This window comes from Enterobacter sp. JH25, from assembly GCF_021725435.1.
Classification (GTDB): Bacteria; Pseudomonadota; Gammaproteobacteria; order Enterobacterales; family Enterobacteriaceae; genus Enterobacter; species Enterobacter intestinihominis.
Genome location: NZ_CP091319.1, coordinates 2,513,025 through 2,628,367, shown reverse-complemented (window position 1 = coordinate 2,628,367; position 115,343 = coordinate 2,513,025). Strand labels below are relative to the sequence as shown.

At 54.7% G+C, this 115,343-nt stretch carries 98 protein-coding genes, 2 tRNA genes and 4 pseudogenes (1 of these 104 only partly in view); 82 read left to right on the top strand and 22 right to left on the bottom strand.

Translation table 11 applies throughout. The features are described from left to right. Both gap and L2Y28_RS12630 read right to left on the bottom strand, forming a co-directional pair. On the bottom strand, positions 1-427 hold the start of the coding sequence (gene gap / locus L2Y28_RS12635; protein ID WP_236919551.1) for a type I glyceraldehyde-3-phosphate dehydrogenase. The gene continues 584 nt to the left of window position 1, outside the view; 427 of the gene's 1,011 nt are visible here — the first part of the coding sequence; its start codon is at positions 425-427; its stop codon lies beyond the left edge, outside the window. Between the two features lie 78 nt (positions 428-505). Continuing rightward, on the bottom strand, positions 506-1,486 hold the full coding sequence (locus L2Y28_RS12630) for a GlxA family transcriptional regulator (RefSeq protein WP_022648419.1): 981 nt from the start codon (positions 1,484-1,486) through the stop codon (positions 506-508). Between the two features lie 930 nt (positions 1,487-2,416). On the opposite strand from L2Y28_RS12630, the gene L2Y28_RS12625 reads away from it, so the two are divergent. The 44 genes and pseudogenes from L2Y28_RS12625 (at position 2,417) to comJ (ending at position 50,736) form a co-directional block, all read left to right on the top strand. After that, positions 2,417-2,911 (top strand): hypothetical protein, encoded by a 495-nt coding sequence (locus tag L2Y28_RS12625; protein WP_006810964.1) that lies wholly within the window; start codon positions 2,417-2,419, stop codon positions 2,909-2,911. 23 nt (positions 2,912-2,934) lie between these two features. Then, on the top strand, positions 2,935-3,438 hold the full coding sequence (tssJ, locus tag L2Y28_RS12620; RefSeq protein ID WP_022648418.1) for a type VI secretion system lipoprotein TssJ: 504 nt from the start codon (positions 2,935-2,937) through the stop codon (positions 3,436-3,438). Between the two features lie 28 nt (positions 3,439-3,466). Beyond that, positions 3,467-4,810: a type VI secretion system baseplate subunit TssK gene (gene tssK / locus L2Y28_RS12615; protein ID WP_022648417.1), complete on the top strand. Its 1,344-nt coding sequence runs from the start codon at positions 3,467-3,469 to the stop codon at positions 4,808-4,810. 17 nt (positions 4,811-4,827) lie between these two features. Next, a complete protein-coding gene (locus tag L2Y28_RS12610; protein ID WP_022648416.1) occupies positions 4,828-6,066 on the top strand; it encodes a DotU family type VI secretion system protein in 1,239 nt (412 codons plus the stop codon). A gap of 2 nt (positions 6,067-6,068) precedes the next feature. Next, the gene (gene tssM / locus L2Y28_RS12605; protein WP_022648415.1) at positions 6,069-9,689 is read left to right on the top strand and encodes a type VI secretion system membrane subunit TssM; all 3,621 of its coding nucleotides are present in this window, start codon (positions 6,069-6,071) and stop codon (positions 9,687-9,689) included. Between the two features lie 16 nt (positions 9,690-9,705). Continuing rightward, positions 9,706-10,422, top strand: a complete 717-nt coding sequence (gene tagF, locus L2Y28_RS12600; protein WP_006810959.1) for a type VI secretion system-associated protein TagF — start codon at positions 9,706-9,708, stop codon at positions 10,420-10,422. A gap of 11 nt (positions 10,423-10,433) precedes the next feature. Further along, positions 10,434-11,450: a type VI secretion system protein TssA gene (tssA, locus tag L2Y28_RS12595; RefSeq protein WP_022648414.1), complete on the top strand. Its 1,017-nt coding sequence runs from the start codon at positions 10,434-10,436 to the stop codon at positions 11,448-11,450. A 75-nt stretch (positions 11,451-11,525) separates the two neighbouring features. Then, entirely contained in the window at positions 11,526-12,050 is a 525-nt protein-coding gene (gene tssB, locus L2Y28_RS12590) for a type VI secretion system contractile sheath small subunit (RefSeq protein ID WP_022648413.1), read from the top strand. Positions 12,051-12,053: 3 nt separating this feature from the next. After that, positions 12,054-13,553, top strand: a complete 1,500-nt coding sequence (gene tssC / locus L2Y28_RS12585; protein WP_006810956.1) for a type VI secretion system contractile sheath large subunit — start codon at positions 12,054-12,056, stop codon at positions 13,551-13,553. Positions 13,554-13,632: 79 nt separating this feature from the next. Continuing rightward, positions 13,633-14,058 carry a Rap1a/Tai family immunity protein gene (locus L2Y28_RS12580; RefSeq protein WP_022648412.1) on the top strand — a complete coding sequence of 142 codons (426 nt, stop codon included), beginning with the start codon at positions 13,633-13,635 and terminating at the stop codon, positions 14,056-14,058. 3 nt (positions 14,059-14,061) lie between these two features. Then, positions 14,062-14,556: a T6SS effector amidase Tae4 family protein gene (locus L2Y28_RS12575; protein ID WP_022648411.1), complete on the top strand. Its 495-nt coding sequence runs from the start codon at positions 14,062-14,064 to the stop codon at positions 14,554-14,556. After that, on the top strand, positions 14,541-14,990 hold the full coding sequence (locus tag L2Y28_RS12570; RefSeq protein WP_022648410.1) for a T6SS amidase immunity protein Tai4 family protein: 450 nt from the start codon (positions 14,541-14,543) through the stop codon (positions 14,988-14,990). Before L2Y28_RS12575 ends, L2Y28_RS12570 begins: the two co-directional genes overlap by 16 nt. Before the next feature lie 180 nt (positions 14,991-15,170). After that, the gene (locus L2Y28_RS12565) at positions 15,171-15,653 is read left to right on the top strand and encodes a type VI secretion system tube protein Hcp (RefSeq protein ID WP_014884229.1); all 483 of its coding nucleotides are present in this window, start codon (positions 15,171-15,173) and stop codon (positions 15,651-15,653) included. A 601-nt stretch (positions 15,654-16,254) separates the two neighbouring features. Then, complete coding sequence (locus tag L2Y28_RS12560) at positions 16,255-17,271, top strand: hypothetical protein (RefSeq protein WP_022648409.1); 1,017 nt, start codon at positions 16,255-16,257, stop codon at positions 17,269-17,271. Further along, positions 17,272-17,664 (top strand): hypothetical protein, encoded by a 393-nt coding sequence (locus tag L2Y28_RS12555; RefSeq protein ID WP_032622424.1) that lies wholly within the window; start codon positions 17,272-17,274, stop codon positions 17,662-17,664. A gap of 168 nt (positions 17,665-17,832) precedes the next feature. Then, positions 17,833-18,087: a hypothetical protein gene (locus tag L2Y28_RS12550; RefSeq protein ID WP_072202182.1), complete on the top strand. Its 255-nt coding sequence runs from the start codon at positions 17,833-17,835 to the stop codon at positions 18,085-18,087. A gap of 90 nt (positions 18,088-18,177) precedes the next feature. Next, on the top strand, positions 18,178-18,576 hold the full coding sequence (locus L2Y28_RS12545; RefSeq protein ID WP_126493930.1) for a hypothetical protein: 399 nt from the start codon (positions 18,178-18,180) through the stop codon (positions 18,574-18,576). 110 nt (positions 18,577-18,686) lie between these two features. Next, positions 18,687-20,462 carry a type VI secretion system-associated FHA domain protein TagH gene (gene tagH, locus L2Y28_RS12540; RefSeq protein ID WP_022648407.1) on the top strand — a complete coding sequence of 592 codons (1,776 nt, stop codon included), beginning with the start codon at positions 18,687-18,689 and terminating at the stop codon, positions 20,460-20,462. Then, the gene (locus L2Y28_RS12535) at positions 20,459-21,256 is read left to right on the top strand and encodes a PP2C family serine/threonine-protein phosphatase (RefSeq protein WP_022648406.1); all 798 of its coding nucleotides are present in this window, start codon (positions 20,459-20,461) and stop codon (positions 21,254-21,256) included. Before tagH ends, L2Y28_RS12535 begins: the two co-directional genes overlap by 4 nt. Before the next feature lie 16 nt (positions 21,257-21,272). After that, on the top strand, positions 21,273-22,259 hold the full coding sequence (locus tag L2Y28_RS12530; RefSeq protein WP_022648405.1) for a hypothetical protein: 987 nt from the start codon (positions 21,273-21,275) through the stop codon (positions 22,257-22,259). A 9-nt stretch (positions 22,260-22,268) separates the two neighbouring features. Next, the gene (locus tag L2Y28_RS12525) at positions 22,269-23,081 is read left to right on the top strand and encodes a type VI secretion system accessory protein TagJ (protein WP_022648404.1); all 813 of its coding nucleotides are present in this window, start codon (positions 22,269-22,271) and stop codon (positions 23,079-23,081) included. Continuing rightward, a complete protein-coding gene (gene tssE, locus L2Y28_RS12520) occupies positions 23,074-23,637 on the top strand; it encodes a type VI secretion system baseplate subunit TssE (protein WP_015570336.1) in 564 nt (187 codons plus the stop codon). Before L2Y28_RS12525 ends, tssE begins: the two co-directional genes overlap by 8 nt. 2 nt (positions 23,638-23,639) lie before the next feature. Continuing rightward, complete coding sequence (gene tssF, locus L2Y28_RS12515) at positions 23,640-25,511, top strand: type VI secretion system baseplate subunit TssF (protein WP_022648403.1); 1,872 nt, start codon at positions 23,640-23,642, stop codon at positions 25,509-25,511. Beyond that, positions 25,508-26,551 carry a type VI secretion system baseplate subunit TssG gene (gene tssG / locus L2Y28_RS12510; protein WP_022648402.1) on the top strand — a complete coding sequence of 348 codons (1,044 nt, stop codon included), beginning with the start codon at positions 25,508-25,510 and terminating at the stop codon, positions 26,549-26,551. Before tssF ends, tssG begins: the two co-directional genes overlap by 4 nt. A gap of 38 nt (positions 26,552-26,589) precedes the next feature. Continuing rightward, complete coding sequence (gene tssH, locus L2Y28_RS12505; protein WP_022648401.1) at positions 26,590-29,205, top strand: type VI secretion system ATPase TssH; 2,616 nt, start codon at positions 26,590-26,592, stop codon at positions 29,203-29,205. Between the two features lie 24 nt (positions 29,206-29,229). Then, positions 29,230-30,663 (top strand): serine/threonine-protein kinase, encoded by a 1,434-nt coding sequence (locus L2Y28_RS12500; RefSeq protein ID WP_022648400.1) that lies wholly within the window; start codon positions 29,230-29,232, stop codon positions 30,661-30,663. 25 nt (positions 30,664-30,688) lie between these two features. Then, the gene (locus L2Y28_RS12495; RefSeq protein ID WP_022648399.1) at positions 30,689-32,155 is read left to right on the top strand and encodes a hypothetical protein; all 1,467 of its coding nucleotides are present in this window, start codon (positions 30,689-30,691) and stop codon (positions 32,153-32,155) included. Positions 32,156-32,166: 11 nt separating this feature from the next. Further along, positions 32,167-32,913, top strand: coding sequence for an ankyrin repeat domain-containing protein (locus L2Y28_RS12490; protein ID WP_032622457.1), 747 nt, complete (start codon positions 32,167-32,169; stop codon positions 32,911-32,913). A 52-nt stretch (positions 32,914-32,965) separates the two neighbouring features. Next, positions 32,966-33,382, top strand: a complete 417-nt coding sequence (locus tag L2Y28_RS12485) for a hypothetical protein (RefSeq protein WP_022648397.1) — start codon at positions 32,966-32,968, stop codon at positions 33,380-33,382. Between the two features lie 84 nt (positions 33,383-33,466). After that, positions 33,467-36,049: a type VI secretion system Vgr family protein gene (locus L2Y28_RS12480; RefSeq protein ID WP_022648396.1), complete on the top strand. Its 2,583-nt coding sequence runs from the start codon at positions 33,467-33,469 to the stop codon at positions 36,047-36,049. A 1-nt stretch (position 36,050) separates the two neighbouring features. Further along, positions 36,051-36,557: a hypothetical protein gene (locus tag L2Y28_RS12475; protein ID WP_227746611.1), complete on the top strand. Its 507-nt coding sequence runs from the start codon at positions 36,051-36,053 to the stop codon at positions 36,555-36,557. A 207-nt stretch (positions 36,558-36,764) separates the two neighbouring features. Next, the gene (locus tag L2Y28_RS12470; RefSeq protein ID WP_022648394.1) at positions 36,765-37,205 is read left to right on the top strand and encodes a DcrB-related protein; all 441 of its coding nucleotides are present in this window, start codon (positions 36,765-36,767) and stop codon (positions 37,203-37,205) included. A gap of 3 nt (positions 37,206-37,208) precedes the next feature. Further along, entirely contained in the window at positions 37,209-41,600 is a 4,392-nt protein-coding gene (locus L2Y28_RS12465; RefSeq protein ID WP_022648393.1) for an RHS repeat-associated core domain-containing protein, read from the top strand. Continuing rightward, entirely contained in the window at positions 41,597-42,073 is a 477-nt protein-coding gene (locus L2Y28_RS12460) for a hypothetical protein (protein WP_022648392.1), read from the top strand. Before L2Y28_RS12465 ends, L2Y28_RS12460 begins: the two co-directional genes overlap by 4 nt. A 665-nt stretch (positions 42,074-42,738) precedes the next feature. Then, positions 42,739-43,671: pseudogene (locus tag L2Y28_RS12450) on the top strand (RHS repeat domain-containing protein); the annotation flags it as partial. Between the two features lie 159 nt (positions 43,672-43,830). Further along, positions 43,831-44,067, top strand: coding sequence for an HNH/ENDO VII family nuclease (locus tag L2Y28_RS12445; RefSeq protein ID WP_072044418.1), 237 nt, complete (start codon positions 43,831-43,833; stop codon positions 44,065-44,067). 12 nt (positions 44,068-44,079) lie between these two features. After that, positions 44,080-44,529, top strand: coding sequence for an SMI1/KNR4 family protein (locus L2Y28_RS12440; RefSeq protein WP_071785210.1), 450 nt, complete (start codon positions 44,080-44,082; stop codon positions 44,527-44,529). A 185-nt stretch (positions 44,530-44,714) separates the two neighbouring features. Continuing rightward, positions 44,715-45,095 carry a DUF6386 family protein gene (locus tag L2Y28_RS12435; protein ID WP_096170486.1) on the top strand — a complete coding sequence of 127 codons (381 nt, stop codon included), beginning with the start codon at positions 44,715-44,717 and terminating at the stop codon, positions 45,093-45,095. Between the two features lie 225 nt (positions 45,096-45,320). Beyond that, positions 45,321-46,772: pseudogene (locus L2Y28_RS12430) on the top strand (RHS repeat domain-containing protein); the annotation flags it as partial. 5 nt (positions 46,773-46,777) lie between these two features. Continuing rightward, positions 46,778-46,984, top strand: coding sequence for a hypothetical protein (locus L2Y28_RS12425; protein WP_022648388.1), 207 nt, complete (start codon positions 46,778-46,780; stop codon positions 46,982-46,984). Between the two features lie 284 nt (positions 46,985-47,268). Next, a complete protein-coding gene (locus L2Y28_RS12420) occupies positions 47,269-47,787 on the top strand; it encodes a hypothetical protein (RefSeq protein WP_022648387.1) in 519 nt (172 codons plus the stop codon). A gap of 296 nt (positions 47,788-48,083) precedes the next feature. Next, positions 48,084-49,646: pseudogene (locus L2Y28_RS12410) on the top strand (RHS repeat domain-containing protein); the annotation flags it as partial. Between the two features lie 11 nt (positions 49,647-49,657). Further along, on the top strand, positions 49,658-49,882 hold the full coding sequence (locus L2Y28_RS12405; protein ID WP_023330151.1) for a hypothetical protein: 225 nt from the start codon (positions 49,658-49,660) through the stop codon (positions 49,880-49,882). Positions 49,883-50,229: 347 nt separating this feature from the next. Continuing rightward, positions 50,230-50,736 (top strand): competence protein ComJ, encoded by a 507-nt coding sequence (gene comJ / locus L2Y28_RS12400; RefSeq protein WP_022648383.1) that lies wholly within the window; start codon positions 50,230-50,232, stop codon positions 50,734-50,736. A gap of 70 nt (positions 50,737-50,806) precedes the next feature. On the opposite strand, the gene ychF is transcribed toward comJ, so the two are convergent. Both ychF and pth read right to left on the bottom strand, forming a co-directional pair. Beyond that, entirely contained in the window at positions 50,807-51,901 is a 1,095-nt protein-coding gene (ychF, locus tag L2Y28_RS12395) for a redox-regulated ATPase YchF (RefSeq protein ID WP_010432886.1), read from the bottom strand. Positions 51,902-52,027: 126 nt separating this feature from the next. Then, a complete protein-coding gene (pth, locus tag L2Y28_RS12390; protein WP_006810922.1) occupies positions 52,028-52,612 on the bottom strand; it encodes an aminoacyl-tRNA hydrolase in 585 nt (194 codons plus the stop codon). 274 nt (positions 52,613-52,886) lie between these two features. On the opposite strand from pth, the gene ychH reads away from it, so the two are divergent. Both ychH and L2Y28_RS12380 read left to right on the top strand, forming a co-directional pair. Next, positions 52,887-53,162: a stress-induced protein YchH gene (ychH, locus tag L2Y28_RS12385; RefSeq protein ID WP_022648382.1), complete on the top strand. Its 276-nt coding sequence runs from the start codon at positions 52,887-52,889 to the stop codon at positions 53,160-53,162. Positions 53,163-53,282: 120 nt separating this feature from the next. Then, positions 53,283-54,341, top strand: coding sequence for a MerR family transcriptional regulator (locus tag L2Y28_RS12380; RefSeq protein WP_022648381.1), 1,059 nt, complete (start codon positions 53,283-53,285; stop codon positions 54,339-54,341). Here the strand turns inward: L2Y28_RS12380 and dauA are convergent. The 4 genes from dauA to lolB all read right to left on the bottom strand — a co-directional run bounded on the left by dauA (position 54,327) and on the right by lolB (position 58,681). After that, a complete protein-coding gene (gene dauA, locus L2Y28_RS12375) occupies positions 54,327-56,006 on the bottom strand; it encodes a C4-dicarboxylic acid transporter DauA (protein WP_022648380.1) in 1,680 nt (559 codons plus the stop codon). The genes L2Y28_RS12380 and dauA overlap by 15 nt on opposite strands. Before the next feature lie 124 nt (positions 56,007-56,130). Further along, positions 56,131-57,078 (bottom strand): ribose-phosphate diphosphokinase, encoded by a 948-nt coding sequence (gene prs, locus L2Y28_RS12370; RefSeq protein ID WP_003856663.1) that lies wholly within the window; start codon positions 57,076-57,078, stop codon positions 56,131-56,133. A 125-nt stretch (positions 57,079-57,203) separates the two neighbouring features. Further along, on the bottom strand, positions 57,204-58,073 hold the full coding sequence (gene ispE, locus L2Y28_RS12365) for a 4-(cytidine 5'-diphospho)-2-C-methyl-D-erythritol kinase (RefSeq protein WP_022648379.1): 870 nt from the start codon (positions 58,071-58,073) through the stop codon (positions 57,204-57,206). After that, positions 58,070-58,681 carry a lipoprotein insertase outer membrane protein LolB gene (gene lolB / locus L2Y28_RS12360; protein WP_003856665.1) on the bottom strand — a complete coding sequence of 204 codons (612 nt, stop codon included), beginning with the start codon at positions 58,679-58,681 and terminating at the stop codon, positions 58,070-58,072. The genes ispE and lolB overlap by 4 nt, the downstream gene beginning before the upstream one ends. A 201-nt stretch (positions 58,682-58,882) precedes the next feature. Here lolB and hemA point away from each other — a divergent pair, with 201 nt between their 5' ends. Genes hemA through kdsA form a run of 6 tightly spaced genes read left to right on the top strand, consistent with a single transcriptional unit; the run spans position 58,883 to position 64,186 of the window. After that, positions 58,883-60,139, top strand: a complete 1,257-nt coding sequence (gene hemA, locus L2Y28_RS12355; RefSeq protein ID WP_003856666.1) for a glutamyl-tRNA reductase — start codon at positions 58,883-58,885, stop codon at positions 60,137-60,139. 41 nt (positions 60,140-60,180) lie between these two features. Then, positions 60,181-61,263, top strand: a complete 1,083-nt coding sequence (gene prfA / locus L2Y28_RS12350) for a peptide chain release factor 1 (protein WP_003856667.1) — start codon at positions 60,181-60,183, stop codon at positions 61,261-61,263. Continuing rightward, positions 61,263-62,093, top strand: coding sequence for a peptide chain release factor N(5)-glutamine methyltransferase (gene prmC / locus L2Y28_RS12345; protein ID WP_022648378.1), 831 nt, complete (start codon positions 61,263-61,265; stop codon positions 62,091-62,093). The genes prfA and prmC overlap by 1 nt, the downstream gene beginning before the upstream one ends. Next, positions 62,090-62,482: an invasion regulator SirB2 gene (gene sirB2, locus L2Y28_RS12340; RefSeq protein WP_022648377.1), complete on the top strand. Its 393-nt coding sequence runs from the start codon at positions 62,090-62,092 to the stop codon at positions 62,480-62,482. Before prmC ends, sirB2 begins: the two co-directional genes overlap by 4 nt. A gap of 3 nt (positions 62,483-62,485) precedes the next feature. Then, positions 62,486-63,295, top strand: coding sequence for an invasion regulator SirB1 (gene sirB1 / locus L2Y28_RS12335; protein ID WP_022648376.1), 810 nt, complete (start codon positions 62,486-62,488; stop codon positions 63,293-63,295). A 36-nt stretch (positions 63,296-63,331) separates the two neighbouring features. Further along, positions 63,332-64,186 carry a 3-deoxy-8-phosphooctulonate synthase gene (gene kdsA, locus L2Y28_RS12330; RefSeq protein ID WP_022648375.1) on the top strand — a complete coding sequence of 285 codons (855 nt, stop codon included), beginning with the start codon at positions 63,332-63,334 and terminating at the stop codon, positions 64,184-64,186. A 106-nt stretch (positions 64,187-64,292) separates the two neighbouring features. Here the strand turns inward: kdsA and chaA are convergent, their stop codons facing one another. Next, positions 64,293-65,393: a sodium-potassium/proton antiporter ChaA gene (gene chaA / locus L2Y28_RS12325; RefSeq protein ID WP_003856672.1), complete on the bottom strand. Its 1,101-nt coding sequence runs from the start codon at positions 65,391-65,393 to the stop codon at positions 64,293-64,295. Between the two features lie 268 nt (positions 65,394-65,661). Here chaA and chaB point away from each other — a divergent pair, with 268 nt between their 5' ends. Both chaB and L2Y28_RS12315 read left to right on the top strand, forming a co-directional pair. Further along, positions 65,662-65,892, top strand: a complete 231-nt coding sequence (gene chaB / locus L2Y28_RS12320; protein ID WP_003856674.1) for a putative cation transport regulator ChaB — start codon at positions 65,662-65,664, stop codon at positions 65,890-65,892. Positions 65,893-66,068: 176 nt separating this feature from the next. After that, complete coding sequence (locus tag L2Y28_RS12315) at positions 66,069-66,764, top strand: gamma-glutamylcyclotransferase (RefSeq protein ID WP_017384255.1); 696 nt, start codon at positions 66,069-66,071, stop codon at positions 66,762-66,764. A 30-nt stretch (positions 66,765-66,794) separates the two neighbouring features. Here L2Y28_RS12315 and L2Y28_RS12310 read toward each other — a convergent pair whose 3' ends face one another. The 3 genes from L2Y28_RS12310 to L2Y28_RS12300 all read right to left on the bottom strand — a co-directional run bounded on the left by L2Y28_RS12310 (position 66,795) and on the right by L2Y28_RS12300 (position 69,475). After that, positions 66,795-67,034: a hypothetical protein gene (locus L2Y28_RS12310; protein WP_015570352.1), complete on the bottom strand. Its 240-nt coding sequence runs from the start codon at positions 67,032-67,034 to the stop codon at positions 66,795-66,797. 196 nt (positions 67,035-67,230) lie between these two features. Next, positions 67,231-69,015 carry a methyl-accepting chemotaxis protein gene (locus L2Y28_RS12305; protein WP_023330149.1) on the bottom strand — a complete coding sequence of 595 codons (1,785 nt, stop codon included), beginning with the start codon at positions 69,013-69,015 and terminating at the stop codon, positions 67,231-67,233. Between the two features lie 106 nt (positions 69,016-69,121). Beyond that, entirely contained in the window at positions 69,122-69,475 is a 354-nt protein-coding gene (locus L2Y28_RS12300; RefSeq protein ID WP_022648372.1) for a DsrE/DsrF/TusD sulfur relay family protein, read from the bottom strand. Between the two features lie 73 nt (positions 69,476-69,548). Between L2Y28_RS12300 and nasR the strand changes: the two genes are divergently transcribed. From nasR to L2Y28_RS12265, 7 genes are all read left to right on the top strand, one after another. Next, positions 69,549-70,721 (top strand): nitrate regulatory protein NasR, encoded by a 1,173-nt coding sequence (nasR, locus tag L2Y28_RS12295; protein ID WP_022648371.1) that lies wholly within the window; start codon positions 69,549-69,551, stop codon positions 70,719-70,721. Positions 70,722-70,948: 227 nt separating this feature from the next. Further along, complete coding sequence (locus tag L2Y28_RS12290) at positions 70,949-72,196, top strand: CmpA/NrtA family ABC transporter substrate-binding protein (protein ID WP_022648370.1); 1,248 nt, start codon at positions 70,949-70,951, stop codon at positions 72,194-72,196. 2 nt (positions 72,197-72,198) lie between these two features. Then, positions 72,199-73,077 carry a nitrate ABC transporter permease gene (ntrB, locus tag L2Y28_RS12285; protein WP_022648369.1) on the top strand — a complete coding sequence of 293 codons (879 nt, stop codon included), beginning with the start codon at positions 72,199-72,201 and terminating at the stop codon, positions 73,075-73,077. Between the two features lie 9 nt (positions 73,078-73,086). After that, entirely contained in the window at positions 73,087-73,875 is a 789-nt protein-coding gene (locus tag L2Y28_RS12280; RefSeq protein WP_022648368.1) for an ABC transporter ATP-binding protein, read from the top strand. A gap of 12 nt (positions 73,876-73,887) precedes the next feature. Next, the gene (gene nirB / locus L2Y28_RS12275; protein WP_022648367.1) at positions 73,888-77,874 is read left to right on the top strand and encodes a nitrite reductase large subunit NirB; all 3,987 of its coding nucleotides are present in this window, start codon (positions 73,888-73,890) and stop codon (positions 77,872-77,874) included. Further along, on the top strand, positions 77,871-80,348 hold the full coding sequence (locus L2Y28_RS12270) for a nitrate reductase (RefSeq protein ID WP_022648366.1): 2,478 nt from the start codon (positions 77,871-77,873) through the stop codon (positions 80,346-80,348). Before nirB ends, L2Y28_RS12270 begins: the two co-directional genes overlap by 4 nt. 174 nt (positions 80,349-80,522) lie before the next feature. Continuing rightward, a complete protein-coding gene (locus L2Y28_RS12265; protein ID WP_022648365.1) occupies positions 80,523-81,941 on the top strand; it encodes a YchO/YchP family invasin in 1,419 nt (472 codons plus the stop codon). 1 nt (position 81,942) lies between these two features. Here the strand turns inward: L2Y28_RS12265 and narL are convergent, their stop codons facing one another. Further along, on the bottom strand, positions 81,943-82,593 hold the full coding sequence (gene narL / locus L2Y28_RS12260; RefSeq protein WP_236919550.1) for a two-component system response regulator NarL: 651 nt from the start codon (positions 82,591-82,593) through the stop codon (positions 81,943-81,945). Continuing rightward, a complete protein-coding gene (gene narX / locus L2Y28_RS12255) occupies positions 82,586-84,382 on the bottom strand; it encodes a nitrate/nitrite two-component system sensor histidine kinase NarX (protein ID WP_022648364.1) in 1,797 nt (598 codons plus the stop codon). The genes narL and narX overlap by 8 nt, the downstream gene beginning before the upstream one ends. A gap of 309 nt (positions 84,383-84,691) precedes the next feature. Between narX and L2Y28_RS12250 the strand changes: the two genes are divergently transcribed. The 5 genes from L2Y28_RS12250 (at position 84,692) to narI (ending at position 93,130) form a co-directional block, all read left to right on the top strand. Beyond that, a complete protein-coding gene (locus tag L2Y28_RS12250; RefSeq protein WP_022648363.1) occupies positions 84,692-86,089 on the top strand; it encodes a NarK family nitrate/nitrite MFS transporter in 1,398 nt (465 codons plus the stop codon). 381 nt (positions 86,090-86,470) lie between these two features. Then, positions 86,471-90,214, top strand: coding sequence for a nitrate reductase subunit alpha (locus L2Y28_RS12245; protein ID WP_022648362.1), 3,744 nt, complete (start codon positions 86,471-86,473; stop codon positions 90,212-90,214). Then, positions 90,211-91,746, top strand: a complete 1,536-nt coding sequence (gene narH, locus L2Y28_RS12240) for a nitrate reductase subunit beta (RefSeq protein WP_022648361.1) — start codon at positions 90,211-90,213, stop codon at positions 91,744-91,746. Before L2Y28_RS12245 ends, narH begins: the two co-directional genes overlap by 4 nt. Next, complete coding sequence (narJ, locus tag L2Y28_RS12235; RefSeq protein ID WP_022648360.1) at positions 91,743-92,453, top strand: nitrate reductase molybdenum cofactor assembly chaperone; 711 nt, start codon at positions 91,743-91,745, stop codon at positions 92,451-92,453. The genes narH and narJ overlap by 4 nt, the downstream gene beginning before the upstream one ends. Further along, positions 92,453-93,130, top strand: a complete 678-nt coding sequence (narI, locus tag L2Y28_RS12230; protein ID WP_022648359.1) for a respiratory nitrate reductase subunit gamma — start codon at positions 92,453-92,455, stop codon at positions 93,128-93,130. The genes narJ and narI overlap by 1 nt, the downstream gene beginning before the upstream one ends. A gap of 211 nt (positions 93,131-93,341) precedes the next feature. On the opposite strand, the gene L2Y28_RS12225 is transcribed toward narI, so the two are convergent. The 4 genes from L2Y28_RS12225 to L2Y28_RS12210 form a co-directional block, all read right to left on the bottom strand. After that, positions 93,342-93,426: transfer RNA gene (locus L2Y28_RS12225), tRNA-Tyr, on the bottom strand. Positions 93,427-93,460: 34 nt separating this feature from the next. Next, positions 93,461-93,545, bottom strand: a tRNA-Tyr gene (locus L2Y28_RS12220). Between the two features lie 157 nt (positions 93,546-93,702). Continuing rightward, entirely contained in the window at positions 93,703-94,545 is an 843-nt protein-coding gene (purU, locus tag L2Y28_RS12215; RefSeq protein WP_003856715.1) for a formyltetrahydrofolate deformylase, read from the bottom strand. A gap of 41 nt (positions 94,546-94,586) precedes the next feature. Continuing rightward, on the bottom strand, positions 94,587-95,051 hold the full coding sequence (locus L2Y28_RS12210) for a YchJ family protein (protein ID WP_022648358.1): 465 nt from the start codon (positions 95,049-95,051) through the stop codon (positions 94,587-94,589). Between the two features lie 113 nt (positions 95,052-95,164). Between L2Y28_RS12210 and rssA the strand changes: the two genes are divergently transcribed. The 3 genes from rssA to galU all read left to right on the top strand — a co-directional run bounded on the left by rssA (position 95,165) and on the right by galU (position 98,275). Further along, the gene (gene rssA, locus L2Y28_RS12205) at positions 95,165-96,067 is read left to right on the top strand and encodes a patatin-like phospholipase RssA (RefSeq protein ID WP_022648357.1); all 903 of its coding nucleotides are present in this window, start codon (positions 95,165-95,167) and stop codon (positions 96,065-96,067) included. Between the two features lie 89 nt (positions 96,068-96,156). Then, the gene (gene rssB / locus L2Y28_RS12200; RefSeq protein ID WP_022648356.1) at positions 96,157-97,170 is read left to right on the top strand and encodes a two-component system response regulator RssB; all 1,014 of its coding nucleotides are present in this window, start codon (positions 96,157-96,159) and stop codon (positions 97,168-97,170) included. A gap of 199 nt (positions 97,171-97,369) precedes the next feature. Beyond that, entirely contained in the window at positions 97,370-98,275 is a 906-nt protein-coding gene (galU, locus tag L2Y28_RS12195) for a UTP--glucose-1-phosphate uridylyltransferase GalU (protein ID WP_022648355.1), read from the top strand. A 201-nt stretch (positions 98,276-98,476) separates the two neighbouring features. On the opposite strand, the gene hns is transcribed toward galU, so the two are convergent. Then, positions 98,477-98,890, bottom strand: coding sequence for a histone-like nucleoid-structuring protein H-NS (hns, locus tag L2Y28_RS12190; RefSeq protein WP_003856724.1), 414 nt, complete (start codon positions 98,888-98,890; stop codon positions 98,477-98,479). Between the two features lie 550 nt (positions 98,891-99,440). On the opposite strand from hns, the gene tdk reads away from it, so the two are divergent. Further along, positions 99,441-100,055, top strand: coding sequence for a thymidine kinase (gene tdk, locus L2Y28_RS12185; protein ID WP_032622434.1), 615 nt, complete (start codon positions 99,441-99,443; stop codon positions 100,053-100,055). Between the two features lie 67 nt (positions 100,056-100,122). Here the strand turns inward: tdk and adhE are convergent, their stop codons facing one another. Beyond that, complete coding sequence (adhE, locus tag L2Y28_RS12180; protein ID WP_022648353.1) at positions 100,123-102,804, bottom strand: bifunctional acetaldehyde-CoA/alcohol dehydrogenase; 2,682 nt, start codon at positions 102,802-102,804, stop codon at positions 100,123-100,125. 480 nt (positions 102,805-103,284) lie between these two features. Here adhE and L2Y28_RS12175 point away from each other — a divergent pair, with 480 nt between their 5' ends. The 7 genes from L2Y28_RS12175 (at position 103,285) to L2Y28_RS12145 (ending at position 111,166) form a co-directional block, all read left to right on the top strand. After that, positions 103,285-103,932: a YchE family NAAT transporter gene (locus L2Y28_RS12175; protein WP_017384236.1), complete on the top strand. Its 648-nt coding sequence runs from the start codon at positions 103,285-103,287 to the stop codon at positions 103,930-103,932. Between the two features lie 769 nt (positions 103,933-104,701). Next, on the top strand, positions 104,702-106,333 hold the full coding sequence (oppA, locus tag L2Y28_RS12170) for an oligopeptide ABC transporter substrate-binding protein OppA (protein ID WP_003856736.1): 1,632 nt from the start codon (positions 104,702-104,704) through the stop codon (positions 106,331-106,333). Positions 106,334-106,415: 82 nt separating this feature from the next. Further along, entirely contained in the window at positions 106,416-107,336 is a 921-nt protein-coding gene (oppB, locus tag L2Y28_RS12165; RefSeq protein WP_003856738.1) for an oligopeptide ABC transporter permease OppB, read from the top strand. 12 nt (positions 107,337-107,348) lie between these two features. Then, positions 107,349-108,257 carry an oligopeptide ABC transporter permease OppC gene (gene oppC, locus L2Y28_RS12160; RefSeq protein ID WP_015570372.1) on the top strand — a complete coding sequence of 303 codons (909 nt, stop codon included), beginning with the start codon at positions 107,349-107,351 and terminating at the stop codon, positions 108,255-108,257. Positions 108,258-108,268: 11 nt separating this feature from the next. Further along, complete coding sequence (locus L2Y28_RS12155) at positions 108,269-109,282, top strand: ABC transporter ATP-binding protein (RefSeq protein ID WP_017384234.1); 1,014 nt, start codon at positions 108,269-108,271, stop codon at positions 109,280-109,282. Continuing rightward, a complete protein-coding gene (oppF, locus tag L2Y28_RS12150) occupies positions 109,279-110,283 on the top strand; it encodes a murein tripeptide/oligopeptide ABC transporter ATP-binding protein OppF (protein WP_022648351.1) in 1,005 nt (334 codons plus the stop codon). Before L2Y28_RS12155 ends, oppF begins: the two co-directional genes overlap by 4 nt. A 46-nt stretch (positions 110,284-110,329) precedes the next feature. Then, positions 110,330-111,166 (top strand): ion transporter, encoded by an 837-nt coding sequence (locus tag L2Y28_RS12145; protein ID WP_022648350.1) that lies wholly within the window; start codon positions 110,330-110,332, stop codon positions 111,164-111,166. A 31-nt stretch (positions 111,167-111,197) separates the two neighbouring features. Here L2Y28_RS12145 and L2Y28_RS12140 read toward each other — a convergent pair whose 3' ends face one another. Continuing rightward, a complete protein-coding gene (locus L2Y28_RS12140) occupies positions 111,198-111,527 on the bottom strand; it encodes an HI1450 family dsDNA-mimic protein (RefSeq protein WP_006810881.1) in 330 nt (109 codons plus the stop codon). A gap of 33 nt (positions 111,528-111,560) precedes the next feature. Beyond that, positions 111,561-113,021, bottom strand: coding sequence for a cardiolipin synthase (gene cls, locus L2Y28_RS12135; RefSeq protein WP_022648349.1), 1,461 nt, complete (start codon positions 113,019-113,021; stop codon positions 111,561-111,563). 143 nt (positions 113,022-113,164) lie between these two features. Between cls and L2Y28_RS12130 the strand changes: the two genes are divergently transcribed. From L2Y28_RS12130 to L2Y28_RS12115, 5 genes and pseudogenes are all read left to right on the top strand, one after another. Further along, positions 113,165-113,338, top strand: a complete 174-nt coding sequence (locus tag L2Y28_RS12130) for a YciY family protein (protein WP_017384232.1) — start codon at positions 113,165-113,167, stop codon at positions 113,336-113,338. Between the two features lie 118 nt (positions 113,339-113,456). Then, positions 113,457-113,585: a KPN_01571 family protein gene (locus tag L2Y28_RS25580; RefSeq protein WP_209662595.1), complete on the top strand. Its 129-nt coding sequence runs from the start codon at positions 113,457-113,459 to the stop codon at positions 113,583-113,585. A gap of 11 nt (positions 113,586-113,596) precedes the next feature. Then, positions 113,597-114,007 carry an Exc2 family lipoprotein gene (locus L2Y28_RS12125; protein ID WP_022648348.1) on the top strand — a complete coding sequence of 137 codons (411 nt, stop codon included), beginning with the start codon at positions 113,597-113,599 and terminating at the stop codon, positions 114,005-114,007. Between the two features lie 67 nt (positions 114,008-114,074). Further along, positions 114,075-114,710, top strand: coding sequence for a leucine efflux protein LeuE (leuE, locus tag L2Y28_RS12120; RefSeq protein ID WP_006810877.1), 636 nt, complete (start codon positions 114,075-114,077; stop codon positions 114,708-114,710). Positions 114,711-114,832: 122 nt separating this feature from the next. Then, positions 114,833-115,263: pseudogene (locus tag L2Y28_RS12115) on the top strand (replication endonuclease); the annotation flags it as partial. Positions 115,264-115,343 lie beyond the last annotated feature (80 nt).

Here is a 115,343-nt window from a genome sequence, read left to right as displayed (position 1 = left end):
GGGCCGGATCGTACAGCGTGTGGTTCACGCCCATTACCACCGTAAGATCATCATTTTTAGCCGGGGCGGAAATAATGACGCGTTTTGCGCCGCCGCTCGTGATATGCACCGCCGCTTTATCACGTTCGGTGAAGAAACCGGTGGCTTCGATTACCACCTCAACGTCAGCGTCTTTCCACGGAATGTTTGCCGGGTCGCGTTCACTGAATACGGTGATGCGTTGCCCGTCAACCTGTAGCGCGCCGTCCGCCGCTTCCACAGGTACCGGTAGCGTGCCGAGCAGAGAGTCATATTTCAGCAGATGGGCGAGGGTTTTACTGTCCGTCAGATCGTTAATGGCCACAATCTGGAGATCCGGATTGCCCAGCGCCGCGCGCAGGACATTACGTCCGATACGGCCGAAACCGTTAATACCGACCTTAACCATGATGCACTCCTTATCTGTGTTGTCTGGAGTTACTGTAGGTGTCAGGTCGGTTGGCGTAAATGACAAAAAAGGATCAGATTACGCCATTCTGCGGCAGTGGAAGCGCTGGCGATATTCACCCGGCGTGAGATGAAGCTGCTTTTCAAAAACGCGGCGCAGGTTGATGCTGGTCCCAAACCCGCTTTTTTCGGCAATGACCTCAAGCGGATACGGGGTCTGCTCCAGAAGCTGTCGTGCGGCGGCCAGGCGGGCTTCGGTGACATAACGGGCCGGAGGTACACCGACGTCACGCGTGAACACGCGGGTGAAATTGCGCGGACTCATGGCGACCCGTTCGGCCAGCCTTTCGACGCACAAATCTGCGGTGAGGTTTTGCAGGATCCAGCTTTGCAGTTCGCTAACCGGTCCGGTCGCGCCGGACTGCTCCAGATTATAGCGGCTGAACTGTAGCTGGCCGCCAGGCCGACGCAGATACATCACCATATCCTGCGCCACGTTGCGGGCGAGGGTGAATCCGTAATCATCCTCTACCAGCGCCAGCGTCAGATCAAACCCGGAACTGACGCCGCCGGATGTCCAGACGGGACCATCCTGAACATAGAGCGGGCCGCCCTCAACGTTGACCGCAGGATAGCGGGTTTTCAACGTTTCCAGAAGCCGCCAGTGGGTCGTTGCCCGGCGCCCATCGAGCAGTCCGGCCTGTGCCAGCAGCAGGGCCCCGCCGCAGACAGAGGCGACGCGTCCCGCATGCGGCGCGGCCAGGTGCAGCCAGTCCACCACCGCAGTGCTTTCCTGCTCATTCATGCCACGGCCGGTGATGATAATCGTGTCCAGCGGCTCGCGCGGATCCAGCTCCGGCAGGCGATAGTCCGCCAGCAGATTTAAGCCGGACTGGCCATGGATCACCAGGTGAGGCTGGGTAGTGGCAATAATGATGCGGTAGCGGGGCTGCGCCAGACCGTCCGGGTGCAGACGGTTGGCCTGCATCAGAATGTCGGCTATACCGGCGGCTTCAAACAACATGCCACCATCAGGAACAATTATCAGGATCTTCTTCATGTCCTGAAAAGTACCTTTCTTACAATATAAGTCAAGTGGAGGACGTTGACAGTTACCGAGCACGGTTATGGTCAACCCCGATGTCGGCACCGGCACATATTTTGATACCTACTTAACCTGTTTTTACCGCTCGGCCTGTAAGCTATGGTGCGGGAAAGCAAAGAACTCATAACAAATTTTCATCATGTTTGTAATAAATCGTCGGAGTGGTGGAAAGCAAGCAATAGTGTAGTGACGGTAAAATGCCAAATGAAGTTCGCCTGTCGAAAGCAGCGTCTTTATTCATTACCTGGAAAGGGTGGGTTATATTTTGAGCAATGCTTTGGCGAGCAAGAGTGTAGTCAGGCTTAATTATTCATACGGCCCAGACGAAAGAAAATTATCTTAAGAAGGGGGGAGAGCATAAAGTTAATTTGCGGCGTGAAATTAATTTTTTCATCCTTACTGTGTTTTCTTAATTTGATGGGACATCGTCCTGAGTATTGACGATTTGCTATCGATACAACAAATAATTCGTGTGAGATATATTCATATGCAACTGAAAAATTCTCCGTTCTACTAATTATGGTAGTGGCAGAAATAGTGGTATTACGTTAGTGATAATGGTTCTCTTTTGGGTTTTTTTGTCTTTAAATCAGTTAATTGCGCGATTTCTATATTTTTCAGATTAATCTCAGAGTGAGGCGAATGCCTCATGAATCAGCAGTAGCGAAAAAGGAAATATTGAAAAGGCGATAAGCTCATGTAAACTTGTTTACCGTTTGTCAAAATATGTCAGGATTACGCTGGGCCTTATTCTCGAAGGCTCGTGCGGTAGCTATGCCCAAATAATAGTAACGCCCCGGAAAAACCTGACTATTTTTAACAATAGCACCTAAGTCAAATTTTATCCCCTCTCTTCATCCTCTAAATATCGCTACGGAAAAGCATATGAAACTGCGTGTATTGTTATCACTTCTGTTTGTTATGGCGGTGGCGGGCTGTAAGGCGCCGCAAAAACCAGCGATCACCGATGATACGATTGTGACCAGCCAGGTTAATGGCATCACGCTGACGCACCGTCACGCTGTTACCCCTCCGGCGGAGTTCACTCAGGTGAATGAACCGTATCGTGCTATGTACCCGGCATCCCTGATGAGCCGTCCTGACTACGGTGGAAAAGTGATCCGTACGCTTGAGACCGGAAAAACTTACGTCGTGCTGGGGCAGGTTGAACATTTCTGGATGGCGCTGGCCGATGAAGGGAGTGAACAGCTGATTGGTTACGTGCCGATGCGTGCCGTGATCAAGGCCGACCAGTACGAAGCCACCGTGCGTAAACAGGCACTGCGCCCTAAAGCGCGCAAGAAAACCACCTGTGTTGATGTCGATGGCAACAGCAAAGCCTGCAAAGACAGCGCGAACGGTACCTGGATCCTGAACTAAACGGGTTTCACGAGCATATTTTTATGAATAATAAAAATTTCCATCGGATGTGGTTCCCTTTTTTTGCGTTGATTCTCGCGCTGATCGGTGGTTGTACGTCGTCTTCACACAGCGACCCCTCCCGCTACAATCTTCAGTTTCAGGCTCATCCTCAAATCAATGATTCTGCACCGCTTAAGGTCAGAGTATTGCTGCTGAAATCCGATGCGGATTTCATGTCCAGCGACTTCTACTCCTTACAGAACAACGCGTCAGCCACGCTTGGCGCGAATCTGCTGAACAGCGATGTGTTCTTCCTGATGCCGGGCCAGCTTTCGAAAACCCTGAGCGGTCAAAGCTCACCGGAAGCGCGCTATATCGGCGTAATGGCGGAATACCAGGCACTGGACGGCAAAAAATGGCGCGTCTCACTTCCTTTGCCTGTTCCCGGCGAAAACGCGATTTACCAGTTCTGGAAATGGTCCGCAGATGAACTCCAGGCCAGCGTCTTCCTTGACGTAAATGGTATCCGGGTCATCAGCCAGTAACGCCCTTCATAACAGGAAAGAGATCATCATGACGAAAGCAGAAAAGGTCGTCTGGACCGAGGGCATGTTCCTGCGTCCCCACCATTTTCAGCGGACAGAAAGTTACCTCCTCAACCACGTTCGTGAGTGGGGGGCCTTGCAGCGTTCGTATCTCTGGGGCTTTCTCGACCTTGAGCTGGATGAAGCGATGCTTCGCCAGGGCTGTATTGCCCTGAGCTACTGTAGCGGTTTGCTCCCTGACGGCACCTTTTTCCAGGTGCGCAGCGACCGCAACGGTCCGGCCCCGCTAAAAATCCCCGATAATCTTACCAATGAAAAGGTGGTGCTTGCGCTGCCGGTTCGTCGCGGTGGACGTGAAGAGGTGATTTTCAGCGAGGAGCACTCTTCTCTGGCGCGTTTTATTACGTTTGAACAAGAGGTAGAAGACGACAACGCCATGTCGGTCGGGGAAGCGACGGTTCAGTTTGGCCGCCTGCGTCTGACCCTGATGCTGGAGAAAGATCTGACGGCAGAATGGACCGCCATCGGCGTGGCGTGCGTCGCTGAAAAGCGCAACGACAACCACGTGCGGCTGGATAACAGCTACATCCCGCCAATGCTGAACGCCAATAACAGCCCGCAGCTGTACGGCATGATCAATGACCTGCACGGCTTGCTGGTGCAGCGTAGCCAGCAGATCGGCGGCCGCCTGCGCCAGCCGGGGCGTTTCAATACGTCCGAGATGGTTGAGTTCACGCTTCTTTCGCTGATCAACCGCCACCTTGGCGACATCTCACATTTAAAAACGCTGCCGCTGCTTCACCCTGAAGCGCTCTGGCGAAGCTGGCTGCCGTTTGCCACGGAACTCGCCACCTGGACGCCGCAGCGTACCGCAGAGAGCGTACTGCCGGTATACGACCATGACGATCTCGCCCTTTGCTTCGGCAAACTGATGCTGATGCTGCGTCAGGGGCTGTCGCTGGTCATGGAAGATCATGCCATCCAGCTGCCGCTGCACGAACGCTCTCACGGTCTTAACATCGCCACCGTGCCGGAGACCAGCATGGTCCGCGAATTTGGCTTCGTGCTGGCGGTAAAAGCCAATGTCCCCGGCGAACACCTGCAAACCCATTTCCCTGCCCAGATGAAGGTTGCGCCAGTCTCGAAAATTCGCGATCTGGTTCAGCTCCAGCTGCCGGGCATCATGCTTCGGGCAATGCCCGTCGCGCCGCCGCAGATCCCGTGGCATGCAGGCTACAGCTATTTCGAGCTCGAGAGGGGCAGCGAACTGTGGCACGAGATGGACAAGTCTGGGGCATTCGCGCTGCATCTCGCAGGGGAATTCCCGGGTCTCGATATGGAGTTCTGGGCCATCCGTAGCCCGACAGAATAATAAAGCGAGCGCTTAATATGCAGGAACGACAGGATACCGGCAGTGATGCCCTGTTTACCGGAGCCAGTGGGAACAATCAGCTGGTGGCGGCCGCCAATCCGCTGCTCAATGCGATTCCGCAAATCCGTCATTCGGTTTCCCACGACGATCAGGTCGGGCTGCGCCAGCGCCTGATTGACGAAATTCGCCGTTTCGAGGTGCGATGCCAGCAGGCGGGCTTACCATATGAAGTGATTGTCGGCGCGCGCTACTGCCTCTGCACGGCGCTGGACGAAGCCGCCGCTCTGACCCCCTGGGGAAGCAGCGGCGTCTGGTCAAGCAATGGTCTGCTGGTGACGTTTCATAACGAAACCTGGGGTGGCGAGAAGTTTTTCCAGCTGCTGGCACGTCTTTCGCAGAATCCGCGCGAACACATTCTGCTGCTGGAGATGATCAACTACTGTCTGCTGCTCGGCTTTGAAGGCCGCTACCGCGTGCTGGACAATGGCCGGACCCAGCTTGAAACCATCAAACAGCGCCTGTGGCAGATGATCCGTGGCGTTCGCGGCAGCTACCCGCCGCCGCTCTCGCCGCACCCGGAAGATCGCCCCGTTCTGCGCAAGCTCTGGCGGCCGATGATTCCACTCTGGGCGTGCGTGGCGCTGGTCGGCTTTATCGCCTGCCTGTTCTATATCGTGCTGAACTGGCGTCTCGGTGATAACACCAGCCCGGTGCTGGCGAAAATTTACCAGTCCCAACTGCCGGAAACCACGATCCGGCAACCTGCACGTCAGCTACCGGCGGTACTGAACCTGCGCGGCTTCCTGAAACCGGAAATTGATGCCGGTCTGGTGGCCGTTAAGGATGAGGCGGATCGCAGCGTGGTGATCCTGAAAGGGGACGGACTCTTTGCCTCGGCCTCAACGGTGGTGCGCGATCGCTATGAGCCGGTCATCGACCGCATCGCCCAGGCGATGAATAACGTCAGCGGCAAAATTCTGGTGGTGGGGTACAGCGACAACGTGCCGATCCGCAGCGCACGCTTCGCCTCTAACTATGAACTCTCGCTTGAGCGCGCCCGTTCGGTGCAAAAACAGCTCCAGGGTAGCCTCTCGCAGCCTGAGCGCGTCAAAGCCGAAGGGCGGGGCGAGATCAACCCGGTAGCGCCTAACACGACGCCTGAAAATCGCGCCCGTAACCGCCGCGTGGAGATTACGCTGCTGGTATCGCCTGACAATACCCAGGCCGAGCTGAACGGATTGCCGCAAGGAAACTAAGGATGCTGACTACTCTACTTTCTATACTGACCAATCGCATTCTGTGGAGCTTCCTGGGCGTAACGGCGCTCGCGGCGGTCATCTGGATGATTGGCCCGCTGTTGTCCATCGTGGACACCCGGCCCCTTGAATCAGAGCAGAACCGCGTCATCAGCATTGCGGTGGTCTACCTGATTTGGGCCCAGAGCCACATTCTGCCGCGGCTGTATAACGCCTGGCTGAACCGTAAGCTGATGGACAAGCTTAACGAAAATACCACCAGCCCGGAGGCGGCCGATCCGCAGAAACGTCTGAACAGCGAGGAGCAGATCCTTGCCGGGCGTTTCGATGAAGCCGCCCAGATGCTGAAAAAAGCCCACTTCAGCAAAGCGGGACATGGCGCGCAGTGGACGCAGCGCTTCAGTACGCAGTACCTCTATCAGCTGCCGTGGTACGTCATTATTGGCGCGCCGGGTTCAGGTAAAACCACCGCGCTGGCCAACTCCGGGCTGCAATTCCCGCTGGCGGACCGCTTCGGTAAAACCGCGCTGCGCGGCATTGGCGGCACGCGCAACTGTGACTGGTGGTTTACCAACGAGGCGGTTCTGCTGGATACCGCGGGGCGCTACACCACTCAGGAGAGCGAGCAGGTTCAGGACGCCGGGGAGTGGCTGGAATTTATCAACCTGCTGCGTAAATACCGCCGTCGCCAGCCCATCAACGGCGTGATTATCACCATCAGCATTTCCGACCTGCTTTCGCAGTCCGCTGAGGCCTCCCGCCAGCAGGCGGTCAACCTGCGCCAGCGTCTCTCCGAGCTGCATGAACAGCTGGGGATTCGCTTCCCGGTGTATGTGATGGTGACCAAAGCGGATCTGCTTAAAGGCTTCCGCGCCTGGTTTGCGGATTACGACAAAGCCCAGCGCGATCAGATCTGGGGCTTTACGCTGCCGTGGGAGCAGACCAAACACGCCGATTACGACCTGATGGGCAACTTCCAGCAGGAATTTTCCCTGCTGCAACAGCGTCTGGATGCTGGCCTGCCGGAAACCATGCTTAAAGAGCATGACGCCAAAACCCGTGCGGAAGCCTATCTCTTCCCGCAGGAGTTCGCCGCGCTGCGTCCGCTGCTGGCAGACTACCTGAGCACGGTCTTTGCCCGCTCAAACTTCGAAACCGAATTTTCGCCGCGCGGCATCTACTTTGCCAGCGGCACCCAGGAAGGGATGCCGTTTGACCGCGTGATGGGCGAGCTGAACCGCGCGCTCTCCTTACCTGAAGGGGAGGAAAGCACGCGCTGGGATTCGGTAAGCAAAGAGGCGCCGATCCCGGGCGCGAAGGGCCAAAGCTTCTTCATTAAAAATCTGCTGCAAAACGTGATTTTCCAGGAAGCGGGCATCGCCGGGGAAAACCGCTGGTGGGAGCTGCGCAACCGCGCCGTGATGTGGTCCGGCTACGCGGCGCTGCTGGCCCTGCTGGTGATCCTGGGTGGTCTGTGGCTGACCAGCTACGCCAAAAATAAAGCTTATCTGGAAGAGGTAGATGCAAAAGTGCCGATGCTGGAGCAGCAGAGCAAGGCGCTGCAAAACCAGCCCCAGCGAGATCTGTTTGCGCTTCTGCCGCTGCTTAACAGCCTGGTGGATCTGCCGAAAAGCGATGCCTTCGACGTTAACAACCCGCCGGTTTCCCGCCGCATGGGGCTTTATCGCGGGGATGACGTCAGCGATGCCTCGCAGTCTCTGTATCAGAAGGCGCTGGATCAGATGCTGCTGCCTGCCGTGGCGATGCACATTACCACCTGGCTGCGCAACGACAACGGCAGCGACGTGGAGTACAGCTATGAGGCGCTGAAAGCCTATCAGATGCTCTACCAGCCTAAGCATTATGACGGTAAATTCCTGCACTCGTGGGTTATGCTCAACCTGCAACGCAACCTGCCGCAGAACGTGACGCAGGCGCAGCTTCAGGAGCTGGAATGGCACCTGACGCAGCTGCTGGAGCCAAAAATTCAGGCTTCACCGTATGCGCAGGATGAGGATCTGGTGGCCCGCGAGAGGGCGCTGATCAACCAGCAGCCGCTCTCAACACGCGTATATGGGCGCCTGAAACGTCTGCTGGAGCATGATGAGAACCTGAAGCCGGTTTCGCTTTCTGATCTCGGCGGCCCGCAGAGCGAGCTGGTGTTTTCGCGCAAAAGCGGCAAGCCGGTGAGTGAGGGCGTACCGGGCCTCTACACGCCGGACGGCTACTGGAAAAGCTTCAACTACCAGATCGACAGCGTGACCACCGCCCTGCACGAGGACGATGCCTGGGTAATGGGAGCGACCACTGCCCAGGAAGATAAACAGCAGATCGACAACGCCGTGCGTCAGCTCTACATGCGCGACTTTATCGTTAACTGGGATCGCTTTCTCGCTGATATTCAGCTCAACAACAGCGCCGATCTTTCCCAGCGTATCAACACCGCGCGCCTGCTTTCAGGCACCAATTCGCCGCTGCGCCGTCTGGTACTTAACCTGAGCAAGGTGCTGACCCTGTCGCGCACTGCGCCTGCGCCGGAAGATGCGCAAAAAGCGGAAGACCAAAGCAACCGCGCCACCCGCACGCTGGAAGCGCTGTTCAGCAACGGTGACAATGCCCCGACGCAGGGCGCGGTTGTGACGCAGGCGCCTGAGCAACTGGTGACCGACCACTATGCGCCGATGATTGAGCTGGCGCAGCCGCTGGAGAAGGGCGGTAAGACCATCGTCTTTGATGATTTTCTCAAGCAGGTTGACGAGCTTTATCGCTACCTGACTGCCGTTCAGGATGCAGCAAACAGCGGTATGCCTGCGCCGGGCGGCGATGCAATTAGCCGCCTGCAAGCCAGCGCGGGACGTCTGCCGGGCGGGCTGCAAACCATGTTCAGCAATATGGCCGTCGGCGCCAGCAGCGACACTCAGCGTCGCGATCTGGAGAACGTGCGTAAGCGCATTAACGTGGAAGTGGGTGGGTTCTGCCGTCAGGCGATTGCCGGGCGTTATCCGCTGGTGCGCAGCGCCAGCACCGAGGTGACGCCGGACGATCTCGCCCGCATGTTCGCGCCGGGCACCGGACTGATGGACACCTTTTTCCGCGACAACCTGACCAACAAGGTGGACACCACCCAGGCGAACTGGCGCTTTATGCCGGGCATCGACGGTAAAACGCTGCCGGGCAGTGAAGGGCTGCTGCGTCCGTTCCAGCAGGCGCAGTCTGTCCGCGATGCCTTCTTCGCAAACGGCGCGACCACGCCATCCTTCAAGGTGACGGTGCGCACCGTGCGTATGGACAATACCATCCTGAACCTGACGCTGGACGTGGACGGCCAACTGCTGCGCTACAGCCACGGTCCGCAGGCGGTGCAGATCATGACCTGGCCGGGGCCGGGCGGGACGAACCAGGTGCGTATGCAGCTCGGTCTTGCCAATGGCAGCACCGCAACGCTGGTGACCAACGGTTCCTGGGCGCTGAACCGCTTTTTCGACAAGGCGCGCACCAGTCCTGGCGCGGGTAGCCTGAGCCGTCAGGCTACCTTCAACGTCGACGGACATCAGGTCACGCTGGAGTTTGCCCCGAACAGCATCCGTAACCCGTTCCAGCTTCCCCGTTTCTCATGCCCATAACCGCAAGGACAGCCGTATGACGAATACCCCTGCGATGAACCGTTATAGCTGGTATGGCAAATTACCCAGCGCCGGAGATTTTTTGCAGCGTCGCTTTCCGGATACCCTGCAACGCCAGTGGTCGCACTGGTTTCAGGTCGGCCTGCTGGCCTGGCAACAGGAAGAGCAGCGCAGCGGCGAGCGCCCGTTTTCTAAAGCCCCGGTGTGGAACTTTGTCGTCCCGCCGATGCTCGGAAGCCAGATGATTCAGATGGGCTGCCTGCTACCGGGCCGTGACAGCGTAGGCCGTCACTATCCGGTATGCCTGCAACTGAGCTTCACCCCGGCCGAGTGGTCATCCCGTCTGCTCGGGCAGGCTGAAAGCTGGTACCAGCAGCTTGGCCGTCTGGGGCTGCACGCGGTGCGTAACAGCTATTCTGCCTCCCAGCTGGATGAAATGCTGATGACCATCCCGGCGCCCCAGCCGGTTGAGCCGCAAAAGCGTTCCGACATTCTCGACGTGATTGGCTATGACGACGAGGGTCAGAGCACGCTGGGCTGGCCGCAGGCGGCGGAGTGTTTTGATCCGCTGCGCCAGACCAGCTACTGGTGGACAAACCGCTGCGACGGCTATCCGCTTTACACCCACGTCCACAGCGGAAACTTCACCGGGCAGCTCTTTACGCTGCTGTTCGATCCGGCAGGCGGCGCCCGTCCGGGCCGCCACGGTCTTTACCCGCCTATGTTTGAATAAGCAGGGATCTTATGAATATCGATGAATTTCTCGCGCCGATAAGCCCCGATAACCCCTGCGGTGAAAACCTGGAGTACGACGCTGATTTCCAGGCCATGGGGCAGGCCAGTCAGGGCAAAGCCGAACAGCAGTTTGGCGACACCATCATTCCGGCAGAGCCTGCCGACTGGAACACGGTGGAAAGACTCGCCACCAGCCTGCTGGGCCGCACCAAAGATCTTCGCGTCATGCTGGCGTTAACCCATGCCTGGACGCGTCGTCGCGGGCTGGCAGGTTACGCCGACGGGCTACTGCTGGTGCAGGAAGCCCTGTCCCGTTACTGGGAGCAACTTTACCCGCTGCTGGAAGAGTATGGCGAAACCGATCCGTTCTACCGCATTAACGCCCTCGCCGGGCTGAGCGATAAATCTGACCTGACGGTCGCGGTGCGTAACGCCTCACTGCTCCGCTCTAACGGCGATGAGATTTCGCTCCGTGACGCCCAGGCGCTGCTTGACGGCAGTAAAACAGAGTGTCCGGATTATCCGGGCGGTCGTCCACGACTGATCGATGAGCTGGCCCGGGGCGATCAGCCCGGCACCGAAGCGGTAATCGTGATCAACGAACGCCTGCTCGCCATCCGCGAACTGCTTACCGGCTATCTCGGGGAAAGTGGCGTACCGGAGATGGAACAGCTGCTGAAAACCGTCGGGCAGGTTTCGAGCGCCTGTCAGGTGACCGATATCAGCAAGCTGCTGCCGAACCGTGACGCGCAGGCTGAGCAGCACGCCGAGCCGCAGCCGGTGACCGCGTCGCCCGTTCAGCAGGTGACGGACTGGCGCAGCGTGCAGGTGACCAGCCGCGCCGACGCGCAACTGATGTTGGAAAAAGCGAAACAGTATTTTGCGCAGTACGAACCCAGCCACCCCGCACCGCTGATGATTGAACGGGTGCAGCGGCTGTTTGAACTCAACTTTATGGACATTATTCGCGACCTGGCGCCAGACGGCGTTAACCAACTGGAAAACATCTTTGGACGCCGCGAATGACGCGTCCTGGCATTATGACGACAGGCATGGAGTCTGCCGTTTCACCTTCACCGCGCATCTTTGATGGAGAACATCATGGCAATGAGTAACAGTGGACAGAAATTCATCGCACGTAACCGTGCTCCCCGCGTGCAGATCGAATACGACGTAGAGATCTACGGCGCAGAACGCAAAATTCAGCTGCCGTTTGTGATGGGCGTTATGGCCGATCTGGTTGGCAAGCCGGTGGAAAACCTGCCAGCCGTCGACGAGCGTAAGTTCCTTGAAATCGACATCGACAACTTCGACGAACGCATGAAGGCGCTGAAGCCGCGCGTGGCGTTCCAGGTGGATAATACCCTGACCGGCGAAGGTAAGCTCAACGTCGATCTGACCTTTGACAGTATGGACGACTTCCTGCCGGACGCGGTGGCCCGCAAAGTAGAGCCGCTGAACAAGCTGCTGGAGGCTCGTACCCAGCTCTCTAACCTGTTGACCTACATGGACGGCAAAAACGGTGCGGAAGAGCTGATTGCGAAAATCCTTCAGGATCCGACGCTGCTCAAATCCCTGAGCCAGATGCCAAAAAATGACGAAAGTGCAAAAGGTAGCGAGGAATAATCGATGAGCAACCAGACTCAACAACACGATCAGCAGGCGGGCCAGGCGTTCAGCCAGGACGAGTTCAGCGCGCTGCTGAATAAAGAGTTCCGCCCGAAAACCGATCAGGCGCGCTCTGCCGTAGAAAGCGCGGTTAAAACCCTGGCGCAGCAGGCGCTGGAAAACACCGTGACCTTCTCAAACGATACCTACCGCACCATTCAGAACCTGATTGCCGGTATTGACGAGCAGCTTTCACAGCAGGTGAACCAGATCATTCACCACGAGGAGTTCCAGAAGCTGGAGAGCGCCTGGCGCGGGCTGAGCTATCTGGTGAACAACACCGAAACCGACGAGATGCTGAAGATCCGCTTTATGAGCATCTCCAAGCAGGAGCTGGGCCGCACCCTGAAGCGCTACAAGGGCGTGGGCTGGGACCAGAGCCCGATCTTCAAAAAAATCTACGAGCAGGAGTACGGCCAGTTCGGTGGCGAGCCGTTTGGCTGCATCGTAGGCGACTACTACTTCGACCACAGCCCGCAGGACGTTGAGCTGCTGGGCGAGATGGCGCGCATCGGCTCTGCGGCCCACTGTCCGTTCATCACCGGCACCGCGCCGGGCGTGATGCAGATGGAGTCCTGGCAGGAGCTGGCTAACCCACGCGACCTGACAAAAATCTTTCAGAACACCGAATACGCCGCCTGGCGTTCACTGCGTGAATCGGAAGATGCCCGTTATCTGGGCCTGGTCATGCCGCGCTTCCTGTCGCGTCTGCCGTACGGCATTCGCACCAACCCGGTCGACAGCTTTGACTTTGAAGAGCAGACCGACGGCGCAAACCACAACAGCTACTCCTGGGCGAACGCGGCTTACGCGATGGCCGCCAACATCAACCGTTCCTTCAAAGAGTACGGCTGGTGCACCTCGATTCGCGGCGTGGAGTCCGGCGGGGCGGTGGAAAACCTGCCGTGCCACACCTTCCCGAGCGATGACGGCGGCGTGGACATGAAATGCCCGACCGAGATCGCCATCAGCGATCGTCGTGAAGCCGAGCTGGCGAAAAACGGCTTTATGCCGCTGGTTCACCGTAAAAACTCCGACTTCGCCGCCTTCATCGGCGCGCAGTCCCTGCAAAAACCGGCCGAGTATCACGACCCGGATGCCACCGCTAACGCGCGCCTGGCCTCCCGTCTGCCTTACCTGTTTGCCTGCTGTCGTTTTGCTCACTACCTGAAGTGCATCGTGCGCGACAAAATCGGCTCCTTCCGCGAGCGCGAAGAGATGGAACGCTGGCTGAACGACTGGGTGATGAACTACGTCGACGGTGACCCGGCGAACTCCTCCCAGGAAACCAAGTCCCGCAAACCGCTGGCGGCTGCGGAAGTGCAGGTGCAGGAAATTGAAGACAACCCTGGCTACTACGCCGCGAAGTTCTTCCTGCGTCCACACTACCAGCTGGAAGGTCTGACCGTTTCCCTGCGTCTGGTTTCTAAACTGCCGTCGCTGAAGACGAAGGACGCGTAATGATGATTGCCGGCCCGAAGGGGCCGGCAATTTGAGCGGAAGAGCTTAGCTTGTTTCTGTCAGTGAATAAGGATATACGGTGAAACATATACTTTTGATCGCGACCAGTTTGCTGGCAGTTTCTACTCTCGCAAGCGCGGAGGCAGGAAATTACAAATACCCTCAAGCGGAAGCATTGCCTCAGGATGACACATCAAACTTCCAACGCGATCCGACGCTGTTAACAGGGTACGATTTAAATCTGAGTGCAGAGCGTTTTGCTAAAGCCTGGCTGTCGAAAACGAATGAACGTGAACGCATTAAGGCAAATATGTATCTTCTCGGCGTAGTCGACGCGTCTGAGGGCACTGCATGGTGCAAGGGCAGGCCTTTTTTGCCAAATACAATACATGAGTTTCTCTATTCTCGTTTTGCGGACTTATCGAAACAGAAAGGCGAGGAACGCGCTTCAAAAATCATCATTGACGGCATGAAAGAATTACGCCCGTGCAAAAAAGGAGAGTGACAGATGAGACCATTATACGAACAACTTAAACGTCAGCATTACTCTTCAAATCACACACGCGCGGGTTTTGCCTCGGGTGAACAGGTTTTTTCAGAAATTGGCTACGATTATTCGACGATTATCAAGCAACAACCGGCATACGAAAATACCTGTGCGGTAAGAATGAGCCTGGCATTGTTAAAATGCAATGTTGAATTTACAGGGCGTTTACCCATAAAGACCGGTCCCTATAAGGGAAAAACAATCGAGCCTGGCGCAAAATTACTTGCCGATCAGCTTTATAAATCCCATGTGTTTGGCAAGGCAGAAATCTTTAAAGACCGCGAGGCTGGTGCACGCTCAATGTTGGGCCGAAAAGGTGTTGTTTTCTTCAATAAAATTGATGGGTATGGGGGTGGTCATATCGACCTTATCGAGCCTCTGAGTAATAATTCGTTTATATGTAACTCCGATTGCTTTCCGTACTGTCAGGAAATCTGGTTTTGGGAATTAAAATAATTATATTCAGGTTTCTAAAGACCGCATTTCTTTTGCTCACTTGCTTATCTTTTTCTGCTCGCGGTGACAACCCTTACGTTGATTTTTATCAGCAGCAAACATACCGGCAGGTGGTAAAAGATTTGGTCCTGGCGCGCTGCCTTGCGCAGGTTGCAGATAAAGGCAGTCAATTTTCTGCTGATGCGGCCCGCAGTGCGAGTGCATTTATTGAGTGGATGCCGTTTGATGCTGAAAACGGTACTGACAAAGTTAACGCCATTATTGGGAAGTATAAAAACCAAATTAATGGTTTCCACTCGGAGCGCAAACCTGATGTAAAAGGCGTAACCTTAAATTGTCTACGTCTTTATCATAGCGACGAACTGAATAAACTGGTTCCGCAGCTCATCATTGGCGATCCTGATCGTACCTGGATTCAGGATAGTCCGCAGTAGTAAAAGACTTCACATTCTTTCCGTTCATTCAGGGGGAATGTAAGACTGTCAAATGACACGGGTCGTTTGATATGAGGCAGAGGTAAAATATGGACGGTTTTATTCAGCCCCATGCTTTCCTGTTTGCCATATAAGGGCTTTTTCGAAAGCAATATTGTTCATCCACGAAGAGTAGATATTATGGCTATTGATATGTTTCTGAAGGTCGAGGGTGTTACGGGCGAATCTAAAGATTCTAACCACACCGGCTGGACTGACATTACCTCCTTCTCCTGGGGCGCGTCCCAGCCAGGTAATATGAGTGTGGGTGGTGGCGGCGGTGCCGGTAAAGTTAACTTTAACGATCTGCACGTTAACGCTCTGATCGACAAATCCACTACAGCAATCCTGAAACACTGCGCAAGCGGTAAACACCTGACCAAAGTTGAACTGTCCGTCTGCAAAGCGGGTGGTCAGCAGGTTGAATATACCCGCATCACCCTGGAAGACGTTCTCGTGACTTCCGTTCAGTACACCGGTGCCGACAACGGCGATACCGTTGGCGTGACCTATGCATTCCAGGCTGCGAAAGTGAAACAGCAGTACTGGGAGCAGACCACTGCCGGTGGTAAAGGTGCTGAAAGCAGCGCTGGCTGGAACATCAAAGAAAACAAAGAAGCGTAATTGTTCATCCATGACCGGGGAATCTCCCCGGTCATGATGATTGATTCCAAATATGTTGCAGGTGAATCATTATTAGAGAGTTAAGCCTAATATCAATCGCATCAACCTGTAGGGCTTGCATTTCACCACCTGCACAGTATAAGAAACTTTCTATTAAGTTAAAAAAACAATATCCTTTGTTTTGATATCCGGCAGGATTCAAATTTTAATGGGCCTGTATCAGTTTGCGCACCATCAGTAATGAAACACGTTGGTAATCAATGGAAAAACTATTAATTCTCCTGACCAACTTCCAGCAATGCGTATCTTGAATACAGAGGAGTGTATTTGTCTGAATGAGGTTGACTGGCGCGAGGGTGAGTATGATGTTGTATTGAAGACTGTCAATGAAAAAACTGCTATTCAATATGCTCCACGGTTTATAATAAAGAAAGGTATAAGTAGCGAGTTACTTTTTTACGGCAAGTGAATGATATAATTTTCAAACCTCGGTATTTCATGAGTGCATCGGCGTTTGAATGTTTATTTAATTATGAAATAATTAAACAATTCACCACTGCAAACTCTGGACAACTAAGTGTGTTGATTAAAGGGTTTAAATATGACACATCGTTCAACCGTTGGTCCGGGCTACTGTGTGGTCCAACATCCTGGAACTTTAGATTATCAAGCTCGATTATTGTTTAATAATGTCAATAGCGATGCCGCTAGATACTTTATGCAAATAAACAATGACACGCCTTGGTTGAAACCAGGGCAGTTACTCATCGTGGCTGACCCAGACAACACGAATCAGTCATCGCAACTGAGTATTCTTTCCAGAGCAAAACAGAAAATTAACCATGCGCTGGCATCATTAAACACATCAGTTGCAGAGTACCTCCACGTTAATTATGACAATATTTCTGCATTGACTTCCTTAGGTGATAAACTAGCTGGGAATGCTGGTGATTTAGGGGAGAAATATTTCAGGCAAATTGAAAATATACTCATTAAAATTGAAAGGACTTATCAGAATCAGTTTATATCCCAAGGTTCTTTAATTGGTCAGCAGTTTTATATGGAAAGAAGGGCGTTATTCACTCAGTTAAAACCTTTATTAAATAACGTAAGCAAACTAACACTTAAGATTCAAACCTACGAAAATCTAAAAAAAGCATTGAACTTATCAAGCCGCTCTATCGTCCATGAATGGAGTACGGTTGGTGTCGGCGCCATCCCTGGATATTCAGATTATATTGTACGCTCTTCTCGCGCGGCTAGTATTATGAAAGCAGGGGGCTGGATCTCATTAGGTTTCTCTTTTTTGAATACTTCTAATGATGTTTATAAAGCCTGTACTGTCGATCGTGAAGATGAATGTGGAAAAGTTGCTGTTACTGAATATAGTAAGTTTGGTGGAGGTACGCTTGGTGCTGCGGGAGGAGCCTGGGCTGCGTCTTTAGGAACTGGCGCTCTTTGCGGTGCAATGGGAATACCTACGATGGGTACTGGTGCCCTTGTGTGTGGAATTGTCGTAGGACTAGGCGCTACTTCTGCGGGAGCCTGGATGGGTACTAAAGGAGGGGCTGAATTGGGTGAAGGGATTAGTAACTTGATTTTTTCTGGGGACGAATAAATGTATGGAGATTTGCGTTTAATATTGCTTTTATTAGTTTTTTTAGGATTGTTTACTTCTTTGTGTTTCTATTTTTATTTTTATCGTAAATATTCACGGGAGCTATCAAAATCATTTCATCTTTTGAGTGATAAGCAATATTTAGATGTAAACGATTATCTTTTTTATGAACAACTTGGTCTTCCCGGATTTGCGCATCGAGTGTTCCTTATGAAAAGGATTTTGGCTGGAAAGGCCACAAAGCAAAATAGAAAAAAAAATCCTCCTCCGGAGGCAGAGGCATTAGTATCATCGTTATACGATTTCTCATGGATAAAAATGTTTTACAGGATGACACTTTTTGTTGTCTTTTTAATGCTTCTATTGTTCTTATTGATTGCTACAGGACACTAAAAGCATGTCATCTTTATGCATGGTAAATATAACGTTATAGCTTCTTGTGCTTTTATTTATTAACATTGTAATCATGGGTGTTTACAGTTCTCGGTTTTTTAAAAAACACGAGTCGGATTATAAGCGACTTCTCTCTGAATATCGCCAAAAGGTTATGATATCGACCTGATGGCAAATCATGCATCGTTTTTTGGTTCACTGGTGAATTATCAAAAAATAATCCGGTTTATTCGTCTTCGCAAAGGCGTGAAGATGAAGTTCACCAAGGGCAGGAATGTTAAGGGTGAAGCCTATCAGTTTGTTCAGTCTTTACCGGAAGATCGAATTAGCTGGATGTTAAAACTGCACCGACTTTATATCATTCAGGCAATGCTTTTTACGCTGTGGCTTGTTGTAGGTATTGTTTTTTCAGTAAGCCGTTAAATGGCTTTTGTCAACTTTTTGTTACCAACTATTGTTATCGACTCAATAGTGTCAGCATTTGAATGCTGATTTTATTCAATAGAGAGTAATGTGATTGTTAATAATGCTTTATCCATTCTTGTATTTTTTCTTTTTGCCTTGTTCTTAATCCTGATGGTTAGTTTTTATATTGATTATCGAAAATACTCAAGTGAAATTTCGGGAATATATAATTCATTAACGCAAGCAGGTTTATTAAGAGAAGGAGATTATCAAGTTTGGGAAGGGTTGGGGTTCTGGGGCTTCGGTTTACGCGTCACAATTTTATCAAGGTTATTACGGGGTAAGAGCGTTAAGTTAACTGACTCTCGAAGGCTTCAGTCTCATACATGTCATGATGTTTTGTCCGGCTTTGAACTATCCTGGGTTTATTCATATGACAAAAAACTTAAATTCACAATGGCTATTTTTATACTGCTTTTAATTTTGACCAGTATTAATGAGATATAATTTTTCATTGTCTTTATGATTGATTTTGTAAGCTTAACCCCCAAACCCCGCCGTTCTCACCCCCGAGAGCGGCAGCGTTTGAGCGCTAATCATACCAGCAGGAATACGCCATGCGATTCACGATTATTTCTACGAAACCCGGTCATCAGCCGCCGCAAAGCAGCTGTGATTTTTATGCCCCGGGCGGCACCATTGGGCGCGGTACGGATAACAATCTGGTGCTGCCGGATAATGACCGCACCATCTCGCGTTTGCAGGCCATCGTTCACGTCGACGCCAGTGGCGAATGCCGCGTCACGAACCGCGGCAGCGTTACCCGCGTGGTACTGAATGATATCCCGCTGGAGCGTGGGCGTCAGGTTGAGCTTCAGGATGGGGATATTCTCGGTATTGATGATTATCGCATTGAAGTCAGCGAACTCATTCATGACACCCAGCCCGTAAGCCGCATGGCGGCCAGCATGCAGCAGGCGCGCCCAGCGGCGACACCTGCTCCGGCGGCACAACCGAAACCGGCCAGCGCCGCGCCTCGCGGAAAAGCTGAACCTACGGCCGTGCCGTCGGAAATCTGGGACAGCCTGATGCAGGAGTTCTCCATCTCCGACAGCATCTCCAGCAATCGGGCAAAGCCACAGCCCGCGGCCTCCCACGACCCGTTCTCCCAGCCTGCGGCCCCGGAGCGGAATGCCGAAGACCCGCTGGCGATGTTCAACGATGCCGATCCGTCGCTTGAACGTAAAAACGTGGACCCGGACACGCTGTTCAGCGATGAAGCGTTGTTTAAAAAAGAGAGCATCTTTGACGATGTCACCCCTTCAACGCTGGTACAGCCGGACGAAAGCAAACCTGCCCAGCCAAAGGAAGAGGCGTCGGACGAACTCGATCCGTTAGCCCTGTTTGGCGGGTCGGCGAGCGCACCTGCCGCGCGTCACGATGACCCCCTCGGCCTGATGGGCGGCGCGCCGTTAACCCATCCGGATGAAATCGTGGCAGATAAGCCGGAGCCAAAGCCTGAAGCGCAAACCGCACAGGAAGAGGATGCGCTTGCCAGCTCACCGCTGTTCGATCCGGAACCGACTGAACCACAGGACGCGCCGCGCGCGGAAGAGGAGCCCGCGCGTCCCGATTACGCTGGCTTCACCATGCCAACACCGCAGGCCGTGGCGCGCAGCAACGCGCAGGCGCCGAAAGGCCGCCTGCGTATCGACCCGGTTAAAAACGCTGCATCGCCTGCCGCCTCCGCGCAGACCGGCGAGCGGGGCGAGGTGCTTCAGGGCGAACTGCTGGAGGCGCTGCTGGAGGGCATGGGCCTGAGCGAAATGCAGCCGGTGCCGCAGTTTGACCGGGAAAATATGCGTCAGCTGGGGCAGATCCTGGGCATGTTCTCGCAGGGGACCGTGGCGCTGCTCTCCTCGCGCTCCATCCTCAAGCGTGGGGTGAAGGCTGATATGACCATGGTGCTCGACGATGCCAACAACCCGTTCAAGCTGCTGCCAACCGGTAAAACGGTCCTGATCCAGATGTTCGGCACGCCGATGCCGGGCTTTATGCCGCCGACCAAATCGGTGCGTGATGCGCTGATCGATCTGCAGGCGCACCAGCTGGGGATGATCTCCGGTATCCGTGCCATTATCGCCGCCATGCTGCAATCCTTTAACCCGGAACAGCTGGAAGAGCAGGCGAAACAGAACGGAATGACGTCACGCCTGGCGCTGCCGGGCAGCCGTAAAGCCGCGCTGTGGGATTATTTTGTTCGCAGCTATGGCGAGACGGCGGGCGAGATCGAGGACGACTTCCATACCCTGTTTGGCGAAGCCTTCCTCCATGCCTATGACATGGAGGTCAATCAGTACAAAGACTCACAAAGCGGATCGGAAGAAAAATGAATATCGCAACGGCTTCTCTCTCCCGCCAGGGGACGCGCGCCAGCAACCAGGATCAGACGGGAGAAACCATCGGGGAACGTTCAGCCTGCTTTGTCGTCTGTGACGGCATTGCGGGCCTGCCGGGCGGCGAGGTGGCCGCTGAGCTGGCCCGCAACAGCATTATTTCCCGCTTTGACGGCGACAAGCACCTGAATGCGCAGCATATTCGTGACTACGTCCAAACGGCGAACCGCACCATCCTCAGCGAACAACAGGCCGTGCAGGACTATCGCCGGATGGGTACCACGCTGGTCAGCCTGTTTATCGACAGGGATTACCGTCTGGCTTACTGGGCGCACGCTGGAGACAGCCGCCTGTACCTGTTTCGCCGCGGCTGGCTGTGGCACGTCACCACCGACCACAGCCTGGTGCAGCAGATGAAAGATGCCGGGCATCAGACCGACGATCTCAACAGCAACCTGCTGTATCTGGCGCTGGGTATTGAGAATGGCGGACCGGAAGCGAGCTACAGCGATGTCGTGCAGGTTGAAGACGGTGATGCGTTTTTACTCTGCACCGACGGTTTCTGGCACGGCGTCAGCGAAGAGCAGATGAAACAGTCGCTGCACATGGTCAATACGCCACAAGAGTGGCTGACCTTGATGAACCAAATCATTCAAAAGAATGCTGAACAGGAGGGCAAAGCTCAGGATAACTATACCGCCGTGGCGGTGTGGATGGGCAACCCTCAGGACACCACTTTGCTGCATACGCTCTCTGACGCAGCACAATTTCTTCCCTGCGGAACTGATTAGACACACAAGGATTGATATGAAACTTTGGCTATCGGGTTTGGCTCTTCTGACGGTGGCGACCACCGCACAGGCTGAAAACTTCCGCATCGTGCAGTCTCCTGCGCAGAAGCTGGATATCTGGATCGACAACATTAAAGATAATACGCCGCAAAGCTGGTGTAAGGCGGACGTGGCGCTGCGTATCGTGGCGAACGGCAAGAAAGAGGTTTCGGTGCTGGAAAACTTCGTACCGCGCCTTGGCTCGCTGCTGGAGCATCAGTGTAGCAAACTGAATACCCTGAACTGGACGCTTAACGATCCGGAAGGCACGGCGCTTGCCCGGGGCACAGCGGCTAAAGCGCAGGACTGGGCGCTGGTGGTGAAACAGCAGGAAACGGCGGCGGCAACGACCACCACCTCAGGCGCGCTGCTACCGCCTGACCAGAATCCGGAGACGCACACCGTGGCGGCAGATCGTACGCCATGGCAGGAGTTCACCCTTCAGGACGGTTGCCACCTGCGCACCTTCTGGGAGGGCGGTTCCTCCGCGCCAGCGCTGTTTATTCCCGATTCCGACACCACTCGCTGCGGCAACGGCAGCTGGCTCAGCGGCCACACCGTGGTGACGCAGAATCGTAACGGGACGCAGAAAGCGATTCCGGTCACCTACATTCACGGCTTCCCGGTGATGGGACTGAACAACGCGGTCGATCCTGAAAAGGCGCTGATTACCTCCGTTAACAAAGAGCGCATGGTCTTCAGCACCCCGAACAGCGATCAGAGCTGGATGATCCTGCCGTACGACAGCACCCTGAACGGCTGGAAGAGCAACGGCACGGTGGCGGTGGAAATCACCCGTGAGATCGCCAGCGACGACGCCAGACTCCAGGCGCGTATCGCAGAGGTGAAGAAGATCTGGAGCGCATGGATTACACCGGGCGCGGAGCTGAACGTTGTTCTGATTGACACGCTGCGTCCGCAGCTACGCGATCCGGCTGTGGGCGCCTGGCGCGCGGCGAATTAAGGAGGGGCTATGAATACGCTTTATCAACGTCTGGCGGGTGAGTCGATTAGCGACGCGCTGCTTCGCCTGGAAGCCGAAATCAAAGCTCGTCCGGCGGATGCCGATCTGCGCGCTGCGTTTGTGCAGTTTCTGATCCTCAGCGGCAACTGGGCGCGCGCCCTGACCCAGCTGAAAAGCTGGCTGGCGCTGAAGCCGCAGGCAAAACCAACCGTGACGCTGCTGGAGCAGGCCATTCAGGGTGAACAGCAGCGGGCGCGCGTGTTCGCGGGAGAGGTACGACCGGCAATGCCCGAGGCGCAGTGGCCGTGGCTGACGACGTTAGCCCAGGCGCTGACCGAAAGCGCAGGGCATGCGCAAACGCTGCGCCTGGCGGCACTCGAACAGGCCCCGGCAAGCCGCGGGCAGGTCACGCTGGAGAATGAAGAGAGCCACACCTTTGAATGGCTGATGGACGGCGATGCCCGTCTGGGGCCGGTGTGTGAAACCCTGGTCAACGGCCGCTATTTCTGGGTGCCGTTCTGCGCCATCGACACGATCCGTTTTCAGGCTCCGGCCAGCGTGACCGATCTGGTGTGGCGTCATGCGCTGGTCCGCCTCACGGACGGCACCGAGCAGGTGTGTCAGATCCCGGCGCGCTATCCGTTTGCTGACGGAGCGCCAGACAGCGTTAAGCTGGGGCGCACCACCGAGTGGCTTCCACTCGACGATGACGGCACCCTGTATGAAGGCATGGGGCAGAAAGCCTGGCTGAGCGAGCAAAGCGAAAGCCCGCTGCTCACCCTGAGCCTGGTGACGTTCGCCGCGGATGGCGCGGATGAGTAATCCCGCTGGCGAAGGCGATCTGCTGCGCAGCGGCTGGCAGGCCCGCAGCAGGCAGGAGAAAGTGGGGGCGCGCGACAAAATGCAGCCGTCACTGCTGGATCGCCTGACGGATAACGATCCGGAAAAAAAACGCGAGTCCGCCAACAGTAATCTGATTACACACGCCGCGCTGCGTCGTAACGTCCTGCGGGATTTACAGTGGTTGTTTAACACCATTAACCACGATGCCTCCAGCGATCTGAGTGGTCTGACGCAGGTGAGCCGTTCTGTCGTTAACTTTGGCGTCGCGCCGCTGGCGGGGAAAAGAATGTCCGATATCGAATGGCACGACATTCAGCGCAAGCTCACCGAAGCGATTATTAACTTTGAACCGCGGATCCTGCCGCAGGGGCTTCAGGTTCGCTGCGTGTCCGATACCTCCTCATTAGATCTGCACAACGTGCTGTCTATCGAAATCAAAGGCCGCCTGTGGTGCGTACCGTATCCGCTGGAGTTTCTCTTTCGCACCGACGTCGATCTTGAGAACGGCCATTTTGAACTGAAGGATGCGGGGTAATTATGGAAAGCAAACTGCTCGAATATTACAACCGTGAACTGGCCTATCTGCGCGAGATGGGCGCGGAGTTCGCCGAACGCTACCCAAAAGTGGCGGGGCGGCTCGGCATGCGCGGCATCGAAGTGGCGGATCCGTACATAGAGCGCCTGATGGAAGGTTTCGCCTTCCTGACCTCCCGCGTGCAGATGAAAATGGACGCCGAATTTCCACGCTTTTCACAGCGTATGCTGGAGATGATTGCGCCAAATTATCTGGCGCCTACGCCGTCGATGGCGATCGCTGAAATTCAGCCCGACAGCAGCCGGGGCGACCTGAGCAAAGGCTTTATTGTGCCGCGCGGCACCATGATGGACAGCCTGGCGCTGAAAAAAACCGGCGTTACGTGCAGCTATACCACGGCGCACGAGGTCAACCTGCTGCCGTTAAAAATTGAGCGGATCGAGCTGGGCGGCGTTCCCGCCGATCTGCCGCTGGCCCAGCTCGGCCTGAGCCAGCGGGGGATCAGCAGCGCCTTACGGATCCGCATTGCCTGCGATGGCCCGCAGCATCTCGGGCATCTGGATTTTGACCGCCTGGAGTTCTTCTTGAGCGGCCCGGACATCGAGGCGCTGAAGCTGATGGAGCTGGTGATGGAGCACCACGCGGGTATTGTCTGCCAGACGGTCAGCAAGCAGCCCCAGCGCCAGCTGCTGTCGTCTGACGCCCTGCGTCAGGAAGGCTTTGATGCGGATCAGGCGCTGCTCCCGGACGATCTGCGTAACTTCGACGGCTATCGCCTGTTGCAGGAGTACTTTGCGTTCCCGGCGCGTTTTCGCTTCATCAGCCTGAGCGGGCTGGGCAAGCTGATCCAGCGCTGCGAAGACGAAAAAGCGTTTGATATCTTCATTCTGCTCGACAAGAGCGACGATCAGCTGGAGCGCGTTGTGGATGCCAGCCACATGGCGCTGCACTGTACCCCGGTGATCAACCTGTTCCCGAAAGTGGCGGCCCGGCAGAAGCTGAGCGAAAGCCAGCATGAATACCATCTGGTGGTGGATAACATCCGCCCGCTGGATTATGAAATTTATGCTGTGAAAAAAATCTATGCCAGTGCGGATGGTCAGCGGGACGACCAGACGTTTCGTCCGTTCTGGAGTACCTGGAGCGGAGACGCGGGCAACTACGGCGCCTATTTTTCCCTGCGCCGTGAACAGCGCGTCCTCTCTGAACACGCGCTGCGCTACGGCACCCGCACGGGCTATATCGGCTCGGAGGTCTTCGTCTCGCTGGTGGATGCGCAGCACGCGCCGTGGCAGGAGAATTTGCGCTACATTTCCGCCGAGGTGCTGTGTACCAGCCGCGACCTGCCGCTGATGCTCCAGCAGGAGCTTGGGCAGTTTATTATGGCCGACTCCATGCCGGTGAAGGCGTTAACCCTGCGTAAAGGCCCGACGCCGCCGCGTCCGGCGCTGGCGGAAGGGTTCAGTACCTGGCGGCTCATCAGCCAGCTGCAAATGAACTACCTCAGCCTGATGGACAGCGAAAACGAAGAGGGCGCTGCCGCGCTGCGTCAGCTGTTAGGGCTGTACGCTAACCTCGCCGAGACGCCGGTTGCCCGTCAGGTGGATGGCGTTCGTCACTGCGTGCTGGAGCCGGTGCACCGCCGCGTGCCGGAACCCGGCCCGGTGGTGTTCGCCCGCGGGATCGGCATCACCCTGACGGTGGACGAACGCGCCTTTTCCGGTGCCAGCCCGTGGCTTTTCGGCAGCGTGCTGGAACGCCTTTTTGCCCGCCTGGTCTCCATCAACAGCTTTACGGAGTTCACGCTCAAGAGCCAGCAGCGCGGCGAAATTGGCTACTGGGCGCCGCGCATGGGTAAAAGGGCGCTGGTATGAGTGAAGTTGCCCCTGCAACGCTGCGCGTGCATCGCCTGACGCCGCTGCCCGATGCGTTCTGGCGCGGAGTGCGCGAGACGCCGTGGCGCTACGATCTGTTTCAGCTGTTAAGACGTATTGATGCCCAGGGCGGAGAACGTTACCCGCTGGGGCGCGCGCCGCTGCCTAAATTTGAGCCGCTGCGTATTGGTCAGCAGCCTTCAATGGGGTTTGCGCCGTCAACGGTTGCCGAGGTCCGGCAGCGGGAAGAGAACGGACTGCATGAGGTTTCCATTCTGAGCTTCGGCCTGTTTGGTCCTAACGGCCCACTGCCGGTGCACATGACCGAGTATGCCCGCGAGCGTATTCATCATCATCAGGATCACAGCCTCAGCGCGTTTGCCGACCTCTTTCACCACCGCCTGACGCTGCTGTTTTACCGCGCCTGGGCGGACGCGCAGCCTGCCGTTTCACTGGATCGCGACGACAACAGGCGCTTCGAAGGGTATCTTGCATCGCTGATTGGCATGGGTCAGCCCGGCCAGATGTCGAAAGGCAGCCTGAGCCCGCATGCCCGCTTTACTCACGCCGGTCACCTGACCCGCCATGGGCGGGACCCGGAAGGGCTGGAGAAGATCCTGCGCAACTATTTCAACATTCCGGTCAGGTTGGTGGCCAATGTACCGCAGTGGATGCCGCTCTCAACGCGGGAGCAGGCACAGCTGGGTGAGGGGCGTCGCCTGCCGCGCATGGGGGAGTCCGCTTTTCTCGGCATTGCGGTACGCGACGTGCAGCATAAATTTCGTCTTGAGATTGGCCCGTTGAGCGCAGACGAATACAACCGTTTTCTGCCGGGTGAAGGGTGGGTCACCGAGCTGCGCGACTGGGTGCGACAGTACGCCGGGGTGGAATTTGAATGGGAAACACGGGTGATCCTGCGCGCCGATGCGGTGCAGGGCACCACGCTCGGCAGCGCCGGGCGATTAGGGTACAACACCTGGCTGGGCCTTCAGCCTCAGCCTGTTCCGCGTGGCGATCTGGTGTATCGCGCAGAGCGATAATCCTTCCGTATACCGAATCATTGTTAATGGAAACTAACATGTCAGAAATTAGCCGTGCCGTGCTTTTCGGCAAACTGGATACGCTGTTATTTACCTCTCTGGAAAGCGCGACTGCCTTCTGTAAGCTGCGCGGCAACCCGTACGTTGAGCTGGTGCACTGGCTGCATCAGCTGATGCAGCAGCAGGATGGCGATCTGCAACAGGTCATCCGTCACTTCGCCCTTGATGAACAGCAGCTGACGCGCGATATCGTGGCGGCGCTGGATGCCCTGCCGCGTGGCGCGAGTTCCGTCTCTGACCTTTCCGAGCATATCGACAGCGCCGTCGAGCGCGCCTGGGTCTACGGCTCGCTGAAGTTTGGCGTCAGCCGCATCCGCGGCGGCCATTTGTTGATCGGCATACTGAAAACGTGGAATCTGGCTAACGTGCTGAAAAGTATTTCGGCGCAGTTCACCCGTCTTAACGTCGAGGTGCTGATCGAACAGTTCGACGCTATTTGCGCCAGCAGCAAAGAGAGCCAGCAGGCCGCCGCCGCTGCGGACGCAGCTGCCGGGGCAGTACCGGCTGCGCAGGGCACGCTGGCGCAGTATGGTCAGGATCTGACGGCGCGCGCCCGGGATGGGAAAATTGACCCGGTGGTGGGGCGCGATGAAGAGATCCGCCAGATGGTCGATATTCTGATGCGTCGTCGCCAGAACAACCCCCTGCTGACCGGGGAAGCTGGCGTCGGGAAAACGGCAGTGGTGGAAGGGCTGGCGCTGCGTATCGCTGACGGCGACGTGCCTGAGCCGCTGCAAAACGTTCAGCTGTGGCTGCTGGATATCGGCATGCTTCAGGCCGGAGCGGGCATGAAAGGGGAATTTGAGGCGCGCCTCCAGGCGCTGATTAACGAGGTGCAGTCCAGCGCCACGCCGATTATTCTGTTTATCGATGAGATCCACACCCTGATTGGCGCTGGCGGCCAGCAGGGTACCGGCGATGCCGCTAACCTGCTCAAGCCTGCCCTGGCGCGTGGGCAACTGCGCACCATCGGCGCGACCACCTGGGCGGAATACAAAAAATACATTGAGAAAGATCCGGCGCTGACCCGCCGTTTCCAGACCGTACAGGTTCACGAGCCGGATGAAGCGAAAGCTGTATTGATGCTGCGCAGCACCGTGTCGCCGCTGGAAACTCATCATCAGGTTTTACTCCTCGACGAAGCGGTCAGCGCGGCGGTGAAACTGTCGCATCGCTATATTCCTGCGCGTCAGCTGCCGGATAAAGCGGTGGCGCTGCTGGATACCGCCTGCGCGCGCGTGGCCGTCAGCCAGAGCGCGCCGCCTGCCCAGCTGGAAGACTGCCTGCGTCATCTGGCGGCCCTGGACGTGGAGCTGGAGATTGCCGAACGTGAAGCGCGCGTGGGGGCGGGCGATCCGGCGCGCGTGGCGACATTAAGCGCCGAACGTGACGCGTTCGAAACCCAACGCGAGGCCCTGGCTCGTCGCTGGGAAGAAGAGCGCACGCGGGTGCAGGAAATTATCCGTCTGCGTGCCGCACTGTTTGCGGCGAGTGATGAGGATACGGCTGAACTGCGCGGCCAGCTGACAGAACAGCAGCAGGCGCTGAAGACCTTACAGGGTGACGAACCGCTGCTGTTTGCGGCGGTCGATGAAAACGTGGTGGCTGCGGTGGTCTCAGACTGGACCGGGATCCCGCTGGGCCGGATGGTGAAAAATGAGATCGACGCGGTGCTGAACCTGGCTGATACGCTGAACCAGCGGGTTATTGGTCAGCGTCACGGTCTGGATCTGATTGCCCGTCGGGTAAAAACCTCGCGGGCGAAGCTTGACGATCCGAACAAACCGGTCGGCGTATTTATGCTCTGCGGGCCGTCCGGCGTGGGCAAAACCGAAACCGCGCTGGCGCTGGCGGAGTCGCTTTACGGCGGCGAGCAGAACGTCATTACCATCAACATGAGTGAATTCCAGGAAGCGCACACCGTTTCGACGTTAAAAGGTGCGCCTCCGGGCTATGTGGGCTATGGTGAAGGCGGCGTCTTAACCGAGGCCGTGCGCCGCCGTCCCTACAGCGTGGTGCTGCTGGATGAAATTGAAAAAGCGCACCCGGACGTGCACGAGATCTTCTTCCAGGTCTTCGACAAGGGCTGGATGGAGGACGGTGAAGGGCGTCACATTGATTTCCGTAACACTATTATTATTCTGACCTCTAATGTCGGTACCGAGCTGATCGCAGCCATGTGCGCCGACCCGGAACTGATGCCGGATCCTGATGCGTTAAGTGGCGCCCTGCGCCAGCCGCTACTGGAGGTGTTCCCACCTGCGCTGCTGGGCCGCCTGCTGGTGGTGCCGTATTACCCTCTGAGCGACGAGATGCTGGGGCAGATTGTGCGTCTTCAGCTCAGGCGCATTCAGCGTCGTCTGGAAGAGAATCACAATATTATTTCTGAATTTGACGACAGCGTGGTCGAACAGATTGTTCAGCGCTGTACCGAGGTTGAGTCGGGCGGGCGTATGGTGGATGCGATTCTGACCAATACGTTGCTGCCTCAGATGAGCCAGATTTTACTTTCCGCCAGCCGCAGCGACGAGCAATACCGACGTCTGCATGTCACCTGCGAGCAGGGCGAGTTCCACTGTCAGTTTGCCGCGTAATAATCATCAAGAGAACTGTAAAAGATGACGGATAATGATAACAATCGGACTGTCCCAAACGCGCTCCCGGTCGGGTACCGTTTCAATGAGTTTGAGATAAAAGAGGTGATTGGCGGCGGCGGATTCGGCATCGTCTATCGCGCCTGGGATCACCAGCTCGAACGCACTATCGCTATCAAAGAGTTTATGCCTTCCTCCCTCGCCGTGCGCGGCGAGGATATGACGCTGGTGCTGCGCAGCGAGCGCTTCGGCAAAGCGTTTTCTGCCGGTCTGAATAGCTTCATTCAGGAAGCCCGCCTGCTGGCGCGCTTTAACCACCCGAACCTGCTGCACGTGCTGCGCTTCTGGGTGCAAAACGACACGGCCTATATGGGGACGCTGTTTTACAGCGGCACCACGCTGTCGCGTCTGCGCGAAGAGAAACCGGAGCTGATTAACGAGGCGTGGATCCGCCGCATGCTGCCAATGCTCTTCGGCGCCATCAAAACGATCCACGATGAGGGCTACCTGCACCGCGACATCTCGCTGGATAACATTCAGATTCAGGATAACGGCCTGCCGGTGCTGCTCGATTTCGGATCGGCGCGCCGCACCATCGGTAATCTCTCGGATGAGACGGAAACCATGCTGCGTCCGGGTTTTGCGCCTATCGAGCAGTATACCGACGACAATGAAAGCGAGCAGGGGCCGTGGACGGATATCTACGCGCTCGGCGCCGTATTGCGCACCCTCATCGTCGGCTCTCCGCCACCGGTCAGCGTGGTGCGTTCGATTCAGGACACCTGCAAACCACTGGTGGAGCTGATGCCGCAGGGGTATTCCATTCCGCTGCTTCAGGCCATCGACAAGGCGCTGGCGCTGCATATGGAAGACCGTCCGCAATCTATCGAGGAGTTTGCGGCGCTGATCGAGATGCCCGTCGCCGGTATCGACGAGGTGCTGACCGCGAAGAAGACCGGCACGATGCTGGTGCCGGTGGAAGAGGAGACATCTGCTTCCGCGCTGGACTGGCGACGTTACAAGCTTCCGGGGCTGGTGGCCGCGGGCGTGCTGGTTGGGGTGGTTGCCGGTGCGATGCTGTTCGGCGGCGGCAGCCAGGAAACGCCAGCGCAGACGGCGCAAACCCCTGCCGTGAGCCCTCCGGCTGAAAACTCCGCCGCAGCGGAAACCAGACCGGCAACGGCCGACGTGAGCGAGCCGGTAGCGCCACCTGCTACGGCGCAGCAGAGTGCGTCGCCTGTCGACGCCAGCCCGGTCGCGCTGGTCTATATCCGCATGCTTGATGGCGAGACGCTGAAGGTGAACGGCGAGCCGAAAGCGCTGCGTCCGGGCAATAACGGTTACGCATCGCTGAAACTGCCTGCAGGCGAGACCCGCATTGAACTGGAAGGCAATGGAAGAACGCGTACCCAGACGCTGGATATTGCGAAGCCAGGCACCTGGCTGGTGAATCCGTAAGCCTGCGGGTAACAGGACGGAGCGAATGTATAACATCAAGTTTGTCTATCTGTTCCACGAGAACGTCTCGCCAGCGCTGTTTGCGAAAATAATCCGCCCGTCCGTTGCCGGACAGTGGATTATGTCGGTTCCCGACCATTCGCTGCGCTCGCTCTTCACGCGCTACGATCTGCTGCGCACGATCACCGGTGCGAATCCTTATCAGTCCGGGCGCAATACCCGCACGCTGATCGCGCAGGATTTAGAGATGGGCAGAGTGGTTGCCATTGACGAAAGTTTTCGTGACTGGTCATCAGTAACGGAAATTTTTTATATCAACGCCAAAGGGCAACTCCAGGCTGCCTCGCTGGTCGGCCTGGGCTGGTATCCGGTGAGTACGATTGTTGACCGCTACGAAACCATGGTGAGAACGTACGGATCTCGCCCTGCGCCAACGGTACTGCCAAAACAGGTAGTGAAATCTAAAACGGCACAGGTGCCGGATGAACCTACTCCCGGCAAGGACGGTAAAACCTATGCCGGGCAGCTTCAGAAGATGACCAAAGCAGAACGCTGGCAGGCGCGTAAGGATCTGATTGCGAAGGGGAGCAATAGCCTTTATCCGGATGCCCAGATCGCCGCAAAACGTCTGGCAGCGAATAATATCGCGGTGGAAAAAGCGAAGCTTGCGGAAAATATTTATAAGACCGTGAACCCGCTCGAAACCACACCGGACGTGCCGGAGGGATGGACAGATATCAGTAATGACGATGCGCTGTTAGGAAAGTTCGGGCTGAACAAATCCATGCTCTTTGACGATGATACGTCCCCCAATTTTCTGGCGCGCGTCTATCAACCGAAGCCGGAAGTGTTTGGTGCAGATATGAACCCCACGCTGGTATTCAGGGGATCGCGCGAGCCTGGTTTCGCCTCTCTGTCTGAGAATGTCTCCTCTCTACTGACCAAAGGGGAACTGGCGCCGGTGGTAAACGGGGCTGACTGGTCGAATAACTTCTCACAGGGCATGGGTATGGCTTCAGATTATTATAAAAAGGCCGTGAGTATCGGTAAGGAGCTGGCAAGGTCAGGGCAGAATATTGATATTGCCGGTCATTCCCTTGGCGGTGGTCTCGCCTCTGCAACCTCTATGGGCAGCGGGAAAGCGGGGTGGACGTTTAACGCCGCCGGCCTCAATGCCGGAACCGTAGAAAAATACGGCGGTAAGATATTAGGCAGTACGGATAATATCCAGGCGTATCGGGTTGAAGGTGAACTGCTGACGAAGATTCAGGAAGTTAACCCCTGGGAAGATCTGAAAACGATGAAAGGGCATGTCCCTTCGTGGATCCTCAAAGAGGAAATCTCTGCGCTGAGCCCTAATGCTGCCGGAATACCCCATGATCTTCCCGGTGGAACCGGAAGCGCGCTGGACCGCCACGGAATTAATCAAGCGATTGATTGCATAGAGCAACAGAAGGATGAGGATATTTCGATAATCGGGAGTCGATTGTGAAAAAAGGGTTGATGGCTTTTGTCGCGTTATGTTTTTTATTCATGATTCAGGGGTGTAAGCAGGATATGGACCTTAATCCACAGGACTACTTCAGCGGCCAGCAGCTTGAACTGGCGAAAGCGATTGAGGAAGGCGACGTCGATGCGGTGAAGACGCTTGCGCCAGACAGCGACCTTAATCAACCAGGAAAGCAGGATATGACCCTGCTTTTCTGGGCCCTTGGCAACGCAATTAATGATAAAAAAACGTCGAGCCATTTAAAGGTGATTACGTTGCTAGTTAAGGATGGCGCAGATCCGCTCCAGCCTCGACCGCAGGGAAAAAGCAGTCCTGCTGAATTTGCCCTAAAGGGAGACAGTGCGGACTGGATCGACGCGATGTTGGACGGTGGCCTCTCACCCAACGTGAAAGATAAGGTTTTCCACGAACCGATCGTCTTCCAGTCGCTTAAAGCGAAAAATACAGAGACGCTGGAAGCCATGCTCGATCGCGGTGCTGACGTCAACTCAACCAACTCACTGGGTAAAACGCTGGTGTTTGATGCGCTGGATAACCAGGCTTACGATCATGTCTTGTTGCTGCTCGATCGGGGAGCGGATCCGTCAATTAAGGCCAAAAATGGCTGGTCGATGAGCAATGCGCTCGAGGACGCGCTGAATGGACTTGACCGAGGCAGTGAGCAATACGAGAAATTAAACGAAATAAAAGAGAAGCTCATCCAGAAGGGGGGCGAATGGCCACCCGCGCCGGTTAAGTGATTGCTCAACTGTCATGAACGCCAGAGATAAGGTTTTCGTTTTCTGGGGATGCATGGATGCCCTGGCCATTGTGCTCTATTGTGCCCAGTCCGTGCGACATGACAGAATCCCTTTTATTTCCGATATACACGCCTTCAGTACGGTTGTGAACACGCTGTCTGCTGGTGGGTATAGCGCTCTGGTTATTCTTTTCTTTATTCTCGATTTCTTGTTGTTGCTCTCTTTTATTGCCTCAGCATGGTGCTTCTTCGCCCGGAATTTATACGCGAGAAGACTGGCGCTCTACCAGGAAATACTGCGTCTGGTTGGATTTCGCTACTCAGTTTCCCTTTTTCCCCTGGTGTTAAGTTTCACGGGCGTGATGAATGTCTGGCTAAATGGCTTTTTGTTCTTTTTGTCAGAGTTTCTGAAAATCTATTCCCTGTGGATTTATAAATATGAAGGGGAATGGCCCCCGGTTAAAGAGTAAGACGGCCAACAACCAGAACATTCACGTTTAAAAAAACCTTGCGTTAAAAATACTCTCAGCATAAACCATTACGGAATAAAGATTATGCTCAACCGAATTACCGTTCAGCTCCCGGTTGAGGGGCTGCTTTTCTGGAAACTCTCCGGCCGCGAGGCGATGTCGGAGTCGTTCGCGCTGACGCTGACCCTGCTCGGCACGGATGCGCGCATTGACCGCAGCAGGCTGCTCGGTCAGCCGGTCACGGTGACCATCCCCACCCAGAACCTGCTTACCCCCCGCTATATCAACGGTAAGGTGACGCGCGTGGCGGTGAGCGCCGTGGAGCTGACGGGCACCCGCTATGCGGTCTACCAGCTGACGGTGGAGCCGGACCTGTGGCCGATGAAGCGCGACCGTAACCTGCGGATTTTCCAGGGCCAGACGGTACCACAGATTGTCAAAACCCTGCTGGGTGAGCATCAGGTTAACCTTGAAGACAAACTCACCGGCAGCTACCGGGTGTGGGACTACTGCGTGCAGTATCAGGAGTCGAGCCTGGACTTCATCAGCCGTCTGATGGAGCTGGAGGGGATTGCGTATCACTTCAGCCACGAAGCGGACAAGCACACCCTGGTACTGACCGACGCCGCGACGCAGCATCAGCCGTTCAGCGGCTATGAGGTCATTCCTTACCATCAGACGCCGTCCGGCGGCAGCACGGATGAAGAGGGCATCAGCCAGTGGGCGCTGGAGGACAGCGTGACGCCGGGGATTTACAGCCTCGACGACTACGACTTCCGCAAGCCGAACGCGTGGCTGTTCCAGGCGCAGCAGAACCCGGCGTCACCGAAACCGGGAAGCATCGACGTGTACGACTGGCCGGGGCGCTTTGTGGAGACAGGCCATGCGGAGTTCTACGCCCGTATCCGTCAGGAGCGCTGGCAGGTGGAGCATCAGCAGATTCAGGCGACGGCCACGGCGGCGGGCATTGCGCCGGGCCACATCTTTACCCTGACCAACGCGCCGTTCTTCAGCGACAACGGTGAGTATCTGGTGACGGCGACGGGTTACCACTTCGAGGAGAACCGATACGCGAGCGGCGAGGGGGAAACCATTCACCGCACCGATTTCACCGTTATCCCGGCGTCAGTGTCGTACCGTCCGGCGCAGAGCACGGCGTGGCCGCGTACCTACGGCCCGCAGACGGCGAAAGTCGTGGGGCCGCAGGGGGAGAGTATCTGGACGGACAAATATGGCCGTGTGAAGGTGAAGTTCCACTGGGACCGTCTGGCGAAGGGTGACGACACCAGCTCCTGCTGGGTGCGTGTCTCCAGCGCCTGGGCGGGCCAGGGCTACGGCGGGGTGCAGATCCCGCGCGTCGGCGATGAGGTGGTGGTGGACTTTATCAACGGTGACCCGGACCGACCGATTATCACCGGCCGCGTGTATAACGAAGCCAGCATGCCGCCGTGGGCGCTGCCGGCTGCGGCAACGCAGATGGGCTTTATGAGCCGCACGAAAGACGGTTCCGTGGACAACGCCAACGCCCTGCGCTTTGAGGACAAGGCGGGCGCAGAGCAGGTGTGGATCCAGGCCGAGCGTAATATGGACACCAGCGTTAAAAATGATGAAACGCACAGTGTCGGGGGGGCGCGCAGCCATTACGTGAAGAAAAATGAGCTGCATCGTGTTGAAGCGAACCAGATCCAGGCCGTGAAAGGCGGAACCGAGATCCTGACGGGAAAAGGCAAGCTGGATGCAGCGGTAGAGCAGTATGTCATTGCTTCCGGGACGAAGCTGCGGCTGGTCTCGGGTGAGAGTGCTATTGAGCTTAACGCTAACGGCAAAATTAACCTGATTGGCAAAGAATTTAACTTTTTCGTTGAGGGAGATGGGTATATCACCACGGGTGGTAAGCTGCATCTGAATACCTCGGGAACCAAGCCGGGCACAACGGCACCGGGATCGGGGCATAAAGGGGATATTGATGCGGCGGTGCAGGAGAAGTTTTCTCCAAATAAAAGTGCTAAGAATCCGGCTCCCGCAGTTTCAGCGCCAGCAGCATCCAGACCAAAACCAACAACAAAATTTGCAGCAGCTCCACCATTAAAAGGGAGTTACGTTTATCAAAATAATTCCTACAACTCTGATGTGATGCCCTTCAGTGAAGATGTAGTTAGGGAAATCAATAAGTCACCAACGCTTCAGACACAATTAAAAGATCTAAAAGATAAAGGGTGGGCTATTCAGCCGGGAGCCGCAGGAGGGGGGAGTTACGCTGATACAAATAACAAATTGATTGTCATGGACCCTGAACACATGGAGGATACAGCCACAACTGTGCAAACTCTGGCACATGAGGCAGGGCATGCAACTTATCCTGTTGCGGTAGATTCTTCGAGTAAGGAAAACTTCATCAACAGCCAGCTTATGGATGAAGGTGGAGCAACGCTGAATAACATTAAAATACAACGCGAGATCCTTGCAAACGGCGGTATTGATATTGATATAGCGGGAAGTGCCGAAAACCTAAAAGCATATAATTCTGCATATGATAAAATGGTGAGCGGTGAGTTATCTCGCATTGATGCAGCCAAAGCAATAGGAAAAGTGTATGGTAAAGGCGAAATAGCCTCAGGGACTAATTTAAATTATAATGATTACTATGGAGGATTCTATGGAAAGTAGGATGATTAAAGCTACATTCCTCATTGTTCTTCCACTATTTTCAGCATTTACCTATGCAGGGCATAATAAAATGAATCAAGATTCGTTGTGGCAAATGATCAAAGAAATGAAATCAGTGTGGGGTAAACAAGTTGAGGATGTCAGTAAACTGTTTAACCAACCGCTGATTAATAATACACAGGAGAAAGAAGACCGTTATACTTCAGCTCCCTTTACGTTAACTGATGGCACACGGATCAGCGATGTGGATGTTCGTTTATGGGGAAATGGCGATAACAGCGTATCTTTGGTTTCTTTCGTAATTAATCAACCATGTATTACTCTTGAACAAGTCAAATCTCATTTTCCAGATCTGAAATTGTCTAATATCCCTCGCGGAAACACGCCGGGACAATCAGTTGGATATCGCACTCCTACCGATGAACGCGGGCTGGCATGGGCATTTAGCTTTCCAGTTCTGAATCAGGAATGCCTGAGCAGGGTAGTTATGTCACGCTACGAACATTAAGTTGCGAGGCAACTTTACGGGCTGTGAAAGAAGATAATTATCAAACGGCCAATAATATCGCTGCCCCTAAAGTTTTTGCGGAAAAAAAAGAAAGTGCTAACGTTGTAATGATCTTGTCCCTCTGAGTCGCTAAGCAGTAATTAATATTGGCTGTATAAACTTTAGCGCTTTTAATCTTATTTTTCTAATATCATCCCGAGTTCACTTATGAAATACACCCTCCAGGAAGGTTCGTTTTCCCTTTTCCCTGCTGCCTGGCAGGATAACAGCATGAACATTATTCGCGATGACGAAAGCGGGTTATCTGTAGTGGTCAGCCGCGGCGTCATCCCGGATGGTAGCGATTACGAACAAGAGTTCCACCGTCAGTGGGAAGTCCTGCGCCCTCAGATGGGGGAGATCGCCCAGAGCGAATTTCAGCACGTAAAAGCCGGGCCAGACGGAAACATTAGCGGACTGGAAGTTGAGACCACCTTTGACCGTAACGGCCAGCGCCTGTGGCAAAAACAGCTGGCCGTGCAGACGCCGGGCAAACCGGTACTGATGATTTTTACCCTCTCGGCCTTAAAAGCCTTTACGGAAGAGGACGAGGCGCGCTGGAGCGCACTGAAGCAGAGTCTGACGCTAAACGACAACCGGAATGTGTAAGGCATGAGCGATAACAACGCGGCCCGTAAGGGCGACGAGATTATTCACTCCAGCATTTTTGCTGATATTACCAGCATTGTGGCGGAAGGCGCTGCCTATGCGGTGATTGGCGCGGCGGTGGGCGCGGCAGCGACCGTCGCGGCCCCACTGCTGGGAGCCGGGGCCGCAGCGGCAGGCGTGGCGGCAATTGGATCCAGCTGTCTGTTGAGCGGCATTATTGGTGGGGTTCTGGCGAACGTCGCGGGGATCACCGACGATATCAGCAATGCTGCTGAAGGGCTGGGCAACGCGCTTTTTCCGCCGTCGCCTGCGGGTAAGATCACCACCGGTTCAAATAACGTTCTCACCAACGCAATCCCCGCCGCGCGCGCGGCAGGCACGCTGACGCCCGCCGATACCCCTTCCCCTGAGCCGCAGTCGCCGGGCAGCTTTGCCGATTACGCGGGCATGCTGCTTTCCGCTGCCGGACAGTTCGGCAGCGAAATGTGGCAGCCGAGCGTGGCCTCTGCCGCTGCCGGGACCTCGCCGCTGGAAGAAGACAAGGTGGCGTGCGAGAAACACTCCGGGCCGCAGTATCTGGCGGAAGGCTCGAAAAGCGTCTTTATCAACGGGCAGCCCGCGGTGCGTGCAAAAGATCGCACCACCTGCGAAGGCACCGTTTCCGACGACGTCTCCCCGAACGTGATCATCGGCGGCGACACCCTCACGGTCCGCGATATTAAAAGCGGCAAAACGCCGGGCCTGGCGCTGGGGATGATTGCGCTCTCCCTGCTGCGCGGGCGTCCGGGCAAGATCCTGAAAAACATGCCCTGCGCGCTGGCTGCTGCCGGGGGCGGGATGCTGGCCGATATGGCCGTCAACGCCGTGTTCGGCTCCTCGCACCCGGTTCACGCCGCTACCGGCGTGAAGGTGCTGAATGACGACGACGAACTCGATTTCTCGCTGCCGGGGCGCTTTCCGCTACGCTGGCAACGCAGCTACAACAGCCTGACCACCCGCGAAGGGCTGTTTGGTCTGGGCTGGGCTACCACCTTTGACAGCTATCTGACGCTGGAAGAAAACAACGCCACCTGGTTCGATGAAACCGGGCGCGAGCTGAGCTTTGAACTGCCGCCGGTCGACCGCGCGTTTTACAGCATCAGCGAAGGCATTATCATCCGCCGCAATGAGAGCGGCGACGTGGCGATTGCCGACGATGACGGCGCGGTGTGGCGTCTGTATAAACCGACCCGCGCCAACCCAGCCATCCTGCGCCTGGCCTCCCTCAGCGACGAGTACGGCAACGCGTTGCTGACAGAATGGGATGAACACGGGCGGCTGGTCGGTCTGCACGATGAGCCGCGGGCGATCGATGTCACCCTGCGTTATGAAAATGAACGTTTCCCGCAGCGCGTTACCTCGGCGAGCCATTTTGACGGCAACCAGACATGGCCGCTGATGCAGTGGGGGTACGACGTGCGCGGCCAGCTGGCCAGCGCAACGGATGCCTCCGGCGTGGTAACCCGTGAATACCGTTATAACGATGATGGCCTGATGGTCTGGCACCGTCTGCCGGGCGGTCTGGAGAGTGAATACCGCTGGCAAAAATTCGACCACTGGCGCGTGGTGGAAAACCGCACCAGCACCGGCGATGGCTGTCGCTTTAGCTATGATCTAGCCGCCGGGCTGACGACCGTCGATCACTACGACGGCCAGACGCGAAAGCATTACTGGAACGCGCAAAACCTGATTGTTCGCTACGTTGACGAGCGCGGTGAGAACTGGCGCTACGAGTGGGATGACAACGAACTCCTCACGCGCCGCATCGATCCGCTCGGTAATGCCGTTACCTTCGTCTATGACGACATGGGTAACCGGGTGCAGGAGATCGACGCCGACGGCAATACCCGCACCACCACCTGGCTGGAGCACCGTGCGCTTCCGGCCTCCATCATCGAAGCCGACGGTAGCGCCACCCGTTTCCTGTATGACGAACATCACGGGCTGAAGTGCGTGGTGGATCCGATGGGGCAGACCACGCTGCTTCGTCGGGACGAGTTTGGTCAGGTCGTGGAAGAAGTTGATGCCGCCGGCAACAGCCGCTACCAGGAGTACAACGAGGCCGGGCAGATGGTGCGTGTTACGGACTGTTCGGGCCGTGTGACACAATACCGTTATCATCCGCTGGGCTGGCTGGTGGCTGAGATAAGCGCCGACGGCGAAGAGACGCGTTACCGCTACGACGCCGCGGGGCGTCCGGTGCAGCTTGACCGCCCGGAAGGCTGGACCGAGTCGCTCAAATGGAACGCGCGTGGCCTGCCGGTGAAGCATGCGGGCGCCGACGGGAAAGAGAGCGAGTTCAGATACGACGAGGCAGGACGCTTAACCGCCACCCGTAATACGCAGGGTGAAGAGGTGCGTCGCCGCTGGGACAGCCGCGGGCGTCTGATTGCCCTGGAAAACGAAAACGGCGAAGCGTATCAGTTCCGCTGGGGTGCGGACTCGCTGCTGCTGGAAGAGGTGGGGCTGGATGGCGTGGCCTCGCAGTATCGCTACGACGCCTGCGGGCGTACGATAGCGCGCACCTTTGCCGCCGGACATCCGGAGGCCATTACCCATGCCTTCGCCTGGAGCGCGAGCGGCCAGCTGGTCGCCCGCACCACGCCGGAATGGCAGACCCGCTACCATTACACCCCGTCCGGCCTTCTGAGCCGGATTGGACTGCATCCTGCGCTTTCAGCCGATGCCTGGAGCGCCGAAGCCGAGCAGGAGCTTGTGTTTGAGTATGACGCGCTTGGACGCGTCACGCGCGAAACGGGCGAACACGGAGAGCTGGCGTGGGAGTATGACGCCCTCGGTAACCGCACCTCCGTCACGCTGCCCGATGGCCGGGAGCTGAAACAATTCTACTACGGCAGCGGGCATTTGCTCAGCATTGCCCTTGATAAGCTGTCGGTCTCCGACTTTACCCGCGACGAACTCCATCGTGAAACCAGCCGTACGCAGGGGCTGCTGACCACCCGCAGCGAATACGACCGCCTTGGCCGACTGCATCGCCGGGACGTTTTTACCGGCAATGCCCAGCGCCCGTCGCCGCGCCGCTGGTCCCGCCGCTGGGATTACGACTATCGCAATAATCTTGTCCGCGAAGAGCGGGACGATAACCCGTTCAGCTGGTACCGCTGGCAGTACGACAGCGCAGGGCGCCTGCTCGTTCAGGACGGCACGCTGCCTGGTCAGGAGCAGTGGCGCTGGGATGCGGCCGGTAACCCGCTTGAGGGGGCTGCTGAGAAAGTCACGCACAACCGTCTGACGCAGCTCAACGGCATTCGCTGGCGTTATGACATCCATGGCCGCACCGTGGAGAAGGATAATGGCCAGACCCGCTGGCACTACCGCTACGACGGCGAGCACCGCCTGACGGAGGTCATCAGCCAGCCACGGGACCGCAACAGACCGCAGACGGAGGTCAGCTTCCGCTACGATCCGCTCGGGCGACGCATCAGCAAAACGCGCCGCCAGATGCTGGGCGGCCAGCCAACCGGTAAGCCTGTCACCACGCGGTTTGTCTGGGAAGGGTTCCGCCTGTTGCAGGAAGTGCACGGAGAAGTGCCGCTGACCTACGTCTACAGCGATCAGGACAGCTACGACCCGCTGGCGCGTATTGACGGCGTTGATGCCCCGGAAATCTTCTGGTTCCACTGTCAGCCCAACGGTACGCCGGAGCGGATGACGGATAGCGAAGGGCAGGTGCGCTGGGAAGGCGTTAACAGCGCCTGGGGCAAACTGCTGCGGGAAAGCGAGACGCAGATATCAGGATATTCCCAGAACCTGCGTATGCAGGGGCAATACCTGGATCGCGAGACAGGGCTGCACTACAATCTGTTCCGGTATTACGACCCGGACTGCGGACGGTTTACGCAGCAGGACCCGATAGGGCTGGCGGGGGGGATAAATCTTTACCAGTATGCGCCGAATGCGCTGGGGTGGTTGGATCCGTGGGGGTTGAGCCGTAAATGTAAGGATCCTTCTAAAGAAGCGACCCAATGGCAAGGCCCTAATAATAAAGATTATAAAGGAATCGACAGTTACTCTAACAGAACACTTAAAAAAGGAACAATCCTCTATGCATTACATCCAAATGGTGATCAGTTACCTGCATATACCGTAACTCATCCTACAGTTAGGCAATATAAAGGTGATTCATTAGGATATCATGAGGCGTTACAGGTGAAACTTAATCCAGATTTCCCATTGCGAACAAAAGTTAGGGCATATTATGTTTCTGAAGATATATTTGTTGCTAATGGTCGTGCTAATGCGAATCCGCTATACGGGAAAGGTGGAGGGATGCAATTTTATATACCTGAAGAAGCACGTGGTAAATTAATTCCTGGTAAAGTGATAGATATATGAAAAAAATGACATTAGATTTTAAAGATGGAATCGTTAAAATTGATGGCTACACTGTTGAACTTAGTTCTTTTGAAAATTTTACTTCTTCTGAATTTTACAAAACCCATTCTGAATTCACTAGGATAGGTAAGTTTTACTTTGCGAAAGATGATATTGAATGGGAAGGACAGAACTTTATTGTGGAGTTTAGACCAGCTGTTTTTTCATTCAATTCATCTCTTTTTCTTACAAGTAAAGATGGCAATTTTTATCAAACACTTAAAGATTGGGAGCTTAGAGCATCGTTAAAAAACCTTAAAGATGAAGAAAAACGATTGACAGACTGGATTCAAAATAAACTCTCGAAAAAGAAAATGGTAAAGATAAGCACCCCCCCTTATGGAGTTAAATGGAACTTTCAATGGGGTGAGCTAACAGTGCAATCAAATGAAAGATCTTTTGATTGCGGGATATATATAGAATGGAAAGATTAAAATCTACTATATATTGAGAATTATAGGGGAACGCAGCAGGCCCCAACAAGGGTTGCGGATCAACAATACCAGAGTTTTCAATCATGAAGCATTGTTCCATGGAAGACCTTGGAAACCCTAAAATTGAATCTGAAATTGCCTCCTTTGTTGAAGTTTCACGATGATAAAAAATACGTCGAGACTTAAGAACCATATCAAAAAAAACCGGCAAGCTCTACTTGAGCCAAAGCTCGAATGGGAGCTGGCCAACCGGTTCTCTGCCTGCATGTAAAGTCTATATTTTAATCTCGCGGATATGCTAAGGCAAAGAAATGGGGAGAGACAACATTGCGGACCCGTGGATCGGGTATAGACATGGCATCCTTAATCGAACTCGACATGGTCTGTTATGAGTTCAATCAATTCGAGGAAACGGATAAATATTTCAACGATACTTATAACTACGGCAAATACCATCCTTTCAGGATAGACCTAAAAAATATCTTGAGTTTTATCTGCGTAAGACGGCGTAAGAGCAGTAATTTATTCCATTCAAAACAAACCAAACGTTAAACAATAAGTTCAGCATTTCTCCATCTTTAACGATGTAATCATTCCCTCTGGCACGCATTTGTCAGCTTCCTTCCTGCCTTGTTCACCTGTTCTTGACAGGCTGTCAGTATGCCTGCGACGAACTCCACCGAGAGAACTGCCGACCCAGGGCTGCTGACTACCCGCAGCGAGTACGACCGTCTCGGCCGACTGCATCGCCGGGACGTCTTTACCGACAATGCCCAACGCCCGCCGCCGCGCCGCTGGTTCAGGACGGTACGCTGCCCGGCCAGGAGCAGTGGCGCTGGGATGCGGCCGGTAACCCGCTTGAGGGGGCTGCTGATAAAGTCACGCACAACCGCCTGTCGCAGCTGAACGGCATTCGCTGGCGTTATGACATCCATGGCCGCACCTTGGAGAAGGATAACGGCCAGACCCGCTGGCACTACCGCTACGACGGCGAGCACCGCCTGACAGAGGTCATCAGCCAGCCGCGGGACCGCAACAGACCGCAGACGGAGGTCAGCTTCCGCTATGACCCACTCGGACGACGCATCAACAAAACGCGCCGCCAGATGCTGGGCGGCCAGCCAACCGGTAAGCCTGTCACCACCCGGTTTGTCTGGGAAGGATTCCGTCTGCTGCAGAAAGTGCATGGAGATGTGCCGCTCACCTACGTCTACAGCGATCAGGACAGCTACGATCCGCTGGCGCGAATTGACGGCGTTGATGCCCCGGAAATCTTCTGGTTCCACTGCCAGCCCAACGGCACGCCGGAGCGGATGACGGATATCGAAGGGCAGGTGCGCTGGTTAGGGGTCAACTGCGCCTGGGGCAAACTGCTGCGTGAAAGTAAAACGCAGGTATCAGGATATTCCCAGTACCTGCGCATGCAGGGGCAATACCTGAACCTTGAGACAGGGCTGCACTACAATCTGTTCCGGTATTACGACCCGGATTGCGGAAGGTTTACGCAGCAGGACCCGATAGGGCTGGCGGGGGGGATAAACCTTTACCAGTATGCGCCGAATGCGCTGGGGTGGGTGGATCCTTGGGGGTTGAGTAGATGTTCATCCTCAGGTAAATATAAGCTTGGAACAATTCTGGGACGTACATTTTATAAAAATACTGTTGATATACATCCTGGGGTTCCTAAGTCAGTTCATACGTCAGTTCATCCTTCAATCAAAGCGAAATTTAAGGATGGTTGGACAAACGTTGATTTTATGAAAAATGGCTATGCTCCGATTGGCACAGATGGAAAACAAGTCAATCTTCATCACGTTCTTGGACAAGAACCTGGACCAATGGTGGAAATTCTTTCATCTACGCATAAGCTGTATCATAAGCAATTGCATGGATTAATCGAGAACGGTGGTAGTTTTAGAAATACTCCTGAACTTGATAGACAGTACAATAGATTCAGAAGTGCGTATTGGAAGTTGAGAGCATTAGATTTTTAATAGGGTGTAAAAATGATGACTATCAAAACTGCAATTGAATATTTGAACAATAATGCGACAGACGAAGTTTTTTGGTTAGGTCAAGTTGATATAGAACAGATTGATTCACTTGAAGATAACCTAGGCATTAAACTCCCTCATGATTTTCGAGAGTTTTTACTTTTGGTTGGTGGCGGAGGGGTGATTGGAGAGGAGATTTCAGGAATAGTGAATAATAATGCTCTTGAAGAGTCAGGAGGTGCTGTTTTTTACGATACAATATATTGCCGTAAAGAATTTTCACTTCCTGAAAATTATTCTGTTATATATCTAAAAGATGATGAAGTTTGCTGGTGTATAGATTCAGGCAGTGAGGGTTTTGGAAGGGTTGTTAATTATGACCTATTTTCCAAGAATACGACAAACACCATAAGCCCTTCGTTTTCTGAATTTTTTGATAATTATGTTAAGTTGCGGACGTGATTAGTGGAATGAATGCCAATTGTATTCATGAGCATTTCCCAAGCTGATAAGGTCCAGGAGAGAATTTGGACCTTATTGTACGTATTCTATTGCTTCTAAATAGCGGTTGTTGATTATATGTTAAGTGATTAAATGTTGAAAATTAAGTATGAAATAATACATTTCCAAACAAATACAGCAACAGTATCATTTATGATTTAGTTTCACTAAAACATAGAGTTAACGATGATGCAGAGTGGTGGAGTCTTCCAGAAAATGAAGTTGAAGAAATAAATAAAGGAAATGTATTATTTCTCAATCTTGGAGATGATGGTGTCTATAAAGTCCTTATTAAACATGATGTTGATGAATATACCGGGGCGCTATTTTTGAAAGTACCTTCTGGAAAGGTTGTTATTGGGGCGGGAGAGGATGTCACGGACGGCGATCTTCAACCTGATGATTCAGATGTTATATCAGGTGAGCTTATTATTTTAGAGTCGGGTAGTTACGAAGTTAAATATAAAAAGCAAAGTTCAGAAGTTCTAATTTCCTTTACAAAAGCAACATTTACTGAAGCTCTTTAGAAGAGGGAGTTTATCTCAGAAATGAATCCACGCCTTGGTGTGGATATTTCATTTAAAAAAAACAAATGTTAAACAATTAATTCATCACGTAGCCATTTGTAACAATATTCTTTCTTCCTTCTGCGCATCTCTTGCTTATTTTTTTTCGCGCCTTATTTACCCTTTCCCTTAATAAACTGTCAATATTCTCGCAACGAACAACACCACCCTGAGAATAGCCCCCTGTGGCTGCTGACCACCCTCAGCGAATACGACCGTCTTGGCCGACTGCATCGCCGGGACGTCTTTACCGGCAATGCCCAGCGCCCGTCGCCGCGCCGCTGGTCCCGCCGCTGGGATTACGACTATCGCAATAATCTTGTCCGCGAAGAGCGGGACGATAACCCGTTCAGCTGGTACCGCTGGCAGTACGACAGCGCAGGGCGCCTGCTCGTTCAGGACGGCACGCTGCCCGGTCAGGAGCAGTGGCGCTGGGATGCGGCCGGTAACCCGCTTGAGGGGGCTGCTGAGAAAGTCACGCACAACCGTCTGACGCAGCTCAACGGCATTCGCTGGCGTTATGACATCCATGGCCGCACCGTGGAGAAGGATAACGGCCAGACCCGCTGGCACTACCGCTACGACGGCGAGCACCGCCTGACGGAGGTCATCAGCCAGCCACGGGACCGCAACAGACCGCAGACGGAGGTCAGCTTCCGCTATGACCCGCTCGGGCGACGCATCAGCAAAACGCGCCGCCAGATGCTGGGCGGCCAGCCAACCGGCAGGCCGGTCACCACCCGGTTTGTCTGGGAAGGGTTCCGGCTGTTGCAGGAAGTGCACGGGGATGTGCCGCTGACCTACGTCTACAGCGATCAGGACAGCTACGATCCGCTGGCGCGTATTGACGGCGTTGATGCCCCGGAAATCTTCTGGTTCCACTGTCAGCCCAACGGCACACCGGAGCGGATGACGGATAGCGAAGGGCAGGTGCGCTGGGAAGGGGTGAACAGCGCCTGGGGCAAACTGCTGCGGGAAAGCGAAACGCAGGTATCAGGATATTCCCAGAACCTGCGCATGCAGGGGCAATACCTGGACCGTGAGACAGGGCTGCACTACAATCTGTTCCGGTATTACGACCCGGACTGCGGACGGTTTACGCAGCAGGACCCGATAGGGCTGGCGGGGGGGATAAATCTTTACCAGTATGCGCCGAATGCGCTGGGATGGGTGGATCCGTGGGGGTTGAGCCGTGAGTGTAGTGGTAAAACAAAACCTGATTTCTATGTTGGTCCAAGTGGCCCTAGTTCGACTATGCCTTCTACAGCATATCGTTATATGGATAGCAAATATGCTCCACAGACAATAGAAAATAAATCAGCCCCGTTAAGTTATTTTGGGTATACGAAATATAAATCTGCAAATGAAGCCAGGGACGCCTATCAAATTTTTTATGAGAAAGGTAATCCTGATTCATGGAGTGATGCACGTTTATTAGGTGAGTTTGATACATTACAACTGTATAAAAATGGAATACCTCAAGTGCAAGTACCTCTTGCCAATGGTGGTCGAGGGCCTGGATATGAGCTTTTCACCAGTGCATATCCTGAGTATGGTAAAGGTGGGGCATTACAGTTGCTACCAATCGAACGAAATTACCCTGTTATTTTTGAACGTGTTACTATAATTCCGGAGTAAAAGTGATGACAGATGAAGAGTTACGAAAGAATCTTGTTTTTTTAATAAAAAAATATGTTCCGGAAAGTCAACAAAAAGCATTTTATGATGATATATCAAAGTCTACTGTGCCAGTGAAAGGTATTTTAGCTGACTTTAATAAAATCAAAACCAGAACTGTCGATGAAGTTGATGGAGATTTAATACGGGATATTTACTTTTATTTTTGTTGACAGATATATTGGAGATAGCTCACATGCTCAGCATTTCCTTGATATTAGAGGTGGAAATGCTGAAGTTGTCTCTTTAAAGTACCTAAATGGATGGCGGATTTCATTGAAGAAAGTGCAATACCTCAGGCAGGTTATCGTACTAATCCGTTAAATCAAGGGGGATTAGCTCCTAAACGCGTGGATCCGACTACGCCAGGTAGGTCGCATGAATTACCATCAATATGGCCAGAATGGCTTGAAGAAGTAGTGATTCCAGGCTCCGGGAATGTAAGATAGGTTACTATATGAATATCAATAAAGATGACGAACTCCTTGTGATAGTTAAGTATGAAGGAAGATTTTATTGGTTCGTTGCGTTCAAGGAAATGTGGGGCTTCGACAGAGTTAAATGGGTAGAGGATTTTGTGAAAAGTGGGGTGGAAATAAACCTTCAGGATATCCATAAGGAAAGATATGACATACCAGTAGTAAATGAAGGAAACGCGCAGATATTCATTGATGATTTAATTAAAGATGGTTATTCATACGAAAAGGATGACATAGCTGAGGAGTTTTATAATAGGCTTTCGCAAAAAACAACTTGGTGGGATATATATGAACTTATGCCGGATTTATTTATAGACTTTGATAATAAAAAATTATATTCGGAATATGTTGAGAGTATGCATTATCAAGAATATGTGTCTGATGGTTGGCACGGTGAACTTGTTGATTTTTGCAGTAATGGATCGTTACCTCAAGATGAAATGTTCTGGATAAAAAATGAAACTGATCATAGAAGCGTTTTGATCGCTAAAGGATAAAATATATTTTCAGCATACCATTTTGAGATAATGCAATGATCGATTCAACACGCCAATTAGTGTTTGTGTTAAGCGAGACAAAGCCGTTGCCAACTGTTTTGACCATCTTCAACGCTCAGGGTGAAAATCGAAAAAAATCCATGCCAAAGCGTGGATTTTTTTCATTCAAAACAAATCAAACGTTAAACAAGAAGCTCATCACGTCGCCATCTTTAACGATGTAATTTTTACCTTCAGCTCATATTCGGGCTGCCTCTTACGCTCCTTGCTGAATCCTACCCTCAATAAGCTGTCGGTATACCCGCGACGAACTCCACCGTGAGACCAGCCGCACCCAGAGGCTGCTGACCACCCGCAGCGAATACGACCGCCTTGGCCGACTGCATCGCCGGGACGTTTTTACCGGCAATGCCCAGCGCCCGTCGCCGCGCCGCTGGTCCCGCCGCTGGGATTACGACTATCGCAATAATCTTGTCCGCGAAGAGCGGGACGATAACCCGTTCAGCTGGTACCGCTGGCAGTACGACAGCGCAGGGCGCCTGCTCGTTCAGGACGGCACGCTGCCCGGTCAGGAGCAGTGGCGCTGGGATGCGGCCGGTAACCCGCTCGAGGGGGCTGCTGAGAAAGTCACGCACAACCGTCTGACGCAGCTCAACGGTATTCGCTGGCGTTATGACATCCATGGCCGCACCGTGGAGAAGGATAATGGCCAGACCCGCTGGCACTACCGCTACGACGGCGAGCACCGCCTGACGGAGGTCAACAGCCAGCCACGGGACCGCAACAGACCGCAGACGGAGGTCAGCTTCCGCTACGATCCGCTCGGGCGACGCATCAGCAAAACGCGCCGCCAGATGCTGGGCGGCCAGCCAACCGGCAGGCCGGTCACCACCCGGTTTGTCTGGGAAGGGTTCCGGCTGTTGCAGGAAGTGCACGGGGATGAGCCGCTGACCTACGTCTACAGCGATCAGGACAGCTACGATCCGCTGGCACGTATTGACGGCGTTGATGCCCCGGAAATCTTCTGGTTCCACTGTCAGCCCAACGGCACACCGGAGCGGATGACGGATAGCGAAGGGCAGGTGCGCTGGGAAGGGGTGAACAGCGCCTGGGGCAAACTGCTGCGGGAAAGCGAAACGCAGGTATCAGGATATTCCCAGAACCTGCGCATGCAGGGGCAATACCTGGACCGCGAGACAGGGCTGCACTACAATCTGTTCCGGTATTACGACCCGGACTGCGGACGGTTTACGCAGCAGGACCCGATAGGGCTGGCGGGGGGAATAAACCTTTACCAGTATGCGCCGAATGCGCTGGGGTGGGTGGATCCGTGGGGGTTATCGTGCAGAAATAGCTGGAATGATTTCCAGAATAAAACAAAAGGGGTTTTCTCAAGTAGGGCTTGGGCAGCAAAGGCGTATAATTCTTTAAAAGGCACGACGAAGCCCAATCGGCCAAACCCAACGAACTATCTAGACCCTTCTTATGTTAAGCAACATCTTGCTTTATTTAATGATGGTATTTCTAAAATTGCATGGGGAGTGAATAGAGCTGAGATTGGCCCTCCATCTGGTCATTTTGTGATGCCAAAATCAGTTGCTGATAACATTATTAAGAAAGCTGGCGGAGATGTCGGGAAGTTAGAGAAAATGTTAGGATTAGACCCTGGAGATCTTGGCGATTCACCGGTCCGAATAGATATCCTTAAACCTCAAGGGCTTAGGATGCCTTCAGGCAACGAGGGAGGGGCTAATGATTTTTGGGTTCCTGGAGGTAAGACGTCAGGAGGGATCCCTGAAGCCGTAATAGATCAAACGCCTGTCGGTGATGCTTTGATTACACCGATTATAAACAAATAGAGGTACGAAAAATGAGTGAAGTTATTTTTACTGGTTTTGGCATTGACATAATTAAAAGAGATAATGAATATTTTATCCGATATGATGCTGGAACTATTGCTATGATTGATAAAGAGTCGAAAATTACATCCGAAGAAGCATTGAAAGCACAAAGAAGTGAAAGAGATGCTTATGAAGTTATTGTTGCCACTCAGACTAGAGAAGGGAAAAATAAGCCCTTTTTTTCAAAGGATTAATAGTTTTATGCAGGGGGGATATTTTACAGCCAAAAAATCAGGAGTTGTATAATTGATAGCGTTGAAATTGTAGCTTACTATATTCTATAGTTGTAATTAATTAATATTTTAAAATAGTTATTGTTTTATTTTGTACGTAACTATTGTTGTATAGTTAATTTCATTGCTAAAATCGGTGACAAACCGCTCGTTTTTATTTATATAGCATAATTACAACGAATTTTTTACTCAATTAGCATTTGTCAACTTCAGTTATGGGGGCATCCTTGCGTAATAATCGCTATCTTTATGGTCAATCAATCCTCAAAGAGAAGATATGTACATAGCAACAAAAACGATAGAAGAATATGAAAAATAGTCTTTTTTACATAATGAGGCATAGATATAGTCAACATGTTGACCTACTGATTTCACATCGTCAAATATTGCTACGATCACGAGACTATGATGAAAAACTGAGTCAGTGGGGTAAAGGTAATGTATCTCAAGGTGCTGTGATTCATAAAGATTATGTTATTTTTGATCCTTTACCAGAGGACGCATTTGGAGCAAACGTAAATATCAAAATAGAGAATGCTTTTAATTTAGATGAAAATGCTCAACGCTGCATTGTAGTGCCATTTTTTATTACAGATAAAAATAAGCTTCAGGTGGCTTCTGCGACAGAGAAATTTGACATAAACATAAATGTAACCAACAAAACGTATTCGCTCTATTATGAGATTTGTGAAGGGGATGAAATTTATTACAATTTCACTCTTGTGCCGGAAAAAGACACTGTCACAGCTAAGTTTTTATTAGACGACCCTTGGGGCGGAAAAAAAGATAATCCACTCAAAGAAGGTGTTTTTTAACGTTAATAATAACTAAATAAGAACGAAAAAAATCCACGCCAAAGCGTGGATTTTTTTAATTCAAAACTAATCAGACGTTAAACAAGAAGTTCATCACATCGCCATCTTTAACGATGTAGTCTTTCCCTTCCGCACGCATCTTGCCAGCTTCTTTCGCGCCTTGCTCACCCTTGTAGGTGATAAAGTCTTCAAACGCGATAGTCTGCGCACGAATGAAGCCCTTCTCGAAGTCGGTGTGGATCTTACCGGCCGCCTGAGGCGCAGTCGCACCCACAGGGATGGTCCACGCACGCACTTCTTTTACGCCAGCGGTGAAGTAGGTTTGCAGGTTCAGCAGCTCATAGCCCGCGCGGATCACGCGGTTCAGGCCCGGCTCTTCCAGACCCAGTTCGGCCATGAACTCTTCACGGTCGGCATCGTCCAGCTCGGCGATATCAGATTCAACGGCCGCGCACACGGCAACAACCACAGAACCTTCAGCCGCGGCAATTTCACGTACTTTGTCGAGGTACGGGTTGTTCTCGAAACCGTCTTCGTTAACGTTGGCGATGTACATGGTTGGCTTCAGGGTCAGGAAGCTCAGGTATTTGATCGCCGCTTTGTCTTCTTCAGTCAGGTTTTTCAGCGCGCGCAGCATGCCCGCGTTTTCCAGCTGTGGCAGACATTTTTCCAGGGCAGCCAGTTCCGCTTTCGCGTCCTTGTCGCCGCCTTTCGCTTTCTTCTGCACGCGGTGAATGGCGCGCTCGCAGGTGTCGAGGTCAGAGAGGGCCAGCTCGGTGTTGATGACGTCGATGTCGTCAGCCGGATCCACTTTGTTGTTAACGTGGATAATGTTGTCGTTCTCGAAGCAGCGCACAACGTGGCCGATCGCTTCTGTTTCACGGATGTTGGTCAGGAACTGGTTGCCCAGGCCTTCACCTTTGGATGCGCCTTTTACCAGGCCCGCGATGTCCACGAACTCCATGGTGGTCGGCAGAATGCGCTGCGGCTTCACGATTTCCGCGAGCTGGTCCAGACGCGGATCGGGCATAGGAACAACACCGGTGTTCGGCTCGATGGTACAGAACGGGAAGTTCGCCGCTTCAATACCTGCCTTGGTGAGCGCGTTGAACAGGGTGGATTTGCCCACGTTTGGCAGACCGACGATACCGCATTTGAATCCCATTTCTAAATCACCTTAATATCTTGATAATCAATCCGTTAACGATAACCGATTGAAGAAAAGTAAATAACTACGCCTATTATACACGTAACCCGCGCGACGCGCGGTAAAAAAGCCCCATGGCGCCGATTATTGCGCTTTGAAAGCGTGCAGTCGATTGGTGGCTTTCGTCAGGCCGTCCTGAAGCCAAATCTCGGTGCAGCGGGCCGCTTCGTCCACCGCTTCGTCAATCAACTTCTGCTCAGAAACGGGTGGTTTACCCAGTACGAAACCAACAACTTTGTTTTTATCGCCCGGATGGCCGATTCCCACGCGCAAACGGTGGAAATTAGGGTTATTACCCAGTTTGCTGATGATGTCTTTAAGGCCGTTGTGGCCGCCATGACCGCCGCCCAGCTTGAACTTCGCCACGCCTGGCGGCAGATCCAGTTCGTCGTGGGCCACCAGGATCTCATCCGGATTGATGCGATAAAACGTTGCCATAGCCGCCACGGCTTTGCCGCTCAGGTTCATAAAGGTGGTTGGCACCAGCAACCGCACGTCAGCACCCGCAAGATTGATGCGTGAGGTATACCCGTAAAACTTGGGTTCTTCACGCAGGGGCGCGCGCAGACGTTCCGCCAGCAGATCAACATACCAGGCGCCGGCGTTATGGCGGGTAGCGGCATACTCTGCGCCCGGATTGGCGAGGCCGACAATCAGTTTAATCGTCACGATTTACTTCCTAATGGGTTCCAGATCTGGCGCGTAGTTTACTGTCTGGCGCGCCGCTTGACAAAGTTCTGCCTGCTGTACATCGAAATGCGAATAATTTCTTCTTTGAACAATTAGAATTTCAAGCTGTTCAATGTCTTATTTGTAAATTTTTGTCCGGGAGTTATCTGTAAATGTGATCATTCACGCAACTCATATAAGTGGCGTTGTCTATACTTTACACACAAGGAGAAGGGGTTTTTCCCCTGACAACCCAAAGTTCCGGAGGTGACATATGAAACGCAAAAACGCTTCAATGCTCGGTAACGTGCTAATGGGGTTGGGACTGTTCGTGATGGTCGCCGGTGTCGGTTATTCAATTTTAAACCAATTACCGCAGCTTGACCTCCCACAATACTTTGCGCATGGCGCGGTGCTGAGTATCTTCCTCGGTGCGGTATTGTGGCTCGCCGGGGCGCGCGTGAGCGGACATGAGGAAGTCTGCGATAAATACTGGTGGGTGCGCCATTACGATAAACGATGCCGCCGCGACCAGCATAAGCACGGCTAGTGCCCCATAAAGAACACCGAAACGACTTCATCTGAAGTCGTTTTTTTTTGCATGACGCATTGACCCTCACGTAACGTAAGGCTTCAGAGTAGCGACACTGGCAGAACAAAAGGAGCCGTTATGTTGATTCAGGTGGGTGAACTGGCGAAACGCGCAGGGATCACCGTGCGGACTTTGCATCACTACGAGCAAACAGGGCTGTTGTTACCTTCTGCCAGAAGCGCGGCAGGCTACCGGCTTTATAACCTGGCGGATGTGCAGCGTCTGCATATGATCCAGGCGCTGGCAAAAGCCGGACTGGAGCTTGCCGAAATCAGGGATTTTCTGGAACAGCGTTCGCTGTCATTAGCCGAATTACTCGACGGGCAAATCACTTTGCTGGACAAGCAACTGCGTAGCATCCATACGCTGCGCAACCGGCTGGTGGAATTGCGTACCGGGCTGACCGACGATGCGACGCCGGATCTGGAATCCTGGCTACAGACTCTGGAGTTAATGAATATGTACGATCGCTGGTTTAGCAAAGAAGAGTTGCAGCAACTGCCGTTTGCGGTAGAGAAAGAGGCGCTGGCGGATATCTGGTCGGGTCTGGTGACGGAGGTTAAACGCTTGCTGGAACAGAACGTCAGCGTCACGGACGCGCGGGCGACCGATTTGGCTTCACGGTGGATGGAACGCCTGGAACAGGATACCGCAGGCAAACCGGAATTTTTGACCCGTCTGAACGAAATGCACAGCGTGGAGCCGCAGATGCAGGAGCAAACCGGCATTACACCGGAGATTACGGATTACATCACGCGGGCGTTTGCCGAATCAAAGCTCAGCATCTGGGAGAAATATCTCACTGCCGAAGAGATGGCCTTTACCCGGGCGCACTACTTTGACCGGATGATGGAGTGGCCGCCGCTGGTGGCAAAGCTACATCAGGCGCAGCGGGATAATCTCAGTCCCGCTTCTGACGATGCGCAAAAGCTGGCAGAAAAGTGGCTGGTTTTATTCCAGTCCTATGCGGGAACAAACCCGCAGACCCAGCAAAAATTTCGTCTCGCCATGCAGCAGGAGCCGCATCTGATGAAAGGCACGTGGATGACGCCTGCCGTGCTTGAATGGCTCCAGCAGGCGATCGGGGTGATGATGCAAAGACGTATCTCTGCATCAGATGACTCACAGATCCGCTAATGCAGCTTCACGGTTAGGGTAGAAGGACAATCGGCCAGGGATCGGCTGCACGCCCGCGCGCGCCATGGTGCGCAGGGGCTGGAATTCGAGGTTACTGATCCGCAGCTCGCAGCCTTCCGGCAGGCGGGCAATAAAGCGCTGGAAGGCATCCAGACCGCCGGCATCCAGCACCGGGACGGCATCCCACTTCAGCACCACAATCCGTTTGCCCGCGACGCGGGACGCCAGATCGCTGAACAAACCTTCCGCCGCGGCGAAGAACAGCGGGCCAATCACGCGCAGCACCAGCACATCGTCAGGTACCTCAACGTTAACCGGGGAGAGACGCGTCATCTGCGCGATGCGGCGCATAAACAGCAGCGAGGCCAGCACTATGCCGACGCTGATAGCGATAACCATATCAAACAGCACGGTCAGCGACATGCAGATCAGCATCACGATGATGTCGTCTTTCGGCGCACGGCGCAGCAGATTCACCACCTTATGCGCCTCACTCATATTCCAGGCCACCATCAACAGCAGCGCAGCCATGGCCGAGAGTGGAAGCCATGAAAGCAGCGGGGCAAGGATCAGCAGCGCCATGATCACCAGCAGGGAGTGAATGACCGCTGAAACCGGTGATGTCGCGCCCGCACGTACGTTCGCGGCGGAACGGGCAATCGCAGCCGTAGCCGTAATACCGCCGAAGAACGGTGCAACGATGTTCCCTAAGCCCTGACCGACCAGTTCGCTGTTGGCTTTGTGCTTAGTGCCGGTCATGCCGTCGAGCACGACGGCGCAGAGCAGGGATTCAATCGCGCCCAGCATTGCCATGGAGAACGCGGCAGGCAGCAGAGCGCGAAGGGAATCCCAGCTCAGGGTGAAGCTGGAGCCCGGCATGTCCCACGGCAGAACCAGCTGCGGCAGCAGCTGCGGAATACCGTTACCCTGTGAGCCATCCGCCAGAACATAGTGGAACTGGGAGCCAATGGTGGCGACCTGTCCACCGAGCAGGTTGACGACGCCCATCACCGCGCAGCCCAGCAGCAGAGCGGGGAGATGCCCCGGGAGACGAATGCCTAAGCGAGGCCAGACGATGAGTGTGCCGAGGGTAACGATGCCAATGGCTGCATCGCCCAGGTTGGCCGTCGGCAACGCCATAAACAGCGCGCCCACTTTCTGTAAGTAGTGCTCCGGAACATGGGCCATTTGCAGGCCGAGGAAATCCTTAATCTGCATGGTCCCGATGGTAATCCCAATCCCCGAGGTGAACCCCAGCGTCACGGAAAGGGGAATATATTCAATCAGGCGACCAAAGCGGGCCAGACCGAACAGAATTAAAAAGATGCCGGACATCAGGGTGGCAACCAGCAGGCCTGCCAGACCAAACTGTTGGGAAACCGGGTAGAGGATCACCACAAAGGCGGCAGTTGGGCCGGAGACGCTGAAGCGGGACCCGCCCGTCAGCGCAATCACAATCCCCGCAACGGCTGAGGTGTACAGCCCGTACTGCGGCGCGACGCCGCTACCAATCGCCAGTGCCATCGCCAGCGGGATGGCAATAATCCCGACGGTGATCCCGGCTATCAGGTCACGAACAAAGCGTGACGACGTGTATTTCTCTTTCCAGCAGGCGTCGATGAGGGCGCGAAAGGGCAGAACATGTGAGGAGGTTACGTTTTTCACAATTATCTATCATCCGTGTGCGCATCATCTGTCATATGAATGGCAGGTGAAGGAGGCATAAGTCATACAAATAAATACTATAAACAAAAAAACCCGCCGTAGCGGGTTTTTTGGCCGTGTTCGATCAGTGTTCGAACATTGCAGAGATGGATTCTTCGTTGCTGATACGACGAATCGCTTCGGCCAGCATCCCGGACAGGGTCAACGTACGCACGTTTGGCAGCGCTTTGATCTCGTCACTCAGTGGAATGGTATCGCATACCACAACTTCGTCGATGACGGAGTTACGCAGGTTGTTTACCGCATTGCCGGAGAAGATCGGGTGAGTCGCGTAAGCGAATACGCGTTTCGCACCACGCTCTTTCAGCGCTTCAGCGGCTTTACACAGCGTACCGCCGGTATCGATCATGTCGTCCACCAACACGCAGTCGCGGCCAGCCACGTCACCGATGATGTGCATCACCTGTGAAACGTTAGCACGCGGACGGCGTTTGTCGATGATCGCCATGTCGGTATCGTTCAGCAGCTTCGCGATAGCACGAGCACGTACCACGCCGCCGATGTCCGGAGAAACCACAATCGGGTTGTCCAGATTCAGTTGCAGCATGTCTTCCAGCAGGATTGGGCTGCCGAAAACGTTATCAACCGGCACGTCGAAGAAGCCCTGGATCTGCTCTGCGTGCAGGTCGACCGTCAGTACGCGGTCAACGCCGACGCTGGAGAGGAAGTCTGCGACAACTTTAGCGGTGATTGGCACACGCGCGGAACGGACGCGACGGTCCTGACGTGCATAGCCAAAGTAAGGAATAACAGCAGTGATACGGCCAGCAGAAGCGCGACGCAGCGCGTCGACCATAACAACCAATTCCATCAGGTTGTCGTTCGTTGGAGCACAGGTGGACTGGATGATGAAAATATCACCACCGCGTACATTTTCGTTAATTTGTACGCTGACTTCGCCGTCGCTAAAGCGACCTACAGCGGCGTCGCCGAGGGAAGTGTACAGGCGGTTGGCAATACGTTGTGCTAGTTCCGGGGTGGCGTTACCAGCAAAAAGCTTCATATCAGGCACGAGAAGAACCTCAGGCATGCGTCCAGTGGTGGATAGCGTTCGCCGCAAACTGCGGGGCCTAAGCAAACGCTATCCAGGCGGTGTATTAAAGAGCGCGATGCAACGTCTGGAACAGGGTGACGTTGTCACCGAAACTCAGTCTGCGCCAGAATGGCCTGCTGTAGGGGGGAGGTGTTCATCCCGCGTGCTACAAAACCATGCAGCCAATCCGGCGCTTGCTCAAGCACCTGACGGGCGGCGGATTCGGTGTCAAATTCAGCAAAGACACAGGCCCCTGTACCGGTCAGGCGCGACGGCGCGTATTCTAACAGCCAGGAAAGCACCGCATCAACCTCGCGAAAACGTTTTCTTGCGATATCCTCGCAATCGTTGCTGAATTCACAATTTAATAACTTTTTTATTGACCGTACCGGGGTATTTCTTTTCAGGTCAGGATCTTTAAAGATGACCGGGGTAGGAATGCTCACGCCAGGGTGAACGATCAGATACCATTTTTCCGGCGGATCGACCGGCGTGAGGATTTCGCCCACCCCTTCAGCAAACGCCGCGTGGCCGCGTACAAACACTGGTACATCGGCGCCCAGCGTCAACCCTAACGCTGCCAGCTCGTCCGTTGTCAGACCGCAGCCCCACAGATGGTTAAGCGCCACCAAAACGGTTGCAGCATTTGACGAACCGCCGCCAAGACCGCCGCCCATCGGCAGGCGTTTGTCGATACGGATATCCGCACCGCTTCCCGCTGGCAGACGATCCGACGACGACGCCGTTTTCATCAGCAGGCGGGCAGCGCGCACGATCAGGTTATCGTCGTGCGCCACGCCGTCGACTGGCGTCAGCAGGCAAATCTGCCCGTCCTGACGCGGTTCGATTGAGATCGTGTCGCCGTAGTCGACAAACTGAAACAGGGTTTGCAGGGTGTGATAGCCGTCAGCGCGCTGCCCGGTAATGTAGAGAAACAGGTTCAGTTTTGCGGGAGAGGGCCAGTGGGTCATCATTTAACGATCCAGTTATCCATTTTCAGCTTGATACGCTGGCTACCCTGCGTCAGCTCCATATTGGACGGCAGCGATGGTTGCGTCTTGCTGTCATACGCGCTGTACACCACTTTCCAGGTTTTACCGCCCTGGGTGTAGTTAACCTGGCTCAGACGGTATTGGTCATCAAGCGTATAGTCGGTGGCGTCACCCGGCAGGCCAAGGATCCACTGGCGCAGACTATTGAGCGGAATCGGCATCCCGGTCAGTTTGCCAATCATCTCTTCGGCGTCGGTCGCGGTGTAGTGCTGGCCTTTGTTATCGGTGATCTGCGCTTCGCCAGGCTTCGCGTTAAGCTCCAGCTCGGTGCTGCCCAGCGGGTTGAGCAGCAGCAGGCGATAGTTGTCCTGCCCCGTTTGCTGCCAGAAGAAGCGAGCATAAACTTTTTGTTCGTCAGAGAGATATGCAAATGCACCGCGGGTCTGGTACTGGCTTAATTTCAGCACATCCTGCTGGTGCTGACGCCACTGCGGTGAGTCGGGGCTTTTGCCCGGGCCTTTCGGCTGATGAACGGAACAGGCGGTCAGAACCAGGGCCGCCAGAGGCAGCAGGCGAATCATTCGGGTCATAATGATGACAAATCCTTGAGATACGTTGCAGTTATAACTGTTAATGCTAGCGTTGAAGGGTGCCACCGTCTACGTTCAAATTATCTCAAAGCGCGGCGTAAGCTATTACTCCGAAAGGGGGCAGTCTCTTTTATTGATCTCGCGCATCCTGTATGATGCGTCCTGCTAACCTTATTAACGCTGGTACTACTCCCGCTCAACATGACCCTATTAGCACTCGGTATTAACCACAAAACGGCCCCGGTTTCACTGCGAGAACGCGTTACGTTTTCGCCGGATACGCTCGACCTGGCGCTGGATAGCCTGCTTGCACAGCCGATGGTGCAGGGTGGCGTGGTGCTGTCGACGTGCAACCGTACCGAGCTCTATTTAAGCGTGGAAGAGCAGGACAACCTGCACGAGGCGCTGATCCGCTGGCTATGTGACTATCACAACCTCAACGAAGAAGAGCTGCGCAACAGCCTGTACTGGCATCAGGATAACGATGCGGTCAGCCATCTGATGCGTGTGGCCAGCGGTCTGGATTCGCTGGTGCTGGGCGAGCCGCAGATCCTCGGCCAGGTGAAAAAAGCCTTCGCGGATTCCCAGAAAGGGCATCTGAAAGCCAGCGAACTGGAGCGAATGTTCCAGAAGTCATTCTCCGTGGCGAAGCGTGTGCGAACCGAAACCGACATTGGCGCCAGTGCGGTTTCGGTTGCTTTCGCGGCCTGTACTCTTGCCCGTCAAATCTTTGAATCGCTGTCGACCGTCACCGTACTGCTGGTGGGGGCGGGCGAAACCATCGAGCTGGTGGCGCGCCATCTTCGCGAACACAAGGTGAAGAAGATGATCATCGCTAACCGCACCCGCGAACGTGCGCAGGTGCTGGCAGATGAAGTGGGCGCTGAGGTGATTGCGCTGAGCGACATCGATGAACGTCTGAAAGAGGCGGACATTATTATCAGTTCTACCGCCAGCCCGCTGCCGATTATCGGGAAAGGGATGGTCGAGCGTGCGCTGAAATCCCGCCGCAATCAGCCGATGCTGCTGGTGGATATCGCCGTTCCGCGTGATGTCGAACCGGAAGTGGGCAAACTGGCGAACGCCTACCTGTACAGCGTGGATGACCTGCAAAGCATCATTTCGCACAACCTTGCCCAGCGTAAGGCGGCGGCTGTGCAGGCGGAAACCATCGTTGAACAGGAAACCAGCGAATTTATGGCCTGGCTGCGCGCGCAAAGCGTCAGCGAGACCATCCGCGAATACCGCGGTCAGGCGGAGCAGGTGCGTGATGACCTGACGGCCAAAGCGTTAGCGGCCCTTGAACAGGGCGGCGACGCGCAGGCGATTATGCAGGATTTAGCCTGGAAACTGACCAACCGCCTGATCCATGCCCCAACCAAATCTCTTCAGCAGGCTGCCCGTGACGGGGACGATGAACGCCTGACTATTCTGCGCAACAGCCTCGGGCTGGAATAGCGCCCTATACCCATTTTCTAAGACAAGGTGCATTTACGCCTATGAAGCCTTCTATCGTCGCTAAACTGGAAGCTCTGCACGAGCGCCATGAAGAAGTCCAGGCGCTGCTCGGCGATGCCGGGACCATTGCCGACCAGGAACGTTTTCGCGCGCTGTCGCGTGAATACGCGCAGTTAAGTGATGTTTCAAAATGCTTTACCGACTGGCGACAGGTCCAGGAAGATATCGAAACCGCGCAGATGATGCTCGACGATCCTGAAATGCGCGAGATGGCCCAGGAAGAGTTGCAGGACGCTAAAGCGCGGTCAGAAGAGATGGAGCAGCAGCTTCAGGTCCTTCTGCTGCCAAAAGATCCGGACGATGAGCGTAACGCTTTTGTGGAAGTCCGCGCCGGTACCGGCGGCGACGAAGCGGCGCTGTTCGCCGGAGATCTGTTCCGTATGTACAGCCGTTATGCGGAATCACGCCGCTGGCGCGTAGAGATCATGAGCGCCAACGAAGGCGAGCATGGCGGCTACAAAGAGGTTATCGCCAAAATCAGCGGCGACGGCGTTTATGGTCGGCTGAAGTTTGAATCCGGTGGTCACCGCGTGCAGCGTGTGCCTGCGACAGAATCTCAGGGACGCATTCACACTTCGGCCTGTACGGTGGCGGTTATGCCCGAGCTGCCGGAAGCGGAACTGCCGGATATCAACCCGGCGGATCTGCGCATCGACACCTTCCGCTCTTCAGGGGCGGGTGGTCAGCACGTTAACACCACCGACTCCGCTATCCGTATTACTCACCTGCCCACCGGGATTGTGGTTGAGTGTCAGGACGAGCGATCCCAGCACAAGAACAAAGCTAAGGCGTTATCCGTGCTGGGTGCCCGTATCCACGCGGCGGAAATGGCGAAACGCCAGCAGGCGGAAGCCTCTACCCGCCGTAACCTGCTGGGCAGCGGCGACCGTAGCGATCGTAACCGCACCTATAACTTCCCGCAGGGGCGCGTAACCGACCACCGCATCAACCTGACGCTCTACCGTCTGGATGAGGCAATGGAAGGCAAGCTCGATATGCTGATTGAGCCTATCGTGCAGGAATACCAGGCCGACCAGCTGGCGGCGCTGTCCGAGCAGGATTAATGGATTTTCAGCGCTGGTTACGTGAGGCGGCCCGTGAACTTTCAGAAAGTGAAAGCCCGAAGCGGGACGCCGAAATTCTGCTTGAGCATGTGACGGGTAAAGCCCGCACGTATCTGCTGGCTTTCGGCGAAACCGAACTGACAGCTGAACAGCTATCGCAGCTGGAGGCGCTGCTCGCCCGCCGTAAAACCGGCGAGCCGGTGGCGCATCTGGTTGGCGAGCGCGAGTTCTGGTCACTTCCGCTGTATGTTTCAGCGGCGACGCTGATCCCGCGCCCGGACACAGAGTGTCTGGTGGAGCAGGCGCTGGCGCGGTTACCGGCGCAGTCGTGTCAGATCCTCGATCTGGGTACCGGCACCGGCGCGATTGCGCTGGCGCTTGCCAGCGAGCGGCCGGACTGTATCGTGACGGCGGTAGACGTGATGCCTGATGTGGTCGCCCTCGCGCGGCGCAACGTTGAACGGCTGAGGCTGAACAATGTTTCCGTTCTGCAAAGCAGCTGGTTTGCCGCGCTTGGAAGCCGCATGTTCGAAATGATTGTCAGCAATCCGCCCTACATCGACGAAGACGATCCGCATCTCGCGCAGGGCGACGTGCGTTTTGAACCGTTGACCGCGCTGGTCGCTGCGAATCAGGGACTTGCGGATCTCGATTACATTGTGACAACGTCACGGCAACATTTGCTTCCCGGTGGCTGGCTGCTGGTGGAACATGGGTGGACGCAGGGAGAGGCGGTGCGAGCACTGTTTACGCGTGCCGGATACGCCGCCGTGGAAACCTGCCGCGATTACGGCGGCAATGAACGTCTGACGCTGGGGCAGTGGTCATGAGCCTGTTTACGCTGCTAATCTCCGTTCACCTGGTTTCCGTTGCCCTGACCATCGGCTTTTTCATTGTCCGCTACTGGTGGCGCTACAGCAATAATCCGCTGATTAACGCCCGCTGGGTACGTATCGCCCCACACGGTATCGATACGGTGCTGTTCCTTTCCGGAGCCGGGTTAATGTGGAAGACCGGCTATCTGCCATTTACTGATAAAGGCCTATGGCTGACTGAAAAGCTGTTTGGCGTTATCATCTACATCGTTTTGGGTTTTATCGCGCTTGGGCGTCATCGTCCGCGCAGCCAGCAGACAGGGTTTATCGCCTTTCTGCTGGGTCTGGTGGTGCTGTACATCATCATTAAACTCGCCACCACAAGAATACCGTTACTGGGGTAAGTCATGAGGTCCTTAGCCGATTTCGAATTTAACAAAGTGCCGCTATGCGATGGTATGATCCTGATTTCAGAGATGATCCGCGACGATTTCACATCACAGTACGTTTACGCTGAACTGGAAAATCTGGTCAGCCTGGCGCGCGAAGAGATCAATCAGGCACGTCCGCAAGACTGGCAATTAGAGAAGCTGATTGAGCTTTTCTATGGCGAATGGGGTTTCTGCGACACGCGAGGCGTGTATCGCCTGTCTGACGCACTGTGGCTGGACCAGGTGCTGAAAAATCGACAGGGTAGCGCCGTCGCGTTGGGCGCCATTTTACTGTGGGTTGCGCACCGACTGGATATTCCACTGGTGCCGGTCATTTTCCCGACGCAGATGATTTTGCGGGCGGAGTGGCTGGACGGTGAGATGTGGTTAATCAATCCGTTTAACGGCGACACGCTGGATGAGCATACGCTGGACGTCTGGCTGAAAGGCAACATCAGCCCGATAGCGGAGCTGTTCAATGAAGATCTCGATGAAGCCGATAACGCCGAAGTGATCCGCAAGCTGTTGGATACGCTGAAGTCTGCGCTGATGGAAGAGCGTCAGATGGAGCTGGCCCTGCGCGCAAGCGAAGTGCTGTTGCAGTTCAATCCGGAAGATCCGTACGAAATCCGCGACCGCGGCCTGATTTATGCGCAGCTCGACTGCGAGCACGTGGCGCTGAATGATTTGAATTATTTCGTCGAGCAATGTCCGGAAGACCCGATCAGCGAAATGATTCGCGCGCAGATCAACGCGATCGCGCATAAACACATTACACTGCATTAATCTTAATTCCGATTCACACCTGAATAAGGCGATCCTATGAAACAAAAAGTGGTTAGCATTGGTGATATCAACGTGGCAAACGACCTGCCGTTCGTGCTGTTTGGCGGTATGAACGTTCTGGAATCCCGCGATCTCGCTATGCGCATCTGCGAACACTACGTGACCGTGACCCAGAAGCTGGGCATCCCGTACGTGTTTAAAGCCTCTTTTGACAAAGCCAACCGCTCCTCCATTCACTCCTACCGTGGCCCGGGCCTGGAAGAGGGGATGAAGATTTTCCAGGAGCTGAAACAGACGTTTGGCGTGAAAGTGATCACCGACGTGCACGAAGCGTCTCAGGCACAGCCCGTGGCTGATGTGGTAGACGTGATTCAGCTTCCGGCGTTCCTGGCGCGCCAGACTGACCTGGTAGAAGCGATGGCGAAAACCGGTGCCGTGATTAACGTGAAAAAACCGCAGTTCGTGAGCCCTGGCCAGATGGGTAACATCGTCGATAAGTTTATCGAAGGTGGTAACGACCAGGTGATCCTGTGCGACCGTGGTTCAAACTTCGGTTATGACAACCTGGTTGTGGATATGCTGGGCTTCAGCGTAATGAAGAACGTCTCTAACCAGTCTCCGGTGATTTTCGACGTGACCCACTCCCTGCAATGTCGCGACCCGTTTGGCGCCGCGTCTGGCGGGCGTCGTGCGCAGGTGACCGAACTGGCGCGCGCCGGTATGGCAACCGGCCTGGCGGGTCTGTTCATTGAAGCGCACCCGGATCCGGTTAACGCGAAATGCGACGGTCCATCCGCGCTGCCGCTGGATAAGCTGGAGCCATTCCTGAAACAGATTAAAGCGATTGACGATCTGGTGAAGAGCTTCGACGAGCTGGATACCAGCAACTAATAAAAAAACCCGCTTCGGCGGGTTTTTCTTTGCCCGGCGGCGCTACGCTTGCGCGGGCCTACGGGTTTCGTAGGCCGGGTAAGCGCAGCGCCACCCGGCAAAAAAATTACGCAAATATCGTCATCAGATACGCAATAAACAGCGCCATATGCGCCGCGCCGTTCAGCACATTGGTGCGGCCGGTGGAGAAGGATATCTGGCACAGCAGCAAGGATGCCACCATCACAATCATCTCTGGCGCACCCAGCGCAAACTGCAATTCATTTCCCGTCATAAAGGCAATCAACGTCACCACCGGAACGGTAAGGGAGATGGTCGCCAGAACCGAGCCGAAGAACAGATTCATCGCACGCTGCACCTGATTATTGAGCACCGCTTTCAGCGCTCCCAGGCCTTCTGGCGACAGGATCAACAGGGCCACCAGGAAACCGGTAAAGGCGACCGGCGCGTTCAGTTCAGTTAACAGCGCCTCCAGCGGGTTCGCATTCATCTTGGTGACCGCAATTACCGCAATCAGATGCACGATCAGCCAAACCGTGTGCCACGCGCTGCTGTGGGCCGACGGCTTACCGTGATGCGGGTCATCATCGTCGCCGTCGTCTTCATGCTCGTAAACAAACAGGCTCTGGTGCGTTTTGGTCTGGATCAGCAGGAACACGCCGTACATTGCCGCGGAAATCAGCGCCACCAGCAGCGCCTGGCCGGTGGTGAAGTTTGCGCCCGGCAATGCCATCGGGAATACCAGCACGATAATCGCCAGCGGGAACAGGGCGATCAGATACTGTTTAATGCCAAAAAGGTTCATGTACTGGGTGGCAAATTTGCGGCCACCTAATAAAAGCGAAAAACCGACCAGGCCGCCGGTAACAATCATAATGATGGAGTAGAGCGTATCGCGCATTAACGTTGGTGCGGCGTCGCCAGTGGCCATTAATGCGGAAATTAGACTGACCTCAAGAATCACAACCGAAAGGCTTAAAATTAATGACCCATACGGCTCTCCAAGACGGTGGGCTAAAACATCCGCATGGCGTACCACGCTAAATGCACTGGTTAAAATACCCACCAGAGCCAGAATATTGATCCCCACAACCACTGGCAATGACTGACTGCTTCCCCAGAAGAGCAGCACAGCCAGTGCCAGAACCGGGAAAATGAGAGAGGTCTCCTTGTGGCGGGTCTTTACCGCCTCGTGTGTTGCTGTCATGTGTTTCTCCAACAGTGCAGGTGCTTGTAATTATAGATAGATTTTGAGGGTGTTAAATTAACAGAAAACGGTTAAATACCCTGTATTTTTTACTTAATTTTACCCTTTAATGGGATTTTTCTTCCTGAAGCTTATAATGCCTCATTTACACAAAATAATAATTTAATAACAATGCCTTGCACTCTTAAATAGTTCATTTCTCGCTGTCGGCTGGCACCCTGGCGTATCGTCGTCCACACTTATCTTTTAGCCAAAAGAGAGGTTAGCGATGCCATACAAATCGAAAAGCGAATTACCGGATAACGTGCAAAACGTACTGCCTGCCCACGCTCAGGATATCTATAAAGAAGCCTTTAACAGCGCCTGGGATCAATACAAAGATAAAGAAGATCGCCGGGACGATGCCAGCCGTGAAGAGACGGCGCATAAAGTGGCCTGGGCCGCCGTAAAAAATGACTATGAGAAAGGGGATGATGACAAATGGCACAAAAAGAAATAGCTGCCGAATAATACGCTGCCTCCATTTTGACATTTCAGGCGGTTGAACTGCCGCTGTATTGCATCTGGCCCGCGAATTGCTTATCGTTGCTCAACTGCTGTTAAAATGAACAGCGCAGAATGCCGGGAAGGCGCATTAAAGATGTCGCAAGGAAGCATGCAGTGGCGGAGGGGGATGTGTTAACGCGTGATTTCTTGATGAAGGCAGATTGTAAGACGGCATTTGGTGCTATTGAGGAATCGCTTCTGTGGTCGGCTGAACAACGTGCGGCGTCGCTTGCGGCAACGCTGGCCTGCCGCCCGGATGATGGCCCGGTCTGGATTTTTGGTTACGGCTCGCTGATGTGGAACCCGGCCCTCGAGTTTGTTGAATCGGCAACCGGAACGCTGCCTGGCTGGCACCGCGCCTTCTGTTTGCGCCTGACCGCCGGACGCGGCAGCGCCTGTCAGCCTGGACGTATGCTTGCACTAAAAGAGGGCGGGCGCACCACGGGCGTGGCATACCGGCTGCCGGATACCACGCTGGAAGATGAGCTCACGCTGCTGTGGAAGCGCGAGATGATCACCGGCTGCTATATGCCCAGCTGGTGCAAGCTGGAACTGGACGACGGCCGCACCGTCAACGCGCTGGTGTTCATTATGGATCCGCGCCACCCGCTGTATGAAGCCGACACCCGAACCCAGGTGATTGCCCCGCTGATTGCCGCCGCCAGTGGACCGCTGGGCACTAATGCCCAGTACCTTTTCTCGCTCGATCAGGAGCTGACGCGTCTCGGTATGCAGGACGACTGTCTGAGTGAGCTGGTGGTGAAGGTTAAAGCGCTGCTGGAAGGGAACCCGCTCAGCAATACGCTGCGCCCGGGTTTTGCCTGATAATACGCCCGGCTGGCCGGGCGTTTATGGTTATGCTGCCACGTAACTTACGGAATGTTCGAGCGACTGGCTGTGGCTGTCGATTAGCACATCCCAGGTGCCGGTGTAAGGCACCGTCAGCCAGGCCTTATCATCCTGGACGGTAAGGATATCTGCCTGCGATTGCTTTTGCCCTTTTGTACTCATCAGATGGATGCGGCAACGTTCTGAGCAACGCACCACTACCGTATCCCCGCCAAACAGTTTCAGACTCGTTTTAACTCGTGCCATTTTTTATACCCCGTCGTTTTTGCCCATCCCGAGCGTGATGTTGTTCACAATTTACTCATTGCATAACACCAAAGGGGAAGGTGGGTGATGCTGATTTCGATCAAAAAATGGCGCAACGATTAAACAAAAATGACAAAATTTCTGAAACCTTTCAGCCGACGCGCGTTTTCCCTGCTTAACGCGCGTCCGGGAAAAATTATATGCGGAAATGGCCAGCGGTCTCAGCAAGGTCGCCCGCCTGGCTTTGCAGCGCGCTGGCCGCAGCAGCAGACTGTACAACGAGTTCAGCGTTCTGCTGCACCATGCGATCCAGGTGAGTCACCGCGTGGTTAATTTCATGGATGCCTTTCATCTGCTCGCGGGTGGCAATAGATATTTCACGCATAATGCCAGACACGCTCCCGACGCTGGCGCGGATCTCATCCATGCTGTCGCCCGCAAGGTGCACAAACCGGGAGCCGGTTGCAACGCTTTCGGTAGTGGAGTCAATAAGGGATTTGATCTCTTTCGCCGCCTGAGCGCTGCGGCTGGCCAGATTACGCACTTCCCCTGCAACGACCGCGAACCCACGGCCCTGCTCACCGGCACGAGCCGCTTCGACGGAGGCGTTAAGCGCCAGAATGTTGGTCTGGAAGGCGATGCCGTCAATCACGCTGGTGATATCGCCAATCTTTGCAGAAGCCACTTCGATGGACTGCATGGTGCTGATTGCCTGCGAGACTACTTCGCCGCCGCGCGCTGCGGCCGCAGAGGCCTTACTGGCCTGGTCGTTGGCTTCTTCGGCCGATTCATTCGACTGGGTAACGGAGGCGGTTATCTCTTCCACGGCGCTGGCGGTCTCACGCAGGCTGGACGCGGCCTGCTCGGTTCGTCCGGAGAGATCCTGATTGCCTGCCGCAATCTCCTGCGCGGCGTTTTTCACTGAGGCGCTGGCGTCGCGAAGCTGGACCATCACCACCGAGAGCTTATTGCTGAAGGCGTTGAACGCCTGCGCAATTTGCGCCACTTCGTCATCGCCGCTATCCGGCAGACGCTGGGACAGATCGTTGGTGCCGTTGGCAATGCTGTGCATCGCGTCGCGAATGTCGGACAGGCGCTTAAGCAGGCGGGCTATCAAGAGGTGGACAATGGCGCCGCTCAGAAGCGCCAGAATCACCAGCGAGATTGCCGACGCTTTCAGCAAGGAACTCATGCCGGAGGTAGCGTCGCTGCTGTCGAGGGCGACGACCAGCAGCCAGTTCGTGCCCGGCACGGCTGAGGCGATAAAGGTTTTTTCCTCATCATTCAGCGTCCCGTCGACCGGATTACCGCTCTTCAGCGCCGCAAGGTCGATGCCTTTGATCGTCCCGGTAAACGGCTTCAGCGTTAGGGTCGGCTCGTTGGCGGCAATAACCGTGCCGTCGCTGTTCAGGAGCAACCCGCTGCTGGCAGGCGTTGGGTGGATCCCGCGCACGTTCGCCACCACGCTATCCATGGCGACATCGCCCGCTACCACTGCTTTCAGAGTACCATTCTCCTTCACCGGTACGGCAAACGTCACCACCAGCTTCCCGGTCCCGGCATCAACGTAGGGCGCCGTCACAACCGGGCCGTCCGTGCTCACCACCTGCTGATACCAGGGACGAATGGTTGGGTCATAATCCGCCGGGACCCCCGCAGGATCGGAGAATTTCGCCGTCTTGCTGGCGTAGCCTGCGTAGACGTTGGTGAAGCCGCCCGCCTGAGCTAATTGCTTAAACACCGGAACCGGATCGTCAGCCAGCGCGATGCTCTGCGCGGAGGCAATCACCGTCATTTTGCTTTTGACCCAGTCGGCAATCGCCATATTGTGGCTGGCGCTGGTGCTGGTCAGTATATCGCGCTGCGACTGCTGATTATCCTGGCGCGTGACCTGAAAGTTGATAATGGTATTAAGAAGAAGGGCGACGACCATACAGCCTGTCGTCGCCGCAATGATGCGGGCGCGAATGGATCTGAACATAAGTGTAATACCTGCTGTGTTGTTTCCATGCCTATCGGCAATGGCGCAGGTAAACTTGATGCTGAAACCGCGTCCATAAGAAAATAATATTTTTAGCGATTTATTATTAAAAAGTTAATACTTTATCAGCGGTAAGAGTCCATTCAGCCAGTTCAACCAGCGTGCCAATTTCCACGCCATCAATCAGGGGCAGCCCGGTAATGCCGCGACCGTCGGTACAGGTTTTGCACAGCTTGACCGGAACGTTTTGCGCGGTCAGGATCTCCAGCATGTGTTGTATGTTGTAGCCCTCAGCGGGGTTCTGCCCCTTCAGCGCGGCCGTGACGGCATCGGACATCAAAAAGAGGCGCAGCTCCAGCTCACTCTCCTTATCGCGCAGCGCGATTGCCAGGCGCAGACTGTTAAAAAGGGATTCACTGCCGTAGGCCGCACCGTTGGCGACGATCACAATCTTCTGCATGTTGACTCCTGTTCTTTGAAAAGGCACGAATATTGCTTCTCATACCGAAGAATATGTATCGGAGAGAGAAACGATGACGATAGTGGCTGGCAGTTCGCCTGGCGCGACCGAATGGTTCCAGCGTGCAAGAATGCTGCGGGAGGAACAGCTCGGCAGATTAGCGCAGCTGGGCGCACTGGTGAACGGCATCAGTCGACTGGTGCATATGCTACAGTGCGAACGCGGTGCGTCAAATGTCTGGCTCTGCTCGCAGGGTAAATTGTACGGGCCTGAATGCAAGGCCAGCAGGGCTTTGGTGGATGAAAACCTTGCGGCATTGCACCTCCTGTTTAGCGAACCGCTGCCGGGCAGCGCCCTCTGCGAACGTATCGCCAGTGCACTGCACGGCCTTGAAACGCTGACGGTGCTGCGTGATGGCGTTACAGGTCAACGCGTCACCGCGCCGCAGGCGATGGAACACTACAGCCGCATACTGCGGCTTCTGCTCAATATCGTACCTCAACTCAGCGACAGCATTGACGATCCGCACATCGCGGGCCGATTTGTGGCCCTTTACAGCCTGATGCAGGGCAAAGAACTTGTGGGACAAGAGCGGGCGTTAGGGGCTATTGGTTTCACCCAGGGATTCTTTGACGATGAAACTCGCCAGCGGCTGGTGGATCGCATTGATGGCCAGCAGGCCTGCTTTGAGGTTTTTATCTCCCATTGCACTCCAGACGTGCAGGAGACGTTTACCCTCAACTGTCAGCCGGGTCTGGAGACTGAAAAACTCAGGCGTGAAGCGTGCACCCGCCAGCCTCCGGCAGATAATGGCGATACCGCCCTCAAATGGTTTGCCCTGCAAACCGCGCGTCTTGAGCATCTGCGCACGCTGGAGGAGGTGGCCATTGCCGATCTGATAACGGCAGTTGAGGAGCGTCGCTATAGCGAAAACCTGCACGTAGATGATGAGTACGACGATATCCTGGCGCGATTTCCGGATAGACCACTGCTGCCGCTGGTGCGCCAGCAGGCGCGCGAAATTGAGCAACTCTCCCGTCAGCTTGCTTCCCTGCGCGACACGCTGGAGGAGCGCAAGACCATCGACAAAGCCAAAAGCGTGCTAATGACGCATCAGAACATGAGCGAGGAGCAGGCGTGGACAGCCCTGCGCAAAATGGCGATGGATAAAAACCAACGCATGGTGGATATCGCCCGTGCGCTCCTTACGGTGAAAAATCTGTGGAAGATACCCCCTGGGGAGTAGTTGCACAGTCAGTGGGCATTTTATGCCTGATTGAGGTGCGTAAAACAGCGCTCTCCTTGCAGAAACCCCGTAACGCCGGGGTTAAAAAGCTGGCATCACCTTTGCATTAACAGATTAACTATTTTTGACGATGCGCCAACGGCGGTGCATACGTCTTCGGGATAAAGGCGTCCAGCGGTGCTTCAGCACCGTCGGGCGCTTTTTTTTGCCTTTTTTCAGGAGCAATTATGGCGGATTTGTCGAGACGGCGTTTATTGCAGGCCAGCATGCTGGCGAGTGGTGCGATGCTGTTGCCGGGTGTCATGCAGGCCGCATGGGCGGCGGGGTCAGATAAGCCGGAGCAGGATACCGTGCGTATCGGGTTTATCCCCCTGACCGATTGCGCGCCAGTGGTTATCGCGGCCCTGAAAGGGTTCGATAAAAAACACGGCATTACCATTGTACCTACTAAAGAGGCGAGCTGGGCGGCGGTGCGCGACAAGCTGGTGGCAGGGGAGCTGGACGCCGCACACATTCTTTACGGCCTGCTGTACGGACTGGAGCTGGGTATCGCGGGCAAGCCGCAGCAGATGGCGAACCTGATGACTCTCAACCAGAACGGTCAGGCCATTACGCTCTCCAGCGATCTGGCGGAGAAGGGCGTTCGTGATCTCGACGGGCTGAAAAAGCTGATTACACAGCAGGCACCGGGAACCTACACCTTCGCGCATACCTTCCCGACGGGGACACACGCTATGTGGCTCTACTACTGGCTGGCCAGTGCGGGCATTAACCCGTTTGACGACGTGCGCACTGTGGTGGTCCCGCCGCCACAGATGGTGATGAACATGCGCATCGGCAACATGGTCGGGTTCTGCGTCGGCGAGCCGTGGAACGCGCGGGCGATTAACGACCGCATCGGGTTTACCGCCGCCACGTCACAGTCCATCTGGGCCGATCACCCGGAAAAGATCCTCGGCACCCGACGCGACTGGGTGGTGAAAAATCCGCACACCGCACGGGCGCTGGTGAGCGCCGTGATGGAAGCCGCGCGCTGGATCGAGGCGTCAGCGGAAAACAAACGTGAAACCGCGCAGATCCTCTCGCGCCGCGCATGGCTCAACTGCAAGGAACAGTACCTCACCGGACGCATGCTCGGCGAATACGACAACGGGCTCGGTCAACGCTGGCAGGATGCGCACCCGATCCGTTTCTTCAACGAGGGTGCCGTGAGCTACCCGTATCTCTCCGACGGCATGTGGTTCTTAACCCAGTTCCGTCGCTGGGGCTTGCTCAACGCCGCGCCGGATTATGCGGGCATCGCACAGCGCATTAACCAGACCGCGGTCTGGCAGGATGCCGCGACCGCCGTGGGCGGCATGTCCACACCGTCATCACCGTATCGCAGCAGTACCCTGATGGACGGCACCGTCTGGAACGGCACCGATCCGGAAGGGTACGCCAACCGCTTCGCCATTCACCGTAAAGGGGCCTGAGTATGCAGCATCTGCAAAATACGCAACCACAAGAGAAGTCAGAGAGCGGGGAAGTGATTGTCCTGCCTCCGCTACAGGTTCGCCGTCGTGCGCCAGCGTTTACGCGTCGGATGAATGAGTTTTTACAGCGCGTCATCCCGGCGCTGCTCGGTCTCGGTCTGCTGGTGGTGCTCTGGCAGCTGGCGGCGATAAACAGTAAAGGTTTCCCGACGCCGCTCAGCACGCTCGATTCGGCCATGACCCTGTTTGCCGATCCGTTTTATCGCGACGGGCCAAACGATATGGGCATTGGCTGGAACGTGCTGGCGTCGTTGCAGCGCGTCGCCATCGGCTTCGGTCTGGCGGCGCTGGCGGGCATTCCGCTGGGCTTTTTGATTGGGCGCTTCACCTTTTTCTCCCGCATGTTCAACCCGCTGATCGCGCTCCTGCGTCCGGTCAGCCCGCTGGCCTGGCTGCCTATCGGCCTGCTGCTGTTCCAGAAAGCGGAGCCCGCGTCGAGCTGGACCATTTTTATCTGCTCCATCTGGCCGATGGTCATTAACACCGCCGAAGGGGTGCGCCGTATTCCGCAGGACTACCTCAACGTGGCCCGGGTGCTGCAACTCTCAGAGTGGACCATCATGCGCCGCATTCTTTTCCCCGCCGTGCTGCCTGCGGTGTTGACCGGGGTACGTCTCTCCATTGGCATTGCCTGGCTGGTGATTGTCGCCGCCGAGATGCTCACCGGAGGTTTAGGCATTGGCTTCTGGATCTGGAATGAGTGGAACAACCTCAACGTCGAAAACATTCTCATCGCCATCGTCATCATTGGCGTGGTCGGGTTGCTGCTGGAGCAGGGGCTGATGCTGATCGCCCGTCGCTTTAGCTGGCAGGAAAAATAAGGAGTGAAGATGAAACCTTTAATTCAGGTCCAGGCCGTGAGCCAGCGTTTTTCCACCGCCAGCGGCGAGTTTCTGGCGCTGCAAAACGTCTCTTTTGATATCCACGAGGGCGAAACCGTCAGTCTGATTGGTCACTCCGGCTGCGGCAAGTCGACGCTGTTAAACCTGATCGCCGGGATCACGCTGCCGACGGAAGGCGGGCTGATTTGCGACAACCGCGAAATCGCCGGGCCGGGGCCTGAGCGTGCGGTAGTGTTCCAGAACCATTCGCTGCTGCCGTGGTTAACCTGCTTCGACAACGTGGCGCTGGCGGTGGATCAGGTCTTCCGTCGCACCATGAGTAAGGCCGAGCGCAAAGAGTGGATTGAGCACAATCTCGACCGGGTGCAGATGGGCCACGCGCTGAATAAGCGCCCCGGGGAGATCTCCGGCGGTATGAAGCAGCGCGTCGGTATTGCCCGGGCGCTGGCAATGAAGCCGAAAGTGCTGCTGATGGATGAGCCGTTTGGCGCGCTCGATGCGCTGACGCGTGCCCATCTTCAGGACTCGGTGATGCAGATCCAGCAGGCGCTGAACACCACCATTGTGCTGATCACCCACGACGTGGACGAGGCGGTACTGCTCTCTGACCGCGTACTGATGATGACCAACGGCCCGGCGGCCACCGTGGGTGAGATCCTGCGCGTCGATCTGCCGCGCCCGCGCAACCGGGTGCAGCTGGCGGACGATAGCCGCTATCACCACATGCGCCAGCAGATCCTCCATTTCCTCTACGAAAAACAGCCGAAAGCGGCGTAATGAGGGGGCACGATGCGACTGGTCATTATCGGTAATGGTATGGCGGCAACCCGGCTGATTGCATCGCTCACCGGGCGTATGCCCGGTCGTTTCGCTATCACCGTCATCGGTGACGAGCCGGAGCAGGCGTACAACCGCATCCAGCTTTCGCCGGTGCTGAGTGGTGAAAAGCAGGCGGAGCACATCTGTCTGCACGATGAAGACTGGTACACGGCACGAGGCGTGACGGTGCTGCGAGGAGAAACGGTGCTCGCAGTAGACGTTAACGCGCGTAAAGTGCGTACCTCTGCTCGCACGCTGGGCTGGGATGCGCTGGTGTTTGCCACCGGGTCTACCCCTGTTGTGCCGCCGATCCCCGGCGGCGATGCGCCGCATGTGTTCACCTTTCGCACCCTGGCAGAGACCCGCTCCATCCGGAACCTCTCCGGTCCGGCGGTAGTGCTGGGTGGTGGCGTACTTGGCGTGGAAGCAGCGGCAGCGCTGGCGCGTAACGGTGACAACGTCACGCTTATCCATCGTGGTCCCTGGCTGATGGAACAGCAGCTGGATCAGCAGGCGGGACTGCTGCTTGAAGAGGCGCTGGCGGCGCGGGGCGTTAGCTGTGAATTCGCCTCTGGCATCGCGGCGATTAACGGCAAGAGCGTGACGTTACTCAACGGGCACAGCGTCACCGCCGCGCGCGTGGTGCTGGCCACGGGTGTACAACCCAACGTTGCGCTGGCAAAAGCCAGCGGCATTCACTGCGCGCGCGGCATCGTGGTGGATCACCAGATGCAAACCTCCGTGCCGGATATCTACGCCATCGGCGAGTGCTGTGAAATTGACGGCCAGACATTTGGCCTGGTCGCCCCCTGTCTGGCGCAGGCGGATATTCTCGCCGCGCGGCTGGCCGGGGAGATCACCGCGCCGTTTACCCGGACCGACAACGGCGTGCGTCTTAAGGTGACCGGCGTGGAGCTGTTCAGCCTCGGACGCGCGACGGCGCAGGCGGACGATGTGGTATGGAGTTCATGGGATCCGCTGACCCGTCACTATCGACGATTACTGATCCATCAGGGGGCGCTGGCTGGCGTGCTGCTGCTGGGTGACTGCCGCAGCGCGGCAACCTTTACCGATTTACTGGCAACGGCTGCGCCCGCCCACGCGGACTGGCTGTTCGATCGTTTCACAACGCAACCGCAGGTTGCAGGACAGAACGCTATGACAAAACCTACTCTGGTGGTGGTTGGGCACGGTATGGTCGGCCATCATTTCCTCGAAGACTGCGTTAACCGCAATTTGCATCAGCAGTATCAGATTATTGTTTTTGGCGAAGAGCGCTATGCGGCCTATGACCGCGTGCATCTGTCGGAATATTTTGGCGGACGCAGCGCGGACTCGCTCTCGCTGGTGGCGGGGGAGTTCTTTGCCGATAACGGTATAGAGCTGCGCCTCTCGCAGCAGATTGTCGCTATCGATCGTGATGCACACGTTGTGCGTACCGCCAGCGGCCATGAAACCCACTGGGATAAGCTGGTGCTGGCGACCGGCTCGTACCCGTTCGTACCGCCCGTTCCGGGCAGCGATCTGCCGGGTTGTTTTGTCTACCGCACCCTCGACGATCTGGACAACATTGCGGCCCATGCGGCAGGCTCTCGCCGCGGCGTGGTAATTGGCGGCGGCCTGCTGGGGCTGGAGGCGGCGAATGCGCTTAAGCAGCTAGGGCTGGAAACCCACGTGGTGGAGTTTGCGCCGAACCTGATGGCGGTGCAGCTCGACAGCGACGGTGCGGCAATGCTGCGCAGGAAAATTGAGGCGCTGGGCGTAGGGGTACACACCAGTAAATCGACGACGGAGATTGCCACCTCAGACGACGGGCTGGTGCTGCGTTTTGCCGAGGGTGAACAGCTGGAAACGGACATGGTCGTCTTCTCTGCCGGTATTCGTCCGCAGGACGCGCTGGCGCGCAACAGCGGGCTGGCTATTGGCGAGCGCGGCGGGATCTGTATTGACGACGGCTGCCGGACCTCCGATCCGGACGTGCTTGCCATCGGGGAATGCGCGCTGTGGGAGGGGAAAATCTTTGGCCTGGTGGCCCCGGGCTACCAGATGGCGCGCGTGGCCGCCGCTGTGCTGGCGGGTGAGGAGAAGCGCTTCACCGGCGCGGATATGAGTACCAAACTCAAGTTGCTGGGTGTGGATGTGGCGTCGTTTGGCGATGCCCACGGGCGCACGCCGGGGGCGCTGAGCTACCAGTGGACGCACGGGCCGCAGCAAATCTACAAAAAAATTGTGGTCAGTCACGACAGCAAAACCCTGCTGGGTGGCGTGCTGGTGGGCGATGCCAGCGAATACGCCACGCTGGTGCAGATGATGCTTAACGGCATCAGTCTGCCAAAAGAGCCGGAAACGCTGATCTTACCCGCGTCGTCAGGCTGCACGCCAAAAGCGCTGGGCGTGGCGGCGCTGCCGGAAAGCGCGCAGATCTGTTCGTGTCATAACGTCAGCAAAGGGGATATCTGCCTGGCGGTAAGCGCGGGCGCAACGGATATCGGCGCCATTAAGCAGTGCACCAAAGCGGCGACCGGCTGCGGAGGTTGTAGCGCGCTGGTGAAGCAGGTGATGGAGTTCCAGCTTGCGGAGCAGGGCGTGGAGGTGAAAAAAGATATCTGTGAGCACTTCCCGTACTCGCGTCAGGAGATATACCACCTGGTGCGCGTCAACCATATCCGGACCTTCGACCAGCTTATCAGCCGTTACGGACAAGGGCACGGCTGTGAGATCTGTAAACCGCTGGTGGGATCAGTGCTGGCCTCCTGCTGGAACGAATACCTGCTGAAACCGGCGCATCTGCCGCTGCAGGACACCAACGACCGCTACTTTGCCAATATTCAGAAGGACGGAACGTATTCCATCGTGCCGCGCATGCCCGCCGGGGAAGTGACGGCCGACGGGCTGATCGCCATCGGCCAGATTGCGAAACGCTATAGCCTTTACAGCAAAATCACCGGCGGACAGCGTATTGACCTGTTTGGCGCCACGCTCGAACAGTTGCCGGAAATCTGGCAGGCGCTGGTGGAGGCCGGATTTGAGACCGGTCATGCGTACGGGAAATCCCTGCGCACGGTGAAATCCTGCGTCGGGTCGACCTGGTGTCGCTATGGCGTGCAGGACTCCACCGGCCTTGCGGTCAAACTGGAGCATCGCTACAAAGGGTTACGTGCGCCGCACAAAATCAAAATGGCGGTCTCCGGCTGTACCCGTGAGTGCGCAGAGGCGCAGAGTAAAGACGTGGGGGTGATTGCCACGGACAAGGGCTGGAACCTTTATCTGTGCGGCAACGGCGGGATGAAGCCGCGCCACGCGGATCTCTTTGCCAGCGATCTGGACGACGAAACGCTGATCCGCACCGTTGACCGTTTCCTGATGTTCTACATTCGCACGGCAGATCGTCTGCAACGCACCAGTACCTGGATGGATAACCTGGAAGGCGGCCTCGACTATCTGCGCGAGGTGATCCTGAACGACAGCCTTGGGATTGCCCACGAGCTGGAGCAGGAGATGGCCCGGGTGGTGGAGACCTATCAGTGCGAATGGCAAACCACCCTCAACGATCCTGATCGCCTGGCGCTGTTCCGCACCGCGGTGAATGTCCCTGCCGCGGCGGAGAGCAAGCGCTGGCAGGAAATTTGCGGCATCAATGATATCCCCGAGCAGGCGGGCATCGGCGCGCGGCTTGGCCGAAAACCGATTGCGCTGTTCCGCTTTGGAACGTCCGTTTATGCCCTGGACGACCTGGAGCCGGGCAGCAGCGCGAACGTGCTTTCGCGCGGCATCCTTGGCGATGCAGCGGGCGAGCCGGTGGTGATTTCCCCGCTTTATAAGCAGCGCATACGTCTGCGCGATGGATGTCAGGTGGAGAACGGCGAACCCGTGGTGCGCGCCTGGCCGGTAAAAATTGAAAACGGCAAGGTTTGGGTTGGAAGCCAAGAGCTGGTGATGCGTGCGGAGGCCTCATGACGGAAACCCGTACAACGTGCCCTTACTGCGGGGTGGGCTGCGGCGTGGTCGCCAGTGTGGAAGATGGCGCGGTAAGCGTTCGTGGGGATGAAACTCATCCGGCGAACTTTGGCCGCCTGTGCGTAAAAGGATCTGCCCTCGGGGAAACGACGGGGTTGCAGGGACGTCTGCTGCGCCCGGTTGTTGACGGCATGGAGGTGGCATGGCCGCAGGCGCTGGGTGAAGCGGGCGAGCGGCTACGGAAGATCATCAACGAATGGGGGCCGCAGGCGGTGGCGTTTTATGCCTCCGGCCAGCTGTTGACCGAGGATTACTATGCGGCCAACAAGCTGATGAAAGGCTTTATCGGGGCGGCGAACATTGATACCAACTCGCGGCTGTGCATGTCGTCAGCGGTGGTGGGCTACAAACGCGCCTTCGGTGAAGACATTGTGCCGTGCAGCTACGAGGACGTGGAAAACAGCGATCTGGTGGTACTCGTTGGCTCAAACGCGGCCTGGACGCATCCGGTGCTGTATCAGCGGCTGGTGCAGGCAAAACGCAGCAACCCGCAGATGAAAGTGGTCGTGATCGATCCGCGCAAAACCGCCACCTGCGATGCCGCTGACCTGCATCTGGCGCTTAAGCCCGGCAGCGACGCCGGGCTGTTTGTGGGATTGGTCAATCTGATTCAGGGTAGCGTCGAGTGGCCGATTCCTCACGTGGCCGCGTTTTGCGATCTGCCTTCAGACGAGATTGGCACCTTCTACGACTGGTTTGTCACTGCGCCACGCGCGATCACGCTCTACACCATGGGGATCAACCAGTCCTCCAGCGGCAGCGACAAGTGTAACGCCATCATTAACGTGCATCTTGCCAGCGGGAAGTTCAACCGTTCGGGCTGCGGCCCGTTTTCGCTGACCGGACAGCCAAACGCCATGGGCGGGCGGGAAGTGGGGGGGCTGGCGAACCAGCTGGCGGCGCACATGAACTTCGAGCCGGACGATCTTTCGCGTGTGGCGCGTTTCTGGGGAACCGAGCGGCTGGCACAAACGCCGGGGCTGATGGCGGTAGAGCTGTTTGACGCGATTGCCCGCGGCGAGGTGAAGGCGGTGTGGATCATGGGCACCAATCCTGCCGTGTCACTTCCCGACAGCCACGCGGTGTGCCAGGCCCTGGCAGCCTGCCCGCTGGTCATAGTATCTGAGGTGATGCAGGAGACGGACACCAGCCGGTTTGCTCATATCCGTTTTCCCGCCCTGGGCTGGGGCGAAAAAGACGGAACGGTGACCAATTCCGAGCGGCGTATTTCGCGCCAGCGCGCGTTTCTGCCTGCGCCGGGCGAGGCCAGACCGGACTGGTGGATCATCGCCCGGATCGCAGAGCAGCTCGGTTATGGCGATGCCTTCGCCTGGGAACACCCTCATGAGATATTTTGTGAACATGCGGCGCTGACGGCGTTTGAAAATAACGGCGAACGGGCGCTAAACCTGCGCGAACTGGCGTCGCTGTCGCGAGAGGCGTGGGACGAGCTGGCGCCTTATCAGTGGCATGCCGGTGATTTCCCGCAAAGAAATCTTGTACCGGTTGATCCTTTCTCACATGGGGCAGGCGTCGACGAATTGTACCCCTTGATACTGAATACCGGGCGGATCCGCGATCAGTGGCACACCATGACGCGCACGGGGTATGTTTCGCGCCTGATGCAGCATATCGATGAGCCTTTTATTGAGATGAACGCAACCGATGCGGCGCGCGCGGGGCTGACTGACGGCCAGCTGGCGCGGATAAGTTCCCCGCGCGGGGTCATGGTTGCCAGAGTACGTATCTCTACCGCACAGCGTGCGGGCGAGCTGTTTGCGCCGATGCACTGGAACGCGCAGTTTGCCCGGCAGGGGAAGGTCAACGCGCTGGTGGAAGGGCGGGTTGATGCCTGGTCCGGCCAGCCGGAGAGTAAACAAACCGCGGTGAGGATCCTGCCCTGGCTACCCGCCTGGCAGGGGGAGCTGTATGCCCGCGAGTTGCCAGCGCTGCCGCCGTCGGTATGCTGGTGGCGTAAAGCCTCACGTCTGACGGTGGCGGGGGAGCAGCCGCTGCTGTCGTGGGTCATGGCGTACGCCAGCGGTCGGGGCTGGCAGTTACAGGTGGCACAGACGGGAGAACGCAGCAGCGTGCTCGCCTGGCATCACGGCGAGCTGATGCTGGGCTACTGGGAAGGCCAGACGCTGCCGGCGCTGGCGCATGCGTTTATTGAAGAAGCCTTTGCTGCTGCGCCCGTACAACTCGCTGAACGCCACGCGCTGCTGCACGGACAACGGCCGGGCGAAGATGCCGATCCCGGGCGAATTATCTGTAGCTGCTTTAGCGTGGGTGAAAATACGATACGTAAGGCGATAGCCGGAGGCTGTAATTCTGCCGCAGCGCTGGGCGTGAAGCTGCGTTGCGGTACGAACTGCGGCTCCTGCCTGCCGGAGCTGAAAGGGCTGTTGGGATAATAGTGTAAAGGCGTCAGGTGGCGGCTTCGCACCGGCACGAATTTGTAGGTCGGGTAAGGCGAAGCCGCCACCCGACAATTCTGTTCAGGATATTCCTGAAATTTCTGTTAAGACTGGTTTTCAGGGCTTATGGCGTTAACATAATAAGTGTTTGTTCATAAACACAGGTTCTGATTGACGACGTTGAAGGCTGTATCGTCCCGCATCCGTTTTTTGCTGTTACTCCCCCTTTTTACGGCTGGAGCCGTTCACGGTGCGCCGAAATCCTTCGTGCAGCAGGCGCAAAATCCGTTTGATAACAACGGCGATAGTCTGCCGGATCTCGGTATGGCGCAACCGACTACCGAAGGCGAAAAGCACCTGGCTGAAATGGCAAAGGCCTTCGGTGAAGCCAGTATGATCGATAACGGCCTGACGGCCGGGCAGCAGGCGCGACAGTTCGCGTTTGGCAAGGTGCGGGATGCCGTCAGCGGGGAAGTCAACGAGCAGATTGAATCCTGGCTTTCCCCCTGGGGTAACGCCAATGTCAATGTACTGGTGGATGACGACGGTAACTTTAACGGCAGCAGCGGAAGCTGGTTTATCCCCTGGAGCGACAACACCCGCTATCTGAGCTGGAGCCAGCTTGGCCTGACGCAGCAGACAGACGGGCTGGTGAGCAACGTCGGGATCGGGCAGCGCTGGGTTGCCGGAAACTGGCTGCTGGGCTACAACACCTTTTACGACAACCTGCTGGAAGACAACCTGCAACGTGCCGGACTGGGCGCAGAGGCGTGGGGCGAAAACCTTCGCCTGTCGGCCAATTACTACCAGCCGTTCGCTGGCTGGCAGCCGCGTTCCGACATCCGGGAGCAGCGCATGGCGCGCGGGTACGACGTAACGGCCAAAGCCTGGCTTCCCTGGTTTCATCACCTGAACACCAGCGTCAGCTTTGAACAGTATTTTGGCGATAACGTCGATCTGTTTAACAGCGGTACGGGGTATCACAACCCGGTTGCGGTCAACCTGGGGCTGAACTATACCCCCGTTCCGCTGGTCACCCTGACGGCTGCCCATAAGCAGGGGGAGAGCGGCGTTAGCCAGAATAACCTCGGGCTGAAGCTCAACTATCGCTTTGGCGTGCCGCTGGCGAAACAGCTTTCCGCCGGGGAAGTGGCGGCGACGCGCTCGCTGCGGGGCAGCCGCTATGATTCACCTGAGCGTGATAATCTGCCCGTGATGGAATTCCGTCAGCGTAAAACCCTCTCGGTCTATCTGGCCACGCCGCCGTGGGATCTTAAGCCAGGCGAAACTGTGATGCTGAAGCTGCAAATTCGCAGCACGCATGGTATCCGTCAGATCCACTGGCTGGGTGATACCCAGGCGCTCAGCCTGACCTCACCGGCAAACAGCAACAGCAGCGATGGCTGGAGCATAATCATGCCCGCCTGGAACGACGCGGAAGGGGCGAAAAACGAATGGCGGCTTACGGCCGTGGTGGAAGATAAGGATGGGCAGCGTGTCTCCTCCAATGAGATCACGCTTTCCGTGGTGCAACCGCTCGTCGCAATGCCTGCCGACGATCCACGGTGGAAGTTGCTGCCGGATGAGTAAGTTAAAAAATGCGCTCCTGATGCACCCAGACGGCGGCTTCGACGCGGGATTTTAACTTCATTTTCTTCAGCATGTGTTTGACATGCACTTTGACCGTGCTCTCGGTGATGTCCAGACGGCGGGCTATCATTTTGTTCGGCAGCCCCTGAGCAATCAGCTTCAGAATGTCGCGCTCGCGCGGGGTCAACTGGCTGACGTCACGGTCAGACGTGGCGCGGTTCGCACGCAGGCTGGCGGCCAGTACCGGCGTTAACGCTTCACTCAGCACCATCTCGCCTGCGGCAGCCTGTTGCAGCGCCTTGAGCAGATCTTCCGGCTCCATATCTTTCAGCAGATAGCCGTCTGCCCCCTGCTTGAGGGCGGTGACCACGTCTTCTTCATGGTTTGAGACGCTGAAGACCACCACCCGGCCAGAGAGGGATTTCTCCCGCAGCTTGTCGAGGGTTTCCAGGCCATTCATGCCCGGCATGTTGAGATCGAGCAAGATCAAATCAGGATCGAGCGATTCGGCAAGTTCAATACCCTGTTCGCCGTTGCTGGCTTCCCCGACGACGGTGATATCGGGCGCCATGCTGACAAGCTGTTTAACGCCAGTGCGCAGCATCGGATGATCGTCAATCAACAGGATAGATGCCGGTTCCTGATTAGTCATGGTTTTCTCCTTGAGCAGTTATGAGGGGCTTTTCGGGTATAAAGGTGACCACGACTTCGGTGCCACCTGACTCTCCCCGGCGAACCTGGCAATCACCGCGCAGGCTTTGCGCGCGGTCTCGCATGATGATTAAACCATAATGGTTCGTTCGTTCGGCATTTTCCGGCACGCCGCGGCCGTTATCCTGAACCCTGAGCTTCACCTGATTATCCTGGCAGCTGACGGTGACCGTGACGGCCGTCGCCTCGGCATGCTTGAGCACGTTGCTCAGGGCTTCACGGGCAATTTGCAGCACATGGATCGCCTGGTGAGAGGGGACAAAACGCGGTGGCAACTGGTAATCCAGCTTCACCGGGAAGCCCAGCCTGGCACTAAATTCCTGACAGCTGGACTCCAGCGCAGGGCGTAGCCCCGGCTCGGTGAGCTGTAAACGGAAGGTGGTCAGCAGCTCGCGAAGCTGAATCCACGAGGTGTTAAGCTCGTTGCGGATCTGGCTGAGCAGCTGTTTGCTACTCTCGGGCATGCCTTCGTCCTGCATTTGCAGGCAACTCACCTGCATCTTCATGCAGGAGAGGGACTGGGCGATGGAGTCGTGCAGCTCGCGGGCGATGGTGGCGCGCTCCTCCATCACGATCAGCTGCTGCTGTTTCTCCTGGTGACGGTCGAGCGCCAGCGTGGCCGTGAGCTGCTCTACAAGAGTATCGACCAGCTGCTGCTGGTCGTGGCTCAGGTGACGTCCGGCGGGCAGGGTGGCCAGCAAAATACCGTACTGGGTATGGCTGTCCATCAGCCGCCACTTGAGGGTCGTGCCGCTGGTGGTAAGCGGCGGCAAGCCGCGCGGGCAAAGATGACACCCTTTATCGTCGCAGGAGATGTCCGACTGACAGGTAAATTCCTGATGGTTTTCCTCATCTTCAACGTCGTAAACCCGTAGCTCAAGATCGTGGAGCAGAGTCAGGTTTTGCAGGCCGTTCAGTACCGGCGAGAGACGCTCGCAAAGCGGTACTTGCATATGCAGGCGACGGTTCGCCTGCCAGAGGAAAGAGAGGATCTCGTTTTTCTGCTCAAGCCCGGCGGTTTTCTCCTGGACGCGTTTTTCCAGTACCGCGTAGCTTTCAGATAGTTCCGCCGACATGGTGTTGAGCGCCTCGCCGAGCATCGCCATTTCGTTGCGCCCGCTGATGTGCGTGCGTTGGGTAAAATCGCGCTGTGTGACGGCGCGGGCCATTGCCAGGAGTTGCTTCCAGGGGTTAAGCAACCGCGCGCGCAGCCAGATAACCGTGAAAATCAGCAGCAAACCCATAAACAGCGCCATTGCGCGGTGAACCATCACTACGCGGTCAATGCGTAACTCTGTGGTGCGATCGAACGAGGAGACGAGATGATCGATGCGTGAAACAAACCCGGCGACATCCTGGGCGACCGTTTCCCGGTCTTCCGCCCGCTTTAACCCGGGCTCCAGCTGGGTATGCCAGTAGCCCTGAAGCGCCTTAAGCTGAGATTGCTGGCCGTCACGGATGGCGGCTCTTTCCAGTTCAGGGCTGAATGCGGTACGCTCCATTTCGTCGATAAGCGGTTGGTCAGCCTGCGTCAGCGGCACCGACGCCAGCAGCCGGTAACTCTGCATACGTAGCGAGCCTGCCTCGTTGATGGCATGCGCATTACCCTGCACACCCTGTACCAGCCAGCCAGAAATAGCCATGCCGGTCACACCGATAGCGGTGGACAGCAGAACAATAAGCGCCAGCTGGTTAACCAGCGTCAGCGGAGATAAACATCTTTTTAACATAGAGTTGCCGGGCTCCTGACGTGACCTGATTGCAGGAATGGCGCTATTCTGGTGCATACCCTGGAGTATACCCATACCAATAAAGGATTACCTCTAAATTGCCAGAGAGGTAACGGTTAGTGGGTGGACGAAGCAGGGATGCGTCAGCACCGTGAAAAACCACACCTTTTTTACGTTTTGCATCTACTCATTAAGAGTGATGGCTTTTTTTTCGCCGGAAAACCTCCCACTTTTCCTTTGATTTATATCAACTTACCGCCGCCCTAAAGCCCTAATGTTTGCAGCATCATTCGAGAATCAGAGGTGTCTATGAGTCACTCTTCCGCTCCCGAAAGGGAAACTGGTGCCGTTATTACAGACTGGCGTCCAGAGGATCCGGCGTTCTGGCAACAGCGCGGCCATCGTATAGCAAGTCGTAATCTGTGGATTTCCGTGCCATGTCTGTTACTGGCGTTTTGCGTCTGGATGTTGTTCAGTGCGGTTGCGGTTAACCTGCCAAAAGTGGGCTTTACCTTTACCACCGATCAGCTGTTTATGTTGACTGCGTTGCCGTCGCTTTCAGGCGCACTGCTGCGCGTTCCTTACGCGTTTATGGTGCCGGTCTTTGGTGGTCGTCGCTGGACGGCTTTCAGTACCGGGATCATGATCGTGCCGTGCGTGTGGCTCGGTTTTGCGGTGCAGGATACCTCTACACCGTTTAGCGTGTTCGTGATTATCTCTCTGCTGTGCGGCTTTGCGGGGGCGAACTTTGCGTCCAGTATGGCAAACATCAGCTTCTTCTTCCCGAAAGCGAAGCAGGGTGGTGCGCTGGGCATTAACGGCGGTCTGGGTAACATGGGCGTGAGCGTGATGCAGCTGATTGCTCCGCTGGCGATCTCGGTCTCCATCTTTGCGGCGTTTGGCGGCGGCGGTGTGACGCAGCCCGACGGTTCAGTGCTGTTCCTGCAAAATGCCTCCTGGATTTGGGTACCGTTCCTGGTGGTCTTTACCCTGGCGGCATGGTTCTTCATGAACGACCTGTCCGCGTCCAAAGCGTCCCTGAGCGAGCAGCTGCCGGTTCTGAAACGTGGCCACCTGTGGGTAATGGCACTGCTGTATCTGGCGACCTTCGGCTCGTTCATCGGTTTCTCCGCAGGCTTTGCCATGCTGTCGAAAACCCAGTTCCCGGACGTACAGATCCTTCAGTTTGCCTTCTTCGGTCCGTTTATTGGCGCGCTGGCACGTTCGCTGGGCGGGATGATCTCCGACCGTCTGGGCGGAACGCGCGTTACGCTGGTGAACTTTGTATTGATGGCCATCTTCTGTGCACTGCTGTTCCTGACGCTGCCTGCGGGTGGTGAGGGAGGTAACTTCTTTGCCTTCTTCGGCGTCTTCATGGTGCTGTTCCTGACCGCCGGGCTGGGCAGTGCGTCTACTTTCCAGATGATCTCTGTCATCTTCCGCAAGCTGACCATGGACCGCGTGAAAGCGCAGGGCGGGAGCGACGAGCAGGCGATGCGTGAAGCCGCCACCGATACCGCTGCGGCGCTTGGGTTTATCTCTGCGATTGGCGCGATTGGCGGCTTCTTTATTCCAAAAGCGTTCGGTATCTCACTGGATCTGACCGGCTCTCCGGCGGGTGCGATGAAGGTATTCCTCGTCTTCTATATCGCCTGTGTGGTCATCACCTGGCTGGTATATGGCCGTAATACCAAGAAAAACAAGTAAGCTTGATTATCCGTTTGCGCGGCCTGAGTGCCGCGCTTTTTTTAATCGCTTAATAGTTACAACATACTAATAGCGTTTCCCGTAGTCGCACACAGGTAACGCTGTGATCGCCATCGCTTTACAGGTGTCTCTACCCCTTAATACCTAAGATGTTAAATTTTGCTCCGCTTATTGTACGATAAATAAAATATATCCATATAAATCATTAAGTTAAAAAATATTAACAGCTACCGCTTTGGTGGTATTTGATCTAATACCCCCCCTCAGAGACCCCCTCCGTCTTGATCGTTATCAATTCTCACCATCTTTCATAGCGTTACCTTCGCTGCAAATCAGCAATGTCGATTTAGAGAGCCACAGGCTCCACACAGGAGATACCCGATGAGCAAATTTTTGGACCGGTTTCGCTACTTCAAACAGAAGGGTGAAACTTTTGCCGATGGGCACGGCCAGGTTCTGGATACCAACCGGGACTGGGAAGACGGTTACCGTCAACGCTGGCAGCATGACAAAGTTGTCCGTTCTACCCACGGTGTAAACTGCACTGGCTCATGTAGCTGGAAGATTTTCGTTAAAAACGGTCTGGTGACCTGGGAAATGCAGCAGACCGACTATCCGCGTACCCGTCCGGATATGCCGAACCATGAACCGCGCGGCTGCCCGCGTGGGGCCAGCTACTCCTGGTATCTCTACAGCGCCAACCGTCTGAAATACCCGCTGATGCGTAAACGCCTGATGAAAATGTGGCGTGAAGCGAAAGTGCAGCACAGCGATCCGGTTGATGCCTGGGCATCCATCATCGAGGACGCCGACAAAGCGAAAAGCTTCAAACAGGCGCGTGGTCGCGGTGGTTTCGTTCGTTCTTCCTGGAAAGAAGTGAACGAGCTGATTGCGGCCTCCAACGTCTATACCGTGAAAACTTACGGTCCTGACCGCGTGGCAGGCTTCTCGCCAATCCCGGCAATGTCGATGGTCTCTTACGCCTCCGGCGCGCGCTACCTTTCACTTATCGGCGGTACCTGTCTGAGCTTCTACGACTGGTACTGCGACCTGCCGCCAGCGTCGCCGCAGACCTGGGGCGAACAGACCGACGTGCCGGAGTCCGCTGACTGGTACAACTCCAGCTACATCATCGCCTGGGGCTCAAACGTTCCGCAGACCCGTACCCCTGATGCGCACTTCTTTACCGAAGTGCGTTACAAAGGGACCAAAACCGTTGCCGTGACCCCGGACTACGCCGAAATCGCCAAACTGTGCGACCTGTGGCTGGCACCGAAACAGGGTACCGATGCCGCCATGGCGCTGGCAATGGGCCACGTCATGCTGCGTGAATTCCACCTCGACAAGCCAAGCCAGTATTTCACCGATTACGTGCGTCGCTACACCGACATGCCAATGCTGGTGATGCTTGAAGAGCGTGACGGCTATTACGCCGCTGGCCGTATGCTGCGTGCGGCGGATCTTGTGGACGCGCTGGGTCAGGAAAACAACCCGGAGTGGAAAACGGTCGCCTGCAACAGCAACGGCGAGCTGGTGGCGCCAAACGGTTCTATCGGCTTCCGCTGGGGCGAAAAAGGCAAATGGAACCTGGAACAGCGTAACGGCACCACGGGTGAAGAGACAGAACTTCGCCTCAGCATGCTGGGCAGCCAGGACGAAATCGCCGATGTCGGCTTCCCGTACTTTGGTGGTGAAGGTTCCGAGCACTTCAACAAGGTTGAGCTGCAAAACGTTCTGATGCACAAACTGCCGGTTAAGCGCTTGCAACTGGCGGACGGTTCTACCACTCTGGTCACTACGGTCTACGATCTGACCATGGCGAACTATGGCCTGGAGCGCGGTCTGAACGACGAAAACTGCGCGACCAGCTATGATGACGTGAAGGCTTATACACCAGCCTGGGCGGAGCAGATCACCGGTGTGCCACGCGCCCAAATCACCCGTATCGCCCGCGAATTTGCGGAAAACGCAGACAAAACTCACGGTCGCTCCATGATCATCGTCGGTGCCGGTCTGAACCACTGGTATCACCTCGATATGAACTATCGCGGCCTGATCAACATGCTGATCTTCTGCGGCTGCGTCGGGCAGAGCGGCGGCGGCTGGGCGCACTACGTGGGCCAGGAAAAACTGCGTCCGCAGACCGGCTGGCAGCCGCTGGCGTTTGCCCTTGACTGGCAGCGTCCGGCTCGTCACATGAACAGCACCTCCTACTTCTATAACCACTCCAGCCAGTGGCGCTACGAGACGGTGACCGCGCAGGAGCTGCTGTCGCCGATGGCGGATAAATCCCGCTACAGCGGCCATCTGATTGACTTCAACGTGCGCGCTGAACGCATGGGCTGGCTGCCGTCTGCACCGCAGTTGGGCACTAACCCGCTGCGCATTGCGGAAGCGGCGAAGAAAGCGGGCATGTCACCGGTGGACTACACCGTGAAATCGCTGAAGGATGGCTCAATCCGTTTTGCGGCAGAACAGCCTGAGAACGGCAAAAACCATCCGCGTAACCTGTTCATCTGGCGCTCCAACCTGCTGGGTTCGTCCGGTAAAGGCCATGAGTACATGCTGAAATACCTGCTCGGTACCGAAAACGGTATTCAGGGTAAGGATCTCGGCAAGCAGGGCGGCGTGAAGCCAGAAGAAGTTGAATGGAAAGACAACGGTCTGGACGGCAAGCTGGATCTGGTGGTAACGCTGGACTTCCGTCTGTCCAGTACCTGCCTGTACTCCGATATCGTGCTGCCTACCGCCACCTGGTACGAAAAAGACGACATGAATACGTCGGATATGCATCCGTTTATTCATCCGCTGTCTGCGGCCGTTGACCCGGCGTGGGAATCAAAAAGCGACTGGGAAATCTATAAAGACATCGCGAAGAAATTCTCCGAAGTCTGTGTAGGGCACCTGGGCAAAGAGACCGACGTGGTGACGCTGCCAATCCAGCACGACTCCGCTGCCGAACTGGCGCAGCCGCTTGACGTGAAGGACTGGAAAAAAGGCGAATGCGACCTGATCCCGGGCGTGACCGCGCCGCACATTATTCCGGTTGAACGTGATTACCCGGCAACGTACGAGCGCTTTACCTCTATCGGTCCGCTGATGGAGAAGATCGGTAACGGCGGTAAAGGCATCGCCTGGAACACCCAGAGCGAAATGGACCTGCTGCGCAAGCTCAATTACACCAAAGCAGACGGCCCGGCCAAAGGCCAGCCAATGCTGAACACGGCAATTGATGCAGCGGAAATGATCCTGACCCTGGCACCGGAAACCAATGGCCACGTGGCGGTGAAAGCGTGGGCGGCTCTGAGTGAATTTACCGGCCGTGACCATACGCATCTGGCGAAGAATAAAGAAGAAGAGAAAATCCGCTTCCGCGATATTCAGGCTCAGCCGCGCAAGATTATCTCCAGCCCGACCTGGTCTGGCCTCGAAGATGAACATGTGTCCTATAACGCCGGATACACCAACGTTCACGAGCTGATCCCATGGCGCACGCTCTCTGGCCGTCAGTCTCTGTATCAGGATCACCAGTGGATGCGTGACTTCGGTGAAAGCCTGCTGGTTTACCGTCCGCCAATCGATACCCGCTCCGTGAAAGCGGTGATGGGGGCGAAATCAAACGGTAACCCTGAGAAGGCGCTGAACTTCCTGACGCCGCACCAGAAGTGGGGTATCCACTCCACCTACAGCGACAACCTGCTGATGCTGACGCTGTCACGCGGGGGGCCGATTGTCTGGATGAGCGAAGCGGACGCCAAAGATCTGGGTATCGAAGATAACGACTGGATCGAAGTGTTCAACAGCAACGGTGCCCTGACGGCACGTGCGGTGGTGAGCCAGCGTGTACCAGCCGGGATGACCATGATGTACCACGCGCAGGAACGTATCGTTAACCTGCCGGGTTCAGAGATCACCGAGCAGCGCGGCGGTATTCACAACTCTGTGACCCGTATTACGCCGAAACCGACGCATATGATCGGCGGCTATGCCCAGCTGGCCTACGGCTTTAACTACTACGGCACTGTAGGATCAAACCGCGATGAGTTCGTGGTGGTACGTAAGATGAAGAATATTAACTGGTTAGATGGCGAAGGTAATGACCAGGTACAGGAGAGCGTAAAATGAAAATTCGTTCACAAGTCGGCATGGTGCTGAATCTGGATAAATGCATCGGCTGTCATACCTGCTCAGTCACCTGTAAAAACGTCTGGACCAGCCGTGAAGGTATGGAGTACGCCTGGTTCAACAACGTGGAAAGTAAGCCGGGCACCGGCTTCCCGACCGACTGGGAAAACCAGGAGAAGTGGAAGGGCGGCTGGATCCGTAAAATCAACGGCAAACTGCAACCGCGCATGGGTAACCGTGCGATGCTGCTCGGTAAAATCTTTGCTAACCCGCATCTGCCGGGCATCGACGATTACTACGAGCCGTTTGATTACGACTATCAGAACCTGCACAACGCGCCGGAAAGCAAACACCAGCCGATCGCCCGTCCTCGCTCGCTGATCACCGGTAAGCGCATGGACAAAATTACCAGCGGTCCAAACTGGGAGGAAATTCTGGGCGGCGAGTTCGAAAAACGCGCCAAAGACCAGAACTTCGAGAACATGCAGAAGGCGATGTACGGCCAGTTCGAAAACACTTTCATGATGTATCTGCCGCGCCTGTGCGAACACTGCCTTAACCCGGCGTGCGTGGCGACCTGCCCAAGCGGCGCCATCTACAAGCGTGAAGAAGATGGCATTGTGCTGATCGACCAGGACAAGTGCCGCGGCTGGCGTATGTGCATCACCGGCTGCCCGTACAAAAAAATCTACTTTAACTGGAAGAGCGGTAAGTCTGAGAAGTGTATCTTCTGCTACCCGCGTATCGAAGCCGGTATGCCGACCGTCTGCTCAGAGAGCTGCGTAGGGCGTATCCGCTACCTCGGCGTGCTGCTGTACGACGCGGATGCGATTGAAAATGCCGCAAGCACCAAGAACGAGAAAGATCTGTATCAGCGTCAGCTGGACGTCTTCCTCGATCCGAACGATCCGAAGGTGATCGAGCAGGCGCTGAAAGACGGTATTCCGCAGAGCGTGATTGACGCCGCACAGCAGTCCCCGGTGTACAAAATGGCGATGGACTGGAAGCTGGCGCTGCCGCTGCACCCGGAATACCGCACGTTGCCGATGGTCTGGTACGTGCCGCCTCTGTCTCCTATTCAGTCTGCGGCTGACGCAGGTGAACTGGGCAGCAACGGCATTCTGCCGGACGTGGAAAGCCTGCGTATTCCGGTTCAGTATCTGGCCAACCTACTCACCGCAGGGGATACCCAGCCGGTGCTGCTGGCGCTGAAACGTATGCTGGCGATGCGTCACTTCAAACGTGCGGAAACCGTTGACGGCGTTAACGATACCCGCGCGCTGGAAGAGGTCGGCCTGACCGAAGCGCAGGCGCAGGAGATGTACCGCTATCTGGCAATCGCTAACTACGAAGATCGTTTCGTGGTGCCGAGCAGTCACCGCGAGCTGGCTCGCGAGGCCTTCCCGGAGAAAAGTGGGTGTGGCTTTACCTTTGGCGACGGTTGCCACGGGTCAGACAGCAAATTCAACCTGTTCAACAGCCGCCGCATCGACGCGATGGATGTGACCAGCAAAACGGAGCCGCACCAATGATTGAACTCGTCATTGTTTCGCGTCTGCTCGAGTACCCTGATGCTGCGCTTGTGCAGCATCAGCAGGAACTCTTTGATGCACTCGCGTCATCTGAAAACCTGGATAAAGAGGATGCCCAGACGCTGGGCATTTTCCTCCGCGACCTGCTGGCGCGCGATCTTCTTGATGCGCAGGCGGACTACAGCCAGCTGTTTGACCGTGGTCGTGCAACGTCTCTGCTGCTGTTCGAACACGTTCACGGTGAATCCCGCGACCGTGGTCAGGCGATGGTGGATCTGATGGCCCAGTACGAGCAGCACGGTTTGCAACTCGACAGCCGCGAGCTGCCGGATCACCTGCCTCTGTACCTGGAATATCTGGCGCAGCTGCCGAAAGAGGAAGCGCTGGGCGGGTTGCAGGACATCGCTCCCATTCTGGCGTTGCTCGGCGCACGTCTCCAGCAACGTGAGAGCAATTATGCAGTCCTGTTCGATCTGCTGGTGAAACTGGCTAACGCCTCGGTTGACAGTCAAAAAGTGGCGGAAAAAATTGCGGATGAAGCCCGTGACGACACCCCACAAGCACTGGATGCCGTCTGGGAAGAAGAACAGGTGAAATTCTTTGCTGACCAGAGCTGTGGCGAATCTGAAATCTCCGCGCATCAGCGTCGTTTTGCCGGAGCGGTGGCTCCGCAATATTTGAATATCTCTAACGGAGGACAGCACTAATGCACTTCCTGAATATGTTCTTCTTTGACATTTACCCGTATATCGCGGGCACCGTGTTCCTGGTGGGAAGCTGGCTGCGTTATGACTATGGCCAGTACACCTGGCGTGCTGCCTCCAGCCAGATGCTGGATCGTAAAGGGATGAACCTGGCGTCAAACCTGTTCCACATCGGGATTTTGGGTATTTTCGCCGGTCATTTCCTGGGGATGCTGACGCCGCACTGGATGTACGAAGCGTGGCTGCCGATTGAAGTGAAGCAGAAGATGGCGATGCTCGCCGGTGGCGCTTGCGGCGTGATGACCCTGGTGGGTGGGCTGCTGCTGCTGAAACGCCGTCTGTTCAGCCCACGCGTGCGGGCTACCACGACCGGAGCGGACATCCTGATCCTCTCCCTGCTGATGGTGCAGTGTGCGCTGGGTCTGCTGACCATTCCATTCTCTGCGCAGCATATGGACGGCAGCGAGATGATGAAGCTGGTGGGATGGGCGCAGTCTGTCGTGACCTTCCGCGGTGGTGCCTCTGAGCATCTGGACGGCGTGGCGTTCATCTTCCGCGTTCACCTGGTGCTGGGTATGACCCTGTTTGTGCTGTTCCCGTTCTCTCGCCTGGTGCACATCTGGAGTGCGCCGGTGGAGTACCTGACGCGCAAATATCAGATCGTGCGTGCTCGTCGCTGATTCGCTGTATTGATACAACCCCGCATTTGCGGGGTTTTTTTTGTCCTGGAACCAGGGTTTCGTGCGGATGCCGGGTGGCGGCTGCGCCTTTCCCGGCCTACGGAATTCACTATGCTCGGATCGAACCCTGGTCGAAGCTTCTCATCTTTCCCCGCATGGGAGAACCAAGGGGCATTGTGCTTTTGGAGAGTGCTAAAGAATCTGGAAGTGATGGTGGTGGGGGAAGGATTCGAACCTTCGAAGTCGATGACGGCAGATTTACAGTCTGCTCCCTTTGGCCGCTCGGGAACCCCACCAGGGGTAATTCATATTTTGAAGTAAAGCTGGAGATGGTGGTGGGGGAAGGATTCGAACCTTCGAAGTCGATGACGGCAGATTTACAGTCTGCTCCCTTTGGCCGCTCGGGAACCCCACCACGGGGTAATGCTTTTAACTGGCCTGCTTCCTGTTGGAAGCGGGGCGCATCATATCAAATGAGACGCCCCTGTAAAGCATTCCTTTAGGAAAATGAAGCTGTTTGCCTGCTTTTTATCCGTAAAGGCGTAAAGCTAATCAATTCATTTTCCGAAGGATTAAAGAATAATCGTTCTGTTGCCGTACACAAAGACGCGCTGAGCAAGTACCTGATAAAGCGCACGGCTCAGTACGTTCTTCTCAACGTCACGGCCAGCTCGCATCATATCTTCTGCCGTGTAGGTGTGATCCACGTGGATCACGTCCTGCATGATGATTGGGCCTTCGTCCAGATTATCATTCACGTAGTGCGCGGTTGCGCCAATGATCTTCACCCCACGCTCGTATGCCTGGTGGTACGGACGCGCGCCAATAAAGGCTGGCAGGAAGGAGTGGTGGATGTTGATAATTTTGTTCGGGAAGCGCGCCACGAAGGATGGCGTCAGCACGCGCATGTATTTTGCCAGCACCACGTAGTCCGGGTTATGCGCTTCAATCGCAGCAGCCATCAGGTTGTCGTGCTCTTCGCGGGTATGACCTTCATGGCTGACCAGTTCAAACGGAATGTCGAAACGTTCAACCAGCGTACGCAGCGTCTCGTGGTTGCCAATGACGGCGGCAATTTCGACGTCCAGGCCACCGTAGTTGGCTTTCATCAGCAGATCGCCCAGGCAGTGCGCCTCTTTGGTGACCAGAATGACAATGCGGCGACGACCCGCCGGGTTTAGCTCGCGCACCGAGCCTTCCGGCAGGGCGCTGTCCAGATCGGCAAGCAGGGTTGTGTCGTTGAAAATACCTTCCAGCTCGGTACGCATAAAGAAGCGACCGGTACGGTGGTCAACGAACTCGTTGTTCTGCACGATATTCAGTTCATGCTTGTAGCAAATGTTGGTAATTCGTGCGATCAGTCCTTTTTGATCGGGACAGATAGTGCGCAGAACTTTACGTTGTAATGATTGCATCGCCGGGAAATCCTGTTTATGTATTTGCGAAGTCTGAGTTGTCAGGCATTACTGCCGCAACACTTTTTAAATTTTTTTCCTGAACCACAGGGGCAGGGATCGTTACGACCGAATTGCGGACGTGTGCCGTCAATATAATACCATTGCCCGCTGTCCTTTAAGAACCGTGAGCGTTCAATGATGGCGCCGGGTTTGTTTTGTTCGCTAAAGCGGGCGACAAAACTGACATAGCCCTCGTTGGCATCGCGGCCGGGAGCGGCATCAAAGACGGTAAGGCCCAGCCAGACGGTGTTGGCAAATCCGGCTTCAATCTCTTGCCGAAAATCGGCAGCATCACAGGACGGATGCCAGGTTTTAATCAGGTAGTCTGCGTTTTTGATCACAAAAGCAGTATACCGCGAGCGCATAAGGTGTGACGGGTCTGGTGCAACCTGCTCGCCAGAAAGATATCGCTGGCAACATAGGCTATACTCCAGAGCGCTACCACAGGGGCAGAGTTGAGACACGATTCTCTTCCTGGAACAAAAAATAAGGCGTTAAACGCTTAAGGTAGCAATATGTTAACTGAGCAGGTGCGTTGACGCTATGTCGGGAATCCAGGGGAAGTAAAACAGGGCTAATGAGAAAGGTAAAAATTGGACTGGCGTTGGGCTCAGGTGCAGCCCGGGGTTGGTCACATATTGGCGTTATCAATACCTTAAACCAGATGGGGATTGACGTTGATATTGTCGCAGGATGTTCTATCGGGTCGCTGGTCGGATCCGCGTACGCCTGCGGTAAGCTCCCGCAGCTTGAAAGCTGGGTGCGCTCCTTTAGTTACTGGGATGTACTGCGCCTGATGGATCTCTCCTGGCAGCGTGGCGGCCTGCTGCGCGGCGAACGCGTATTCAATCAGTTTCGTAAGATAATGCCCCTCGCTGACTTCAGCCACTGCCAAATGCCTTTCGGCGCCGTTGCAACCAACCTCAGTACGGGCAGGGAGTTATGGCTCACCGAAGGGGATATTCATCTCGCCGTTCGCGCATCCTGTAGCATGCCTGGGTTAATGGCGCCTGTGCCTCATAATGGCTACTGGCTCGTTGATGGTGGCGTGGTGAATCCTGTCCCCATCTCTCTGACGCGCGCCATGGGGGCAGATATCGTCATTGCAGTGGATTTACAGCACGACGCTCACCTTATGCAGCAGGATTTGATGCCGGTTAATCTTCAGAGCGATGATGCGGAAGAAGAGAAACTTGCCTGGCATGCGCGTTTACGCGGCAGAATAGGGCGCCTGACTGCCCGTCGCACGGTGACCGCGCCGAACGCCATTGAAATCATGACGACCTCCATTCAAATTCTTGAGAATCGCCTGAAGCGAAACCGTATGGCTGGCGATCCTCCGGATATTCTTATTCAGCCCTATTGTCCACAAATCTCTACCCTTGATTTCCACCGGGCTGAGGCCGCCATAGCAGCGGGCTCGTTAGCCGTCGAAAAGAAAATAGATGAACTGTTGCCTTTTGTGCGTACAGCACGTTAAGCACTTTTTTGATTACTTCAGCAAAATCTGACAGGCGATAGTACCAATAGCATGCCACTATTGAGTAACTGTCAGCCAGGGGAGGAACCATGACACAGCCATTGGCCGGAAAACATATTTTGATAGTAGAAGACGAGCCCGTTTTCCGATCGCTACTGGATTCGTGGTTATCCTCACTGGGTGCAACCACGTCCCTTGCCGAAGATGGCGTCGAGGCACTGGAAAAAATGGCCAGCATGGCGCCTGATCTGATGATCTGCGATCTCGAGATGCCGCGCATGGACGGATTAATGCTGGTGGAAAACCTGCGTAACGAAGGTTATCAGACACCGATACTGGTGATCTCGGCAACCGAAAATATGGCGGATATTGCTAAGGCGTTGCGTTTGGGTGTGCAGGATATCCTGCTCAAACCGGTTAAAGATTTAAACCGACTGCGTGAAACGGTGTTGGCCTGCCTGTATCCCAATATGTTTAATTCCCGGGTGGAAGAAGAAGAACGTCTTTTCCAGGACTGGGATGCTTTAGTCAGTAATCCGCTCGCGGCCGCGAAGCTGCTTCAGGAACTTCAGCCGCCGGTGCAGCAAAATATCTCTCATTGCAGAGTAAATTATCGCCAGCTGGTAGCGGCTGACCAGCCTGGACTGGTGCTGGATATTGCGCCGCTATCAGATTCCGACCTCGCTTTTTATTGCCTGGATGTTACCCGAGCGGGAGATAACGGCGTTCTGGCGGCCTTATTACTCCGTGCGCTGTTTAATGGATTGCTACAGGAACAATTATCTCATCAGGGGCAACGACTTCCTGAGTTAGGCAGTTTACTAAAACAGGTCAACCAACTTTTTCGCCAGGCCAATTTGCCGGGGCAGTTCCCGCTTCTGGTTGGCTATTATCACAGCGGGTTGAATAACCTTATTCTGGCCTCTGCTGGATTAAATGCCACGCTGAATACCGGCGAACACCATATACAGGTGAGTAACGGTGTGCCGTTGGGAACGTTGGGTAATACTTACCTTAATCAAATTAGCCATCGCTGCACCTCCTGGCAGTGCCAAATTTGGGGTGCCGGTGGGCGGTTACGCTTAATGTTGTCCACGGAGTAAGCAGTCAGATTTTATTTTTCAGATTGCTTTACCTGTGTTTTTGCTGGCAGTGCTACTATCGCTGCAAGTTTCATGCGTATTTGTCTTAATTGATCGGCAACGCGTTCTTTTCAGACCCGTATTAGTGGCTGAGACTGTATACTCACCGCGTTATTCAATGCATAAAAGTTCAAAACTTGAACAGTTCAGGAGAATTTCAATGGCTGCCCTAAATTCGAAAGTCAGAAAGGCCGTTATCCCGGTGGCGGGATTGGGTACCAGGATGTTGCCAGCGACGAAGGCAATCCCAAAAGAGATGCTGCCTCTGGTTGATAAGCCATTAATCCAGTATGTCGTGAATGAGTGTATTGCGGCAGGTATCACCGAAATTGTACTGGTGACGCATTCATCTAAAAACTCTATCGAAAACCATTTCGATACCAGTTTCGAACTCGAAGCAATGCTGGAAAAACGCGTAAAGCGCCAGCTGCTGGAGGAAGTGCAGTCTATTTGCCCTCCACACGTTACCATTATGCAGGTTCGTCAGGGCCTGGCGAAGGGCCTGGGGCACGCAGTATTGTGTGCACATCCGGTAGTGGGTGATGAGCCGGTCGCGGTTATTCTGCCAGACGTGATCCTTGATGAGTATGAGTCCGATCTTTCCCAGGAAAACCTGGCGGAAATGATTAAACGCTTCGACGAAACCGGCAGCAGCCAGATTATGGTTGAGCCAGTCGACGATGTGACTGCTTACGGTGTGGTTGACTGCAAAGGTGTTGCCCTGCAACCTGGTGAAAGCGTACCAATGGTTGGCGTTGTTGAAAAACCTAAAGCGGACGTCGCGCCGTCTAACCTTGCTGTCGTTGGCCGTTACGTACTGAGTGCTGAAATCTGGGCGCTGCTGGCCAAAACGCCTCCGGGTGCGGGCGATGAAATCCAGCTGACGGATGCTATCGATATGCTGATCGAGAAAGAGACCGTGGAAGCCTACCATATGAAAGGTAAGAGCCATGACTGCGGTAATAAGCTCGGTTATATGCAGGCATTCGTCGAATATGGCATTCGCCATAACAGCCTGGGTGAAGAATTTAAAGCCTGGCTCAAAGGTAGCGTGGGTATTAAGTAATAAACTCACGGACCAGTGAACAAGACCGGTGTGGCGATGCCCACCGGTTTTTTTATGCCTGTCGATCCGTAATTGGCTGGAGATTGTCAAGGACGTTAAATAGTGAGCCAGGCAATATGACAGAATGTAAGGAGATGTTTGGGGAATATTATGGGCATAAAAAATCCCGCATTAAGCGGGATTTTTCAGAATCTTTCCAGATTAATCCTTGATCAGGAAGTCATCCAGTTGTTTACCTTGTTCGTCCATAGCTTTCTTGATTACAGCAGGAGTACGACCCTGGCCGGTCCAGGTTTTCTCTTCGCCGTTCTCGTCGATGTAGCTATATTTAGCAGGACGTGCTGCGCGTTTTGCTTTGGTACCGGTTTTAGCCGCAGCCATGCTGTTCAGCAATTCGTTTGGATCGATACCATCGGCAATCAGCATTTCGCGATACTGTTGCAGTTTACGTGTACGTTCTTCGATTTCAGCCGCTGCTGCGCTTTCTTCTTCACGACGTTCGTTAACGACAACTTCTAATTTTTCGAGCATCTCTTCAAGCGTTTCGAGGGTACATTCTCTTGCCTGCGCACGAAGAGTACGGATGTTGTTCAGAATTTTAAGTGCTTCGCTCATTGTAGTAATCTCAAACTTATAATGGGGGTGGGTTTGTTGTCCTAATAATAGAGCGTTAATTTCACTTGTGCAATAGGTTGGAATGTAAGGAATTCAAAAAATACAAAATTAATGACGCTATTATTAATTACGCTAACTTAAATTTCATTGTTTGCTGGGGCGATGAGATATCGTTTCAAACGGCAAAAGCGCGTCATTTGCATGTTTGTTTTGTGACTTTTACCTCAGGAATTATAGTTGCGGTTGATAAATATCAGCCTTTCGTATTACTCCGGCTAAGCGCAGCGAACAGAAGAATAGTTAATAAATAGTGAATTTTAAAGATTGCAGAAGCCACTATAAAAAGAAGTGTTATCTCCGGTGTCGAGCTCGCCTTATTGTCCGTGCTAAAAGCCTTTACTGTCTGTTTTAACGCATTATTTTGCGCTATCAACGAAGAGTTTATTGGTGCAGAACAGCCTGGAGCACGCAGCCCGCCGCTGATGACAATACAAAATATGGTACAATGATCCATCGGGAATATTACACATTGATTAGGGTTCTTCGGCCAATGGCACAACTTTATTTCTACTATTCGGCAATGAATGCAGGGAAATCGACGGCGTTACTGCAATCCTCATACAATTATCAGGAGCGGGGGATGCGTACCGTTGTTTATACCGCCGAAATCGACGATCGCTTTGGGGCAGGGAAGGTAAGCTCAAGAATAGGGCTCTCGTCGCCTGCAAGGCTGTTTAACCCTGAAACGGACCTGCTTGAGGACATTCGTGCCCAGCATGCCTCTAAGCCTGTCCATTGCGTGCTGGTAGATGAAAGCCAGTTCCTGACCCGTGAGCAGGTCCATGCGCTTTCAGAGGTCGTTGATGAGCTGGATATTCCCGTTCTTTGCTATGGATTACGCACTGACTTTCGCGGTGAGTTATTTGCCGGTAGCCAGTATCTGCTCGCCTGGTCGGATAAGCTGGTTGAGCTGAAAACTATCTGCTTTTGTGGCCGCAAGGCAAGTATGGTTCTTCGCCTGGACCAGTCGGGTAAGCCTTATGCTGATGGCGAGCAGGTTGTGATAGGGGGCAATGAACGTTATGTCTCGGTCTGCCGCAAGCACTATAAAGAGGCGCTGGCTGTAGGCTCGCTGACGGCGTTACAGGGCGACAATCGCAAATAAAAAAATGTCTTACGGATCCTCAGATATAAAAAAACCCGCCAGCGGCGGGTTTTTTTCACACTGTCAATCAAGCATTTTTCTTCGCTTTCTTGTCAGCCTTTACAACTGCGGGGATGTCAACTTTTACGGCAGCGACATCGCTTTCAGTGAAGTTACGACCGTAATAGGTATCCAGCAGGATCTGTTTCAGTTCGGAAATCAGTGGGTAGCGCGGGTTAGCACCAGTACACTGGTCATCGAATGCATCTTCAGACAGCTTATCTACGTGAGCGAGGAAGTCAGCTTCCTGAACGCCTGCTTCGCGGATAGATTTAGGAATACCCAGTTCAGCCTTCAGGCTTTCCAGCCATGCCAGCAGTTTCTCGATCTTCGCTGCAGTACGGTCGCCCGGTGCGCTTAGACCCAGGTGGTCTGCGATTTCAGCGTAGCGACGACGAGCTTGCGGACGGTCGTACTGGCTGAATGCAGTCTGCTTGGTTGGGTTGTCGTTGGCGTTATAGCGGATAACGTTGCTGATCAACAGGGCGTTCGCCAGACCGTGAGGAATGTGGAACTGTGAACCCAGCTTGTGCGCCATGGAGTGACAGACACCCAGGAAGGCGTTAGCAAATGCAATGCCCGCGATGGTTGCCGCACTGTGTACACGTTCACGAGCTACAGGGTTTTTCGCACCTTCGTTGTAAGAAGCTGGCAGGTTTTCTTTCAGCAGTTTCAGTGCCTGTAAAGCCTGACCGTCAGAGAACTCAGAAGCCAGTACGGAAACGTAAGCTTCCAGGGCGTGAGTTACCGCATCCAGACCACCGAACGCACACAGTGATTTCGGCATTTCCATGACCAGGTTGGCGTCAACGATAGCCATATCTGGCGTCAGTGCGTAGTCAGCCAGCGGATATTTCTGACCCGTTGCGTCATCAGTCACAACAGCAAATGGCGTCACTTCTGAACCGGTACCGGAAGTGGTGGTGACGGCGATCATTTTCGCTTTCACGCCCATTTTCGGGAACTTGTAGATACGTTTACGGATATCCATAAAGCGCAGCGCCAGTTCTTCGAAGTGGGTTTCCGGATGCTCGTACATGACCCACATAATTTTCGCGGCGTCCATTGGGGAACCGCCACCCAGTGCGATGATCACATCAGGTTTGAAGGAGTTAGCCAGTTCAGCGCCTTTACGTACAACGCTCAGGGTTGGGTCAGCTTCAACTTCAAAGAAGACTTCAGTTTCGACGCCAGACGCTTTCAGAACAGAGGTGATCTGGTCTGCATAGCCATTGTTGAACAGGAAACGGTCAGTCACGATGAGCGCACGTTTGTGGCCATCAGTAATCACTTCGTCCAGCGCGATTGGCAGAGAGCCGCGGCGGAAGTAGATAGATTTCGGAAGTTTGTGCCACAACATGTTTTCAGCTCGCTTAGCAACGGTTTTCTTGTTGATCAGGTGTTTTGGACCAACGTTTTCAGAGATGGAGTTACCACCCCAGGAACCACAACCCAGAGTCAGGGAAGGTGCGAGTTTGAAGTTATACAGGTCACCGATACCACCCTGAGAAGCAGGGGTGTTGATCAGGATACGTGCCGTCTTCATCTTCTGACCGAAGTAAGCAACACGCTCTGGCTGGTTATCCTGGTCGGTGTACAGGCAAGAGGTGTGGCCGATACCGCCCATCGCCACCAGCTTCTCTGCTTTTTCTACCGCGTCATCGAAATCTTTCGCACGGTACATTGCCAGTGTCGGGGACAGTTTTTCGTGAGCAAACGGCTCACTTTCATCAACGACTTTCACTTCACCAATCAGAATCTTGGTGGTAGCAGGGACGCTAAAGCCGGCGAGTTCAGCGATTTTATACGCTGGCTGACCTACGATAGCTGCGTTCAGTGCACCATTTTTCAGAATCACGTCCTGAACGGCTTTCAGTTCTTTACCTTGCAACAGGTAGCCGCCGTGGCTGGCGAAACGTTCACGAACGGCGTCGTATACCGAATCAACCACGACAACAGACTGTTCAGATGCACAGATAACGCCGTTATCGAAGGTTTTTGACATCAGCACAGAGGCAACTGCACGCTTGATATCTGCCGTTTCGTCGATCACAACAGGGGTATTACCTGCGCCTACGCCGATGGCTGGTTTACCGGAGCTGTATGCTGCTTTAACCATACCAGGGCCGCCGGTCGCCAGGATTAAGTTAATGTCCGGGTGATGCATCAGGGCGTTGGACAGTTCAACAGAAGGCTGGTCGATCCAACCGATCAGATCTTTTGGCGCACCCGCAGCAATGGCAGCCTGAAGCACGATATCCGCTGCTTTGTTGGTGGCGTCTTTCGCACGTGGATGCGGGGAGAAAATGATTGCGTTACGTGTTTTCAGACTGATAAGAGATTTGAAGATGGCGGTAGAGGTTGGGTTAGTGGTTGGAACGATACCGCAAATAATGCCGATGGGTTCAGCGATAGTGATGGTGCCAAAAGTGTCGTCTTCTGACAGCACACCGCAGGTTTTCTCATCTTTATAGGCGTTGTAGATATACTCTGAAGCAAAGTGGTTTTTGATCACTTTATCTTCAACGATACCCATACCGGATTCGGCAACGGCCATTTTAGCGAGAGGGATTCGAGCATCTGCAGCAGCCAGAGCGGCCGCGCGGAAGATTTTATCAACCTGTTCTTGGGTGAAATTGGCATATTCACGCTGGGCTTTTTTCACGCGCTCGACGAGGGCGTTCAGTTCAGCGATATTGGTAACAGCCATAATGCTCTCCTGATAATGTTTAAACTCTTTTAGTAAACCAGCGCTCGATACGTCTGACAGTATAGTCAGAGCCGATCCCACTTGCGTAACACACAGTAAAACAAAGGATTACTCACTGCTTCCGCTCACTAATTTACTAAAAGAGCCTTACCTTAGCATCATACCTTTTTGATAGGTGATCTCCCTGGCGGCGTAATCAAGATTACTCACTTCTGAGTACGAAAATTATGATCAAGATCAATTTTGTCCTAAGCTGATACCTTTCAGCAGGGTTATTTTGTGCTAATTATTCCAGTGTTAAATAATTAAGTAACTATTGGAAGTGGCGCTATCATTGATTATACAAATGTTTAACATCATGAATTGATAACGTTTTAGAACAGATTTCTGGTGAAGTGTGCGGCTAAAAAGCGTATCTTCAGCGCGGATTTATCATTACACGCTGTCTCTCCCTGACCATGCTCAATTGCGGAGCTTAATGTGATTCAAACGCTCTTTGATTTCCCTACATATTTCAAGTTTTTTATTGGCTTGTTTGCCCTGGTCAACCCGGTAGGGATTATCCCTGTCTTCATCAGTATGACCAGTTATCAGACAGCTGCCGCGCGAAATAAAACCAACCTGACGGCAAACCTGTCGGTGGCGATTATCTTGCTTACGTCTCTTTATCTGGGGGACGCCATTCTTCAGGTCTTCGGCATCTCGATTGATTCGTTCCGAATAGCAGGCGGGATCCTGGTGGTGACGATTGCCATGTCGATGATCAGCGGCAAGCTGGGGGAGGATAAACAGAACAAGCAGGAAAAATCAGAGACAGCTATCCGCGAGAGCATCGGCGTGGTGCCACTGGCACTGCCGCTGATGGCGGGCCCGGGGGCAATCAGCTCTACCATTGTATGGGGAACACGCTATCACAGCCTGATGCACCTGATTGGCTTCTCTGTCGCCATTGCCCTGTTCGCACTTTGCTGCTGGGGCGTATTTCGTATGGCGCCATGGCTGGTTCGCTTGCTGGGACAAACGGGCATCAACGTGATTACCCGTATCATGGGTCTGTTGTTAATGGCGTTAGGCATCGAATTTATCGTTACCGGTATAAAAAGTATATTCCCCGGATTAGTACACTGACTTTCGTTTGAAAGAGCGGAGCCAGCGGCTCCGTTTTTTTACGTGAATATCAGCAAATCATATAAATAAAGTTGAAATACGCACCAGCCATAATAAGTTCTACTAATAACCCTCTTTTGTTGATTTTCAAGAGGTTGTTTATTTTCAGTTTGCTTCTCTGCCCATAAATCCTTCAAACGCTCTGTTATTTTACTCACATGATACTCTGGGGCTTGCTGACAGATAACCGAAATGATATTAGTAATTTCGACGCTGACCCAGACGAATGTGCTAAATAATAACCAGATGTTAAATTTTCGTGAAAAATCGTTCGAATTTGTCATGTCATCGCACCAGTCACGAGAGAACTCTACAACTGAATGTATTGTAAGGGTTTTACTTGTTTTTGGCGTGAAAGGTGGTCGGCGGCATAGCTACGCCTGACTCCGTAAAAGAGAAATGCTTAACAAATTTGCAAAATGTATTGGCGAGAGTTGGCACCATTTGGTACTTTCCGGCCTTATATTTTGCGGCATTAAACAAGTTGATGAGAACTATTTTCATATAGACCTCACTTAAGCTTTCCAGCACACCTCACTTACAGGGGAGAGGTGTAAAGAATCGACGCAAGATCGCCGTACGAGCGGTCAGTAATAATGAAGTCGATGATAGCAAGAAGTAAAAAAAGAACCTGACAGCAGCAAAAAAAACTCCTGCGCTGTACAGGCCCCAACAGGGGATTACACAACTGGCGAAGGCCAGTCATAATAATGAGTGGAGTATCAACACAATGTCCATCATCACAAAAAAAAGTCTGGTAGCGGCGGGGATTTTAACTGCGCTAATCGCGGGCAACGCTGCAATGGCTGCGGACGTTCCTGCTGGTGTTCAGCTGGCTGAGAAGCAAACGCTGGTACGTAATAACGGTGCGGAAGTGCAGTCTCTTGATCCGCACAAAATTGAAGGTGTTCCAGAGTCTAACGTTAACCGCGATCTGTTTGAAGGTCTGCTGGTGACTGACGTAGACGGCCACCCGGCTCCGGGCGTGGCGGAAAAATGGGACAACAAAGATTTTAAAGTCTGGACCTTCCATCTGCGTAAAGATGCCAAATGGTCTGACGGTACGCCGGTTACCGCCGAAGATTTCGTCTATAGCTGGCAGCGTCTGGCGGATCCGAATACCGCCTCCCCGTACGCGAGTTACCTCCAGTATGGCCATATCGCCAATATTGATGACATCATCACGGGTAAAAAGCCAGTAACCGACCTGGGCGTAAAAGCCATCGATGCCAACACTTTTGAAGTGACGTTGAGCGAACCTGTTCCGTACTTCTATAAGTTGCTGGTTCACCCGTCCGTTTCTCCGGTACCAAAATCCGCGGTAGAAAAATTTGGTGAAAAATGGACGCAGCCTGCGAATATCGTGACCAACGGTGCATATAAGCTGAAGGACTGGGTCGTTAACGAGCGTATGGTGCTGGAGCGCAACCCGCAGTATTGGGATAATGCCAAGACGGTTATCAATCAGGTCACCTACCTGCCAATCTCTTCTGAGGTAACGGACGTAAACCGCTACCGCAGCGGCGAAATCGACATGACCTATAACAACATGCCGATTGAACTGTTCCAGAAGCTGAAAAAAGAGATCCCGAAAGAAGTTCACGTCGATCCGTATCTGTGCACCTACTATTATGAAATTAACAACCAGAAAGCACCGTTCACCGACGTACGTGTTCGTACCGCACTGAAGCTGGCTCTGGATCGCGACATTATCGTGAATAAAGTGAAGAATCAGGGCGACCTGCCGGCTTACAGCTACACCCCGCCTTACACCGACGGTATGAAGCTGGTTGAACCTGAATGGTTCAAATGGTCCCAGGAAAAACGTAACGAAGAAGCGAAAAAGCTGCTGGCTGAAGCGGGCTATACCGCCGACAAGCCGCTGACCTTTAGCCTGCTGTACAACACCTCCGATCTGCATAAAAAACTGGCTATTGCCGTCGCGTCTATCTGGAAGAAAAACCTCGGCGTGAACGTGAAGCTGGAAAACCAGGAATGGAAGACCTTCCTCGATACGCGCCACCAGGGAACCTTTGACGTGGCACGTGCAGGATGGTGTGCGGACTATAACGAACCGACCTCATTCCTGAACACCATGCTGAGCGACAGTTCGAACAACACCGCACACTATAAGAGCCCGGCGTTTGATAAGCTGATTGGCGAAACCCTGAAGGTGGCAGATGACGCCCAGCGCGCCGATCTGTACGCGAAATCAGAACAACAGCTCGATAAAGACTCTGCGATCGTTCCGGTTTACTACTACGTTAACGCCCGCCTCGTGAAACCATGGGTAGGGGGTTATACCGGTAAAGACCCGTTGGATAATATTTCCGTTAAGAATCTTTATATTATCAAGCATTAATGGCAATACGTGGGGCGAGCGAGCTTGCCCCACTGTGTCTATTTTGTAACATTCATCAGGCACACGCCAGAAGGTACGGGCAATGTTGAAATTTATCCTGCGTCGCTGTCTTGAAGCGATTCCAACGTTATTTATTCTAATTACAATTTCCTTCTTTATGATGCGTCTTGCGCCGGGCAGTCCTTTTACCGGTGAACGCACGCTTCCGCCAGAAGTTATGGCCAACATCGAAGCGAAATATCATTTAAACGATCCTATCACTACGCAGTACTTCAACTATCTGAAGCAACTTGCACACGGTGATTTTGGTCCGTCATTCAAATATAAAGACTATTCCGTTAACGACCTGGTGGCGTCCAGCTTCCCGGTATCGGCTAAATTAGGGGCTGCTGCATTTATCCTGGCCGTTGTTCTCGGTGTCACTGCGGGCGTTATCGCCGCACTAAAACAAAATACCCGATGGGATTACGCCGTAATGGGGGTCGCAATGACCGGGGTGGTTATCCCCAGCTTCGTTGTCGCGCCGTTGCTGGTCATGATATTCGCGATAACCCTTAAATGGCTGCCCGGGGGCGGCTGGAATGGCGGGGCGCTGAAGTTCATGATATTGCCGATGGTGGCATTATCTCTGGCCTACATTGCCAGTATCGCCCGTATTACGCGTGGTTCAATGATTGAAGTCCTGCACTCGAACTTTATCCGTACCGCCCGAGCGAAAGGGTTGCCGATGCGCCGGATTATTTTCCGTCACGCTCTCAAGCCTGCACTGTTACCGGTGCTCTCCTATATGGGTCCTGCTTTCGTCGGCATTATTACGGGTTCAATGGTGATTGAAACCATTTATGGCCTGCCGGGCATCGGGCAGTTGTTTGTTAACGGGGCGCTTAACCGAGACTATTCGCTGGTGCTGAGCCTGACGATCCTCGTGGGCGCGCTGACCATTCTGTTTAATGCCGTTGTCGATGTGCTGTATGCCGTTATCGATCCGAAAATCCGTTACTAACTGGAGCACGCCATGATGTTGAGTAAGAAAAACAGCGAGGCGCTGGAAAACTTCAGTGAAAAGCTGGAGGTCGAAGGTCGTAGCCTTTGGCAAGACGCCCGCCGTCGTTTTATGCATAACCGTGCCGCCGTTGCCAGCCTGGTCGTGCTGGTGCTTATCGCGCTGTTCGTAACCCTGGCACCAATGCTCTCTCAGTTCACCTATTTCGATACGGACTGGGGCATGATGTCCAGCGCGCCGGATATGGAATCCGGGCACTATTTCGGTACCGACTCCTCCGGGCGTGATTTGCTGGTGCGTGTGGCGATTGGCGGCCGTATCTCCCTGATGGTTGGCATCGCAGCGGCGCTGGTGGCGGTAATTGTCGGCACGCTTTACGGTTCTCTTTCCGGTTACCTCGGCGGGAAAGTGGACTCCGTGATGATGCGTATGCTTGAAATCCTGAACTCCTTCCCGTTCATGTTCTTCGTCATTCTGCTGGTGACCTTCTTTGGTCAAAATATCCTGCTGATCTTCGTGGCGATCGGGATGGTGTCCTGGCTGGATATGGCGCGTATTGTGCGCGGCCAGACGCTGAGCCTTAAACGTAAGGAGTTTATCGAAGCCGCACAGGTTGGTGGCGTTTCTACCGCCAATATTGTGGTGCGTCATATCGTTCCTAACGTGCTGGGCGTGGTGGTGGTATACGCCTCCCTGCTGGTGCCAAGTATGATCTTGTTTGAATCTTTCCTGAGCTTCCTGGGATTAGGTACGCAAGAGCCGTTGAGTAGCTGGGGCGCTCTGTTAAGTGACGGCGCAAACTCCATGGAAGTGTCACCGTGGTTACTGCTGTATCCGGCGGGCTTCCTGGTCGTCACCCTGTTCTGTTTCAACTTTATCGGCGATGGCCTGCGTGATGCCCTCGACCCGAAAGACCGTTAAGGAGCGCCGTCATGACCATTATTGAAACGGCAACCGCGCCACAGGCGCAACAACGGACCAGCGCACTGCTGGACGTTAAAGACCTCCGCGTGACGTTTAAAACCCCCGACGGTGATGTGACTGCCGTTAACGATCTCAACTTCGACCTGCGTGCCGGTGAAACGCTGGGCATTGTGGGCGAATCCGGTTCCGGTAAATCCCAGACCGCATTCGCGCTGATGGGCCTGCTGGCATCAAACGGCGTGATAGGGGGTTCGGCGACGTTTAACGGGAAAGAGATCCTGAATTTGCCGGAACATGAGCTGAACAAGCTGCGCGCCGAGCAGATTTCAATGATTTTCCAGGATCCGATGACCTCCCTGAACCCCTATATGCGGGTGGGTGAACAGCTGATGGAAGTGCTGATGCTCCACAAGGGGCTGGGCAAAGCCGAAGCGTTTGAAGAGTCCGTCAAAATGCTGGATGCGGTGAAAATGCCTGAAGCACGCAAGCGCATGCGCATGTATCCGCACGAGTTCTCCGGCGGTATGCGTCAGCGCGTCATGATCGCGATGGCATTGCTTTGCCGGCCAAAACTGCTGATCGCTGATGAACCAACCACCGCTCTCGACGTGACCGTCCAGGCGCAGATCATGACGTTGCTGAACGAGCTGAAGCGTGAGTTCAACACCGCCATCATCATGATCACCCACGATTTAGGCGTCGTTGCCGGGATCTGCGACAAAGTGTTAGTCATGTATGCAGGCCGCACGATGGAATACGGTAATGCCCGCGATGTGTTCTACCAGCCAGCCCACCCGTACTCTATCGGGCTGCTGAATGCCGTACCGCGCCTTGATGCGGAAGGGGAGTCGCTGCTGACTATCCCGGGCAACCCGCCAAACCTGCTGCGTTTGCCAAAAGGCTGCCCGTTCCAGCCACGCTGTCCGCATGCGATGGAAATCTGTAACAGCGCACCGCCGCTGGAAGCGTTTGCCCCAGGCCGTCTACGCGCCTGCTTTAAGCCGCTGGAGGAGCTGGTATGAACGCAATCGACGAAAAAAGAAATGTGCTGCTCGAAATCGCTGACCTGAAGGTCCATTTCGATATCAAAGACGGTAAACAGTGGTTCTGGCAGCCTGCCAAAACCCTGAAAGCGGTGGATGGCGTCACGCTACGCCTGTACGAAGGGGAGACCCTGGGCGTGGTGGGCGAATCCGGCTGCGGCAAGTCGACGTTTGCGCGTGCGATCATCGGCCTGGTGAAAGCCACCGACGGGAAAGTGGCCTGGCTTGGCAAAGATCTGCTGGGGATGAAGCCGGATGAATGGCGCAATGTGCGCAGTGATATCCAGATGATTTTCCAGGATCCTCTGGCGTCCCTGAACCCGCGTATGACCATTGGCGAAATCATTGCCGAGCCGCTGCGCACCTATCATCCGAAGATGCCGCGCCAGGAAGTTCGCGATCGGGTGAAAGCGATGATGCTGAAGGTGGGTCTGTTGCCTAACCTCATCAACCGCTACCCTCACGAGTTTTCCGGCGGTCAGTGCCAGCGTATCGGTATCGCACGCGCGTTGATCCTTGAACCGAAACTGATTATCTGTGATGAGCCGGTTTCGGCGCTGGACGTTTCCATCCAGGCCCAGGTGGTTAACCTGCTACAGAAACTGCAACGGGAAATGGGGCTGTCGCTGATCTTCATCGCCCACGATCTGGCGGTGGTAAAACACATTTCAGACCGTGTGCTGGTCATGTATCTGGGCCACGCCGTGGAACTGGGCACGTATGATGAGGTGTACCATAATCCGCTGCACCCTTATACCAAAGCGCTGATGTCTGCGGTTCCCGTTCCGGATCCCGATCTGGAAAAAAATAAAACCATTCAGCTTCTGGAAGGTGAACTGCCTTCGCCAATCAACCCGCCTTCAGGCTGCGTATTCCGTACGCGATGCCCAATAGCCGGGCCGGAATGTGCAAAAACACGGCCGGTTCTGGAGGGCAGTTTCCGACATGCGGTTTCCTGCCTGAAAGTAGACCCGTTATAATCGCAAGGGCTGACATGATGTCAGCCCTTATTTTTTCGAGGTTAATGTGTCGCGATTATTCACGTCGGCCCGTCAGCGGCTTTATCACCTTTTATTTGATCCAGAAACGGTTTCCGGTCGCCGTTTCGAGGGTCTGTGTGGCTTATTTGCGCTGATTAGCGTCATTATTATCTTTATCGAATCCGGTGCCGGAACGCAGTACCACATGACGTATGAGGAGTGGCACGTTTTTGTCTGGCTGGAATTGATCGTCACGCTGGTGTTTACCGCAGAGTATGTGCTGAGGGTCATTAGCTGGCCAAATCCGGCGAAATACGTTTTCAGCTTCTGGGGATTTATTGATTTAGCCACTATCCTGCCGCTGTATGTCATGTGGCTGTGGCCTGAGATCAGCCTGAATTATGTGTTTGCCTGGCGCGCAATGCGGGCGATTCGTGTGTTACGAATTCTGAAGCTGCTGCGCTTTATGCCTTCGCTGAGGGTTTTTTGGGTCGCCATTGTCAGCGCCCGCCACCAGCTTATTCTCTTCTATTCGTTTATTGCTATCGTGATGATCGTTTTTGGCTCCCTGATGTATTTAATCGAAGGGCCAAAATACGGGTTTACCACGCTTAATGCGTCGGTTTACTGGGCTATCGTCACGGTGACCACCGTGGGCTATGGCGATATTACACCGCATACGCCGCTCGGACGTATTGTGGCATCGATTCTTATTCTGATCGGTTATTCGGTAATAGCGATACCGACGGGGCTAATTACCACCCATATGAGCAGCGCCTTCCAGAACAGCAAGCAGCAACGCAAATGTCCGAATTGTCAGCAGGGAAATCATGAACCCGGGGCGCGGTTTTGTCACCGCTGTGGAAATGCCTTGCCGGATTAAATAAAAAAGGCTGCGCGGGCAGCCTTTTTTATTATTCGCGCCAGAGAATATGGCACAGCTTATGGTCTTTCTCGCGGCACAGCAGGACGCGGGCAAAGATGTCGTTAATTTCTCCGCCGTCTTCATCTGCCAGGCCAATTACCACCTCAGCGAAGAAGTCCGGGTTGAGATCAAAATCGACGTGTTCGGCCCAGTCTTCAGACGGATCGAACAGCTCAGCACCGCCACGCTCTTCAAATTGCAGGTTGAAAAGAATGACGTCAGCAGGGTCGAGATTATCGACCGCCAGCTCGAGAAAAATATCGTAGGCCTGTTCGAGCGTTTCGTCTTCGGTCAGGCGATTGTTCAGATCCATTTCCATGATGACTACCTGTTAAACATCGTTGGGCACGTTTTACAGCAACGGACTAAAGAAGTAAAACAGTCGTTCGGCAATTCGCTGCCACAGCGGACGTTTCGCCCACAGTCTGGCGTCCAGCAGGCGTGAGCGGGAGATATAATCATCCTGAACCGCCGCCAGATCGCCGCCGAAACCGGCGTCATCAATGACCAGCGTAATTTCAAAATTCAGCCACAGACTGCGCATATCGAGGTTGACGGTACCCACCAGGCTCAGCTCTCCGTCTACCAGCACGCTCTTGGTGTGTAACAGACCGCCTTCGAACTGATAGATTTTAACGCCCGCGGCCAGCAGCTCACTAAAGAACGCGCGACTTGCCCACCCGACCAGCAGCGAATCGTTCTTGCGCGGCATAATAATGCTCACATCCACTCCGCGCTGTGCCGCTGTACAGATGGCGTGCAGAAGGTCGTCGCTGGGGACGAAATAGGGCGTGGTCATGATCAGATATTCCCGCGCTGAGTACGCGGCGGTAAGCAGTGCCTGGTGGATCAGATCTTCCGGGAAGCCAGGACCGGAGGCGATAGTGTGGATAGTGTGCCCGCTGGCTTCCTCAAACGGCATGATATTGCCATCCGGCGGCGGGGGAAGAATGCGTTTACCGGTTTCAATTTCCCAGTCGCACGAATAGACGATGCCCATAGAGGTTGCCACCGGGCCTTCCATGCGAGCCATCAAATCGATCCATTGCCCCACGCCGGAATCCTGTTTAAAGAAGCGGGGGTCGACCATGTTCATGCTGCCGGTGTAGGCGATATAGTTATCGATCAGAACCATTTTCCGGTGCTGACGAAGATCCATGCGGCGCAGAAAGACGCGCATAAGATTCACTTTCAGCGCCTCGACCACCTCGATACCGGCGTTGCGCATCATGCCTGCCCACGGGCTACGGAAAAAGGCCACGCTGCCGGCGGAGTCCAGCATCAGGCGGCAGTGGATACCGCGACGTGCAGCGGCCATCAGCGATTCGGCGACCTGGTCCGCCATGCCGCCCGGCTGCCAGATATAAAACACCATCTCGATATTATGCCGGGCGAGCTGGATATCACGGATCAGCGCCTGCATCACGTCATCGGAAGAGGTCATCAGTTGCAGCTGATTGCCTTTTACCCCAGCAATGCCCTGGCGGCGTTCGCACAGCTTGAACAAAGATGCGGCCACGCTGCTGTTCTCTTCGGCGAAGATATGCTTGCAGGCTTTAAGGTCGGCAAGCCATTTCGCCGTGGAGGGCCACATGGCACGGGCGCGTTCGGCCCGGCGTTTACCCAGATGAAGTTCACCGAAAGAGAGATAGGCGATGATGCCCACCAGCGGCAGAATGTAGATAATCAGAAGCCAGGCCATGGCGGAAGGTACCGCTCTGCGTTTCATCAGAATGCGCAACGTCACCCCGGCAATTAACAGCCAGTATCCTAAAATGACCAGCCAACTCACCACGGTGTAGAAGGTTGTCATGAATATAAAATCCTTTTGAAAGCGTATTGTTATGAGTTTACGCATCAGGATTCATCTGGCAAATAAAAACGGCAGATAAAAGCGCTGGTTTGCCGCCTGCTTAGGCATATAATGGCATCTCTGTTAGAGAAAGAGTTGTAGACATGAAGCGCAGTAGAACTGAAGTAGGGCGCTGGCGCATGTTGCGACAGGTGAGTCGTCGTAAGGCTCGTTGGCTGGAAGCACAATCCCGCCGCAATATGCGTATCCACGCCATCAGAAAATGTGGCCTGAACAGACACCGTAACGCGCTGCTGTTCGCGGTCCAGGATATCTGAAAAGCATGAGGGGCACCGTAAAGGTGCCCATTAAACATCCAGACTATTAATCTTTGCAGTCTCCTCCCGTCTGCTTTCCACGATATACTACGTCCCCATAACGTCATGATATTAAAAGATGAATCCTTATCTCTGGATTTTTATTGCACTTTTGGCGCTGGATGCGCTCAGGGAAGGTTTAGGACTTTCGTCATTTTCCTCATTGGCAGATTATGTTTTTGCGTGGGGAATACATTGGCTTTATTAAAGGAAAAAAGGATGAACGTAAAAGTGATGGCAGCACTCTTCGGGATTGCAGTATTAAGCGGTTGTGCCAGTAGCAAAACCTCACCCGAACGGCACGCGTTTTATTTCGTGTCGCATCAGTCCAGCTTTACTGGCGGCAATTACACCTCCAGCGTGCAGAAAAATTATCACCTGAACGTAGCGCAGTTCCGCGAGCTTTATGCCCGGGGCAAAGCTGACCGTGCGGAAGGGCGGACTCAGGCTGAAGCCAGTGAATACGCGCAAAGCATTCGCGATCAGCTGAAAGAAAATGCGAAGTCGCAGGAATTGTACGCAGGCAACGCGAAGGATAAATGGTCTTCGGACATGGACAGTAAAGACGCCATATTATTTGGTAACGAACTGGCCGCGACTTATCTTGATGGCTATAACGGCGTACAATAGCGCAACTGATTCAGGGGATACCGTTATTACCGGTATCCCCGCTGTTTTTGAGCAAAAGGAGTGAGACGTGTTTGCGGAGTTTGGTGTACTGAATTTCTGGACCTATGTTGTCGGCGCATTTTTTATCGTGCTGGTTCCAGGACCGAACACCTTGTTTGTGCTGAAAACAGGGATTGGCCACGGCGTTAAGAAAGGCTATCTGGCAGCCACCGGTGTGTTTATTGGTGATGCCGTGCTGATGTTTCTGGCCTGGGCGGGCGTCGCCGCGTTGATCCAGACCACTCCGGTATTATTTAATATTGTCCGCTATCTTGGGGCGTTTTATCTGCTGTGGCTCGGCGGAAAAATGCTCTGGTCCGTTATGACACGTCAAAAAAATGCTCACGAAAGTAGCGCCGAACCGGCAAGCGCGATCCTTAAGCGTTCGCTGGTGCTGAGCCTGACGAACCCGAAAGCGATTCTCTTTTACGTATCGTTCTTCGTGCAGTTCATTGATGTCAATGCGAAGAATACCGGCACGTCGTTCCTGATCCTCGCCACAACGCTTGAGCTGATCAGCTTCATGTACATGAGCTTCCTGATTTTCTCAGGCGCGTTTGTCACGCGTTATCTGAAAACCAAAAAGAAACTGGCGAAGCTGGGGAATGGGTTGATAGGCCTGCTGTTTGTTGGATTTGCGGCGAGGCTGGCGTCGCTGCACTGAATGAAGAAAAGGCTCCCGAGGGAGCCTTTTTAATATCTGGCGTAACTTGAAAGACGCGCCAGACAAGGCTTCACGTTTTACTACTAGCAGTCAAAAGCCATAAAAAGCGGCTCTGACGCGCCCGGAGTCCTGTCAATAACTGTGGAAAGCTCACAGGCGGTGGCGATCCAGTTATGACCCCCACACCGTCCGAGCAAGCCGCAGCGGTGTTAAATCTGATTGAGCGCGGGGTTATCGGTTGGAATGAGCCAGACGTTGTGTAGGTGCTTAACGAGGCGTTAAAAGCTCGCGCACCGCGCAAACATCGGCATCAAAGAAGCAATGCGCCGCTCAAAACCAGCGAGCAAGCGCCATCAGCCCGGATGACAAAGTCCGAAAGGGATCGCGTCGCAAAAATTCGTTTCGATTTAGCTCAGGACGGCATTACCCCGGAACGGTGTGAGCTCGACGCGCTGGCGCGTGGGGCACGGTGATTTATGGCAAGAAAAGTTTCAAATATCCGGCTGCTGACGAGTGGCCTGGAAATTCAACTGAAATGGAGTGGACTTTATGAAAGATTATTTATTCAGATGGCTAATTATCGCAAGAGAAAATAACCGCAAATATAGCGAGATCAGCGATACGAAAATTGAG

Coding starts and splice junctions, on each gene's coding strand:
- L2Y28_RS12630 (WP_022648419.1), bottom strand. CDS start 1,486: ATGAAGAAGATCCTGATAATTGTTCCTGATGGTGGCATGTTGTTTGAA.
- L2Y28_RS12625 (WP_006810964.1), top strand. CDS start 2,417: ATGAAACTGCGTGTATTGTTATCACTTCTGTTTGTTATGGCGGTGGCG.
- tssJ (WP_022648418.1), top strand. CDS start 2,935: ATGAATAATAAAAATTTCCATCGGATGTGGTTCCCTTTTTTTGCGTTG.
- tssK (WP_022648417.1), top strand. CDS start 3,467: ATGACGAAAGCAGAAAAGGTCGTCTGGACCGAGGGCATGTTCCTGCGT.
- L2Y28_RS12610 (WP_022648416.1), top strand. CDS start 4,828: ATGCAGGAACGACAGGATACCGGCAGTGATGCCCTGTTTACCGGAGCC.
- tssM (WP_022648415.1), top strand. CDS start 6,069: ATGCTGACTACTCTACTTTCTATACTGACCAATCGCATTCTGTGGAGC.
- tagF (WP_006810959.1), top strand. CDS start 9,706: ATGACGAATACCCCTGCGATGAACCGTTATAGCTGGTATGGCAAATTA.
- tssA (WP_022648414.1), top strand. CDS start 10,434: ATGAATATCGATGAATTTCTCGCGCCGATAAGCCCCGATAACCCCTGC.
- tssB (WP_022648413.1), top strand. CDS start 11,526: ATGGCAATGAGTAACAGTGGACAGAAATTCATCGCACGTAACCGTGCT.
- tssC (WP_006810956.1), top strand. CDS start 12,054: ATGAGCAACCAGACTCAACAACACGATCAGCAGGCGGGCCAGGCGTTC.
- L2Y28_RS12575 (WP_022648411.1), top strand. CDS start 14,062: ATGAGACCATTATACGAACAACTTAAACGTCAGCATTACTCTTCAAAT.
- L2Y28_RS12565 (WP_014884229.1), top strand. CDS start 15,171: ATGGCTATTGATATGTTTCTGAAGGTCGAGGGTGTTACGGGCGAATCT.
- L2Y28_RS12560 (WP_022648409.1), top strand. CDS start 16,255: ATGACACATCGTTCAACCGTTGGTCCGGGCTACTGTGTGGTCCAACAT.
- L2Y28_RS12555 (WP_032622424.1), top strand. CDS start 17,272: ATGTATGGAGATTTGCGTTTAATATTGCTTTTATTAGTTTTTTTAGGA.
- L2Y28_RS12550 (WP_072202182.1), top strand. CDS start 17,833: ATGGCAAATCATGCATCGTTTTTTGGTTCACTGGTGAATTATCAAAAA.
- tagH (WP_022648407.1), top strand. CDS start 18,687: ATGCGATTCACGATTATTTCTACGAAACCCGGTCATCAGCCGCCGCAA.
- L2Y28_RS12535 (WP_022648406.1), top strand. CDS start 20,459: ATGAATATCGCAACGGCTTCTCTCTCCCGCCAGGGGACGCGCGCCAGC.
- L2Y28_RS12530 (WP_022648405.1), top strand. CDS start 21,273: ATGAAACTTTGGCTATCGGGTTTGGCTCTTCTGACGGTGGCGACCACC.
- L2Y28_RS12525 (WP_022648404.1), top strand. CDS start 22,269: ATGAATACGCTTTATCAACGTCTGGCGGGTGAGTCGATTAGCGACGCG.
- tssE (WP_015570336.1), top strand. CDS start 23,074: ATGAGTAATCCCGCTGGCGAAGGCGATCTGCTGCGCAGCGGCTGGCAG.
- tssF (WP_022648403.1), top strand. CDS start 23,640: ATGGAAAGCAAACTGCTCGAATATTACAACCGTGAACTGGCCTATCTG.
- tssG (WP_022648402.1), top strand. CDS start 25,508: ATGAGTGAAGTTGCCCCTGCAACGCTGCGCGTGCATCGCCTGACGCCG.
- tssH (WP_022648401.1), top strand. CDS start 26,590: ATGTCAGAAATTAGCCGTGCCGTGCTTTTCGGCAAACTGGATACGCTG.
- L2Y28_RS12500 (WP_022648400.1), top strand. CDS start 29,230: ATGACGGATAATGATAACAATCGGACTGTCCCAAACGCGCTCCCGGTC.
- L2Y28_RS12495 (WP_022648399.1), top strand. CDS start 30,689: ATGTATAACATCAAGTTTGTCTATCTGTTCCACGAGAACGTCTCGCCA.
- L2Y28_RS12490 (WP_032622457.1), top strand. CDS start 32,167: ATGGCTTTTGTCGCGTTATGTTTTTTATTCATGATTCAGGGGTGTAAG.
- L2Y28_RS12485 (WP_022648397.1), top strand. CDS start 32,966: ATGGATGCCCTGGCCATTGTGCTCTATTGTGCCCAGTCCGTGCGACAT.
- L2Y28_RS12480 (WP_022648396.1), top strand. CDS start 33,467: ATGCTCAACCGAATTACCGTTCAGCTCCCGGTTGAGGGGCTGCTTTTC.
- L2Y28_RS12475 (WP_227746611.1), top strand. CDS start 36,051: ATGATTAAAGCTACATTCCTCATTGTTCTTCCACTATTTTCAGCATTT.
- L2Y28_RS12470 (WP_022648394.1), top strand. CDS start 36,765: ATGAAATACACCCTCCAGGAAGGTTCGTTTTCCCTTTTCCCTGCTGCC.
- L2Y28_RS12465 (WP_022648393.1), top strand. CDS start 37,209: ATGAGCGATAACAACGCGGCCCGTAAGGGCGACGAGATTATTCACTCC.
- L2Y28_RS12460 (WP_022648392.1), top strand. CDS start 41,597: ATGAAAAAAATGACATTAGATTTTAAAGATGGAATCGTTAAAATTGAT.
- L2Y28_RS12445 (WP_072044418.1), top strand. CDS start 43,831: ATGAAAAATGGCTATGCTCCGATTGGCACAGATGGAAAACAAGTCAAT.
- L2Y28_RS12440 (WP_071785210.1), top strand. CDS start 44,080: ATGATGACTATCAAAACTGCAATTGAATATTTGAACAATAATGCGACA.
- L2Y28_RS12425 (WP_022648388.1), top strand. CDS start 46,778: ATGACAGATGAAGAGTTACGAAAGAATCTTGTTTTTTTAATAAAAAAA.
- L2Y28_RS12420 (WP_022648387.1), top strand. CDS start 47,269: ATGAATATCAATAAAGATGACGAACTCCTTGTGATAGTTAAGTATGAA.
- L2Y28_RS12405 (WP_023330151.1), top strand. CDS start 49,658: ATGAGTGAAGTTATTTTTACTGGTTTTGGCATTGACATAATTAAAAGA.
- comJ (WP_022648383.1), top strand. CDS start 50,230: ATGAAAAATAGTCTTTTTTACATAATGAGGCATAGATATAGTCAACAT.
- ychF (WP_010432886.1), bottom strand. CDS start 51,901: ATGGGATTCAAATGCGGTATCGTCGGTCTGCCAAACGTGGGCAAATCC.
- ychH (WP_022648382.1), top strand. CDS start 52,887: ATGAAACGCAAAAACGCTTCAATGCTCGGTAACGTGCTAATGGGGTTG.
- L2Y28_RS12380 (WP_022648381.1), top strand. CDS start 53,283: ATGTTGATTCAGGTGGGTGAACTGGCGAAACGCGCAGGGATCACCGTG.
- ispE (WP_022648379.1), bottom strand. CDS start 58,073: ATGATGACCCACTGGCCCTCTCCCGCAAAACTGAACCTGTTTCTCTAC.
- lolB (WP_003856665.1), bottom strand. CDS start 58,681: ATGACCCGAATGATTCGCCTGCTGCCTCTGGCGGCCCTGGTTCTGACC.
- hemA (WP_003856666.1), top strand. CDS start 58,883: ATGACCCTATTAGCACTCGGTATTAACCACAAAACGGCCCCGGTTTCA.
- prfA (WP_003856667.1), top strand. CDS start 60,181: ATGAAGCCTTCTATCGTCGCTAAACTGGAAGCTCTGCACGAGCGCCAT.
- prmC (WP_022648378.1), top strand. CDS start 61,263: ATGGATTTTCAGCGCTGGTTACGTGAGGCGGCCCGTGAACTTTCAGAA.
- sirB2 (WP_022648377.1), top strand. CDS start 62,090: ATGAGCCTGTTTACGCTGCTAATCTCCGTTCACCTGGTTTCCGTTGCC.
- sirB1 (WP_022648376.1), top strand. CDS start 62,486: ATGAGGTCCTTAGCCGATTTCGAATTTAACAAAGTGCCGCTATGCGAT.
- kdsA (WP_022648375.1), top strand. CDS start 63,332: ATGAAACAAAAAGTGGTTAGCATTGGTGATATCAACGTGGCAAACGAC.
- chaA (WP_003856672.1), bottom strand. CDS start 65,393: ATGACAGCAACACACGAGGCGGTAAAGACCCGCCACAAGGAGACCTCT.
- chaB (WP_003856674.1), top strand. CDS start 65,662: ATGCCATACAAATCGAAAAGCGAATTACCGGATAACGTGCAAAACGTA.
- L2Y28_RS12310 (WP_015570352.1), bottom strand. CDS start 67,034: ATGGCACGAGTTAAAACGAGTCTGAAACTGTTTGGCGGGGATACGGTA.
- L2Y28_RS12305 (WP_023330149.1), bottom strand. CDS start 69,015: ATGTTCAGATCCATTCGCGCCCGCATCATTGCGGCGACGACAGGCTGT.
- L2Y28_RS12300 (WP_022648372.1), bottom strand. CDS start 69,475: ATGCAGAAGATTGTGATCGTCGCCAACGGTGCGGCCTACGGCAGTGAA.
- nasR (WP_022648371.1), top strand. CDS start 69,549: ATGACGATAGTGGCTGGCAGTTCGCCTGGCGCGACCGAATGGTTCCAG.
- L2Y28_RS12290 (WP_022648370.1), top strand. CDS start 70,949: ATGGCGGATTTGTCGAGACGGCGTTTATTGCAGGCCAGCATGCTGGCG.
- ntrB (WP_022648369.1), top strand. CDS start 72,199: ATGCAGCATCTGCAAAATACGCAACCACAAGAGAAGTCAGAGAGCGGG.
- L2Y28_RS12280 (WP_022648368.1), top strand. CDS start 73,087: ATGAAACCTTTAATTCAGGTCCAGGCCGTGAGCCAGCGTTTTTCCACC.
- nirB (WP_022648367.1), top strand. CDS start 73,888: ATGCGACTGGTCATTATCGGTAATGGTATGGCGGCAACCCGGCTGATT.
- L2Y28_RS12270 (WP_022648366.1), top strand. CDS start 77,871: ATGACGGAAACCCGTACAACGTGCCCTTACTGCGGGGTGGGCTGCGGC.
- narL (WP_236919550.1), bottom strand. CDS start 82,593: ATGACTAATCAGGAACCGGCATCTATCCTGTTGATTGACGATCATCCG.
- narX (WP_022648364.1), bottom strand. CDS start 84,382: ATGTTAAAAAGATGTTTATCTCCGCTGACGCTGGTTAACCAGCTGGCG.
- L2Y28_RS12250 (WP_022648363.1), top strand. CDS start 84,692: ATGAGTCACTCTTCCGCTCCCGAAAGGGAAACTGGTGCCGTTATTACA.
- L2Y28_RS12245 (WP_022648362.1), top strand. CDS start 86,471: ATGAGCAAATTTTTGGACCGGTTTCGCTACTTCAAACAGAAGGGTGAA.
- narH (WP_022648361.1), top strand. CDS start 90,211: ATGAAAATTCGTTCACAAGTCGGCATGGTGCTGAATCTGGATAAATGC.
- narJ (WP_022648360.1), top strand. CDS start 91,743: ATGATTGAACTCGTCATTGTTTCGCGTCTGCTCGAGTACCCTGATGCT.
- narI (WP_022648359.1), top strand. CDS start 92,453: ATGCACTTCCTGAATATGTTCTTCTTTGACATTTACCCGTATATCGCG.
- purU (WP_003856715.1), bottom strand. CDS start 94,545: ATGCAATCATTACAACGTAAAGTTCTGCGCACTATCTGTCCCGATCAA.
- rssA (WP_022648357.1), top strand. CDS start 95,165: ATGAGAAAGGTAAAAATTGGACTGGCGTTGGGCTCAGGTGCAGCCCGG.
- rssB (WP_022648356.1), top strand. CDS start 96,157: ATGACACAGCCATTGGCCGGAAAACATATTTTGATAGTAGAAGACGAG.
- galU (WP_022648355.1), top strand. CDS start 97,370: ATGGCTGCCCTAAATTCGAAAGTCAGAAAGGCCGTTATCCCGGTGGCG.
- hns (WP_003856724.1), bottom strand. CDS start 98,890: ATGAGCGAAGCACTTAAAATTCTGAACAACATCCGTACTCTTCGTGCG.
- tdk (WP_032622434.1), top strand. CDS start 99,441: ATGGCACAACTTTATTTCTACTATTCGGCAATGAATGCAGGGAAATCG.
- adhE (WP_022648353.1), bottom strand. CDS start 102,804: ATGGCTGTTACCAATATCGCTGAACTGAACGCCCTCGTCGAGCGCGTG.
- oppA (WP_003856736.1), top strand. CDS start 104,702: ATGTCCATCATCACAAAAAAAAGTCTGGTAGCGGCGGGGATTTTAACT.
- oppB (WP_003856738.1), top strand. CDS start 106,416: ATGTTGAAATTTATCCTGCGTCGCTGTCTTGAAGCGATTCCAACGTTA.
- oppC (WP_015570372.1), top strand. CDS start 107,349: ATGATGTTGAGTAAGAAAAACAGCGAGGCGCTGGAAAACTTCAGTGAA.
- L2Y28_RS12155 (WP_017384234.1), top strand. CDS start 108,269: ATGACCATTATTGAAACGGCAACCGCGCCACAGGCGCAACAACGGACC.
- oppF (WP_022648351.1), top strand. CDS start 109,279: ATGAACGCAATCGACGAAAAAAGAAATGTGCTGCTCGAAATCGCTGAC.
- L2Y28_RS12140 (WP_006810881.1), bottom strand. CDS start 111,527: ATGGAAATGGATCTGAACAATCGCCTGACCGAAGACGAAACGCTCGAA.
- cls (WP_022648349.1), bottom strand. CDS start 113,021: ATGACAACCTTCTACACCGTGGTGAGTTGGCTGGTCATTTTAGGATAC.
- L2Y28_RS12130 (WP_017384232.1), top strand. CDS start 113,165: ATGAAGCGCAGTAGAACTGAAGTAGGGCGCTGGCGCATGTTGCGACAG.
- L2Y28_RS25580 (WP_209662595.1), top strand. CDS start 113,457: ATGAATCCTTATCTCTGGATTTTTATTGCACTTTTGGCGCTGGATGCG.
- L2Y28_RS12125 (WP_022648348.1), top strand. CDS start 113,597: ATGAACGTAAAAGTGATGGCAGCACTCTTCGGGATTGCAGTATTAAGC.